Annotated in this window: 109 protein-coding genes and 1 tRNA gene (2 of these 110 only partly in view); 57 read left to right on the forward strand and 53 right to left on the reverse strand. The window is 72.3% G+C overall.

What is annotated here, in order from left to right:
• Window positions 1-860 carry the 5' portion of an MFS transporter gene (locus ASF75_RS07035; protein ID WP_056070039.1) on the reverse strand. It extends 343 nt beyond the left edge of the window, so only the first 860 of its 1203 coding nucleotides appear in the window; it begins with the start codon at window positions 858-860; its stop codon lies off the left edge, out of view.
• 62 nt (window positions 861-922) lie between these two features.
• Between ASF75_RS07035 and ASF75_RS07040 the strand changes: the two genes are divergently transcribed.
• Window positions 923-1513 (forward strand): TetR/AcrR family transcriptional regulator, encoded by a 591-nt coding sequence (locus ASF75_RS07040; protein ID WP_056070042.1) that lies wholly within the window; start codon window positions 923-925, stop codon window positions 1511-1513.
• Window positions 1510-2403 carry an alpha/beta hydrolase gene (locus tag ASF75_RS07045; protein WP_042537689.1) on the forward strand — a complete coding sequence of 298 codons (894 nt, stop codon included), beginning with the start codon at window positions 1510-1512 and terminating at the stop codon, window positions 2401-2403. Before ASF75_RS07040 ends, ASF75_RS07045 begins: the two co-directional genes overlap by 4 nt.
• Window positions 2404-2521: 118 nt before the next feature.
• On the opposite strand, the gene ASF75_RS07050 is transcribed toward ASF75_RS07045, so the two are convergent.
• Complete coding sequence (locus ASF75_RS07050; protein WP_042537687.1) at window positions 2522-3004, reverse strand: ATP-dependent zinc protease; 483 nt, start codon at window positions 3002-3004, stop codon at window positions 2522-2524.
• Window positions 3005-3091: 87 nt separating this feature from the next.
• Here ASF75_RS07050 and ASF75_RS07055 point away from each other — a divergent pair, with 87 nt between their 5' ends.
• The 4 genes from ASF75_RS07055 (at window position 3092) to ASF75_RS07070 (ending at window position 9113) form a co-directional block, all read left to right on the forward strand.
• Window positions 3092-4270 (forward strand): RimK family alpha-L-glutamate ligase, encoded by a 1179-nt coding sequence (locus ASF75_RS07055; protein ID WP_031259540.1) that lies wholly within the window; start codon window positions 3092-3094, stop codon window positions 4268-4270.
• Window positions 4271-4339: 69 nt separating this feature from the next.
• Entirely contained in the window at window positions 4340-5413 is a 1074-nt protein-coding gene (locus tag ASF75_RS07060; RefSeq protein ID WP_042537701.1) for a 3-oxoacyl-ACP synthase III, read from the forward strand.
• Between the two features lie 8 nt (window positions 5414-5421).
• Window positions 5422-8127: an alpha/beta fold hydrolase gene (locus ASF75_RS07065; protein WP_056070047.1), complete on the forward strand. Its 2706-nt coding sequence runs from the start codon at window positions 5422-5424 to the stop codon at window positions 8125-8127.
• Complete coding sequence (locus ASF75_RS07070; protein ID WP_056070050.1) at window positions 8124-9113, forward strand: NAD-dependent epimerase/dehydratase family protein; 990 nt, start codon at window positions 8124-8126, stop codon at window positions 9111-9113. Before ASF75_RS07065 ends, ASF75_RS07070 begins: the two co-directional genes overlap by 4 nt.
• Here the strand turns inward: ASF75_RS07070 and ASF75_RS07075 are convergent.
• The 10 genes from ASF75_RS07075 to ASF75_RS07120 all read right to left on the reverse strand — a co-directional run bounded on the left by ASF75_RS07075 (window position 9089) and on the right by ASF75_RS07120 (window position 14936).
• Window positions 9089-9664 carry a gamma-glutamylcyclotransferase family protein gene (locus tag ASF75_RS07075; RefSeq protein ID WP_235517570.1) on the reverse strand — a complete coding sequence of 192 codons (576 nt, stop codon included), beginning with the start codon at window positions 9662-9664 and terminating at the stop codon, window positions 9089-9091. The genes ASF75_RS07070 and ASF75_RS07075 overlap by 25 nt on opposite strands.
• Window positions 9665-9764: 100 nt before the next feature.
• Window positions 9765-10181 carry a hypothetical protein gene (locus tag ASF75_RS07080; RefSeq protein WP_017886821.1) on the reverse strand — a complete coding sequence of 139 codons (417 nt, stop codon included), beginning with the start codon at window positions 10179-10181 and terminating at the stop codon, window positions 9765-9767.
• Window positions 10178-11110 carry an Asp23/Gls24 family envelope stress response protein gene (locus ASF75_RS07085; protein WP_056070053.1) on the reverse strand — a complete coding sequence of 311 codons (933 nt, stop codon included), beginning with the start codon at window positions 11108-11110 and terminating at the stop codon, window positions 10178-10180. The genes ASF75_RS07080 and ASF75_RS07085 overlap by 4 nt, the downstream gene beginning before the upstream one ends.
• 78 nt (window positions 11111-11188) lie before the next feature.
• Window positions 11189-11362, reverse strand: a complete 174-nt coding sequence (locus ASF75_RS07090; protein WP_017885408.1) for a CsbD family protein — start codon at window positions 11360-11362, stop codon at window positions 11189-11191.
• Between the two features lie 83 nt (window positions 11363-11445).
• Entirely contained in the window at window positions 11446-12009 is a 564-nt protein-coding gene (locus ASF75_RS07095; RefSeq protein WP_056070056.1) for a hypothetical protein, read from the reverse strand.
• Window positions 12006-12581, reverse strand: a complete 576-nt coding sequence (locus ASF75_RS07100; RefSeq protein WP_056070061.1) for a DUF6286 domain-containing protein — start codon at window positions 12579-12581, stop codon at window positions 12006-12008. The genes ASF75_RS07095 and ASF75_RS07100 overlap by 4 nt, the downstream gene beginning before the upstream one ends.
• Window positions 12582-12590: 9 nt before the next feature.
• Window positions 12591-12905: a hypothetical protein gene (locus tag ASF75_RS07105; protein WP_017885411.1), complete on the reverse strand. Its 315-nt coding sequence runs from the start codon at window positions 12903-12905 to the stop codon at window positions 12591-12593.
• Entirely contained in the window at window positions 12902-13093 is a 192-nt protein-coding gene (locus ASF75_RS07110) for a DUF2273 domain-containing protein (RefSeq protein ID WP_017885412.1), read from the reverse strand. Before ASF75_RS07110 ends, ASF75_RS07105 begins: the two co-directional genes overlap by 4 nt.
• The gene (locus ASF75_RS07115; protein WP_017885413.1) at window positions 13090-13548 is read right to left on the reverse strand and encodes an Asp23/Gls24 family envelope stress response protein; all 459 of its coding nucleotides are present in this window, start codon (window positions 13546-13548) and stop codon (window positions 13090-13092) included. Before ASF75_RS07115 ends, ASF75_RS07110 begins: the two co-directional genes overlap by 4 nt.
• A 161-nt stretch (window positions 13549-13709) precedes the next feature.
• Window positions 13710-14936: a helix-turn-helix domain-containing protein gene (locus ASF75_RS07120; protein ID WP_056070064.1), complete on the reverse strand. Its 1227-nt coding sequence runs from the start codon at window positions 14934-14936 to the stop codon at window positions 13710-13712.
• Window positions 14937-15018: 82 nt separating this feature from the next.
• Between ASF75_RS07120 and ASF75_RS07125 the strand changes: the two genes are divergently transcribed.
• The 6 genes from ASF75_RS07125 to ASF75_RS07150 all read left to right on the forward strand — a co-directional run bounded on the left by ASF75_RS07125 (window position 15019) and on the right by ASF75_RS07150 (window position 22136).
• A complete protein-coding gene (locus tag ASF75_RS07125; RefSeq protein WP_027466001.1) occupies window positions 15019-15309 on the forward strand; it encodes a metal-sensitive transcriptional regulator in 291 nt (96 codons plus the stop codon).
• Between the two features lie 33 nt (window positions 15310-15342).
• Window positions 15343-15561, forward strand: a complete 219-nt coding sequence (locus tag ASF75_RS07130; protein WP_017885416.1) for a heavy-metal-associated domain-containing protein — start codon at window positions 15343-15345, stop codon at window positions 15559-15561.
• A complete protein-coding gene (locus ASF75_RS07135; protein WP_056070067.1) occupies window positions 15558-17789 on the forward strand; it encodes a heavy metal translocating P-type ATPase in 2232 nt (743 codons plus the stop codon). The genes ASF75_RS07130 and ASF75_RS07135 overlap by 4 nt, the downstream gene beginning before the upstream one ends.
• Window positions 17790-18026: 237 nt before the next feature.
• Window positions 18027-19748: a glucose-6-phosphate isomerase gene (pgi, locus tag ASF75_RS07140; RefSeq protein ID WP_056070071.1), complete on the forward strand. Its 1722-nt coding sequence runs from the start codon at window positions 18027-18029 to the stop codon at window positions 19746-19748.
• Window positions 19749-19986: 238 nt separating this feature from the next.
• Complete coding sequence (locus ASF75_RS07145; RefSeq protein WP_139179692.1) at window positions 19987-20523, forward strand: hypothetical protein; 537 nt, start codon at window positions 19987-19989, stop codon at window positions 20521-20523.
• A gap of 155 nt (window positions 20524-20678) precedes the next feature.
• Window positions 20679-22136 (forward strand): sugar porter family MFS transporter, encoded by a 1458-nt coding sequence (locus ASF75_RS07150; RefSeq protein WP_017885420.1) that lies wholly within the window; start codon window positions 20679-20681, stop codon window positions 22134-22136.
• 148 nt (window positions 22137-22284) lie between these two features.
• On the opposite strand, the gene ASF75_RS07155 is transcribed toward ASF75_RS07150, so the two are convergent.
• The 3 genes from ASF75_RS07155 to ASF75_RS07165 all read right to left on the reverse strand — a co-directional run bounded on the left by ASF75_RS07155 (window position 22285) and on the right by ASF75_RS07165 (window position 24286).
• Window positions 22285-23259: a zinc-binding dehydrogenase gene (locus ASF75_RS07155; protein ID WP_056070996.1), complete on the reverse strand. Its 975-nt coding sequence runs from the start codon at window positions 23257-23259 to the stop codon at window positions 22285-22287.
• A 27-nt stretch (window positions 23260-23286) separates the two neighbouring features.
• A complete protein-coding gene (locus ASF75_RS07160; protein WP_017885422.1) occupies window positions 23287-23709 on the reverse strand; it encodes an organic hydroperoxide resistance protein in 423 nt (140 codons plus the stop codon).
• A 100-nt stretch (window positions 23710-23809) separates the two neighbouring features.
• A complete protein-coding gene (locus ASF75_RS07165; protein ID WP_200942679.1) occupies window positions 23810-24286 on the reverse strand; it encodes a MarR family winged helix-turn-helix transcriptional regulator in 477 nt (158 codons plus the stop codon).
• Between the two features lie 104 nt (window positions 24287-24390).
• Here ASF75_RS07165 and mvk point away from each other — a divergent pair, with 104 nt between their 5' ends.
• The 9 genes from mvk to ASF75_RS07210 all read left to right on the forward strand — a co-directional run bounded on the left by mvk (window position 24391) and on the right by ASF75_RS07210 (window position 32857).
• On the forward strand, window positions 24391-25374 hold the full coding sequence (mvk, locus tag ASF75_RS07170) for a mevalonate kinase (protein WP_056070075.1): 984 nt from the start codon (window positions 24391-24393) through the stop codon (window positions 25372-25374).
• Window positions 25368-26381 (forward strand): diphosphomevalonate decarboxylase, encoded by a 1014-nt coding sequence (gene mvaD, locus ASF75_RS07175; RefSeq protein ID WP_042539906.1) that lies wholly within the window; start codon window positions 25368-25370, stop codon window positions 26379-26381. Before mvk ends, mvaD begins: the two co-directional genes overlap by 7 nt.
• Window positions 26378-27460: a phosphomevalonate kinase gene (locus ASF75_RS07180; protein ID WP_042539904.1), complete on the forward strand. Its 1083-nt coding sequence runs from the start codon at window positions 26378-26380 to the stop codon at window positions 27458-27460. The genes mvaD and ASF75_RS07180 overlap by 4 nt, the downstream gene beginning before the upstream one ends.
• Window positions 27453-28517 carry a hypothetical protein gene (locus ASF75_RS07185; RefSeq protein WP_017885427.1) on the forward strand — a complete coding sequence of 355 codons (1065 nt, stop codon included), beginning with the start codon at window positions 27453-27455 and terminating at the stop codon, window positions 28515-28517. Before ASF75_RS07180 ends, ASF75_RS07185 begins: the two co-directional genes overlap by 8 nt.
• Complete coding sequence (locus ASF75_RS07190; protein ID WP_056070078.1) at window positions 28514-29677, forward strand: hydroxymethylglutaryl-CoA synthase; 1164 nt, start codon at window positions 28514-28516, stop codon at window positions 29675-29677. The genes ASF75_RS07185 and ASF75_RS07190 overlap by 4 nt, the downstream gene beginning before the upstream one ends.
• 196 nt (window positions 29678-29873) lie before the next feature.
• Window positions 29874-30341, forward strand: coding sequence for a hypothetical protein (locus ASF75_RS07195; RefSeq protein WP_056070081.1), 468 nt, complete (start codon window positions 29874-29876; stop codon window positions 30339-30341).
• Window positions 30341-31246 carry a hypothetical protein gene (locus ASF75_RS07200; protein ID WP_042539900.1) on the forward strand — a complete coding sequence of 302 codons (906 nt, stop codon included), beginning with the start codon at window positions 30341-30343 and terminating at the stop codon, window positions 31244-31246. Before ASF75_RS07195 ends, ASF75_RS07200 begins: the two co-directional genes overlap by 1 nt.
• A gap of 4 nt (window positions 31247-31250) precedes the next feature.
• Window positions 31251-32453 carry an alpha/beta hydrolase family protein gene (locus tag ASF75_RS07205; protein WP_056070090.1) on the forward strand — a complete coding sequence of 401 codons (1203 nt, stop codon included), beginning with the start codon at window positions 31251-31253 and terminating at the stop codon, window positions 32451-32453.
• Between the two features lie 8 nt (window positions 32454-32461).
• On the forward strand, window positions 32462-32857 hold the full coding sequence (locus ASF75_RS07210; RefSeq protein WP_042539899.1) for a hypothetical protein: 396 nt from the start codon (window positions 32462-32464) through the stop codon (window positions 32855-32857).
• A 362-nt stretch (window positions 32858-33219) separates the two neighbouring features.
• On the opposite strand, the gene ASF75_RS07215 is transcribed toward ASF75_RS07210, so the two are convergent.
• The 3 genes from ASF75_RS07215 to ASF75_RS07225 form a co-directional block, all read right to left on the reverse strand.
• Window positions 33220-35010 (reverse strand): sulfite reductase subunit alpha, encoded by a 1791-nt coding sequence (locus ASF75_RS07215; RefSeq protein ID WP_056070095.1) that lies wholly within the window; start codon window positions 35008-35010, stop codon window positions 33220-33222.
• Window positions 35007-40577, reverse strand: coding sequence for a glutamate synthase-related protein (locus tag ASF75_RS07220; protein WP_056070099.1), 5571 nt, complete (start codon window positions 40575-40577; stop codon window positions 35007-35009). The genes ASF75_RS07215 and ASF75_RS07220 overlap by 4 nt, the downstream gene beginning before the upstream one ends.
• Window positions 40578-40917: 340 nt before the next feature.
• Window positions 40918-42216, reverse strand: a complete 1299-nt coding sequence (locus ASF75_RS07225) for a bifunctional glycosyltransferase family 2/GtrA family protein (RefSeq protein ID WP_235517572.1) — start codon at window positions 42214-42216, stop codon at window positions 40918-40920.
• Between the two features lie 122 nt (window positions 42217-42338).
• On the opposite strand from ASF75_RS07225, the gene ASF75_RS07230 reads away from it, so the two are divergent.
• On the forward strand, window positions 42339-43157 hold the full coding sequence (locus ASF75_RS07230) for a helix-turn-helix transcriptional regulator (RefSeq protein WP_031259005.1): 819 nt from the start codon (window positions 42339-42341) through the stop codon (window positions 43155-43157).
• 39 nt (window positions 43158-43196) lie between these two features.
• Here ASF75_RS07230 and ASF75_RS07235 read toward each other — a convergent pair whose 3' ends face one another.
• The 9 genes from ASF75_RS07235 to ASF75_RS07275 all read right to left on the reverse strand — a co-directional run bounded on the left by ASF75_RS07235 (window position 43197) and on the right by ASF75_RS07275 (window position 52900).
• Window positions 43197-43700: a hypothetical protein gene (locus ASF75_RS07235; protein ID WP_235045642.1), complete on the reverse strand. Its 504-nt coding sequence runs from the start codon at window positions 43698-43700 to the stop codon at window positions 43197-43199.
• 214 nt (window positions 43701-43914) lie between these two features.
• The gene (locus ASF75_RS07240; RefSeq protein ID WP_017885437.1) at window positions 43915-44184 is read right to left on the reverse strand and encodes a hypothetical protein; all 270 of its coding nucleotides are present in this window, start codon (window positions 44182-44184) and stop codon (window positions 43915-43917) included.
• On the reverse strand, window positions 44181-45785 hold the full coding sequence (locus ASF75_RS07245) for a sensor histidine kinase (RefSeq protein WP_056070105.1): 1605 nt from the start codon (window positions 45783-45785) through the stop codon (window positions 44181-44183). Before ASF75_RS07245 ends, ASF75_RS07240 begins: the two co-directional genes overlap by 4 nt.
• Window positions 45786-45871: 86 nt before the next feature.
• The gene (locus tag ASF75_RS07250; RefSeq protein WP_056070108.1) at window positions 45872-46594 is read right to left on the reverse strand and encodes a response regulator transcription factor; all 723 of its coding nucleotides are present in this window, start codon (window positions 46592-46594) and stop codon (window positions 45872-45874) included.
• A gap of 35 nt (window positions 46595-46629) precedes the next feature.
• Window positions 46630-48801: an ArnT family glycosyltransferase gene (locus ASF75_RS18240; RefSeq protein ID WP_268750871.1), complete on the reverse strand. Its 2172-nt coding sequence runs from the start codon at window positions 48799-48801 to the stop codon at window positions 46630-46632.
• Window positions 48802-49135: 334 nt separating this feature from the next.
• Window positions 49136-49948 (reverse strand): fructosamine kinase family protein, encoded by an 813-nt coding sequence (locus ASF75_RS07260; protein ID WP_056070109.1) that lies wholly within the window; start codon window positions 49946-49948, stop codon window positions 49136-49138.
• Window positions 49949-50001: 53 nt separating this feature from the next.
• Window positions 50002-50727, reverse strand: a complete 726-nt coding sequence (locus ASF75_RS07265) for a response regulator transcription factor (RefSeq protein ID WP_056070111.1) — start codon at window positions 50725-50727, stop codon at window positions 50002-50004.
• Window positions 50715-51953 carry a sensor histidine kinase gene (locus ASF75_RS07270; RefSeq protein WP_056070114.1) on the reverse strand — a complete coding sequence of 413 codons (1239 nt, stop codon included), beginning with the start codon at window positions 51951-51953 and terminating at the stop codon, window positions 50715-50717. Before ASF75_RS07270 ends, ASF75_RS07265 begins: the two co-directional genes overlap by 13 nt.
• A 98-nt stretch (window positions 51954-52051) precedes the next feature.
• Complete coding sequence (locus ASF75_RS07275; protein WP_056070117.1) at window positions 52052-52900, reverse strand: LysR family transcriptional regulator; 849 nt, start codon at window positions 52898-52900, stop codon at window positions 52052-52054.
• Window positions 52901-52971: 71 nt separating this feature from the next.
• Here ASF75_RS07275 and ASF75_RS07280 point away from each other — a divergent pair, with 71 nt between their 5' ends.
• The 3 genes from ASF75_RS07280 to ASF75_RS07290 all read left to right on the forward strand — a co-directional run bounded on the left by ASF75_RS07280 (window position 52972) and on the right by ASF75_RS07290 (window position 56508).
• Window positions 52972-53877, forward strand: coding sequence for a DMT family transporter (locus ASF75_RS07280; protein ID WP_082509543.1), 906 nt, complete (start codon window positions 52972-52974; stop codon window positions 53875-53877).
• Window positions 53878-53997: 120 nt separating this feature from the next.
• Window positions 53998-55596, forward strand: coding sequence for a long-chain-fatty-acid--CoA ligase (locus ASF75_RS07285; RefSeq protein ID WP_056070124.1), 1599 nt, complete (start codon window positions 53998-54000; stop codon window positions 55594-55596).
• Window positions 55597-55638: 42 nt separating this feature from the next.
• Entirely contained in the window at window positions 55639-56508 is an 870-nt protein-coding gene (locus ASF75_RS07290; protein ID WP_056070126.1) for a UbiA family prenyltransferase, read from the forward strand.
• Window positions 56509-56517: 9 nt separating this feature from the next.
• Here ASF75_RS07290 and ASF75_RS07295 read toward each other — a convergent pair whose 3' ends face one another.
• From ASF75_RS07295 to ASF75_RS07315, 5 genes are all read right to left on the reverse strand, one after another.
• Window positions 56518-57711 (reverse strand): FAD-dependent oxidoreductase, encoded by a 1194-nt coding sequence (locus tag ASF75_RS07295; RefSeq protein ID WP_056070132.1) that lies wholly within the window; start codon window positions 57709-57711, stop codon window positions 56518-56520.
• A gap of 57 nt (window positions 57712-57768) precedes the next feature.
• Entirely contained in the window at window positions 57769-59037 is a 1269-nt protein-coding gene (locus ASF75_RS07300) for an acyltransferase family protein (protein WP_056070133.1), read from the reverse strand.
• Window positions 59038-59404: 367 nt separating this feature from the next.
• A complete protein-coding gene (locus ASF75_RS07305; RefSeq protein ID WP_017886975.1) occupies window positions 59405-60703 on the reverse strand; it encodes an NAD(P)/FAD-dependent oxidoreductase in 1299 nt (432 codons plus the stop codon).
• A gap of 103 nt (window positions 60704-60806) precedes the next feature.
• On the reverse strand, window positions 60807-61355 hold the full coding sequence (locus tag ASF75_RS07310) for a dihydrofolate reductase family protein (protein WP_056070136.1): 549 nt from the start codon (window positions 61353-61355) through the stop codon (window positions 60807-60809).
• A 21-nt stretch (window positions 61356-61376) separates the two neighbouring features.
• Complete coding sequence (locus ASF75_RS07315; RefSeq protein ID WP_056070139.1) at window positions 61377-61820, reverse strand: hypothetical protein; 444 nt, start codon at window positions 61818-61820, stop codon at window positions 61377-61379.
• An 82-nt stretch (window positions 61821-61902) separates the two neighbouring features.
• On the opposite strand from ASF75_RS07315, the gene ASF75_RS07320 reads away from it, so the two are divergent.
• From ASF75_RS07320 to ASF75_RS07330, 3 genes are read left to right on the forward strand one after another with little or no spacing between them, the layout of a single operon-like run.
• On the forward strand, window positions 61903-62373 hold the full coding sequence (locus ASF75_RS07320; protein ID WP_156463823.1) for an alpha/beta fold hydrolase: 471 nt from the start codon (window positions 61903-61905) through the stop codon (window positions 62371-62373).
• Entirely contained in the window at window positions 62370-62675 is a 306-nt protein-coding gene (locus tag ASF75_RS07325; RefSeq protein WP_056070145.1) for an alpha/beta fold hydrolase, read from the forward strand. The genes ASF75_RS07320 and ASF75_RS07325 overlap by 4 nt, the downstream gene beginning before the upstream one ends.
• Window positions 62672-63427, forward strand: a complete 756-nt coding sequence (locus ASF75_RS07330) for an esterase/lipase family protein (RefSeq protein WP_228499901.1) — start codon at window positions 62672-62674, stop codon at window positions 63425-63427. Before ASF75_RS07325 ends, ASF75_RS07330 begins: the two co-directional genes overlap by 4 nt.
• Window positions 63428-63490: 63 nt before the next feature.
• On the opposite strand, the gene ASF75_RS07335 is transcribed toward ASF75_RS07330, so the two are convergent.
• The 4 genes from ASF75_RS07335 to ASF75_RS07350 are packed head-to-tail and all read right to left on the reverse strand — an operon-like array spanning window position 63491 to window position 67267.
• A complete protein-coding gene (locus ASF75_RS07335; protein ID WP_056070147.1) occupies window positions 63491-64498 on the reverse strand; it encodes a LacI family DNA-binding transcriptional regulator in 1008 nt (335 codons plus the stop codon).
• A 28-nt stretch (window positions 64499-64526) separates the two neighbouring features.
• A complete protein-coding gene (locus ASF75_RS07340; protein ID WP_056070155.1) occupies window positions 64527-65555 on the reverse strand; it encodes a Gfo/Idh/MocA family protein in 1029 nt (342 codons plus the stop codon).
• Complete coding sequence (locus ASF75_RS07345) at window positions 65552-66574, reverse strand: Gfo/Idh/MocA family protein (RefSeq protein ID WP_056070158.1); 1023 nt, start codon at window positions 66572-66574, stop codon at window positions 65552-65554. The genes ASF75_RS07340 and ASF75_RS07345 overlap by 4 nt, the downstream gene beginning before the upstream one ends.
• Window positions 66575-66613: 39 nt before the next feature.
• Window positions 66614-67267, reverse strand: coding sequence for a CatA-like O-acetyltransferase (locus ASF75_RS07350; RefSeq protein ID WP_056070160.1), 654 nt, complete (start codon window positions 67265-67267; stop codon window positions 66614-66616).
• Window positions 67268-67308: 41 nt separating this feature from the next.
• Between ASF75_RS07350 and ASF75_RS07355 the strand changes: the two genes are divergently transcribed.
• Window positions 67309-67866 (forward strand): YbaK/EbsC family protein, encoded by a 558-nt coding sequence (locus ASF75_RS07355; protein WP_056070162.1) that lies wholly within the window; start codon window positions 67309-67311, stop codon window positions 67864-67866.
• Here the strand turns inward: ASF75_RS07355 and ASF75_RS07360 are convergent.
• The 7 genes from ASF75_RS07360 to ASF75_RS07390 form a co-directional block, all read right to left on the reverse strand.
• Window positions 67847-68215 (reverse strand): VOC family protein, encoded by a 369-nt coding sequence (locus tag ASF75_RS07360; protein WP_056071006.1) that lies wholly within the window; start codon window positions 68213-68215, stop codon window positions 67847-67849. The two genes, ASF75_RS07355 and ASF75_RS07360, sit on opposite strands and share 20 nt — an antisense overlap.
• A 19-nt stretch (window positions 68216-68234) precedes the next feature.
• Window positions 68235-72086 (reverse strand): ATP-dependent RNA helicase HrpA, encoded by a 3852-nt coding sequence (gene hrpA / locus ASF75_RS07365; protein ID WP_056070165.1) that lies wholly within the window; start codon window positions 72084-72086, stop codon window positions 68235-68237.
• Window positions 72087-72125: 39 nt separating this feature from the next.
• A complete protein-coding gene (locus ASF75_RS07370; RefSeq protein WP_056070176.1) occupies window positions 72126-73958 on the reverse strand; it encodes a thioredoxin domain-containing protein in 1833 nt (610 codons plus the stop codon).
• A gap of 91 nt (window positions 73959-74049) precedes the next feature.
• Complete coding sequence (locus tag ASF75_RS07375; protein WP_056070178.1) at window positions 74050-74580, reverse strand: AAA family ATPase; 531 nt, start codon at window positions 74578-74580, stop codon at window positions 74050-74052.
• A gap of 4 nt (window positions 74581-74584) precedes the next feature.
• A complete protein-coding gene (locus tag ASF75_RS07380; RefSeq protein ID WP_056070180.1) occupies window positions 74585-75652 on the reverse strand; it encodes an NAD-dependent epimerase/dehydratase family protein in 1068 nt (355 codons plus the stop codon).
• 105 nt (window positions 75653-75757) lie between these two features.
• Window positions 75758-76618: a sulfurtransferase gene (locus ASF75_RS07385; protein ID WP_159556077.1), complete on the reverse strand. Its 861-nt coding sequence runs from the start codon at window positions 76616-76618 to the stop codon at window positions 75758-75760.
• A gap of 273 nt (window positions 76619-76891) precedes the next feature.
• Window positions 76892-78433 (reverse strand): MFS transporter, encoded by a 1542-nt coding sequence (locus ASF75_RS07390; protein ID WP_017886960.1) that lies wholly within the window; start codon window positions 78431-78433, stop codon window positions 76892-76894.
• 170 nt (window positions 78434-78603) lie between these two features.
• Here ASF75_RS07390 and ASF75_RS07395 point away from each other — a divergent pair, with 170 nt between their 5' ends.
• Entirely contained in the window at window positions 78604-79266 is a 663-nt protein-coding gene (locus tag ASF75_RS07395) for a TetR/AcrR family transcriptional regulator (protein ID WP_017886959.1), read from the forward strand.
• A 112-nt stretch (window positions 79267-79378) separates the two neighbouring features.
• On the opposite strand, the gene ASF75_RS07400 is transcribed toward ASF75_RS07395, so the two are convergent.
• On the reverse strand, window positions 79379-81010 hold the full coding sequence (locus tag ASF75_RS07400) for a dolichyl-phosphate-mannose--protein mannosyltransferase (protein ID WP_056070184.1): 1632 nt from the start codon (window positions 81008-81010) through the stop codon (window positions 79379-79381).
• A gap of 132 nt (window positions 81011-81142) precedes the next feature.
• Between ASF75_RS07400 and rsmI the strand changes: the two genes are divergently transcribed.
• From rsmI to ASF75_RS07430, 6 genes are all read left to right on the forward strand, one after another.
• Entirely contained in the window at window positions 81143-81964 is an 822-nt protein-coding gene (gene rsmI / locus ASF75_RS07405) for a 16S rRNA (cytidine(1402)-2'-O)-methyltransferase (protein ID WP_056070187.1), read from the forward strand.
• A gap of 134 nt (window positions 81965-82098) precedes the next feature.
• A complete protein-coding gene (metG, locus tag ASF75_RS07410) occupies window positions 82099-83667 on the forward strand; it encodes a methionine--tRNA ligase (RefSeq protein WP_056070190.1) in 1569 nt (522 codons plus the stop codon).
• Window positions 83664-84596: a TatD family hydrolase gene (locus ASF75_RS07415; RefSeq protein WP_017886955.1), complete on the forward strand. Its 933-nt coding sequence runs from the start codon at window positions 83664-83666 to the stop codon at window positions 84594-84596. The genes metG and ASF75_RS07415 overlap by 4 nt, the downstream gene beginning before the upstream one ends.
• 2 nt (window positions 84597-84598) lie before the next feature.
• Window positions 84599-85450, forward strand: coding sequence for a 16S rRNA (adenine(1518)-N(6)/adenine(1519)-N(6))-dimethyltransferase RsmA (rsmA, locus tag ASF75_RS07420; RefSeq protein WP_056070193.1), 852 nt, complete (start codon window positions 84599-84601; stop codon window positions 85448-85450).
• Between the two features lie 88 nt (window positions 85451-85538).
• Entirely contained in the window at window positions 85539-85739 is a 201-nt protein-coding gene (locus ASF75_RS07425; RefSeq protein ID WP_042541216.1) for a hypothetical protein, read from the forward strand.
• Between the two features lie 2 nt (window positions 85740-85741).
• Entirely contained in the window at window positions 85742-86266 is a 525-nt protein-coding gene (locus ASF75_RS07430) for a type II toxin-antitoxin system VapC family toxin (protein ID WP_056070198.1), read from the forward strand.
• Between the two features lie 87 nt (window positions 86267-86353).
• Here the strand turns inward: ASF75_RS07430 and ASF75_RS07435 are convergent, their stop codons facing one another.
• The gene (locus ASF75_RS07435) at window positions 86354-87094 is read right to left on the reverse strand and encodes an SDR family oxidoreductase (protein WP_056070200.1); all 741 of its coding nucleotides are present in this window, start codon (window positions 87092-87094) and stop codon (window positions 86354-86356) included.
• A 101-nt stretch (window positions 87095-87195) separates the two neighbouring features.
• Between ASF75_RS07435 and ASF75_RS07440 the strand changes: the two genes are divergently transcribed.
• From ASF75_RS07440 to ASF75_RS07460, 5 genes are all read left to right on the forward strand, one after another.
• The gene (locus ASF75_RS07440; protein WP_042541222.1) at window positions 87196-88038 is read left to right on the forward strand and encodes a helix-turn-helix transcriptional regulator; all 843 of its coding nucleotides are present in this window, start codon (window positions 87196-87198) and stop codon (window positions 88036-88038) included.
• Between the two features lie 273 nt (window positions 88039-88311).
• Window positions 88312-89310 carry an ATP-grasp domain-containing protein gene (locus ASF75_RS07445; RefSeq protein ID WP_056070203.1) on the forward strand — a complete coding sequence of 333 codons (999 nt, stop codon included), beginning with the start codon at window positions 88312-88314 and terminating at the stop codon, window positions 89308-89310.
• An 86-nt stretch (window positions 89311-89396) separates the two neighbouring features.
• Window positions 89397-90485: an LLM class flavin-dependent oxidoreductase gene (locus ASF75_RS07450; protein ID WP_056070206.1), complete on the forward strand. Its 1089-nt coding sequence runs from the start codon at window positions 89397-89399 to the stop codon at window positions 90483-90485.
• The gene (locus tag ASF75_RS07455) at window positions 90482-91786 is read left to right on the forward strand and encodes an O-acetylhomoserine aminocarboxypropyltransferase/cysteine synthase family protein (RefSeq protein WP_056070208.1); all 1305 of its coding nucleotides are present in this window, start codon (window positions 90482-90484) and stop codon (window positions 91784-91786) included. The genes ASF75_RS07450 and ASF75_RS07455 overlap by 4 nt, the downstream gene beginning before the upstream one ends.
• A gap of 9 nt (window positions 91787-91795) precedes the next feature.
• The gene (locus ASF75_RS07460) at window positions 91796-92728 is read left to right on the forward strand and encodes a 4-(cytidine 5'-diphospho)-2-C-methyl-D-erythritol kinase (RefSeq protein ID WP_042540561.1); all 933 of its coding nucleotides are present in this window, start codon (window positions 91796-91798) and stop codon (window positions 92726-92728) included.
• Window positions 92729-92770: 42 nt separating this feature from the next.
• On the opposite strand, the gene ASF75_RS07465 is transcribed toward ASF75_RS07460, so the two are convergent.
• Window positions 92771-94423 carry a glycosyltransferase family 39 protein gene (locus tag ASF75_RS07465; RefSeq protein ID WP_056070210.1) on the reverse strand — a complete coding sequence of 551 codons (1653 nt, stop codon included), beginning with the start codon at window positions 94421-94423 and terminating at the stop codon, window positions 92771-92773.
• Between the two features lie 95 nt (window positions 94424-94518).
• Here ASF75_RS07465 and ASF75_RS07470 point away from each other — a divergent pair, with 95 nt between their 5' ends.
• Genes ASF75_RS07470 through ASF75_RS07495 form a run of 6 tightly spaced genes read left to right on the forward strand, consistent with a single transcriptional unit; the run spans window position 94519 to window position 99809 of the window.
• Window positions 94519-95574: a ThiF family adenylyltransferase gene (locus ASF75_RS07470; RefSeq protein ID WP_056070212.1), complete on the forward strand. Its 1056-nt coding sequence runs from the start codon at window positions 94519-94521 to the stop codon at window positions 95572-95574.
• Between the two features lie 58 nt (window positions 95575-95632).
• Window positions 95633-96049, forward strand: a complete 417-nt coding sequence (locus tag ASF75_RS07475) for a TOBE domain-containing protein (RefSeq protein WP_017888282.1) — start codon at window positions 95633-95635, stop codon at window positions 96047-96049.
• Window positions 96046-96855 (forward strand): molybdate ABC transporter substrate-binding protein, encoded by an 810-nt coding sequence (modA, locus tag ASF75_RS07480; RefSeq protein ID WP_056070215.1) that lies wholly within the window; start codon window positions 96046-96048, stop codon window positions 96853-96855. The genes ASF75_RS07475 and modA overlap by 4 nt, the downstream gene beginning before the upstream one ends.
• Window positions 96856-96858: 3 nt before the next feature.
• A complete protein-coding gene (locus tag ASF75_RS07485) occupies window positions 96859-97659 on the forward strand; it encodes an ABC transporter permease (RefSeq protein WP_056070218.1) in 801 nt (266 codons plus the stop codon).
• Window positions 97656-98696 carry an ABC transporter ATP-binding protein gene (locus ASF75_RS07490; RefSeq protein ID WP_082509545.1) on the forward strand — a complete coding sequence of 347 codons (1041 nt, stop codon included), beginning with the start codon at window positions 97656-97658 and terminating at the stop codon, window positions 98694-98696. The genes ASF75_RS07485 and ASF75_RS07490 overlap by 4 nt, the downstream gene beginning before the upstream one ends.
• Window positions 98697-98708: 12 nt before the next feature.
• Window positions 98709-99809 carry a calcium:proton antiporter gene (locus tag ASF75_RS07495; RefSeq protein ID WP_017888287.1) on the forward strand — a complete coding sequence of 367 codons (1101 nt, stop codon included), beginning with the start codon at window positions 98709-98711 and terminating at the stop codon, window positions 99807-99809.
• A 129-nt stretch (window positions 99810-99938) separates the two neighbouring features.
• On the opposite strand, the gene ASF75_RS07500 is transcribed toward ASF75_RS07495, so the two are convergent.
• Genes ASF75_RS07500 through ASF75_RS07510 form a run of 3 tightly spaced genes read right to left on the reverse strand, consistent with a single transcriptional unit; the run spans window position 99939 to window position 102688 of the window.
• Window positions 99939-100187, reverse strand: coding sequence for a MoaD/ThiS family protein (locus tag ASF75_RS07500; RefSeq protein ID WP_042540574.1), 249 nt, complete (start codon window positions 100185-100187; stop codon window positions 99939-99941).
• 3 nt (window positions 100188-100190) lie between these two features.
• Complete coding sequence (gene moaA, locus ASF75_RS07505) at window positions 100191-101243, reverse strand: GTP 3',8-cyclase MoaA (RefSeq protein WP_042540576.1); 1053 nt, start codon at window positions 101241-101243, stop codon at window positions 100191-100193.
• A gap of 5 nt (window positions 101244-101248) precedes the next feature.
• Window positions 101249-102688, reverse strand: a complete 1440-nt coding sequence (locus ASF75_RS07510) for a glycosyltransferase 87 family protein (RefSeq protein WP_082509546.1) — start codon at window positions 102686-102688, stop codon at window positions 101249-101251.
• 87 nt (window positions 102689-102775) lie between these two features.
• Here ASF75_RS07510 and ASF75_RS07515 point away from each other — a divergent pair, with 87 nt between their 5' ends.
• From ASF75_RS07515 to pheA, 4 genes are all read left to right on the forward strand, one after another.
• Entirely contained in the window at window positions 102776-104158 is a 1383-nt protein-coding gene (locus ASF75_RS07515) for a molybdopterin-dependent oxidoreductase (RefSeq protein WP_017888291.1), read from the forward strand.
• Window positions 104155-104616, forward strand: coding sequence for a hypothetical protein (locus tag ASF75_RS07520; RefSeq protein ID WP_056070230.1), 462 nt, complete (start codon window positions 104155-104157; stop codon window positions 104614-104616). Before ASF75_RS07515 ends, ASF75_RS07520 begins: the two co-directional genes overlap by 4 nt.
• A gap of 28 nt (window positions 104617-104644) precedes the next feature.
• Window positions 104645-105190, forward strand: a complete 546-nt coding sequence (locus ASF75_RS07525; protein WP_056070231.1) for a MarR family winged helix-turn-helix transcriptional regulator — start codon at window positions 104645-104647, stop codon at window positions 105188-105190.
• Window positions 105191-105252: 62 nt separating this feature from the next.
• The gene (gene pheA, locus ASF75_RS07530; protein WP_017888294.1) at window positions 105253-106209 is read left to right on the forward strand and encodes a prephenate dehydratase; all 957 of its coding nucleotides are present in this window, start codon (window positions 105253-105255) and stop codon (window positions 106207-106209) included.
• 32 nt (window positions 106210-106241) lie between these two features.
• On the opposite strand, the gene ASF75_RS07535 is transcribed toward pheA, so the two are convergent.
• Entirely contained in the window at window positions 106242-107312 is a 1071-nt protein-coding gene (locus ASF75_RS07535) for a diacylglycerol/lipid kinase family protein (protein WP_052481911.1), read from the reverse strand.
• 55 nt (window positions 107313-107367) lie between these two features.
• Here ASF75_RS07535 and serS point away from each other — a divergent pair, with 55 nt between their 5' ends.
• The 5 genes from serS to ASF75_RS07560 all read left to right on the forward strand — a co-directional run bounded on the left by serS (window position 107368) and on the right by ASF75_RS07560 (window position 110750).
• Window positions 107368-108630 (forward strand): serine--tRNA ligase, encoded by a 1263-nt coding sequence (gene serS, locus ASF75_RS07540; RefSeq protein WP_056070232.1) that lies wholly within the window; start codon window positions 107368-107370, stop codon window positions 108628-108630.
• On the forward strand, window positions 108627-109490 hold the full coding sequence (locus tag ASF75_RS07545; RefSeq protein ID WP_156463825.1) for an HAD family hydrolase: 864 nt from the start codon (window positions 108627-108629) through the stop codon (window positions 109488-109490). The genes serS and ASF75_RS07545 overlap by 4 nt, the downstream gene beginning before the upstream one ends.
• 82 nt (window positions 109491-109572) lie before the next feature.
• Window positions 109573-109657: transfer RNA gene (locus tag ASF75_RS07550), tRNA-Ser, on the forward strand.
• A gap of 14 nt (window positions 109658-109671) precedes the next feature.
• Window positions 109672-110190, forward strand: a complete 519-nt coding sequence (locus ASF75_RS07555; protein WP_235517574.1) for a GNAT family N-acetyltransferase — start codon at window positions 109672-109674, stop codon at window positions 110188-110190.
• Window positions 110187-110750 carry a GrpB family protein gene (locus ASF75_RS07560; RefSeq protein ID WP_056070237.1) on the forward strand — a complete coding sequence of 188 codons (564 nt, stop codon included), beginning with the start codon at window positions 110187-110189 and terminating at the stop codon, window positions 110748-110750. Before ASF75_RS07555 ends, ASF75_RS07560 begins: the two co-directional genes overlap by 4 nt.
• Before the next feature lie 84 nt (window positions 110751-110834).
• On the opposite strand, the gene ASF75_RS07565 is transcribed toward ASF75_RS07560, so the two are convergent.
• The gene (locus ASF75_RS07565; RefSeq protein WP_056070240.1) at window positions 110835-111530 is read right to left on the reverse strand and encodes an SDR family oxidoreductase; all 696 of its coding nucleotides are present in this window, start codon (window positions 111528-111530) and stop codon (window positions 110835-110837) included.
• Window positions 111531-111614: 84 nt separating this feature from the next.
• Between ASF75_RS07565 and ASF75_RS07570 the strand changes: the two genes are divergently transcribed.
• Window positions 111615-112070, forward strand: coding sequence for a winged helix-turn-helix transcriptional regulator (locus ASF75_RS07570; protein WP_056070243.1), 456 nt, complete (start codon window positions 111615-111617; stop codon window positions 112068-112070).
• A gap of 71 nt (window positions 112071-112141) precedes the next feature.
• Here ASF75_RS07570 and ASF75_RS07575 read toward each other — a convergent pair whose 3' ends face one another.
• On the reverse strand, window positions 112142-113155 hold the full coding sequence (locus ASF75_RS07575) for a LacI family DNA-binding transcriptional regulator (RefSeq protein ID WP_231564122.1): 1014 nt from the start codon (window positions 113153-113155) through the stop codon (window positions 112142-112144).
• Between the two features lie 76 nt (window positions 113156-113231).
• A protein-coding gene (locus tag ASF75_RS07580) for a Gfo/Idh/MocA family protein (RefSeq protein ID WP_414835788.1) crosses the window boundary here: on the reverse strand, window positions 113232-113772 show its end. The gene runs 740 nt beyond the window's last position; the window shows 541 of its 1281 coding nt (coding positions 741-1281); its start codon lies off the right edge, out of view; the stop codon is at window positions 113232-113234.

Genomic DNA, 113772 nt, shown 5'->3' on the forward strand with positions numbered 1-113772 from the left:
AACACGGCACACGCCAGCAGTGCTGCGACCGTCGACTGCGGCAAGGCCCCCAGCACGACGACGGCGACGGCGACCGAGCCCGCCGTGACCGCCCAGAGGGTCCGGGCGTGCAGTCCGTTCGTCCACCGCGCAGTGACCACGACGGCCGCTCCGCCGACCCCGAGCGCGATCCAGGCCGACACCGAGACCACGACCGACGCACCGGCGTCCACCAGGGCCGAACGACCGTAGGTCCAGACGACGGCGGACCCGGCCCCGAACAGCAGCGCCAGCACGATGACCCCTCGGTGCGCCGCGAACCACGGAGCACCGGGCAGTGGGGGCCGGGATGTCGCCGCACCACCCCGGGACACCACGAGCAACAGGGTTCCGACGGCCAGGGCGAACACCGCGGACACCGCCCAGGCCGTCCGCCAGTCGGGCAGCAGCACGAGCGCGAGGACCCCGGCGCCCACGAGCCCCGGTCCGGTGCCGGCGTTCACGACCGCCTGCGCTCGACCGAGCAACGCGGACGGCACCTGCTCCGCGACGAGTCGCACGAGTGCGGGGGACGCGAGCCCGGCGCCTGCCGACGCGAGCACTGCGCTGACACCGAACGGCACCGGACCGTCGGCGGTGGCCATGGCGATCGCACCGACCCCCGCCACCAGCGTGGCAACCGCGACGAGGACCCGGGGCATCCGTGCGGCGAGCAGGAACCCGGCGACCGCACCGACGCAGTACAGCGCCGAGGCGCCCGACGAGACCCATCCGGCGGCGTCGGACCGGAGCCCCAGGTCGCGTTGCACGTCGGGCAGGAACAGCCCGTACGCCAGCCGCACCAGGCCGTAGGTGGCCGCGATCAGGCCGAGTCCGCTCACGAGGAGCAGTCGATGTCGCAACGAAAACGATCGTTTCACTTTTCAGACCCTAGGGTGCTGTCATGGTGATGCGCCCAGGAACCGAGCAACGGCTGCTCGACGCCGCCGAGGAGCTCTTCTTCTCGCAGGGGATCGCCGCCACCCCGATCGACGCCGTCCTCGAACGGGCCGGGGTCTCGACGGCGACGCTCTACCGCGGCTACGCGAGCAAGGAGGCACTCGTCGCCGCGGCCCTCACCCGTCGCCACGACGACTGGATCGCCACCTGGGACCGTGCGGTCGCCGCCGAACGGGACGACCTGGGCCGGCTGCTGGCCGTGTTCGACGCCCTCGACGAGTACCGCTCGACGCCCACGGGCTCCCGCTGGTGCGCCTTCCTCGGCACCGCCGCCGAGTACGCGGACGCGCCAGCCGAGGTCCGGCAGGTCCTGGACCTCGAGACCACCACGTTGCGGCAGCGGCTCGTGTCGCGGGCCGCGCCGGTGGTCGGTCCCCGTGCCGAGGCCCTCGCCGACCAGCTGCTCCTCATCGTCTCCGGTTCCCTTGCGATGCGGTTGCGCGACCCCGCGCTCGACACGACGACGGCACGGTCCGTCGCCGCGTCCCTCATCCGGGAACACACCACCCCCGACGGAACGGCGCCCACCCCATGACCCGATCGCGTGCTGCCACGATCACCCGCCGTTCCCTGCTGATCGGCGGGACGGGCGTCGTCGCCGCGGGAGCCGTGGCCGAGGCGATCAACCTCGGACTGCTGCCCGGGCGCTCGACCATGTACCGGGTCCTCGGTCTGGACGGCACCGACGGCACGGTCCCCGACGTCGAGCCCGTCCCCACGACCTCCGGCACCTTCGTGTCGGCGGCGCGGAAGGGCCGCACCGTCGGCTGGACGATCGCGGCACCGGCGTCCGACACCCCCTTGCCGGTGGCGGTCGCGCTGCACGGGTACGGCGACGACCACACCTCGTTCTTCGGGCGCAGCCTGGGCTACGACCGGTTCCTCGCGGCGCACGTGGCCGCCGGCGGAGCCCCGTTCGCGATCGCCTCGATCGACGGTGGCAACCGCTACTGGCACCCACGAGCCGACGGGGACGACCCCGCCGCGATGGTCGTCGACGAGTTCCTGCCCCTGATCGCCCGCCGCGGGTACGACACCGACCGCCTCGCCGTGACCGGCTACTCGATGGGTGGCTTCGGCGCGCTCCGGCTCGCAGGGGTTCTCGGCGCCGCGCGCGTCCGGGCCGTCTCGGCCATCAGCCCCGCGCTCTGGAAGTCGGCCGCCGACACCGCCCGCGGTGCCTTCGACGACGCAGCCGACTTCCGCGCGAACACCGTCCTCGGGCGGCAGCGTGCGCTCGACGGCGTCGCGGTCCGCGTCGACTGCGGCAACGGCGACGGGTTCGCGCCGGCGGTGCACGCCTACGTCGACGGCTTCGCCGAGCCGCCGGCCGGGGGCTTCGCACCCGGCGGCCACACGCACGGCTACTGGCGCCGTCTGGCGCCGCAGCAGCTCGCCTTCCTCGGCCGGCACCTGGGTCGCTGACCCGACCCACGCCCCGGACGCACGTCGAGGCGGACGGGAGGCCCGTGGCGGCCCCGCACCGCGCCTCCAGGCCGTCGACCGGTCGCGGCAACCGCCCGTGCCGGGTGACCAGGACCGCTCAGGCGCGCCCGCGGTTGCGGCGCCGGATCTCCTTCGGAGCCCGCCCGGCCACGAAGGACCGCGCAGGATCGACGAGGAAGCCCTGCCGGAGCGCCTCGCGCCCGACGAGCATCCGGAAGCCCATCTGGTCGCGGTTGCTCAGCGTGACCTCGGACTCGACGACGCGCCCGGCCAGGGCGATCTGCGTCAGCACCACGATGCGTTCCTGGGTGTGCCCGGTGGAGCTGCGGACGACGCGCCGGTCGTGCACGTCGCACTCGATCGTGGCGGCGTCGGCATCGGTGTCCTGCCAGGGGTGCAGCGAGAACCGGACCCGCTCGCCGGGCAGTTCCTCGAGGTCGAAGGCGTGCAACGCGGAGCTCCGGGCGCCGGTGTCGAGCTTCACCTTGATCCACGGCACGCCGAGGTCCGGCAGGCCCGCCCACTCCCGCCACCCGGCGACGACGAGCCCGCGGTCGGAGGACTTCGGAGCTCGGGCCATGTGCCCATCCTGTCGCATGCTCCGCGGCCACGTCCGCATGCTTTGATGGAGCGTCGCCGTCGATCCGACCCAGCGGAGAACCCCTCGATGAAACTCGCCATCCTGTCGCGTGCGCCCCAGGCGTACTCGACCCAGCGCCTCCGCGCAGCGGCACTCGACCGCGGGCACGAGGTCAAGGTGCTCAACACGCTGCGCTTCGCGATCGACCTGTCCGGTGACGACCCGGACCTGCTCTACCGCGGCAAGCTGCTGAGCGACTATGACGCCGTGCTGCCGCGCATCGGCAACTCGATCACCTACTACGGCACCGCCGTCGTGCGGCAGTTCGAGCAGATGGACGTCTACACGCCGAACACGGCGAACGGCATCACGAACTCGCGTGACAAGCTCCGGGCGAACCAGATCCTGTCGCGGCACGACATCGGCATGCCGGCGACGACGTTCGTGGCCGGCCGCAACGACGTGCGCGGCGCGATCGAGCGGGTCGGCGGCGCGCCCGTCGTCATCAAGCTCCTCGAGGGCACGCAGGGCATCGGCGTGATCCTGGCACCCGAGGCGAAGGTCGCCGAGTCGATCGTCGAGACCCTGCACTCCACCAAGCAGAACGTCCTGATCCAGCGGTTCATCGCCGAGAGCCGCGGCCGGGACATCCGTGCCCTGGTCGTCGGTGACCGGGTCGTCGCGGCGATGCGCCGGACCGCATCGGGTGACGAGTTCCGGTCGAACGTGCACCGCGGCGGCACCGTCGAGAAGGTCACGCTCACACCCGAGTACGAGGCCGTGGCCGTCCGCTCGGCGCAGATCATGGGCCTGAAGGTCGCCGGCGTCGACATGCTCGAGGGCAACGACGGGCCGCTCGTGATGGAGGTCAACTCCTCACCGGGGCTCGAGGGCGTCGAGCGTGCCACCGGCCTCGACATCGCCGGTGCAGTCGTCGACTTCATCGCGAACCAGGTGGCGTTCCCCGAGATCGACGTCCGCCAGCGGCTGTCCGTCTCGACCGGCTACGGCGTCGCTGAGCTCCTCGTGCACACCAACGCGGACCTGGTCGGCAAGACGATCAAGGAGTCCGGCCTCTGGGACCGTGACATCACGGTCCTCACGCTGCACCGCGGCTCGAACGTCATCCCGAACCCGCGCAGTGGCGTCGCCCTCGAGCCGGGGGACCGCCTGCTCTGCTTCGGCAAGCTCGAGGAGATGCGGTCGATGATCCCGGAGCGCCGCAAGCGGCGCGCGAAGGTGCGGAAGCTGCCGAAGGACGTCTGATCCGGAGCCGTCCAGCGCATCCGGATCGCGCACACAGGCCAGATGCGGAAGTATGTGTCGGTGACGATCATGACGGAACGGCCGGTCGACCAGGCATCGAGCAGTGAACCGGAGCAGCCCGGCAACGCCACGGCGAAGCACCGGAACGTCTCACTGCTCTCCGTGGCGACCACCACGGCGGAGCGTGTGACGACCTCGGCCGACATCGAGGCCAAGCTCCGTGGGGTCCTCCGTCGACTCCGTCTGCCGATGGGGCTGCTCGAGCGCGTCGCCGGGGTCATCGAACGTCGCAACTGGGGCGAGGGCCAGACCTTCCAGGACGCCGCGATCGACGCCGGCCGCCGTGCCATGGCCGAGGCCGGGGTGCGTCCGGACGAGATCGGCCTGCTCATCAACACCTCGGTGACCCGTCCGCACCTGGAGCCGTCGGTGGCCGTCCGCCTGCACCACGGGCTCGGGCTGCCGTCGTCGGCCATCAACTTCGACATCGCGAACGCGTGCCTCGGGTTCGTCAACGCCATGAGCGTCGCCGCGGGCATGATCGACTCCGGGCAGATCAAGTACGCGCTCGTCGTCGACGGCGAGGACGCCGACCAGGTGCAGCTCAACACCATCGACCGCCTGAACCAGGGCGGGCGGAACCGCAAGGACTTCATGAGCGAGTTCGCCAGCCTGACCCTCGGGTCCGGCGCTGCGGCGGCCGTGCTCGGCCCGGCGGACCTGCACCCCGAAGGACACCGGATCGTCGGCGGCGTCACCCGCGCGGCGACCCAGTGGTACGACCTGTGCGTCGGCAGCGTCGACGGCATGTTCACGGACGCCAAGATGCTGCTCAAGGGCGGCATGGAGCTCGTCGTCGCCGCCTGGACCGAGGCCCGCGCCCACTTCGACTGGGCCGACATGGACCGCTACGTGCTGCACCAGGTCTCCGACGTGCACACCAACGCCTTCGTCGAGGCGATCGGCATCCCGCGCGACAAGGTCCCCACCACCTACCAGCGGTTCGGCAACGTCGGCCCCGCGTCGATCCCGATCACCCTGGCCGACGAGGTCGCCTCCGGCGGCATCCGTCGCGGTGACCGCGTGTTCCTGGGCGGCGTCGGCTCCGGCATCAACACGGCGATGATGGAACTCCACTGGTGAGGTCCCGGTTGCCCCGCGTCGCCGCGAGCACGGCTCCGGCGACGCAGCCACCCTCCCTGCCCGGCCTCGACCCGGCGTGGTCGCGTCTGGTCACGGTCCCCGCGTGGTCCGGAGATCGCAGGGGAGGAACGGATCGCGCCGCGCGCACCTGGCACCTCCTCGACACGGCCGGGTCCCTGGCCGCGCTCGGCGTGGAACCGGTCGGCACCATCCTGTGCGTGCACGGCAACCCGACCTGGTCGTACCTCTGGCGGTCGGTGCTCCGCACCTCGCTCGAGGTCGCCCAGGCCGGCGGCCCGGCCTGGCGCGTGGTCGCCGTCGACCAGCTCGACATGGGCTTCTCGGAGCGCACCGGCGTCGAGCGGGGGCTGCCGCAGCGCGTCGCGGACCTCGGTGCCCTGACCGACGAACTCGGGCTGACCGGCCCGGTCGTCACCCTCGGCCACGACTGGGGCGGTGTGGTGTCGCTCGGCTGGGCGGTCGACCACCCGGACGTCCTGGCCGCCGCGATGACGTGCAACACCGCGGTGCACCAGCCCGACGACGCCCCGATCCCCGCCCCGCTGCGGCTCGCCCTCGGCCCCGGCATGCTCGGCCGCGCGACGGTCGTGACCCCCGCGTTCCTCGAGACCACCCTGGCCATCGCGCACCCGAAGCTCGACCGTGCCACGGCCGACGGCTACCGGGCGCCCTACCGCGGTGCCGCGCGGCGCGGTGGCATCGGCGGCTTCGTTGCGGACATCCCCGTCGACGCCCGGCACCGGAGTGCGCCGGAGCTCGACCGCATCGCTGCGGGTGTGGCGGCGCTCGACGTGCCGGCGCTCCTGCTCTGGGGTCCACGCGACCCGGTGTTCCTCGAGCGCTACCTGGACGACCTGACCGAGCGGATGCCGCACGCCGACGTCCACCGGTTCGAGGGCGCCGGGCACCTGCTGCCTGATGACGCCGACGTGGCGGGCGCGGTGTTCGACTGGCTCGGTGACCGCCTGCCGGACGGTGGCCGTCCTGCACAGGCCGACCCGGGCCTCCAGTCCGGACCCGTGGACACGGACCGGCCCGCCGCGGCGACGCCGCCGCTCTGGGCGCGGCTCGACGAGCTGCGGGGGAGTGACGAACCCGCCCTGGTCGAGATGGCCGCCCCGGGCGGTCCTCGCACGATCACGTGGCGGCTGCTCGCCCGACGGGTCGACGAGATCGCCGCCGGGCTGGACGACCTGGGGGTCCGGAGCGGCGACCGTGTCTCGCTCCTGGTGACCCCCGGTGCCGACCTGACCGCCGTCCTGTACGCCTGCGTGCGGATCGGGGCGGTCGTCGTCGTCGCCGATGCCGGTCTCGGCCTCGGCGGCCTGACCCGCGCGGTCCGCGGTGCCCGACCCCACTGGATCATCGGCGCGCTGCCCGGCCTCGGTGCCGCGCGTGCCCTCGGCTGGCCGGGGCGACGCATCGCGACGGTCTCGCTGCCCGCACCGGCACGGAGGGCGCTGCGCGTCGAGCACACGCTTGTCGACGTCGCCCGACGTGGTGCGCGTCGTCTCGCGCACGGGGCGGAACTGCCGGCAGCGCCGTCGCCGAACGCGCCCGCCGCGGTGCTGTTCACCTCGGGATCGACCGGCCCGGCGAAGGGCGTCGTGTACACGCACGGGCAGCTGAGCGCCGTCCGGGACGCCCTGGCGACCCAGTACGACGTCGGGGTCGGCACCGGACTCGTCGCCGGGTTCGCACCGTTCGCGCTGCTCGGCCCGGCACTCGGCGCCAGGTCGGTCGCGCCCGACATGGACGTCACCGCGCCGCGCACGCTCACGGCGAAGGCGGTCGCTGCGTCGGTCGCCGCCGCCGATGCCACCGTGGTGTTCCTGTCGCCGGCAGCGCTGGCCAACGTGGTCGAGACGGCGTCGGAGCTCACCGATGCCGACCGTGCGGCGCTGCGGGGCGTGCGGCTGTTCCTGTCGGCCGGCGCTCCCGTGTCGGCCGCGCTGCTGACCGCGGCGACCGAGCTGATGCCGAAAGCCACTGCCCACACCCCCTACGGCATGACCGAGGGGCTGCTCATGACCGACGTCGACCTGGACGGGGTCCGCGCCGCCGGCCGGTCCTCCGACGAGGGGATCTGCGTCGGGGTGCCAGCGGCGAACGTCCGCGTCCGCATCGCGCCGCTCGACGGTTCCGGTCGCGCGACCGGAGCCCTGACGGACGCGCCCGGGGTCACCGGCGAGATCGTCGTCGCGGCACCGCACGTGCGCGACCACTACGACCGGCTCTGGCGCACCGACCGGGTCTCGCGCCTCGGCGTCGACGACCCGCGCGGGCACCGCACCGGGGACGTCGGACACCTCGACTCCGCGGGACGGGTCTGGGTCGAAGGCCGGCTGCAGCACGTGCTCACCACGCCCGACGGGGTCGTCACACCGGTCGGGCCGGAGCAGCGGATCGAGGGCGTCGACGGTGTCGGACGTGCCGGGGTGGCGGGCATCGGTCCGATCGGCACGCAGCAGGTTGTGGCCGTCGTCGAGACCGAACCCGCCGGGCGCCGGCCGGGTCTGGCGTCGCCGCAGCTCGCCGCCGCGGTCCGCGCTGCCGCCGGGGTCCGGCTCGCCGCGGTGCTCGTCGTGCCCGTGCTGCCGACCGACATCCGGCACAACTCCAAGGTCGATCGCACCCGGCTGTCGCGCTGGGCCGGCTCGGTGCTGTCCGGCGGACGGATGGTCCGGCCGTGAAGGTCCTGGTCACCGGGGCAAGCGGGTTCCTCGGGCAGGCCACAGCCGCGGCCGTGCGGGACGCCGGGCACGAGGTCCGCACCTTCCAGCGCCGTCCCTCGGGCGTCGCCGGCGTGCAGGACGTCGCCGGCACGATGACCGACGACGCTGCGCTCCCCCGCGCGGTCGACGGGGTCGACGCCGTCGTGCACCTGGCCGCCAAGGTGTCGCTCGCCGGTGACCCCGCCGACTTCGCCCGGGTCAACGTCGACGGGACGCGATCGCTGCTGCGAGCCGCCCGTGCCGCCGGGGTCGCGCGCTTCGTCTTCGTGTCGTCGCCGTCGGTCGCGCACACCGGGTCGTCGCTCGTCGGGGCCGACGCCGGACCTGCCGAACCGTCCCGTGCCCGTGGCGACTACGCCCGCACCAAGGCCGCGGCGGAGCTGCTGGCACTCGACGCCGACGCCCCGGACTTCGCCGTCGTGGCGGTCCGGCCGCACCTGGTGTGGGGGCCGGGTGACACGCAGCTCGTCGGACGGATCGTCGAGCGGGCCCGGGCCGGACGACTCCCACTGCTCGACTCCGGCGCCGCGCTCATCGACACGCTCTACGTCGACAACGCCGCGACGGCCATGGTCGCGGCGCTCGAGCACGCCACGGACGACGGCGTCCACGGCAACGCGTACGTCGTCACGAACGGTGAGCCCCGCCCGGTCGCCGACCTGCTCGCCGGCATCTGCACGGCATCGGGCGTCCGACCGCCGCAGTGGCACGTGCCGGCGGCGGTCGCCCGGATCGCGGGATCGGTGGTCGAGGCCGTCTGGCGTGTCCGACCGGGTGAGGACGAGCCGCCGATGACCCGGTTCCTGGCCGAACAGCTCTCGACCGCGCACTGGTTCGACCAGCGACGGACCCGGCAGGACCTGCGGTGGACCCCGTCGGTGTCGATCGACGAGGGGCTCGGACGGCTGCGCGTTGCGGCTCAGGCTTCGTCGGCCGCCACGTAGACCCAGGCCGTCCAGCCCGAGGCCAGCGTGACCTGGATGCGCTGGTAGTCGGCGACCTCGTAGTCGTCGACCGCGCGGAGCTGCCACTCGTACCCGAGCGTCAGGGCCACGCCCTCGACGACGTCGCCCGCGGCGCCGCGGCGCAGGATCGGGTGCCGGTCGGAGCCGCTCGTCCGGATGACGTCCGGGTCGGTGATCGTCACCCAGTCGAGTCGCCAGCCGGGCAGGGAGTCCGCGGTCGTCGGGACGTGGTCGCCGAACAGGGACTCCTGCACCAGGGGCTGCTGGAGGGTGCCGTACGAGAAGACCCGGTGCGTCGCTCCGGGGCGCGGCGTCGGACGCTTGACGGGACGCGGCGCGATCGCCGGGGTCGAGGTCCAGACGAGTGCACCGGCCAGGCCGGTCAGGCCGAGGTGCAGCAGCCCGATGATGCCGACGACGCCGCCCCAGGGGAAGCCGACCGCGAACGCGATGATCCCGACGACGAGACAGACGAGCGCGAACGCGCCGAGACCGATGACCCAGCGCTGGCCGGGGGAGAGACGCTTCACGTCGCGAGGCTAGCGGACGGGCGGTGGACCGGCGGACCACCCGGGTGGGCCGACGTGGTCGGGTGGGGCGGGCCTCCAGGCCGGGACCGCGTGCACGACGTCAGCCGGTGAAGCGGTTCCAGAGGTCCGTGACGATCGGCCAGACGTCGCCGGCGCGGTCGGCGGACCCGACGGCGACCAGGACGACGGGGACCAGGGTGACGGCCACGCTCACCAGGACGGCGAGCACGACGGCGGTCGTCGCGGTGGCGGTGTGCCGGCGGGTCAGGGCGAGCAGGAGCAGGGCGAGCACCACGACCGCACCGAGCAGTGCGATCAGGGTGACACGGACGAACGGGAACGGCACGAGGCCGGCGGTGGTCGCGGTGACCCCGCCGAGGAACCCGACCAGCGGCAGGAAGCCGCCGACCGCGATGGCGAGCACGAGGAAGACCCCGATGCCGCCGGCGATCCAGACGCCGCGGGGTCGGGGGCGCCGGTCGCGGGACCGGCGCCCTCCGGACCAGGCGGTGGTCACGGCTGGTCCCGGTGCCGCGGTGCCGCTGCGGCGTCGGCGGCCGAGTCAGCGGCGTCAGCGGCGTCGTCAGCCGCTTCGGCCGCGGCACCGGCGGCGTCGGCGGCCCGGTCGCGGGTCGTGCCGGCTGTCTCGACGACGACGTCGCGGGCCTGTTCGGCGGCGTCCTTCGCGGACGATGCCGCGTCGGCGGCCTGCTCCGATGCGCGGGCGAGGGACTCCGAGGCGGAGTCGCGAACACGCTCGCCGGTCTCGGCAGCGGCGTCGACGGCACGCTTCGTCGTGTCGGCGGTGGCGTCGGCAGCGCGCTTGGTGGCGTCGGCGGTGGCGGACGCTGCCTGCTTGGTGGCGTCAGCGGTGGCGTCGGCAGCCTGCTTCGTCGCGTCCGCCGTGGCCGTGGCAGCGCGCTTCGTGGCGTCCGCGGTCGTCTCGGCGGCCCGCTTGACGGCGTCCCCGGTCGACTCGGCCGCCTGCTTGAGGGCGTCGGTCGTCTGCTCGGCGGCGCGACCCAGCGGGGACTGCTCGTCGTCGAACGGGCCGTGCACGTCGAGGACGCGCACGTCGACCGTGGTGTCCAGGTCGGACAGCTGGCGCGTTGCTGCGCTCACCTGCTGCCGGACCTCGGCGGCGACGTCGAGCACCGGGTGCGGGTAGCTGACGACGACGGCGACCTGGACGCTGAGCTCGCCGTCCTGTTCGTCGACCTGCACGCCGGCGGTGCCGGCCGAGCGGCCGAGCTGCTTCCGCAGCTGGTCGGCGGCACGGGCGGCGATCCCGCCGAGGTGGTGCACGCCGGGCACGCCGAGCGCGGTCTCCGCCGCGGTGCGCGCGACGATCGTCGCGGTGCGCGCGTCGTCGGGCAGCGGCTCCGTCAGTGCTGCGGGCAGGGCCACCTCGGTGACCTGCGTGTTCGCATGGGGGTCGTGCTGCATGGTTCCTCCTCGTTCGGGATCAGCGCGGGGACGCGTCGGGGCACCCGTTCGACGGGTGCCCCGACGCGGTCGTGCGACCTACTTCTTGAAGACGTCCTTGACGTCCTCGCCGGTCTGCTTCGCGCTCGCAGCGGTCTGGTCCTTCTTGCCTTCGGCGACCTTGGCGTCGTCGTTGGTCAGGTTGCCGACGGCTTCCTTCGCCTTGCCGGCGAGGTCCTGAGCGGCGTTCTTGATCTTGTCGTCGAGTCCCATGACGGGTCCTTTCGTGGGTGGGCGTGTGCCCGGTGGTGTGGAGGTGGGCCGGGAGGCCCGGGGGTGCGTCCGGCTGACGGGTGTCAGTGGACGCGGGTCGACTTCGCGAGCGCGGAGCGGGTACCGCCGGTCAGGTGCACGAGCACCGGGACCGGACGGCCGAGGGTGCGGTCGAGGACCGCGACGGCTCGGTCGACGGCGTCGAGCACGGTGACGGCGTCCCCGCCGCGGCGGACCGCGACACGGATCCGTGCGGCGCGCTGCCGGCGGACGAGGTAGGTGTCGACGCGGGAGCCGACCACGTCGCGGACACCCGCGAGTTCGTGTTCGACGACGTCCCGGACGAGTGCGACGTTGATGGTGACCGCGTCGTCGCCCGAGCGTTCCCGGACGGCGACGGACGTGCCGCCACCACCGCGGGTGGACGCCCACACGAGTGACAGGACGACCACGAGGGCCGCGGCCCCGGCGACGATCCACAGCGCGGACGCGGGCACGTCGAGGCTGCGGGGGAGGTCGACGTACGGCTTGAGCGCATCCTGGACGGCGGGCAGGACACCCGCGCCCATCGCGATCCCGACGACGACGGCGACCAGGCCGAGGACGAACAGGATGATCCGGTTGAGGGTCCGGTTGCTCTTGGTCATGCGAGGGTTCCCTTCTCCTCGACCCGGACGCGGACGCGTCGGCCGAAACGCTCGTCGAGGCCGCTCAGGCGCTCCACGACGGCGGCGCGGACGGTCGCCTCGTCGACCGGCACACCGGTGACGGGGACGATGCGGACCTCGGTGGAACGGCCGCGGGCGGTGGCGGAGGCGTTCCCCTCGGGGACGCCGGCCGCCATGCCGGCGGCGTTCGCCGCGGTGGAGGCGACGATGCGGGAGTCGATGACGACCGCACCACGCTCGTGCTCGACGACCGATCGGTGCTGGCGACCGGGCTTGAGGGCCAGGACGACCAGCACGACGCCGAGGACGACGAGCACGCCAGCGATGACCTCGACGATGGTGACGAACGCGGCGTCCGGGCGGAGCGCCGTGTCGACCACGGTCTGGGGGTCGGCGACGAGCGGTGGGCGTCCGATGGCACTGAGCACCGACTCGGTGCCGATCCAGGCGGCCACCAGGGCGAGCACCACGAGGGCCACCGCCACTGCTGTGGAGCGGGAGCGGTGCACGCTCCGACGACGGATGCGTCGTTCGACGGAACCGTTGCTCATGATGGCCTCCTAGCGGGCACGGGACTCGTGCTCGCGCACGATCCCGGTGAGTTCGATGTGGGCACTGCCGACGCGGCGCCCGGTCAGGTCGCTCACGCGGCCCTTGACCTGGTCAGCGATCCGGATCGACCCGGAGACGATGTCGTCGCTCGCGGCGATCGGCCCGGTGATGTCGAGGGACAGTGCTCCCGACGCGTCGCCGAGGCCGACGCGCACCCGCTTGGCGGGGGCGCCGAGCCCTTCGGCTGCGACGGCCCGCGCCAGCGAGGTGAGCGCGCGTGCGGTGATCTCGACGCGGCCCGGGACGTCCGGGCCGGCGTTCACCGGGAGCTCCGGCGTCCGGTCAGCACGTCGGTCAGGGCGCCGCGGTCGATGCGACCGGTGGCGAGGGCGGCCACGAGGGCCCCGATCGCACCGAACACGATCACGAGCACGAAGCCCCAGAACCCGAACTGCAGTGCCACGACGGCGAGGACTGCGCCGATGAGGGCGCCGATCAGCGTGTTGCTCATGCGACTCGCGCTTCCTTCTTCTCGTCGTCGTTGTCGTCGTCGTCACCCGGGATGTAGACGTCCTGGACGGTCACGTTGACCTCGGCGACCTCCATGCCGACGATCTGCTCGAGGGCACGGGCCACACCGGTGCGGACACCGTCGGCGACCTGCTGGAGCGACACCGGGTACTCGGCGACGATCACGATGTCCGCGGCGACCTGCTTCTCGCCGACCTCGACCTTGACGCCCTGACCGAAGTCGCGCTGGCCGATCGCGTCGCGGATGGCGCCGATGGCACGGGCTGCGCCGTTGCCGAGGGAGTGCACGCCGTTGACCTCGCGGGCGGCGATGCCGGCGACCTTCGACACGACGGTGTCGTCGATGACGGTCTTGCCGGTGACGCCGCTGGTGCCGGCGTGCGAGGTGGCACGGGTCGCCGTGGTGGCCGGGGTGGGGGTGGTGGTGTCAGCCATGGTTCATTCCTTCCGTTGACCCGCCGGGCGTTCCCAGCGGTTGCTGTTCACGGATGAGACGGGCTGTGGAAGAGATTCGTCACACACGACTTCTCGGATTCGGGAAAAATCCAGGGATCCCCGGAAATCCGGGGATCTGCGTGTACCCCCGGGGCGTTCCGTCAGGCCGTTTCGCCGATTCCGGCCGCGTCGTTGCGTTCGGCAGCGGCCCGCATGGCGCGGACACAGGCCATCGGGGACTCGCCGCGCTCCTCGCGGAAGAGCTGCTGCAACCGACGGGGGAGCACCCCTGCGGCGGCTGCGATGTCGTCGAGCGTGAGCGGGTCGTCGAGGTGCTGTTCGATGTAGGACACCGCACGACGGACACGCCACGACGCCCTGCCGGCCTCCGGCTGCGCCGCGAGTGCCGCGCGCTTCGTGGTGGCCGGGTCCTCGCCGAACCGTTCGCGGTAGGTCTCGGCGAACCGGCCGGGGTTCGTGAAGCCCCACCGCCGGGCGATCACGGCGATCCCCGACGACACGAGCGGGCAGTCCGCTGCAGTCGCGCCGCCGCGGTCCGCGCGCAGGAGCTCTTCCCGCACCCGGTCCAGGCGGTGGTCGCGGAGGAACCGGTGCGGAGTGGTGTCGAGCGTCCGGGCGAAGACGTCCTGCAGCCCACGCTGGCTGAGCCCGCAGGCGGCGGCGATGGTGGGGATCGAGGGGCGTTCGGCGGCGTGCAGCTCGATGAACCGGACGGCGTCACGCAGCCGGTTCGCCACGGGGACGTCGTCGCCGCGGTTGCGGATGGGGAACGTGTCGAGGATGACGACGGCCAGCCGACGGTTCAGGGCGGTCCGCATCGGGCCGAGCACGCGGTCGTCGACCAGTGCCGGGCCGAGTTCGCGGATGAGGTGCCGGAGCGGTTCACGCCGGGCGATGACCTCGTCCTGCTGGTCGAACAGCAGCGGACCGTCCGGCAGCCGGTAGCCGAGGTCGCGGCCGACGCTCCGCAGGAAGCGGTCGGACACGTGCACGCCGTTGTAGACGGTTCCGTCGGACTCGAACCGGTACGCCTCGGACGCCGAGGCGATGTACGGGCTGCCCGGCTCGACGACGCGGGTGCGGTCGGCGAAGTGCATCTCGAGCCGGCCCTTGGTCAGCCAGAACACCACGTGGTCGTCCCGCACACCGATGACCCCGCCGCGTCGCCCGCCCTCGGCACGCATGGTGCGGAGTGACAGGTCGTCGTCGCCGACGACCGTGTACTCGTACCGGGTGTCGTCGGTGGCGAAGGTCTCCGAGGCGAAGTCCGAGCCGCCGTACTCCGCGGCGAAGATCTCGGAGTAGTCGGAACCCTCACCGTCGGAGAACCGCAGCCGGCGGAATCCGTTCGTCGTCGAGGTGTCCATGCGCCGATCATGCCATCAGTTGCACCAGACAAGGAAAGGAATACCCTAGGGGGGTACCGTATTGAGAACGGTGGAGGCGGACATGCACGAACACGTCGGGTACATCGGCGACAAGGACGACCTGCTCAAGCGACTCCGTCGCGCCGAGGGGCAGGTGCGCGGGATCGCGCGGATGGTCGAGGACGAGACGTACTGCATCGACGTCCTGACCCAGATATCCGCGGCGAACCGGGCGCTCGAACGCGTCGCGCTGTCGTTGCTCGAAGACCACCTGGCGCACTGCGTCGCCGAGGCCGTCGCCGAGGGCGGGGACGCCGCCGACGAGAAGGTGCGCGAGGCCAGCCAGGCGATCGCCCGGCTCGTCCGCTCCTGACCCCTGACGATCGATCAACCAGAAGGAGACACCATGACCACCGAGACGCTGCTCGTCGAGGGCATGACCTGCGAACACTGCGTGATGAGCGTCACCGAGGAACTCTCCGAGGTGGACGGGGTGACGGGCGTCGACGTCCGACTCGTCCCCGGCGGCTCGTCCGAGGTCACCGTCAGCTCCGCGGCGCCGGTCGATGCGGACGCCCTGCACGCCGCGGTGGCCGAGGCAGGCTACGAGGTCGCGCGCTCGTGACGGACCGCACCGTCGAACTCGACATCACCGGGATGACCTGCGCCTCGTGCGCGAACCGCATCGAGCGAAAGCTCGGCAAGCTGCCCGGCGTCACCGCCACCGTGAACTACGCCACCGAGAAGGCGCAGGTGCAGATCGCGGCCGACGGCACCGCCGACCCCCAGTCGCTGATCGCCGCGGTGGAGTCCGCCGGTTACGGCGCCACGGTGCCGGCACCGCCCGCTGCCGCCGACGCCGAGCCCACGGCCGACCAGGACCGGGCGGAACCGCTGCGACGACGCCTGGTCGTGTCCGCCGTGCTCGCGGTGCCCGTCGTGGTGCTCTCGATGGTGCCGGCCCTGCAGTTCCCGAACTGGCAGTGGCTCGCCCTGACGCTCGCGGCACCCGTCGCGGTCTGGGGAGCGCTCCCGTTCCACCGTGCCGCGTGGGTGAACGCACGCCACGGTGCCGCCACCATGGACACCCTGGTGAGCGTCGGGGTCCTCGCCGCGTTCGGGTGGTCGCTGTACGCCCTGTTCCTCGGGGACGCCGGCACGACCGGCATGCACATGACGTTCTCGTGGTTCGCCACCGACCCCGAGGCCGCCGACCTGTACCTCGAGGTCGCGACCGCCGTGACGGTGTTCATCCTCGCCGGCCGGTACATGGAGGCCCGTGCGAAGACGCAGTCCGGTGCCGCACTCCGGGCGCTGCTCGAACTCGGTGCGAAGGACGCCGCGGTCCTGCGCGACGGTGCCGAACACCGCGTGCCGACCTCGTCCCTCGTCGTCGGCGACGTCGTCGTCGTGCGACCCGGCGAGCGGATCCCGAGCGACGGCCTGGTGCAGGACGGCTCCTCGGCCGTCGACCGCAGCATGCTCACCGGCGAGTCCGTGCCGGTCGAGGTCGGACCGGGCGACCGGGTCACCGGCGCCACGATCAACGTCGGCGGCCGACTCGTCGTCGCCGTCACCCGCATCGGTGCCGACACCGAGCTCGCCCGCATGGGGCGCCTGGTCGAGGACGCCCAGACCGGCAAGGCCGAGGTGCAGCGCCTGGCCGACCGCGTGTCGGGCGTCTTCGTGCCGATCGTCATCGCGCTCGCCGTGTTGGCCTTCGTCGGCTGGCTCGTGCTCGGCGGCTCGGTCACGGCGGCCTTCACCGCCGCCGTCGCCACCCTGATCATCGCGTGCCCGTGCGCCCTCGGGCTCGCCACGCCCACCGCGCTGCTGGTCGGCACCGGTCGGGGCTCGCAGCTCGGGATCCTGATCGGCGGCCCGCAGGTGCTCGAGCGCACGCGCGGCGTCGACACCGTCGTGCTCGACAAGACCGGCACCGTCACCACCGGGTCGATGACCCTGCGGTCCGTGACCGTCGTCGACGAGACCGAGGACGCCGTGCTCCGGCTCGCCGCCGCGGTCGAGGACGGCTCGGAGCACCCCGTCGCCCGCGCCGTGACCACCGCGGCCCGCGCCCGGGCCACCGACCTGCCCGCGGCCGAGCAGTTCACCGCCGCCGCCGGTGCCGGGGTGCAGGCCGTCGTGGACGGTGACGTCGTCCTGGTCGGCACGACCCGCTGGCTCGCCGACGCATGGTCGATCACCCTGCCGCCGGTGCTCGCCGACGCCGTGGACGGCGCCGAGGCCGACGGGGCCACCGCGGTCGTCGTCGCCCGGAACGGCAGCGCCCTGGGCGTGGTCGTCGTCGGCGACACCGTGAAGCCCGAGGCCGCCGACGCGATCACCCGCTTCCGCGCGCTCGGCCTGCGCCCGGTCCTGCTCACCGGCGACAACGACGGCGCAGCACGTGCCGTCGCCGCCCGGGTCGGCATCGACGAGGTGCACGCCCGCGCGACCCCGGCGTCGAAGCTCGAGACCGTCCGCCGGCTGCAGTCCGAGGGCCGGAGCGTCGCGATGGTCGGCGACGGCGTGAACGACGCCGCCGCGCTGGCAGCCGCAGACCTCGGCATCGCGATGGGCGCCGGCACCGACGCGGCCATCGCGGCGAGCGACATCACGGTCGTGAGCGGTCGGCTCACCGTGGTGGCCGACGCCGTCCGGCTGTCCCGCGCGACGCTCGGCGTCATCAAGGGCAACCTGTTCTGGGCGTTCGCGTACAACGTGGCGGCGATCCCGCTCGCGATGGCGGGGCTGCTGAACCCGGTGCTGGCGGGTGCGGCGATGGCGTTCTCGTCGGTCTTCGTCGTGACGAACAGCCTGCGCCTGCGCCGCTTCGCACCGCAGTCGTGAACCCGGCCACAGTCGTGAACCGGGCAGGCCGACCGCAGCCCTGAACCCGGCAAGCCGACCGCGGCGATGAACGCGACCGGCCGGGAGGCGTGACGCGCGCAGCGAACGCGAGCCGCGCCTCCCGTCCGACTGTGCGCACCACCTGCCGGAGCGCACTACGCTCGAAGACGGTCCGCGACGCAGCGCTGCGTGACCCGCGGGCTGTACGTCTCGAACGTGATCCCCAGGAGGACCGAAGTGACCGAATCCGCTCCCGTCGACCCCACATCGACCGAAGGCTGGAAGAAGCTCGACAGCATCGCTGCCGGCTTCACCCCGGACCTGCGAGGGTGGTTCGACAGCGACCCCGGTCGTGCCGAGCAGTACACCTTCCAAGCTGCCGACCTGACCGTCGACCTGTCCAAGGGCCTGGTGACCGACGAGATCCTCGCCGCGCTGCTGCAGGTCGCCAAGGACACCGGCGTCGCCGAGCGCTTCCAGGCGATGCTCGCCGGTGAGCACATCAACGTCACCGAGGACCGCGCCGTGCTGCACACCGCCCTCCGTCGTCCGAAGTCGACCGAGGGCCTCGTGCCGGCCGCGCCGCTGAGCGTCGACGGCCAGGACGTCGACGCCGACGTGCACGCCACGCTCGACAAGGTCTACGGCTTCGCCGAGCAGGTCCGCAGCGGCGCCTGGACCGGTGTCACCGGCAAGCGCATCGAGACCGTCGTCAACATCGGCATCGGTGGCTCCGACCTCGGCCCGGTCATGGTCTACGAGGCGCTCAAGCCCTACGTCCAGCCCGGCCTCGAGGCCCGCTTCGTGTCGAACATCGACCCGGCGGACATCTACGAGAAGACCGCGGACCTGGACCCCGAGACCACGCTCTTCATCGTCGCGTCGAAGACCTTCGGCACGCTCGAGACCCTGACGAACGCGCGCCTCGCCCGCCAGTGGCTGTGGCAGGAGCTCGGCCTGACCGACGCCGCCGACGACGAGAAGAAGAACGCCGTCGCCAAGCACTTCGTCGCCGTCTCCACCGCGCTCGACAAGGTCGAGGCGTTCGGCATCGACCCCGAGAACGCCTTCGGCTTCTGGGACTGGGTGGGCGGCCGCTACTCGGTCGACTCAGCCATCGGCACGAGCGTCGTCATCGCGATCGGCAAGGAGAACTGGGAGCAGTTCCTCGCCGGCTTCCACGCCATCGACGAGCACGTCCGCACCACGCCGCTCGAGCAGAACGTCCCCGTCCTGATGGGCCTGCTCAACGTCTGGTACACGAACTTCCTCGGTGCGCAGAGCCACGCGGTCCTGCCGTACACGCAGTACCTGCACCGCTTCGCCGCGTACCTGCAGCAGCTCACGATGGAGTCGAACGGCAAGCGCGTCCGCTGGGACGGCTCGCCCGTCACCACCGAGACCGGCGAGGTCTTCTGGGGCGAGCCCGGCACGAACGGCCAGCACGCGTTCTACCAGCTCATCCACCAGGGCACCCGCCTGATCCCGGCCGACTTCATCACGGTCGCCAACCCGGCCCGTCCGCTGCAGGACGAGACCGGCGACGGCAAGGGCGTCGCGCCCGGCACCGACGTGCACACGCTGTTCCTGGCGAACTTCTTCGCGCAGACCAAGGCGCTGGCGTTCGGCAAGAGCGCCGACGAGGTCCGCGCCGAGGGCACCACCGACGAAGGAATCGTCGCGGCCCGCACGTTCCCCGGCAACAAGCCGACCACGTCGATCATCGCGCCGGAGCTCACCCCGAGCGTGCTCGGCCAGCTCATCGCCCTGTACGAGCACATCGTGTTCACCGAGGGCACGATCTGGGGCATCGACTCGTTCGACCAGTGGGGTGTGGAGCTCGGCAAGCAGCTGGCGCTGCAGGTCACGCCGGCCGTCGAGGGCGACCAGGCCGCGCTCGACGCGCAGGACCCGTCGACCAAGGCGCTCATCGCGAAGTACCTGGAGCTGCGGAAGTAGCGCACGCCCCCACCTGACGGACGGGAGGCCCGTGGCGGATCCGCCACGGGCCTCCCGTCCGTCGTGTGCGTGCGCTGCGGCCGCGGGCCGGTCGCCGGGCCGGTTTCGCGCTCAGCGACACCTCATGCGCGCGCCGTCCCGTGCGGTGTCGCTCAGTGCGGAACGCGGCTGGTCGCGGTGCCCCGCCACCGCGACGGACGGTCCGCCGGTGTCGGTCGGAGCGGCTACGGTCGAGGGCATGGAGCGTTCGGAGATCCTCGCCGCGGCTGCCGCCGCGCACGCCGCCCGCATCGCAGCGGCGGGTGGTGACGACGCCGCGGCGCGTGAACGGGCCGACAGTGTCCGGCGCCGGGCCGACGGGCTCACCGACCGGTACGACACGGTCGAGGGCACGGACACCGAGTCCGACGCCCGTGACGCCGCCCGCCGTCGTGCGGGAGAGGCGGACCGCGCGGCCTCACGCACCGAGGGCGTGCTGTCCGACTGGCACCGGATGGGCACTCGTCGTGGCGTCACCCCGGACGCGCAGGTCCGCACGGCCTGGACCGTGACCGGGGTCCCCGAGCGGGGTGACGCCCGTGCGCTGGCGAACGTGCTGCTCTCGACCGCGGGGCACGCGGGCCGCGTCGCCGACGCCGCTCGGCGCAACCCCGCCCTGTCCGGCGCCGCCAGTGCGGCCGCTCGACGCACCGTCCGCCGCTACACCGACCACGGTGCGGACATGGCGTCGTTGGGGGACGTCCTCGGCGACGGCCCCGTCGACGACGACCGCTGACGCTGCATCGCAGATTGGACCGCTCCCGTCCTCATCAGGTGTTCTGTGGACCGATCCAAACGACCTGACGACAGAATGTCCAATTGACAGGACATGGAATCGGGTTACGATCGGTCCACGCACTGACGCGCGATCACCGACGAAGGAGTCACCGAATGGTCGACATCAAACCGACAGCCCCGACTGTCGCACTGCCCCCGTTGGGGACCGGGCCGCACCGCCGACGTCTCGGCGTGCTGGCCCTCGTCGCCACGTTCGGCGGGTTGCTCTTCGGGTACGACACCGGCGTCATCAACGGCGCCCTGAACCCGATGAAGGCGGAGCTCGGCCTCACCAACTTCACCGAGGGTGTCGTCACGAGCTCGCTGCTGTTCGGCGCCGCGATCGGTGCCATGCTCGGCGGCCGCATCGCCGACGGCTGGGGTCGCCGCAAGACGATCATCCTGCTCGCCGTCACGTTCTTCGTCGGCACGCTGATCTGCGTGTTCGCGCCGACGTTCGAGGTCATCGTCATCGGTCGTGTGCTCCTCGGCCTCGCGGTCGGTGGCGCGTCGACTGTGGTGCCCGTCTTCCTCGCCGAACTCGCCCCGTACGAGATCCGCGGATCCCTGTCCGGCCGCAACGAGCTGATGATCGTCATCGGCCAGCTCGCGGCGTTCGTGGTCAACGCGGTCATCGGCAGCGTGTGGGGTGAGGGCAACGGGGTGTGGCGCGTCATGCTGGCCGTCTGCGCGCTCCCCGCGATCGCCCTCTTCGTCGGCATGCTCCGGGTGCCGGAGTCGCCGCGCTGGCTCGCGTCGAAGAACCGTTACGACGAAGCACTCTCCGTCCTCGAGCAGGTGCGGACCACCGACCGTGCCCGTGCCGAGCTCGACGACATCAAGCGGAGCAACGACATCGAGGCGAAGGTCGAGCGCGTCAGCGGGTGGCAGACGCTGCGCGGGAACAAGTGGCTCATCCGCATCGTGCTCATCGGCGCCGGACTCGGCGTCGCGCAGCAGCTCACCGGCATCAACTCGATCATGTACTACGGCCAGACCGTGCTCATCGAGTCCGGGTTCCAGGCATCGGCAGCCCTCATCGCGAACATCGCACCCGGTGTGATCGCCGTGGTCGGTGGCGTCATCGCCCTGTACAACATGGAGAAGATCAACCGCCGGACGACGCTGATCCTCGGGTTCACGCTGACGACGACCTGCCACTTCCTGATCGGCATCGCGTCGGTCGCACTGCCCGAGGGCAACCCCGCTCGTCCGTGGGTGATCCTGTTCCTGGTCGTCGCGTTCGTCGGCTCGATGCAGACCTTCCTCAACATCGCCGTGTGGGTCGTCCTGTCCGAGATCTTCCCGACCCAGATCCGTGCGCTCGGCATGGGCATCTCGGTGTTCTGCCTCTGGATCGCGAACGCGTTCCTCGGGCTGTACTTCCCGACCATCGTCGCCGCGACCGGCATCACCGGGACGTTCTTCGGCTTCGGGATCGTCGGGCTCCTCGCCCTGCTCTTCATCTGGAAGTTCGTGCCGGAGAGCCGCGGCCGCACCCTGGAAGAGGTCGAAGAGGGCGTCACCACCGGCAACATCTTCACCGTCCCCGTGAAGGCGTCGCGCCGCTAGGCCGCACCACGCTGCACCGAGTGCGCAGAAGACGTCGGGTCGCCCCAGGGCACCCGGCGTCTTCTGCTCATTCGGTGTGCGACGAAGCACGCAGACGGACGGGAGGCCCGGTGCCAGCTGGCACCGGGCCTCCCGTCCTGTGGTCGCGTTACGGGCGCAGGAGCACCTTGCCGACGCGGCCGGCGGTGTCGCTGGCGCGCACGGCGTCGCGGACCTGCTCGAAGGCGAAGGTGTCGGCGACGGGGAGCGTCAGCGAGCCGTCGAGCACGCGGGTGATGAGCTCACCGAAGAGCTGGCCCTTCGTCTCGGCGGGCATCGTCTTGCTGACGACGGAACCCCAGAAGCCCTTCACGGTGAGCTGGCCGAAGATGACCTTGCCCGACGGGATCTCGAGCGTCGGCGACGCCATCGCGCCGAAGACGACGAGGGTGGCGTTCTCGCCCAGCACTGAGGCGATGTCGCCGGCGGCCTTGCCACCGACGGACTCGACACCGGCGATGATCGGGGCGCCGCCGGTGATCGCGGCGACCTGGTCCTGCCAGTCGTCGGCGTCGGTGGCGACGATGCGCTCGATGCCCTGCTCACGGAGCTCGTCGACACCGGCGGCGCGACGGACGAGTCCGATGACGTTGATGCCGCGTGCGGCACCGAGCTGGGCGACCATGCGACCGACCGCACCGTTGGCGGCGTTCTGGATGATCCAGTCGCCCTCGTGCAGGTCGAGCGAGTGCAGCAGGCTGATGGCGCTGAACGGCATCGAGACGAGCTGCGCGGCGGCCTCGTCGGTCATCGCGTCCGGCACCGGCACGAGGCCTGCGGCGTTCGCGGTGTAGTACTCGGCCCAGACGCCGAAGGCACCACCGGCGACGCGCTGGCCGACCTGCAGGTTCGTGACGCCCTCGCCGAGCGCCTCGACGACGCCGAGTGCCTCGGTGCCCGAGGCGGCGGGCAGCTCCGGCTTGAAGCCGTAGGTGCCGCGGACGGTCCACAGGTCGTGGTTGTGGATGGGGGAGAGGACCGTGCGGACGAGGACCTCGCCGGCGGCGGGCGTCGGGACGGGGCGCTCCTGCACCTCGAGGACGTCGGCGGGCTCGGCGAACGTCTCGTGGACGACGGCGCGCATGGTGGTGGGAGTGGTGGTGCTCATGGGTCAGTCCTCCGAGACGACGATGGTGACGTCGATGTTGCCGCGGGTCGCGTTCGAGTAGGGGCAGACCTGGTGGGCTGCGTCGGCGAGTGCCTGGGCCTGGTCGTGCTCCAGGCCGGGGATGACGACCTCGAGCATGACGGCGAGCTGGTAGCCACCGTTGCCGTTCGGGCCGATCTGCACGCGACCGCCGACGGACGAGTCGGTGATCTTCACCTTCTGGCTGCGGGCGACGCCCTGCAGTGCGGAGTGGAAGCAGGCGGCGTAGCCGGCTGCGAAGAGCTGCTCGGGGTTCGCGCCGTTGCCGGAGCCACCCATCTCCTTCGGGATGGCGAGGTCGAACTCGACCGTGCCGTCGCTCGTGGCGACGTGGCCGTTGCGGCCTTCGCCGGTGGCCAGGGCCTCGGCGGTGTAGAGGGCTTCCATGGGGTTCCTTCCTTGTGGGGCGGATCGTGCAGTTCGGGGTGTGCGGCGTGCTCTCGCGCTCAGTGACAGTTCACGGGCACACGTGGCAGTGAGGTGTCGCTCAGCGCGAAACGGCGCCGCCGTCGGCGTCAGCGGCGTCTCGCTCGGGATCGGCCGCCGTGTGCATCGTCTCGGTCAGCCGGTGCAGCGTCGCGATGAGCTCGGCAGCGGCACGTTCGTCGGCCAGGCCCATCCCGGCAGCGATGCGTGCGGGGATGCCGCTCAGCTCGGACCGCAGTTCGCGGCCGCGCTCACCGACGGTGACGGTGACGACGCGCTCGTCGGTGCTGCGGCGCTCGCGACGGACCAGGTCGCTCTGCTCCATGCGGCGGAGCAGCGGCGAGAGGGTGCCGGAGTCGAGCTGCAGGTGTTCCCCGAGGCTCGAGACGGTCTGGTCGCCCTCGACCCACAGGGTGACGAGCACCAGGTACTGCGGGTACGTCAGGCCCCAGGGTTCGAGCATCGTGCGGTACGCCTGCGTGGTGGCGCGGGACGCCGCGTAGAGGGAGAAGCACACCATCTCGTCGGTCACGGGCATGTGTCCACACTGTCACGCAACCCAGTTGTGCACAACTCGATGCAGCGGATGCCCAGCTGACGAACACGCCGACGGCCCGTGCGGTTAGGCTGACGTGACCCACGATGACCAGCTGCGACCTCGACAACACCACGACCCCCGGCAACGGATCGGCGTCGTCCCACGGCAAGACGATCCTGATCGGTGAGCACGCCGTGGTGTACGGCGCACCCGCTCTCGTCCTGCCGGTGCTCGACGCGCGGGTCGTGGCGACGGTCACCCCGGTCGCCGCCGACGCCGAGCAGCCCGGTCACAGCCTGCAGTCCACCGTGCACACCGGCCCCCTCGACCTGGCCCCCGCTGCCGTGATGCCGACCGTCACCGCGGTCACCGCGACCCTGCGGCACTTCGGGGTCACCGACCGGCACTTCCACGTCCGGGTCGACAGCGAGGTCCCGACCGCCCGCGGCATGGGCTCGAGCGCGGCGGTCGCCGCGGCCGTGACCGCCGCCGTCGCCGACGCGCTGGGCGAGACACTCGACGTCGAGACCCACCACGAACTCATCCAGGAGTGCGAGCGCGTCGCCCACGGGCGTCCGTCGGGCCTCGACGCCCGGGGCGTCGTCGCGTCCGCGCCGGTCTGGTTCGAGGCCGGGCACATCGAACCCGTCGCGCTCGGCGCCCGGTTCACCTTCGTCGTCGCAGACACCGGCGTCCCCGGGCACACCAGGGAAGCCGTGTCCGCGGTCCGAGCACGCCACGACCAGGACCCGGCCGGTGTCGGCGCCGTGATCGACCGGATCGGCGCGCTCGCCCGGCGGGCACGGGGGACACTCGAGGACGGCGATGCCCAGGCTCTGGGTGTCACCATGGACGCCGCGCACGACCTGCTCAGCACACTCGACGTGTCGAGTGACGACCTGGACCGGCTCGTCGACGCCGCACGCGCTGCGGACGCCCTCGGCGCGAAGCTCACCGGCGGCGGGCGGGGCGGGTGCGTCCTCGCGCTCGCCGCGGACGACGACCACGCGGACCGCATCGCGGCCGCACTCCGCGCTGCAGGGGCCGCAGCCACCTGGACCACCACGATCGGAGCCCGCGCTTGCTGACAGCCACCGCCGTCGCGCACCCCAACATCGCCCTCGTCAAGTACTGGGGGAAGGCAGACGCGCAGCTCGCGCTGCCCGCCACGGGCAGCGTCTCGATGGGGCTCGACGTGTTCCCGACGACGACCACCGTCACGGTGGACGGCGGACGGGAGGCGCTGGGCGCACGGGGAGACACGTTCACGCTGAACGGTCACGTCGTCGACGACGGGGCGCTGGTGCGCGTGCAGCAGTTCCTCGACCTGGTGCGGGAGCTCGCCGGCAGCGACGCCCGCGCGTCAGTCGTCTCCGAGAACACCGTGCCGACCGGTGCCGGGCTGGCCTCGAGCGCCTCCGGCTTCGCAGCGCTGGCCACCGCGGCCGCCGCGGCGTACGGCCTCGACCTGTCGCCGCGCGACCTGTCGCGTCTGGCCCGTCGTGGTTCGGGTTCGGCCACGCGCTCGATCCCCGGCGGTGTCGCCGTCTGGCACGCCGGCGACGACCAGGGCTCCTTCGCCGAGCCGATCCCCGCTCCGCCGATGGCCATGGTCGTCGTCACGATCGACGCCGGCCCGAAGCCGATCGGGTCGCGCGAGGCCATGCGTCGCACCATCGCCACGTCGCCCTTCTACCCCGCCTGGGTCACCTCGACCACCGAGACCGTCGGTGACATGCTCACGGCCTGTGCCGCCGGCGACTTCACCCGCATCGGCGAGATCACCGAGAGCAACGCGCTCCGGATGCACGCCACGATCGAGGGCGCGTTCCCGCCGATCCGCTACCTCAACGCCCGCAGCGTCGCCGTGTTCGACGCCGTCGCCGAGCTGCGTGCCGGCGGGGTCGAGGCCTACGCCACGGCCGACGCCGGCCCGAACGTCGTCGTGCTCACGAAGCCGCAGGACCGGTCGGCCGTCGCCGGGGCGCTCGCGTCGCTGGGTGACGTCATCGAGTCCGGCACCGGACCTGCCGCGCGGGTGCTCCGCTCCGAAGAGACCGGGAGCAATCCCGACCAGAAGGAGTCCGCGCAGTGATCGAGTTCCGTGCACACGGCAAGCTGTTCGTCGCCGGCGAGTACGCCGTCGTCGAGCCGGGCCAGCCGTCCGTCCTGATCGCCCTCGACCGCGCCATCACGGCGAAGGTGCGCGAGGGCCACGGCGCGGGCAGTGTGCACTCCGAGGAGTACGGGCACCTGCCGCTCACGTGGACCCGTGCCGAGGACGGCCTGGCGCTCGACCGTGAGCACCACCCCTACGACTACGTGATGGCCACGATCGACCTGGTCGAGAAGCTCCGCGCCGAGCGCGGCATCGCCCCGCGGTTCCACGACCTGCGCATCGAGAGCCAGCTCGACGACGCCAGCGGCCGGAAGTTCGGACTCGGGTCCTCGGCCGCGGTGACCGTCGCGACCGTCGGTGCCCTCGACCGCTTCTACGGCATCGGTCTGACGCAGCGCCAGCGCTTCCAGGTCGCCCTGCTCGCGACGATCCGGGTCAACCCCCGGGCCTCGGGCGGTGACCTCGCCGCGAGCACGTTCGGCGGGTGGCTGCGCTACAGCGCCCCGGACCGCGAGCGGCTCGCCGCCATGCTCGGGGACCACGCGGTGTCCGCGATCCTGGCCGACGCGGACGCGTGGCAGGGCTTCGACGTCCAGCGGCTCCCCGCCCCCGAGAACCTGCAGCTGCTCGTCGGCTGGACCGGCTCGCCCGCGTCCACCACGAAGCTCGTCGACGTGGTGCGTCGGCACCGCAACGGCGGGTACCAGGCGTTCCTCGACGAGAGCCGCAGCTGTGTCGACGACCTGACCACGGGCCTCCAGACCGGCGACGCCGAGCGCACGCTCGATGCCCTCAAGCGTGCACGCGTGCTCATGCAGCGTCTCGGTGACTCGGTCGGGTCGCAGATCGAGACCGAGCGGCTCGCGACCCTGTGCGACGTCGTCGAGGCGGCTGGCGGGGCGGCGAAGCCGTCCGGTGCCGGCGGCGGCGACTGCGGCATCGCGCTCGTCCCGGCGGACACCGACCCCGCCGGCATCCACCGCGCCTGGGAGGCGCACGACATCAGACACCTCAGCGTCGCGGTGCGAGCACCAGAAGGAGCCCTCGATGAGTGACCTGCTCACACCGATCCCCACCAAGTGGGTCGGCCCGATCCGCGTCAGCGGCAACGCCGTGCAGGGGGAGCACGAGGTCCCCCTTGCCACCTACGAGTCGCCGCTCTGGCCGTCCGTCGGCCGCGGTGCCCGCATCTCGCGCATGGTCGAGGACGGCATCGTCGCGACCGTCGTCGACGAGCGGATGACCCGATCCGTCGTGGTCCGTGCCGACAGCGCCGCCGCCGCCCACGTCGCCGCCGGGCAGATCCTGGCGCGCCAGGACGAGCTCGCCGCGATCGTCGCCGGCCAGAGCCGGTTCGCCAAGCTCATCGAGGTGCACCCGGAGATCGTCGGGGACCTGCTGTTCCTGCGCTTCGCGTTCACCACGGGCGACGCCTCCGGCCACAACATGGTCACCCAGGCCGCGGACAAGCTGCTGCCGGCGATCCTGGACTGGCAGCCGGGCCTGCGGTACGTGTCGGTGTCGGGCAACTTCTGCACCGACAAGAAGGCCACCGCGGTGAACGGCATCCGCGGCCGCGGCCGCAACACCATCGCCGAGATCGTGATCCCGGGCGAGGTCGTCGAGAAGCGCCTGCGGTCGAGCACCGCACGCATCGTCGAGCTCAACATCGCGAAGAACCTGATCGGGTCGACGATCGCCGGCGCCATCCGCTCGGCGAACGCGCACTACGCCAACATGCTGCTCGGCTTCTACCTGGCCACGGGCCAGGACGCCGCCAACATCGTCGAGGGCTCGCAGGGCATCACGAGCGCCGAGGACCGCGACGGCGACCTGTACTTCGCGACCTCGCTGCCGCACCTGATCGTCGGCACGGTCGGCAACGGCAAGGGCGGCGACCTGCCCGTCGTCGAGGACGCCCTGGTGCGCCTCGGCTGCCGCGACGACCGCGAGCCGGGGGCGAACGCCCGCCGCCTCGCCGGTCTCTGCGCCGCCACGGTGCTGTGCGGGGAGCTCTCGCTCCTCGCCGCGCAGACCAACCCGGGCGAGCTGATGGCCGCCCACGTCGCCATGGAACGCCGTGGCACGAAGCCCGCAGGCGGTGCAGCATGAGCGGCGTCGGCATCCACGACATCGCGATCGCGACCGGGCACCACGTGCTCGAGCTCGACGACCTGGCCGAGCGGCTCGGCGTCGACCCGGCGAAGTACCACGTCGGCATCGGGCAGGACGCCTTCAGCGTGCCCGCGCCCGACGAGGACATCGTCACGATGGGCGCCGCGGCCGCCAAGGAGCTCATCGACCGGCACGGCGTCGACGGCATCCGCACGGTGCTGTTCGCCACCGAGTCCGGCGTCGACCAGTCCAAGGCCGCCGGCGTCTACGTGCACGGTCTGCTCGGGTTGCCGAAGGCCGTCCGCGTGGTCGAGCTGAAGCAGGCCTGCTACGGCGGGATGGCCGCGGTGCAGCTCGCGCTCGGCATCGTCGCCCGCGCCCCGCACGAGCGGGTGCTCGTCATCGCCGCCGACGTCGCGCGCTACGACGTCGACACCGCCGCCGAGCCGACCCAGGGTGCCGGTGCCGCCGCGATCCTGGTGTCCGCCGACCCCGACCTGATCGAGATCGAGCCGGCCGCCGGCGTCTACACCGCCGACGTCGACGACTTCTGGCGGCCGAACGACCGCTCCACCGCGCTGGTCGACGGACGGCTGTCCGTCAGCGCCTACGTCGACGCGTTCGTCGGCGCGTGGGACGACCTCGCCGAGCAGGGCGGGCCGGCGTACGAGGACATCGTGCGCTTCGTCCACCACCAGCCGTTCACGAAGATGGCGCTCAAGGCGCACCGGAAGCTCACGCAGCACGTGGGCGTGCCGTTCGACGAGTCGGAGCTGTTCGTCGGGTTCACGTACAACAAGCAGACCGGCAACACGTACACGGCGTCGCTCTGGATCGGGCTCGCCGCACTGCTCGACCTCGACGAGCACCTGGCGGGGGAGCGCATCGCCCTGTTCAGCTACGGCTCGGGCAGCGTCGGCGAGCTCATCACCGGTGTCGTCCGGCCCGACTACCGCGAGCACCGCCGGGTCGGTCGGGTGCGCGCGCTGCTCGGCGCACGCGTCCCGCTGACGGTCGACGCGTACCGCGAGCTGCACGCAGCCGGCGCCGCCACCAGCGAGGACGTCGAGCGTCCGCGCGTCACGACCGCGCCGTTCCGGTTCGCGGGTGTGCGCGGTGGCGCGCGCCACTACGAGGCGACGACGCAGCAGGCGTAGCCGGCGTAGCCGGCGTCGCCGGGCTGCTCCCGCCCCGCGGACCCGGCGCACGTGCCGGCACCTGTCGCTTCCGCGGACCGGACTGGAGGCCCGTGGCGGCGCCGCCACGGGCCTCCAGTCCGTCCACCGGTCACGCCGGCGGTCTCGTGCACGAGGGCGAGGTGCCGGTAGTCTTGCCGCGGAGATCGGAGGGTCGATGGCGGAGCAGCTGGGCGCGTCCGGCGCCGTCCGTGCCCTCGTCGCCACCCTGCCCCGCGCACCGCACCTGTCCGACGTCGTCACCGGCGTCGGCACGATGGTCGGCAAACCCACTCGCGTCGTCGACGTCGACGGTCCGAGCTGGGGGCCGCTCACGGCGCTCGTGTCGCAGTTCGAGCACGAGAACCTGGTGCTCGTGCCCGCCGGGGCGTCGCCGCTCTACCGCATGCACTGCGTGCTGCACGAGCTCGGGCACCTGGTGCACGGCGACGTCGGCACGCCGACCGCGTCGTCCGTCGCCGAGTTCGCCGCCGGGGGCCACGTGTGCCGTCGTGCGCTCGACGCCGACTCGGGGCTCGTGAGCATCTCGGACGACGACGAGCACTTCGCCGAGCGGTTCGCGTACGAACTCGCGACCGTCCTGCTCGCCGGTGCCACGGGCGCGGACGAGCGGGCCTACGGCTGATGGCAGCACTGCACGCCGCAGCCTTCTGGTTCGCGGCGCTGATCTTCCTCGCCCGCACGCCGTACGTGCTGCGGAACCCGCGCGGCCGGGCGGCCTGGGGTGCCACGGGTGTCGGCGCACTCGGGCTCCTGACCCTGGGCAGCGTCGTGCCGCAGACCGTGCTCGACGGCGCACTGGGCGGCTCGAACCTGATCAACCTGGTGCAGAACGTCTGCGCGACCGTGGCGTTCTGGCTGATGCTGCGGGCGAGCACCGACGACCTGCCGGAACGCCCGATGCTGGCGAAGCCGGTGGCGCTGCTCGTCGTGGTCGTGGCGTTCACCGTGCCGTTCCTGCTGGTCGAGGAGCGCGGCGGTACCGACTTCGACTTCATCGTGCACGGGATCGCACAGACGCCGATGTGGTTCTACGCGACCGTCTACATGGTGAGCGTGGGGCTGATCGCCGCGACGACCCTGCGGCGTGGCGTGCTGCAGAACCCGGTGGCGCTCGTGGTGTTCCGCGTCGGGCTGGCCCTGGTGGTCCTGGCGAGCGTCGACGAGGTCGCCTCGCTGACGGCGGACCACTTCGGGGTGTTCCCAGCCGGGGTCCGTGACGGACTGCGTCTGGCCTTCGACCCGCCGTTCTACCTGGGCATCGTGTTGATCGTCGTCGCGATGGCCTCGTTGACGTTCCGGCGGTGGGGGCGTGACCTGCGGCACCGCGGGCACCACCGCCACCTGCGCCGCATCGTGCGCCGGCACGAGGTGCGCGCGGTCGAGCGGCCGGGCGACCCGCAGGCCCGGACTTACGACCTGGTCATCGCGATCCGCGACGCCGAGGTGCAGGGACGGACCCTTGACGATGCCGAGCTCGCCCAGGTGCGGGCGGCGGAACGGACCCTGACCCGGAGCCTCGGAGGATGACGGCGTGACGATCGTGTGGTGGGTGCTCGGTGCGCTCGTGGTGCTGGCGGTGGCGGCGCTGCTCGTCCTGCTCGTGGTGCGGAAGGTCGTCGGACGGATCGTGCTGCCCGGGGGCGACCGCTGGACCCCCGTGCTCGGGTCCGACGCCGACTCCGTCCGGCTGCCGATCACCGACGACACCGTGCGCCCGGGGGAGTACGGCCTGTGGCACGACGGCCCGGGCCACACCACCGTCGGGCCGGTGCTCGAGATCGACGAAGCCGCCGGGTCGGTGCGGCGGGCCGTGGTGCGGACGACCGGCGCGGTGTCGTCGCGGGTGCGGTGGAGTGGGCACGTGCACCCGGACCCGGCGGCGATGGAGGTCGACTGGTCCGAGGTGTCGCTTCCGACGCCGGTGGGGCCGGCACCGGCGTGGGTGGTGCGGCCGGGCCCCGACGGCGCGGCCGACGGCCGTGCGGGAACGGACGGCACCGCCGACGGCGTTGCCGACCGCGATGCCGCCCGGACCTGGGCGGTCCACGTCCACGGGATCCGGACGACCCGGGTCACCGCGCTCCGGACCGTCCCCGCGGCGCTCGAGCTCGGCTGGACGTCGATCGTCCCGTCGTTCCGTGGCGACGGCGAGGCCCCGTGGGAAGGCCGGGCCTCGCACCTCGGTGCCCGCGAGTGGGCGGACGTCGAAGCGGCGCTCGACCACGCCGTCGCGAACGGCGCCGAACAGCTCGTCCTGGTCGGCTGGTCGATGGGGGCGACGATCACGCACGAGCTCCTCGCCCGCTCGGCGCACCGCGACCGCCTGGCCGGGATCGTGCTCGTCGCCCCCGCGCTGGACTGGTCGGTGGCGGTCCGGTCACAGGCCCGCCGTGCTGGTCTCCCCGGCATCGTCGTCTCGGCCGCCCTCGGTGCGATGGCGACCCCGGTCATCTGCCGGCTGGTCGGGCTGCGGGAAGCCGTCGACGTCCGGGCCCTCTCCTGGTTGCGCGCACCCCGGGCGTTGCCACCGACCCTGCTCATCCACTCCGCCGGCGACACGACGGTGCCGTTCTCGGCCAGCCAGGAGTTCGCCGAGGCACACCCGGGCACGGTGACGCTGGCGGTCAGCGAACCGGCCGAACACGCGTGGGAGCGCAACGTCGACGCCGTCTGGTTCGACCGGACGATCACGACCTGGGCGTCGAACCTCGCGCACACCGCGGCACAGGAGTAGAAGGAGCCATGGGTCAGCTCATCTACGGCGGGCAACCGCTCGACCTGCGGATCGACGACCGCGCGCTCACACACCTGCAGATCGTCATCGTCAACATGCTCCGGCGCGACCACCGTTTCGCGTTCTCGTGGAAGGACGACGTCATCCACGGCAACGGTCGCAGCACGATCTGGTTGCATCCGAGCGTCAGCCTGCACTTCAAGTTCACGGGGAGCCGGGTGCCGTCGATCAACCGCAGCTGGCTCGAGGACCTCTACGCATCGGCCACGTCGGGGTCCGGGCTCGTGCTGACACCGGAGCCGACGGACACCAGCACGGCCGACGACTCGGCGTGGTCACGTGCCGTCGCACCCGGGGACGCGGACGACGCCTCGAGCACTCCGAGCGGTACCACAACACGCTGATCTGGGTCAACGGGTTCCGGTCAGTCCGTCCGACCCGTACGCTTTCTGTACCGCGGTACAGAGTCGTCCCCCGCACCGGAATCCAGGGATCCGGTGTTGACCTGTCCCGCGGCAGGAGGGGGACCCGAATTGACCGTGACGCACTGCGAGTCCGGCACCGACCAACCATCGGTGCTCTGGGCGAGCGAGCGAGGTGAGTCCCGGATCAGGGGATTCGCCGCTCATGCGACCGGCGCCGTGCGCCGGGACCGCCGCGTCACGGTGCTGGGCTCGCCGATCGGTCTCGACCGACCGGCGCTCCTCCGGGATCGCCCCGGCCATCGGATTCGGGTTCCGTGGCCGGGGCGGTCTCTCCGCTCGCCTCAGTAGACGTCGCGCACGTACCGCTTCGCGCGACGCATGTCGGCCAGGTACGCCTGCGCGTCGTCCTCGTCGCGCCCGCGGCCGGTGCGGATGACCTGCAGCAGCGCGGCCTCGACGTCCTTCGCCATGCGTGAGGCGTCGCCGCACACGTACACGTGGCCGCCGTCCTCGAGCCAGGCGAACAGCTCCGCCGACCGTTCGAGCATCCGGGTCTGCACGTAGACCTTCTCGGCCTGGTCGCGCGAGAACGCCAGGTCGAGGCGGTCCAGCACGCCCTGTTCCTGCAGCTCGGCGAGCTCGTCCTGGTACACGAAGTCGGTGTCCCGGTGCTGGTCGCCGAAGAACAGCCAGTTGCGCCCGGTCGCACCGGACACCGCACGCTCGTGCAGGAACCCGCGGAACGGCGCGACCCCGGTGCCCGGTCCGATCATGATCATCGGCGCCGACTCGTCCGCCGGTACCCCGAACGACGCGTTCGGCTGCAGGTACACGTCGACGGTGCCGTCCGGGTCGACCCGGTCGGCCAGGAACGTCGACGCGACGCCGGCGTACATCCGGTGCGGGTCGCCGTAGCGCACCGACGCGATGGTCAGGTGGATGCGATCCGGGTGCGCCAGCGGGCTCGACGAGATCGAGTACTGGCGCGCCTGCAGCGGCCGGAGGTTCGGCAGCAGCTCGTCGAGTCCGGGGGCAGCCGACCCGGCGTCGCGGAGCAGGTCGAGGACGTCACGTCCCCACAGCCAGCGGTCCAGCTCGTGCTTGTCGCCGTGCGCCACGACGGCTGCGAGCTCGCTCGACGGCGCGCGCTGCACCAGGTCAGCGATGAGGTCCTTCGAGGGCGTCCGGATCTCGCGGTCGGTCCGCAGGACCTCGCTGATCGGCCGGCCGTCGAACGCCTCGCCGCCGTTCGCGCCGACCTGCTCGAGCAGGTCCGCCACGAAGACCTCGTCGTTCACCGGCACCACCGCCAGGGCGTCACCGGCCGCGTACTCGATCCCCGAGTCGCCGAGGTCGAACTCGTAGTGCCGGATCTCCTTCGCGCTGCGCGGCGAGGAGAGCAGCCGGTTCTCGACCAGGCGCGACGGGTACGGGTTGCGCTTGTTCCACTGCGACCCCGGCCGGGAGGCACGGCTCGCGCCCGCCCCGCCGGTCGCGGCTGCACCGTCGCCGGTGCCACCGCCAGTGGCAGCGTCGGGTGCAGCCGTCGCGCCGGTCTCGGCGGCCAGGCGGTCGAGGACCGCAGCGGTCCACAGTGCGGCCGCGTCCTCGAAGTCGACGTCGCAGTCCACGCGGTCGTGGACCCGCGTCGCGCCGAGCTGCTCGAAGCGGGTGTCGAGGAGCTTGCCGGCCTGGCAGAACTCGTCGTAGCTCGTGTCACCGAGCCCGAGGACGGCGTACTGCAGCCCCTCGAGCCGCGGCACCGTGCTGGCCTGGATCGCGTCCCAGAACAGGCCGGCGTTGTCGGGCATCTCGCCCTCGCCGTAGGTCGAGGTGACGACGAGCACGTGCGACATCTCGGCGAGCTGCTCGGGCGTGACGGCGTCGAGCGCGCTGGAACGGCCACCGAGCCCGCGGGCCCTTGCGCCGGCGACGAGCTCGTCGGCCAGGAACTCGGCGTTGCCGGTCTGGGTGCCGAAGAGCACGTCGATCGTCGTCGTGGGCGCGCTGGCCGCGACCTTCTTGCCGGCGGCGGCGATGCCCGCGATGAACCCGGCGAGCCAGGACTCCTGGGCGGCGGAGAACGGTGCGTCGACGGGGATCAGCGACCCGGTCGGGGGGAGCAGGCTCAAGCGGTCACCGCCTCGGTCGGCGCCTGCGGTGCACGGCGCGCGATGTCCTCGAGCGCCGCGGTCGCGAGCAGCTCGTCGAAGCGTGCCTCGCGGACGCGGCCGTCGTTCTGGGCGTTCTGGTGCATGATCCACCCCGCGGTGCCCGGCGCGTCCATGCTGCGGTTGTTCCGCTGGGTGAGCGCGCGCTTGTAGTCGTCGAGCCGCTTGATCGCGATCAGGGTCGCGAGCTGGTCGTCGGCGAACCGGTCGAGCGTGCCGCGCAGGTACTTCACGACGCGCTGCTTGACGGAGAAGTCCTCGGTGAGCACGAGGTTCTTGACGGCCTCGGCGACCCGCGGGTCGGCGGCAACGAACGCGCCGGGGACGCGCTCGAGGGCGACGTCCTGGGCGACCCCGAGCACGGTGTACGACGACAGCAGCGAGAACATGTCCTCGCCCTGGTCGCCGAGCGCCGGGGCACGGCCGTCGAGCACCGTGCGCTGGTCGCGGTAGTCGAGCTTGAACGCGCGGAGCTTGTCGGTGGCGATCGAGGTCGCGAGCTCGTCGAGGAGCTCCGGCCGGGTCGCCGCCGCCAGGATCTCGCCGGCGTCCTGCGTGAGCAGCAGGGCGCGGGGCATGCCGACGAACACGTGCGCGCGCGCGGTGTCCCACTCGGCGAGCAGCCGCTCGGCCAGGGCCGAACCGGTCGCCTCGAGGTGCCACTCGAGCAGCAGGCGGGCGGCGGCCTCGTGGAACGCACCGCGCCCGGTGTCGGTGACGGGGAACACCAGGAGCGAGTCGGTGCTGGCACGCTCGGCGACCTGGCCGGACGGGTCGTACTGGTACAGGAACCCGCCGGACATGCCGTTGCCGAGGCCCTTGCCGAACGCGCCGAGGTTGAACACGGCACCGCCGGTCATGTACTCGCAGCCGAAGTCGCCGAGGCCCTCGACGACGGCGGTCGCGCCGGAGTTGCGGACGGCGAACCGGTCGCCGGCCTCGCCCTCGACGAAGGTGCGGCCGCCGGTGGCCCCGAAGAGCGCGAAGTTGCCGACCAGCACGTTGCCGCCCTGTTCGGCACTGCCGCCACCGGGGGCACGGACGATGATCCGTCCGCCGCTCTGGCTCTTGCCGACGCCGTCGTTCGCGGTGCCGGTGTGCTCGAGCACGACGCCGTCGTTGTTGAAGACGCCGTAGGACTGCCCGGCTGATCCCTGCGTGCGGATCGTGACCGCGCCGTCCACCAGCCGGCGGCGTCCGCGGTCGTCCGTCGTCACGGCGGGCAGGCCCTGTACGTCCTCGGCGCGGAGCTCGTGGTTGAGCAGGCGCTCGAGGTCGATGCCGAGCTGGCCGCCGACCGACTTGTCGCTGTTGCCGAGCAGGACGCCGTGCACGAGCACGTGCTCCTGCGCGTGGTCGATGAGGGCGGTGCGGACGCGCTCGAACAGGGCGTCGTCGGTGTGGAAGTCCTTCTCCAGGTACTCCGGGTCGGTGACGACCTTCTCGGGCACCTGGGCGAGCAGGGCGCGGGCGTCGAGCCGGCCCACGCTCGCCGGGTGGTCGAGGAGCTGCAGCAGGTCGGTCCGGCCGCGGGCCTCGCGCAGGGAGCGCAGGCCGAGCCGGGCCAGGATCTGCCGCACGTCGTGGGCGATGTTGAGCAGGTACTGCGCGAGCGCGCGGGGGTCGCCCTCGAACGCCTCGGCGTTCGTGGTCAGGCCCGCCGGGCACTTCACGTTGCAGTTCTTCGCCATCACGCAGCCGAGCATCATGAGCGCGGTCGTGCCGAACTCGAAGCTGTCACCGCCGAGCAGGGCGCTGGTGACGACGTCGCTGCCGGTCTGGTGCGCACCCGAGCAGCGGAGCGTGACCTTCTGGCGCAGGCCGTTCGCGACCAGGGCCTGGTGCACCTCGGCCACGCCGATCTCCGCGGAGCGGCCGGCGTACTTCAGGCTCGTGACGGCCGCGGCCCCGGTGCCGCCGGTGTTGCCCGCGACGTTGATCACGTCGGCGCCGGCCTTCGCGACACCGACCGCGATGGTGCCGATGCCCTCGGACGAGACGAGCTTCACGATCACCCGGACGCGGGCGGCCTTGCAGTCGTGGATGAGCTGCGCGAGGTCCTCGATCGAGTACGTGTCGTGGTGCGGCGGCGGCGAGATCAGCTCGACGCCGGGCGTGCCCCCACGGGCCGCGGCGATGTCCACCGTGACCTTGGGTGCGGGCAGCTGGCCACCCTCGCCGGGCTTCGCACCCTGGCCGATCTTGATCTCGAGCTCCTCGAGCATGGGGTCGGCGAGGTAGCCGGCCCAGATGCCGAACCGGCCCGAGGCGAACTGCTTGATGCGCGAGCCGCGGATGGTGCCGTAGCGGGAGTGGTGCTCGCCGCCCTCACCGCTGTTCGACATGCCGCCGACCATGTTCGTGCCGTGCGCGACGGCCTCGTGGGCGGTGGCGACGAGCGCGCCGTGGCTCATCGCGCCGGACGCCAGGGTCCGGGTGATCTCGTGGGCCGGCTGCACCTCGTCGAGCTCGACGCTCGCCGGGGCGCTCTGCAGCAGCGCGAGCAGCGCGACGGCCGCACCGGTGGCGCGGAGCGTCACCTGGGTGTCGTCGACGGCGTCGACGTCGATCTGCCCCGGGTGGAGCAACGCGAGGCCGTCTGCCAGGGCTGTGTGGCGCAGTGCACCCGTGGTCCCCGTCGACGTGAGCTCCAGGCGGAACCGCTCCGTTCCTCCAGGCAGGTCCTGGTCGTCCGACGGACGCGAGCCGGAGAGCCCGCGCACGGTGACGCTGGCGTTGCCGCTCGTCGAGAAACGACCGAGCTCGCGCGCGAAGTCCTCGGCCGTGTCGATGCCCGTGACGTCCGCGGGCAGGGCGAGCACGTCGCGGAGCGCGGCGGGGCGGCGGGACCGCTCGTCGTGCGTGGTCTGCAGGAACGTGACGTAGCCCGGCGTGATGCGGTGCGCGTCGATCTCGGCCTCGCTGAGGCGGTCGTACCCGGTGTTCCGGTACGCGGCGTCGGTGATGCCGAACGAGTCGTCGAGCTGGCGGAGCGTGAGCAGCCGCAGCGCGTCCGAGTCGCCGGAGCGCTCGAAGGCCGGGCGCTCCTCGGTCATGCCGCCGAACCCGCGGACGCTCGCGACGCCGAACGAGTGGCCGGCGCCGTCGGAGCGTTCCTTGAACAGGCCGAGGAGCGGGACCTGACCCTCGGACGCCACCGAACGGGCACGCTCGTGCCAGTCCGTCGCCGCCTGGGCGATGCGCACGAAGCCGACGCCGCCGACCGGGGCCTGCATGTGCGGGAAGACCCGTGCGAGCACGTCGTCGCCGGTGTCGAGGTAGTTCGGCTCGAAGAACTCGCCGCCGATGTAGCTCTCGGCGGTGCACAGGCCGACGCGGCCCATGGTCTTCGCCAGGGCCTTCTCGGCGGCCTTGCGGAACTGCTTGAGTGCCAGGTCGGTCGCGGTCAGCTCACCGGCGGGTGCGGGCGCGGCGGGGTACTTCTCCTCCGCACGCAGCCGTGCGCTCAAGCTGTACACAGCGGCGGCACCGAAGCCGAGCGCGGTCGCGACGTGGTGTGACGATGGCAGCTGACCGCTCTCCGCGACGACGGACACCCGCAGGCGCAGACCGGTCTCGATGAGTCGCTGGTTGACGGCCGCCACGGCCAGGATCACGGGGAGGGGCGCATGGGTCGACGACACCTCGCGGTCGGTCACGACCGCGATCCCACCACCACGCGACGCGAACGCCTCGATCGCGTCGCACAGGGCGTCCAGTGCGCCGCGCATCGCGTCGGCGTTCGCCTGCTCGTCGGCGGGCACCGGCACGTAGAGCATGTCGAAGCGCTCGAGCGGCACGATGTCCTGGTCACGCAGCCGCACCATGTCCAGGTGCCCCAGGATCGGCGACTGCACGACGAGCTGCCGGCCCGTTGTGCCGGTGCCGTCCGGCTTGGCGCCGAGTGCGACGCGCATCGACATGCCGTCGGCTTCGCGGATCGAGTCGAGCGGCGGGTTCGTCACCTGGGCGAAGCGCTGCGAGAAGTACTTCGCCATGCCGCCCTCGGTGTCGCTCAGGGCGTTGATCGCGTTGCCGTAGCCCATCGCCGAGATGCGCTCCGACCCGTTCTGCAGCATCGGGTCGAGCATGAACCGGAAGCTCTCCTGGTTCAGCGAGTACGCGACGTACCGGCCCGCGAGCGACAGGTCGCCGTCGTAGCCCAGGGTGTTCCTGGTGCGCTCGTAGGCCGGCGCGGGCAGGTCGTCCAGGTTCACACGGGCCGCGTCGAGCAGGGTGCCGTAGTCACGGCGGGCCGCGAGCATGCGCAGCACCTCGCCGGTGCGCATGCGGGATCCGGTGCGGTGGTCGACGACGAGCATGCCGCCGGCCTCGATGCGGCCGCGGTGCACGACCTCGTCGGCGGCGAACTCGACCTGGCCCGCCTCGGACGACACCATCAGGTACTCGGCCGTCTCGACGGTGCGCAGCGGGCGCAGGCCCAGACGGTCCAACCGGGCACCGACGACGTCGCCGTCGCTGAAGATCACGGCCGCGGGGCCGTCGTTCTTCTCCTCGTACAGCGAGAAGTACTCGAGCATGTCCCGGACGTCGGGGGTCAGGGTGCGGTCGTTCTCCCACGCCGGGGGCATGAGCGAGACGACGGCCTCGACGATCTCGAGCCCGTCGTCGAACACACGGCTCTGCAGGGTCTGGTCGAGCCGGCTCGAGTCCGACTGCCCGGGCGGACGCACGATGCTCCGGGTGCGGGCACGCGCGAGCGCCTCGTCCGACAGCCGGTTCTTCCGGTCGGTGTTCAGCTCGCCGTTGTGCGCCATCAGGCGGAACGGCTGCGCCATCGTCGGGTGCGGCTCGGTGTTCGTCGAGAACCGGGTGTGGAAGTACAGCGTCCGCACCGAATGCCGGGGGTCACGCAGGTCGGTGAAGTACCCGATCACCTCGCCGGAGTTCAGCCGGCCCTTCAGGATCTGGGTCCGGGCGCTGAGTGACAGCGGGTACAGGGCGGCGTGCTCGGCACGCTCGGCGGCGGCCTGAGCGTAGGACACGGCCTCGATGGCGAGCAGGGCACGGTTCGCGGCGGCGTCGACCTCGGTGCGGTCCCAGTCGGACGGCGCACGGAAGACCCACTGCACGATCGGCAGCTGGTACTGCTCGGCCTCGGGACGCGCGACCGAGTGGTCCACCGGGACGTCACGGACCAGCAGCAGCTCGAAGCCCTCGGCCGCGATGGCGTCCGAGACCGTCTGCTGGGCCCGGGTGCGCTCGTCGGCGCCGTCCGCTCCGGTGCCACTCGGCACGAAGCAGTTCGCGACGCCGAAGTGCCCGGCGCGCAGCTGCTCGCCCGTGATGGCGCTGAAGAACTCCACCGACAGGTCGATGCTGACGCCCGCGCCGTCACCGACACCCTCGGCGGACTTGCCGCCGCGGTGCGGGATGGAGCACAGCGCTTCGTCGCCCTTGCGGATGACGTCGTGGCTCGGCGTCCCGTCGAGACGGGTGATGAAACCGACGCCGCAATCGCTCGATTCGCGGGCAGGGTCGTAGAGACCGAAGGGTGTGGGGTTCACGTGCGGGTCCAGTGGGGCGTTGCCGGCAGCGGACGGCGCGGGCTGCATCGATGGAGCGCTCGCCGCGGGCAGACCGATGGTGGCAGTCGGGCCCTGTGGGGTGGTGGTGCGGTAGGGCGATGCTACGGCTTGGTATACCGACCGTGCAACACGGGTGGTCCGGGCGTGTGACGGGGTCGCACCGTGTGGGTCTGTTCGGCTGGTGCGAGGTTGCACGCTCGGTGCGAGTTCGTAGCGCTGCACGGAGCGTGCAACCTCGCACGGGATGGCCGACGCCGCACGGTGCGGCGTGCCGCGGGCGCCGTGCAACCTCGCACCGGGTGGGTAACCCGGCACGGTGTCAGGCTGCTCGCTCACCGGTTCGGTCGCTCACCGCGATCGGCTCCGTGACCGCCGTGCTCGCGTCGGCGGCCGGGGTCGTCCCGGGGGTCGTCCCGGGGCCGACGAGCTCCGGGTGACGGCGGCCGGTGCGGAACACCCACGCCTTGAAGAGCACGAAGCGCACGCACGTCGCGAACAGGTTCGCGGCCGTCAGCACGAGGATCTCCGTGCCGTGCGAGGCTCCCGGCGTCGTGCTGTGCAGCACCACGAGCGACCCCGACGTGATCGCCCAGGCGACGCCGAAGACCACCAGCCCCTGCACGTGGTGTCGCCCGGCTCCGGCGCGGCCCCGCACGCCGAACGTGAACCGCCGGTTGAGGGCGGTGTTGCCGATCGCCGTCAGCAGCAGGGCCAGGAAGTCCGCGGTCTGCGCTCCGATCGCCGGCCGGAACAGCGCGTAGAGCACGGCGAACGCCACCGTGGAGAGCACCCCGATCGCCCCGAACCGCAGCAGCTGCCCGAGGAACCCGACGTGCGGTGGGGTGAAGGGGCGGCGGCCGATCGCCTCGTACACGGCGCCGATGGGAACCCGACCCGTGGCGATGCCCCGCGAGACGCGCCACATGCCCTTCAGGTCCGCGGTCGCGGTCGACGCGATGTGCACCGACGAGTTGACGTCGTCGACCCAGTCCACCGGGACCTCGTGGATGCGCAGTCCGGCGTGCTCGGCCAGCACCAGCATCTCGGTGTCGAAGAACCACGCGTCGTCCTCGCAGAGCGGCAGCAGGTGGTCGGCCGCGCGCTTGGTGACGGCCTTGAAGCCGCACTGCGCGTCGGAGAACGACACCCCCATCGTGGACCGGAGCAACAGGTTGTACGAGCGGGAGATGAACTCGCGCTTGCTGCCCCGCACCACCCGCGACGAATCCGCCAGCCGCGTCCCGATCGCCAGGTCCGAGTGCCCGGAGAGCAGCGGCGCGACGAGCGGCTCGAGGGCCGCCAGATCCGTCGACAGGTCCTCGTCGACGTACACGAGCACCGTCGCCGGGGACGCGGCCCACACGGCCTTGAGCGCACGACCCCGGCCCTTCTCGGGCAGGTGGACCGCGTGCACGCCGGGGAGCATCGCCGCGAGGTCGTCGGCGATCCGGGCGGTGTCATCGGTCGAGGCGTTGTCCGCGATCGTGATGCGCCACGAGTGGTGCAACGACGTCCGGCAGAACGTGTGCAGCCGCCGCACGTGGGCGGCGAGTGTGTCCTGCTCGTCGTAGCAGGGGACGACGATGTCGATGTCGAGGGGCTGGTCGGTCTCCGTCATGCCGCTCATGCTCGGGAGCCCGGCTACGGGGGCCGAAGCAGGGCCCTGTGTCCGGGGTAAGAACGAACACCACGTGAACGCAGCGGACACGACACCTGTTGTCCGGATACGTTCGACGCACGATGACGACCGAGCGCGACGACGCACGACGGACGGCCGTGCTGCTCCCGGGGGAGCGGCTGGGTCTGGCGCTCGACGAGCGGTGCCCCGAGTTCACCGAGCTGCTGCTCGCGCCACCGTTGCACGGCATCCGTCCGGACGGACACGACTGGCTCCGGCGGCGCTACGAGCAGATCGTCCCGCTCGTGCTCCCTGCAGCGCTGCGGGCGGTCGAGCACGGTGAGCCGCTCGACCCCGACTGCCTCGTCCGGCTGCGCGAGGTCGCCGCCGCCAGTGCCGGTGATCCGCACGTCGACGTGTCGGTCGTGCTCCGCGGCGCCCTGCCCGCCATCCGCGTCTTCGCGCTCGTCATGCACACGGCCACCCGCGAGCACGCGACGACGATCGACCACGCGGGGCGGACGATGCTCGCGATGAGCCGGGCGTCGCTCGTGGCGCACGAGCTCGGCTCCTGCTGGGCCGAGGCTTGGGCGCAGCAGCGTGGCGGTCCGTCAGAGGACGCCGCGGCACCGCTCGGCACCGACGACATCGACCTGGTGGCGTCCGCGCCCGGCCTGGACGAGACCGAGGAACGGATGCTCGCGCTCGCCGCCAGCGGGCTCTCGAACGACGCCATCGCCAAGGAGACCGCCTACAGCCGGCAGGCCGTCGCCTGGCACCTCGGGCGGCTCATGAAGTCGTGGAAGGCGCCGAACCGGACGGCGCTGGTGTCGGTCGCCTTCGTCCGGGGCTGGATCCGGTCGCGGCGCCAGCTCGGCCTGGCGGCGGGGACCCGGCCGTTGGGGATCGAAGCACCGCCAGCGCACGACGACGCCCCCTGAGACCGGGGTCCCAGGGGGCGTCGTCCGCCGGAGCCGGAGTCAGCCGCCGTTGACGTGGATGACGTTGTCGATGCGCTCGATGTTGCCGAACACACCCCAGTTCAGCCAGCCGCCGTCACCGTTGTTGGTGACCTTGCCGGGGCCCTTGAACCAGTAGATGACGTAGTTGCCGCCCTTGATGTCGATCGACTGGGCATCGGCGACGTCGCCCTCGACGGTGATGTCCTGGTTCTTGTTGACCACCGCGACGGTGAGGCGGTCGGGGTTGCCGGCGTTCCAGTACCCGACGTCGAGTGCCGCCTGCACGGCACCGCCGCGGTCGCTCTGGTCGTTGACGGCGTCCTTGATCGCGTTGACGATCGCGACCGGGTCGAGGTTGACGTTGACGCTGCCCCCGACGGACGACGAGGTGCTGGGCGCGGGCTCGGCGGCCTGCGCAGGGGCTGCGACGAACGCCCCGGCGATGACGGCGCCACCGAGGGCGGTGCCGGCGAGGAGCTTCACGGACTTGCGCTTGAACGAGTTCATGATCGTGTTTCCCATCTCTGCAGTGGTGACCCGTTCGGGTCGTCTTGCTCGGACAAGACCCAGCCTGCGGGCGCTCCGCCACGGATGCACGCGATCGGGTTCGACGTTGGTCGATCGTCTGACGATCCGGACCGCGCACGACTTTCGTGCTCAACGACACCGCACGCGGCCAGTGGTGCGTGAGGTGTCGCGGGCGCGTGAGCACGCGTCCGAGCGCCTGACGAGCGGTTCAGCGGGGCAGCAGGATCTGCACGATCGCGACGACCACGAGCGCTGCGATCGGGACGCCCGCGATCCACACGCCCGCCCGCATCTGCGTCCGGCGGATCGTGGGGGCTGCGTGCGATGACCGTGCGAACTCGGTCGCGGCCACGAGCTCCGGCGCCGCGGCGGGCGGTGCGGGCTCGGGTTGGGGCCGGTCGTCCTCGAACGCCGGGACCTCGACCACCAGGTCGGCGGGGTCCGGACGGCCGGGCAGCTTGTCGTACGCGTTCGTCACGGGGCCTCCTCGTCCGACGTTCTCCGACCAGTATGCGACCCCGTGCCCGGCCCCGTGCCCGTGCCCGTGCCCGTGCCCGTGCCCGTGCCCACGCCCACGCCCACGCCCACGCCGACGGCAGCGGCAGGCAGGTCCACCGTGAACGCCGTCCGCCCCGGCTCCGACGAGACCCGGACGCTGCCGCCGTGCGCCAGGACCACCGCTCGGACGATCGCGAGCCCGAGGCCACTCGTCCCCTGCCCCGGCGAACGCGTCCGCGAGGCCTCGCCCCTGGTGAAGCGGTCGAACAGGGTGGGCAGGGTCTCCGTGGGGATCGGCGGCCCGTCGTTCGCCACGACGAAGCGCGCCACGGAGCCACCGGCCCCGTGGCCCTCGTCGACGCCGTCCAACGCCTGCAACGACACCACCACGGTCGTGCCGACGGGTGTGTGCGTCCGCGCGTTCGCGAGCAGGTTCGTCACCACGCGGCGCAGTCGTGCGGTGTCCCCGGGCACCACGAGCGGGTGGTCGTCGACGACCTGCAGCGTCCACCGGTGCTCCGGCGCGGTGGCGCGGGCGTCCATCGTGGCCTCGACGACGAGCGAGGTGAGGTCGACGGGCTCGGGCACGATCGGTGGCGCGGTGCCGAGGGCCGAGGCGTCGAGCCGCGCGAGCAGCAGCAGCTCGTCGACGAGCTCGCCCATCCGGAGGGCCTCCTGCCCGATCCGGTCGACGTTCCGGTGGATGGCGTCGAGGTCCGACGAGCCCGCGGTCAGCTCGGCGTAGGCGCGCACGGTCGCGATCGGCGTGCGGAGTTCGTGCGACGCGTCGGCGACGAAGGTGCGCATGCCCGCCTCGGCGTCGCGTCGGACCGTCAGGGCCCGGGCGACGTGGCCGAGCAGGCGGTTCAGTGCGGTGCCGACCTGGCCGACCTCGCGGTTGGCTGTCAGGTCGGCGTCGGCGACCCGCACGGGGATGTCCGTGTCGCCGCGCTCCAGGTCGAGTGCCGTGACGTCCGAGGCCACGGACGCGACGCGCTCGAGCGGTCGCAGGGACCGTCGCACGAGCAGCGCGAGTGCCCAGGCGGCGACCACCAGGCCGAGCACCGTGACGATCCCGATCACGAGCAGCAGGCGCGCGATCGCGGCGTTCAGGTCGCCGAGCGGCAGGGCCGTGACGAACACGTCGCCGTCGTGCCCGACCGCCTGCACCCGGTAGGCGCCGAGGGGTCCGAGGTCGATCGTCGCGGGGTCCGCGCCGATGTCGACCGCGGTGAGCGTCTTCCGTTGCGCCGACGCCAGCCCGTGCTGGCCTCCGTCGCTGTCGGTGTACCCGCCGAGCACGACGGTGCCGTCCCGCACGATCGCCACGACCGTGCCGGCGGACTGCCCGGGTGCACCGATGAAGGCGTTGTCGGGATCCGGACGATCCGACGACGAGGACGACGACCCGGGCGGCGGTCCGGTGGGCGCGTCCGCGCCGTCCCGTCCGCCGACGGTCCGGTTCGCGGCCGTCGACAGTTCCGCGTCCAGCCGGTCGACCAGGTACCCCCGGAACGCGACGACGGTCACCGCCCCCACGACGACGTTCGTCGCCACGAGCAACAGCGCGACGGCCGCCACGACCCGCCACCGCAACGACGGCACCCGTCCGGCGCGGGGTCGGCCGTGACGGTGGGGAGAGGCCCGGATCACCCTCGCCGATCGGCTCACGTCGTCGGCCGCAACACGTACCCCGCCCCACGGACGGTCTGCAGCATCGGCTCGCGCCCGACGTCGAGCTTCTTCCGCAGGTACGACACGTACATGTCCACCAGGTTCGACGACGTGCCGAAGTCCATGCCCCACACGCTCGCCAGCAGCTGCTCGCGGGACAGCACCCGGTTGGCGTTCCGTGCCAGGTGCCGCAGCAGTTCGTACTCGGTCGGCGTGAGTTCGATCGGGTCCCCGACGCGGCTGACCGTGCGGGCGTCCTCGTCGAGCCGCAGGTCGCCGACCACGAGCCCGGTGCTCGCCCCGGCTGCGGCGACCCTGGCCGAGGTGCGCGCCAGGATCCGCGCACGGACGAGCAGCTCCTCGATGCCGAAGGGCTTGGTCAGGTAGTCGTCGCCGCCGCCGGTCAGCCCGGCGAGCCGGTCCTCGGGGGCGTCGCGTGCGGTGAGGAACAGCACCCGTACGCCGTCGCGGGCGTCGCGGAGCCGTTCGAGCACCTCGAACCCGTCGATGTCGGGCAGCATCACGTCGAGCACGATGACGTCGGGCTGGAACTCCCTGGCCGCGAACAGCACGTCGCGACCACGGTGCACGGACCGCACGGCCCAGCCGTCGCCCGCGAACGCCAGGGCGACGGCATCGGCCAGGGCGTGCTCGTCGTCGACGACGAGGGCGCGGACGGGGGAGCCGTCGGTGCGCTGCAGCGGGTGGCCGGGCATGTCCCGGAGCCTATCCACCGCGCCCCCGTCGCCGGTCACTCCGTGCTGCTCAGGTCGTAGACGGTCTGGCCGCCGACCGTCGTCGACCCGTAGTTCGCCGCGACCCACTCCTGGATCGCCGACGCGGTCGAGGATCCGCCGCCCATCCCACCGCCGGAGCCGGACGAGACGTAGTACCCGATGTCGCCGTCGGCGACGGCGGCCTTGAACTGCGCGAGCGTCGGAGCCGGGTCGCTCGACCAGCCGCCGATCGCCATCACGGCGGTGTCGGTGTCGAGTTCGAGCTGCGCGGCCGACTGCGATCCGTTCACCGCGGCCGCCCACGTCGCGTCGGATGCCTCGAGCAGCTTCCGCAGCGCCGACGAGGTCGACGTGCCGCCGCCTGTGCCACCACCCCCGGCCTGGAGGCCCGTGCCCGACCCCGCCTCGGAGCCCGCGCCGTCGGATCCCTCCGTCGTACCGCCCGGTGCCTGCCCGGTGGTGCCTTCCGGCGCCTCGCCGGAAGCGCCCTCCGGCGGGGTCCCGCCGGGACCCTGCTGGGAGTCGGACGTGCCGTCGGAGCCGCCGTCGTCGGAACCGGAGGCCGGTCCACCCGGTCCATCCGTGCCTCCCGGCATGCCACCGGTGCCACCGCCGCCCGTCCCACCGGAGCTGCTGCCCGCCGGACCGACGCTCGGGATCGAACCGGAGTGCGCGACGGTCGTCGTGGCGAGGGCGTAGGCGGTGGTGCCGGACAGCCCGAACAGGGTGCCGGCGAGGACGCCGACCGTGACGAGCCTGCGCAGCGACGGCACACTGCCGATGACGATCAGTGCCGCGGACAGCAGCCCACCGGCGAGCATCACCCAGCGGAGCCACGGCAGCCACGTCGGGTTCTCGTTCAGCAGGCACCAGCCCCAGAACGCGGTGACGCCGATCATCGCGGCGAGGCCGAGGCGGCCGAGGAAGCGGGCTCGTGCGTGCCAGAGCAGGGCGCCGCCGGTGCCGACGAGTCCGGCGATGGCCGGGGCGAGGGCGACCGTGTAGTACGGGTGGATCGTGCCGGACATGTACGAGAACACCAGGCCGGTGACCAGGAGCCACCCGCCCCACAGGACGAGCCCGGCACGGGCGGGGTCGGCCAGGTGCCGGCGGCCGATGACGACCAGGCCGACGACCAGGGCGATGAGCGCCGCGGGCAGGAGCCACGAGATCTCGAGCCCCATCTCGGACGAGAACAGCCGGTTCAGGCCCGTCGAGCCACCGAAGGAGCCACCCGCGGTACCGCCGGTCATGCCACCGCCTCCGCCACCGTTGCCCGAGCCGCCGAAGATCCGACCGAGGCCGTTGTAGCCGAACACCAGGTCGAGGACGGTGTTGTTCGTCGAGCCGCCGATGTACGGGCGGGACTCGGCGGGCCAGAGCCACACGGCGACGACCCACCAGCCGGCGGCCACCACGAGGGAGCCGGCGGCGACGACCAGGCCGATCACCCGCCGGCCCCATCCGGTGCGGGCGGCGAACAGGTACACGAGGCCGAAGGCGGGCAGGACGAGCAGGCCCTGCAGCATCTTCGTCAGGAACGCGAAGCCCAGGGCGACCCCGGCGAGCGCGATCCACCTCCAGCTGCCCTTCGGGAGTGCCCGCACCGTGCAGTACGCCCCGGCGGTCATCAGCAGGACGAGCAGGGCGTCCGGGTTGTCGAAGCGGAACATCAGGGCCGCTGCCGGGGTCGCTGCGACGACGAAGCCCGCGAGCAGGGCGCCGACGTTCGCGGTGGTGGCACCGAGCCGGGCCAGGGTGCGGCGGACCGTGCCCCAGACCAGGGCGACGGAGCCAACGGCCATCAGCGCCTGGGGGAGCAGCAGACTGGTGCTCGAGAAGCCGAACAGCCGGGCCGACAGCACCATCACCCAGAGTGAGGCGGGTGGTTTGTCGACGGTGATGAAGTTCGACGAGTCGAGGGAGCCGAAGAAGAACGCCTCCCACGACTTCGTGCCGGCCTGCACGGCGGCGGCGTAGAAGCTGTTGGCGTACCCGGAGACGCTGAGGTCCCACAGGTACACCACGGCGGTCACGGTGAGGAGCGCCCAGAACGCGGGCCGGAGCCAGCGGGCGTCCTCGCGCTCGCCGAGGAACAGCCGGGCGAGGGGCGGGCGGCGCCGATCCCGCGCGGCACTGCGCGCGGGGTCGCGTCGGTCGGTCACGGGTACCGGGTAGGTGGTCATGTCGATGAGCATCCGGGGCGTTCCCCGACTGCTGCACTGTGCCGGCTGTGGGCGAGCTAAGGACGCACGGTGCGAGGTTGGCCGGCGGGGAGAGCGCGGGCGGCGCGGGCGCACGGTGCGCTGTCGTCCGGTCGGTGCGGGGTCGCCTGCTCGGTGCGCGGTTGTAGCGCTGCACGGGGCGGGGAACCTCGCACGGGGTGAGCGAGGGTGCACGGTGCGGCGCCGGCACCCGGGTGGGCAACCTCGCACGGGGTGAGCGAGGCCGCACGGTGCGCCGCTGGCACCGGGGCGGGCAACCTCGCACGGGGTGAGCGAGGCCGCACGGTGCGAGGGGTCAGGCGTACCGCTGCGCCGCCCGGAGCGCGGCCCCGGTGTACGAGCCGCCGAACAGGAACACGTGCAGCAGCAACGGCGCGAGCTGGTGGAGCTCGACGCGCTCCTGCCAGCCGTCGGCCAGCCGTGACTCCCGGTCGTAGGCGGCGAGCACCGTCTCGAGCCGGGGCAGCCCGAACAGCCCGAGCAGCGCCAGGTCGGTCTCCGCGTGCCCGCCGTGCGCGATCGGGTCGATGAGCACGGCGCCGGTGGGTTCGGACGAGTCCGTCGGCCAGAGGACGTTGCCGGCCCACAGGTCACCGTGCAGACGAGCGGGGCGGTCCCCGACGAGCGCGGGCTGCGGTGAACCGAGGGTGCCGTCCTGTACCCGCGACGCGACCCGCTCGAACACGGCGGCCTCGGCGTGGTCGAACCCGCCGGCGTCGACGATCCGGCGGACGAAGTCGCGGATCCGGTACTCGGCGAAGAACTCGCCCCAGGTCGCCGGTGCCTGTTCGGCTGCGACGAACGGCGTGCGCGAACGGCCCATCCGCAACGCCGCTCCTCGGGTCCAGCCGGCGGGAGGTGCGCCCCAGTGGTCGGCACCGGCGGCGTGCGTGTGGGCGAGCGATCGGCCGAACCGCTCGGCCTGGGCGGTGGTGGGGGAGCCGTCGGAGATCAGTTCGAGGTCGAGCACGGTCGGACTCGGGCGCCCGAGCACGCGGGCGATGCGGGTGCCGCCGGCGTCCTCGGCCTCGGCGAGGCAGGCGAGCCCTGCGGCCTCGGCTGCCGCTTCGTCCGCGGTGGTGAACGTCTTCACGTGCGTCTCGGCCATCGGTCCATCCTGCCGAGCGGACATCGCCGACCGTTCAGACGACGCTCACCCGGTCACCCGGTGGGCTGTCCCCACCCCGTCCCGCCCCGCCGCGCCGCGTGCACGACGAGCGCGAGCTGCACCCGGTTCTCGACGCCGAACTTCTCGTACACGTGCCCGACGTGCGTCTTCACGGTGGCCAGGCCCACGTACAGGTCGGCGGCGATCTGCGCGTTCGACGCCCCGTTGGCCACGGCGAGCGCGACCTCGCGCTCGCGCTCGGTCAGCAGGGCGAGCAGTCGACGTTCCTCGGCACCGTCCGCAGTGGCGCCGCCCGTTCCACCGGCTGCGGGGCCCGAGCGTGGCCCGGCGGCGAACGCGATCACCCGGTCGAGCACCGAGGGGGACAGGATCGAGCGCCCGGACGCCACGGTCCGTACGGCCTGCACGAGTTCGTGCGGCGGGGTGTCCTTGAGCAGGAACCCACGGGCGCCGGCCTGCAGCGCTCCGAGCACGAGGTCGTCCCCCTCGAACGTGGTCAGCACCAGGACGGCCAGGTCGGGCCGCCGTCGCAGTTCGCGTTCGGTGGCGACGAGTCCGTCGCACCGGGGCATCCGGATGTCCATGAGCACGACGTCGGGCGCGGTCGCGGCGATGACACCCTCGGCTTCGAGCCCGTCGCCCGCTTCGCCCACGACCACCAGACCGTCGTCGCCGCTGAGCAGCATGCGGAGCCCGACGCGGACGAGCTGGTCGTCGTCGACCAGGACGACCCGGACGGGAGCGGTCACGGCGTCCACGGCAGCACCGCCTCGACCACGTGCACGCGTCCGTCGTCGCTGCCGGCACGGAAGCTCCCGCCGACGAGTCGGGCGCGTTCGGCGAGCCCGCGCAGACCGTGCCCTGCGACGGAGCCGGCGGCGTGCCCGGCACCCTGCCCGGTGGCGGCGTTCGTGCGCGCCGGCTCGTCGGTCAGCGTGTTCGACACCACCACCCGGATCGCCGGACCGCCGACGGTCTCGACGACCACGTCGACGGGCTGTCCGGGGGCGTGCCGACGGGCGTTCGTCAGCGTCTCCTGCACGATGCGGTACGCATGTCGCCCGACGGCAGTCGGCACCGCCGCGGCGTCGGAGTCGACGCGCGCCCGGACGGTCGCGCCCCCGGAACGGGCCTGGTCGAGCAGGGCGGGCAGGTCGACGAGTGTCGGCTGCGGAGGCGCGGTGCCGGTCACCTCGTCGCCGGCGTTCGCGGCCGGGTCGCGCAGCACCCCGAGCACGTCGCGCAGGTCGGTGAGCGCGGAGTGCGCTTCGGCCCGCACGACCCCGGCCGCTGCGGCGGTCTCGTCCGGGGTGAGCCCCGGGCCGCGGTACTCGAGTGCTCCGGCGTGCAGCGCGACGAGGGAGAGCCGGTGGCCCAGGACGTCGTGCATCTCGCGGGCGATGTGGGCGCGTTCCTGCTCGCGGGCGCGGTCCTCGCGCAGCTGCTGGTCGCGCTCGAGCAGGTCCGCGCGCTCGCGCAGGGAGAGCAGGAGCGCCCGGCGCTGCCCGATCCCGACGCCGATCGCGACGAGCAGGGCGATGCTGACGGTGCCTGCGAGCACGATCTGCCAGAACGGCACGGATTGGTCGGGGGCAAGGACGACGTCGTAGAGCACGGTGGCGCCGAGCAGCACCGCACCGACGACGGCGATCTCGACGGCACGGCGCCGGGTGGCGAGCGAGACCGTCGCGATCGCGGCCGACCCGACCGCCAGCGTCGACACCGAGCTGAGGGCACCGATGACGACCGTGACCACGAGCGGTGCCCGGTGCCGGAACGGCAGCAGGACGAGGGCGACCAGGCCCGCTCCCATGTCCCCGAGGATCAGGGCGCCGACGTGCAGGTCGCTCCAGCCGCGGGTGTCCGTCGTCGGCCACACCAGACCGGCGGTGAACAGCCCGGTCAGCGCCGCGACGGCCACGCGCCACGTCTGGGACCACACACGCTGCCCGAGGGGCACGGCGGGGAGCGCGGTCGAGGTCATGCCCCGAGCCTAGGGAGCCGCGTCGACGAGCGGATCCGCCGAAGGTCGGAGCCGCCGGAGCCGCCGGAGCCGCTCGACCGGCGACCCGCCCGCCCGCCTCAGACCGCGTCGACCAGCGCCCGCGCCAGGGGGTGCCACGCACGGGACGACGGCCCGCTCAGCACCAGGGTGCGCTCGAGCCGCCGGGCCATCGGGATCATCACGAGGTCCGGCGGCAGCATCCCGCGGCCCAGGGTCGGCACGATCGACACGCCCTCGCCCCGCTGGATCATCCCGAACATCGTGCTCATCTCGCGCACCCGGTGGGCGTACCGGAACGGCCGGCCGTCGAGTTCGTGGAGCTTCTGGACCTGGTACTCGCACCCGCCGCCGCCCGCCACCAGGCCGTCCTCGTGCAGGTCGTCGAGGGTGAGTGCTGGCAGCTCGGCGAGGGGGTGGTCGCGGCGGATCACCGCGGCCATCTCGTCCCGCGCGACGACCACGCCACCGTCGGGCACCGGCGACGGGTCGACGAGCACGGCGGCGTCGACGGTGCCGGCCTCGAGCCACTCCGGCATCTCGTCGTCGTCCCCCTCGTAGACCTGCACGTCGACGTCCGGCAGGGTCACCGCCCACAGCTCGCGGAGCCGCGGCAGCAGCCCCTGGCAGACGGTGGGGACGGCGGCGAGGCGCACGGTGCCGCGCGCCGTGCCGGGCCGGACCACCGCCTCCAGGGCTTCGACCGAGGCGAGCACGCTGCGGGCGTGGGCCAGCAGGCGGTCGCCGAGCGGGGTGGGGGCGGCGACCGCGCCGCGGTGCACGACGGAGCCGCCGACCTCGCGCTCGAGCCCCGCGACGGCGTGCGACACCGCAGACTGGCCGACGCCCAGGGCGGCGGCCGCGGCGGTGAAGGACCCGGCGTCGAGCGTGGCGACGAACGCGCGCAGTTGCTGGACCGAGACGGTCATGCGTCCTCCTCATGTGGGCATGAGCGACATGCGTTTGCCGCATGTCGCTCGGTGGTCCGACACTAGGCCACGTGAACGCCCTCCTCTACGTCCTCGTCGCACTGACCTGGGGCTCGAGCTTCCTCTTCGCGAAGATCGGCCTCGACGGTCTCGCCCCGCAGCAGGTCGCCACCGTGCGGACCGTGCTCGGTGGGGTCACGCTCGTCGTGGTGCTCCTGGCGACCCGTCGGCGCTGGCCCCGGGAACCGCGGACCTGGGCGCACCTGGCGGTCGTCGCGGTGTTCCTCAACGCGGTGCCGTCGTCACTGATGGCGTGGGCGGAGCAGACGGTGCCGTCCGGCCTCGCGAGCATCTACAACGCGACGACCCCGATCATGACGCTGGCCGCGCTCGCGGTGCTCGTGCCGTCCGAACGCCTGCGCGGACGGCAGGTGCTCGGGATCGTGCTCGGCATCGTCGGGGTGCTCGTGCTGGTCGGCCCGTGGGACGTCCTGACCGACCCCGAGGTCCTGGCGAGCGTGCCGGGGCAGGTCGCACTGCTCGGCATGACCGCGTCCTACGGCATCGGGCTCGCCTACCTGCGGCGGGTGGCCGTGGCGAGTGCGTACGACCCGGTCACGCTGGCGACGGTCCAGCTGACGCTGGCCTCCGGGATGCTGCTGCTGGTCGCGCCCGTCATCGCGACCGGTCCGGTCCAGCTGGACGGGAGGATCGTGGCCGCGATGATCGCGCTCGGTTGCGTCGGCACGGGGCTGGCCTACGCCTGGAACACGCGGCTCGTGCAGGCGTGGGGCGCTGGTCGCGCCTCCACCGTCACCTACCTGACGCCGGTGGTCGGGGTGGCGCTCGGGGTGCTCGTGCTGGGGGAGCGGGTGCGGTGGAACGAACCCGTCGGCGGACTCGTCGTGCTGCTCGGGATCGCCCTGGCGTCCGGGGTCCTGGTGCGCCGGAAGGTCGCCGCGCCGACCGCTGCCTGACCGGACACCCGTGCGGCGACCGCCCCGGACGGGTGTCGTCGGGGCACGCGCGACGCGGCAGGACGAGCCGTAGGATCGGCTGCGACGACGACGAGGTCGTCGACGACGACGGAGACCGGCATGCACGACACCCACACCACCCGCGCGACCGCATCGGTCGCAGCGATCCTCGCCGAGTCGGCGGCACGGTACCCCGACGACGTCGCCGTCATCGTCGGCGACGTCCGCACCACCTACGCCGAGCTGTGGGCCCAGACCCTGTCCTATGCCGGAGCGCTCCGTGCGCGGGGCGTCACCGAGGGGTCGAAGGTCGCGATGCTCGTGCCGAACGTCGCGGACTTCCCCCGCGTCTACTACGCCACACTCGCCCTCGGCGCGGTGGCCGTGCCCGTGCACGCCCTGCTGAAGCGCCGCGAGATCGAGTACGTCCTGCGCGACAGCGGGGCCACGTTGCTCGTCTGCGCCGCACCGCTGCTCGGCGAAGGTGCTGCCGGCGCCGAGCTGGCCGGGGTCGACGTGGTGACCGTGCTCGCGCCGGCCCTTGCGCAGGCTCCGACCGGCGACCAGTCCGCGGCCGGCCCCGACCGGCTCGAGGCCCTGGCCGCGCAGAGCGAACCGCTCGACACCTACGTCCCCAGGCACCCGTTCGACACCGCGACCATCCTGTACACGAGCGGCACCACCGGCCAGCCCAAGGGCGCCGAGGGGTCGCACTTCGCACTGCTCGAACAGGTCAACACCAACCTGATGACCACGTTCGACATGCACCGCGGCGACGTCCTGCTCGGCGCGCTGCCGCTGTTCCACACGTTCGGGCAGACCTGCACGATGAACACCGGGTTCCGCACCGGCGCGACGCTGGTCATGCTGCCGAAGTTCGACGGCGACTCGGCGCTCGCCGCGATGGTCGAGCACGGCTGCGGCATCTTCATGGGCGTCCCGACGATGTACATGGCGCTGCTCGACGCCGCGACCCGGTCCGAGGCCCGTCCGACGCTCCGGTACGCGATCTCCGGTGGTGCCTCGCTGCCGCTGGCGGTGCTCGAGCGGTTCGAGCAGGTCTTCGACGCCCCGATCCACGAGGGGTACGGCCTGACCGAGACCTCGCCGGTCGCCACCTTCAACCACGTCGGACAGCCGCCGCGGCCCGGCACGATCGGCACGCCGGTGTGGGGCGTCGACGTCGAGATCGCCGACCCGGAGGTCCGCGACGCGATCGTCATGCTGCCGCACGGTGCGATCGGCGAGCTCGTGATCCGCGGCCACAACCTGATGAACGGGTACCTCGACCGGCCCGAGGACACCGCAGAGGCCATCGTCGACGGGTGGTTCCGCACCGGCGACCTGGGGACGAAGGACGACGACGGCTACCTGACGATCGTCGACCGCACCAAGGACATGATCATCCGCAACGGCTACAACGTGTACCCCCGCCAGGTCGAGGAGGTGCTCGCCACCCACCCCGACGTGGCGATGGCCGCGGTGTTCGGCGTGCCGCACGCGGTGCACGGGCAGGAGATCGAGGCGGCGGTGGTCCTGCGCTCCGGCGCGACCGTCGAGCCGCAGGTCCTGGTCGACTTCGTCGCCGCCGAGATCGCCGCGTACAAGTACCCCCGGGTCGTGCACGTCCTCGACGCGCTGCCGCTCGGCCCGAGCGGCAAGGTACTCAAGCGCGAGCTCGTCGACCGCTTCGGCGTCGAGGTGACCGCGGTCCCGTGACCGGCCCCACGACCGCGCAGGAGCGATCCGTACGCTGACCGGGTGACCGCCAGCAGCGCCCCGTCGACCGCACGACTGCTCTTCGCGTCGTCGCACCCCGGGCCGACCGTCACCGTGACCGTCCTCGCCGCGGTGGTCGCCGCCGCCGTCGGACACCCGGTGTGGCTCGTGGCCCTGGTGGCGCTGACGGTCGTCGCCGGGCAGCTGTCCATCGGGCTGGCGAACGACTGGATCGACGCGGACCGCGACCGGGCCGTCGGACGGCGCGACAAGCCCGTGGCCCGCGGCCTCATCGCCGTCGGCACCGTCCGTACCGCCGCGTACGCCAGCGCCGGGATCGCCGTGGTGCTCTCGACGTTCCTCGGACCGGTCGCCGCGATCGCGCACCTCGTGCTGGTCGCCGCAGGCTGGGCCTACGACGCCGGCCTGAAGCGTTCGGTGTGGTCGGTGGCGCCGTTCATCGTCGCCTTCGGGCTGTTGCCCGTCGTGTCCGTCGCGGCCGGGCCGGAGGGACAGTGGCCGACGTGGTGGGCGATCGCGACGGGGGCCGTCTTCGGCATCGCGATCCACTGCACCAACGTGCTGCCCGACCTGGTCGACGACGCCGCCACCGGTGTCCGGGGGTTCCCGCACCGGCTCGGGCTCCGCGGCGCGGGGATCGTCGCGTTCGCCTCGCTCGTCGTCGCGGCCGCCCTGGTGCTCGGCGGACAGGTGCTCGGTGACGACCCGGTGCGGGGCGTCGGGGTCGTGCTCGCGGTCCTCGGTGCCGTCGTGGTGCTCGTCCTCGCCGTCGTCGGCGTGCGGCTGGTGCTCGCGGGACGGGCGTCGCGCACCCTGTTCCGGCTGGTCATCGCGTCGTCGCTCGTGCTCGTCGTCGAGCTCGGCTTCGCGGGCGCGCGACTCGTCGCCTGACGTGAGCCGTCAGGCCCAGCGCATCGCGTAGAGCCGGGCCAAGCCGTGCGCGGTCGGCAGCGACAGGGCGGTCCGGAGCAGCGCCTCCCGTCCGGTCGTGCTGACGGGGCCGAGCGGACGACCGAGCGCCATGTTCGCCTCGGCCTGGCGAGCCGCACGACGGGCGGCTGCCTGGCGGCGGGCGGCGTAGCCCGGCCACGGCCCGGCCGTGCCGGTGCGGACCGCTCCGGCGAGCAGCGGCGCCAACTCGGCGGCGTCGAGCCACCCGAGGTTCATGCCCTGCCCGCCGATCGGGCTGATCTCGTGTGCGGCGTCCCCGACGAGCACGACCCGGCCGGCACCGACGCGGTCGGCCGTGCGGCGACGCACCCGGAAGCCGCTGGTCATCGAGCAGGTCGCCGGGTCGGGGACGACACCGGTGCGCTCCGCGACGAGTGCCGCGAGACGGGCGACGAGCGCGGGGTCCGGGTCGCGCGTCGCGCCGCGTTCCGCTGCGGCGAACGCTGCGTCGTCCGGCACCAGGGCGACGTACCGGCGACGCGCGCCCGGCAGCGGGAAGGACTCGACCACGCCGTCCGGGCCCACGTCGACCAGCGCGGCGGACCGGGCCGACGGAGCCTCGGGGTCGGCGAAGTCGCCCATCACGTAGCGGTCCGGGTACTCGCGTCCGGTCGTTCCGATGCCGAGCAGGTCACGGACGACGCTCCGAGCGCCGTCCGCACCGACGACGAAGGCCGCACGGACCGTCACCACGTCGCCGTCCGGCCCGGTCCCGGTGGCATCGACGTGGTCGGTGTGCCGGGTCAGGGCGGTCAGGGCGGTCCCGGTACGCAGGGCCTCTGGCGCACCGGTGTGGAGCCGGTCGCGGAGCAGGGACTCGGTGCGGTGCTGGTCGAGGGTCGCCACGTACGGGTGGGTCGGCGAAGCCCGGTCGAAGCGCAGCGTGCCGAGGGTCCGACCGCGGCTCCTGGCCACCCCTGCACGGACGAGCGACGCCTCGGCGAGCACCGCGGTGTCCAGGCCGATCGCGGCGAACGCGTCGAGGGACGGCGGGTGGATGCCGATGGCCCGCGAACCGGTCGGCGGCTCCGCGCGGCGTTCCCACACCCGGACGTCGACGCCCCGCGCCGCGAGGAGCGCCGCCACGAACAGCCCGACGGGTCCGCCGCCGACGACGAGGACGTCCGTCCGTTCCGAGTGCACGGGGGCGAGCCTACGGTCGGCGTGCGCCGGGGCACTCAGTGAGCAGAAGACGTCGGGTCAGCGCGCCGTACCCGACGTCTTCTGCTCACTCGACGGCGCACGCACGGGCGCGAGCGCAGGCATCGGCGCGGATGCGCTGCGTGCCGCACGAGCCCGCGCGCGGAACCGCTCGACCGGCACCTCGACGGCGTACGCAGCACCGATCGACACGATCACCACGGCGCCGACCAGGCCGACCGTGCCCCAGGGGCCGATCGCGAAGGTGCCGAGCAGCGCGATCACCAGCGGGTGCCAGAGGTACGCCGAGTACGACACCCGGCGGCCGAACCACGACACCGGCGTCCAGCCCAGGGCCGCGGACACGGGGGACCGGACCGAGACCAGGCCGCCGATCGCCACCGCCGAGACCAGTCCGGTCGCCGGCAGCACGATCCCGAACGTCGACGCGTGCTCGGTCCAGTCGTCGCCGATGCCGAGCAGCACCGCGACCAGCAGCACGAGGCCGACCCAGGTCGCCAGGTGCCCCAGGACCCCGGCGACCCGCACCCGCACGCGTTCGTCGTCGAGCAGCAGGGCGAGTCCGCAGCCGATCGCGAGCGGCATCACCCCGAGCACGGGCGAGAAGTAGACGTCGGGCGTGGTCCCGCCGCTCGGGGTCCGGTAGCTCGCCCACGACACCGCCGACGCCCCGACGACCAGGACGCCGAGCCCCGCGAGGAGCCAGCGACGCCGCACCCTGAGCGCGGCCAGCAGCACCAGGACCGGAGGCCACACCAGGTAGAACTGCTCCTCCATCGACAGGCTCCACGTGTGCGCGAAGACGCCCTGCGAGGTGTCCCAGAAGGCGCGGAACAGGTTGCCCGTGTAGGTCAGCGCGATGAACGCCGCTTCACCGGAGTGCAGTGACGCGCCCTTGTAGTCACCGACCCAGTTCCAGAGCAGCAGCCCGACCACGACGAGCGCCAGCAGCGCCGGGTACAGGCGCAGCAGCCGCTTCACCCAGAACGACCCGAGGCGCACCCGCCCGGTGCGGCGCCGTTCGCCGAGCAGCAGCGTCGTGATGAGGAACCCGGAGAGCACGAAGAAGACCGTGACCCCGATGAAGCCGCCCTCGAACTGCGGCACGTGCAGGTGGTACAGGACGACGACCAGGATGGCGAGCGTCCGGAGTCCGTCGAGCGCGGGCGCACGGTGCGTCAGCGGGGGCGGGGGCGGCGGAGCCTCGGGCGCACCGGTTCCGGCGCGTGCCGGGGCGGCCGTGCGGTGCTGCGGTCGCGCCGGTGTCGGCGCGTCCGTCGGCGCGTGTGTCAGCGTCGTCGTCGCCATGGTCCCTCCCCGCGCTGCTCGGTTGCGTGTCGCCGACCAGGGTGCCTCTCGCGGGTAAGAGGAGGCTCAACGAGCGGGGTGTACCAGGCTCGTCAGTGTCGACGCCGAACGTGCGGACCATCGCGCTGCGCGCACAGCGACCATGTCGCTGTCGTACGACGGCGACATGGTCGTTCCGCGTCGGCGCCAGCCCCGCGCACCACGCGTCGGCCAGGAGGCCCGTGGACAGCCCGCACCGCGCCTCCAGACCGTCGCGCCCAGCGTCCACCGCACGCACACCGTGAGCAGGAACGGTCGGGTCCGACGTGCGGACCCGACCGTTCCTGCTCACGAAGCGAGCGCGCGAGCGCGCGAGTGGACTCGGCGGCTACTCGGCCTTCTGCAGCTGCCAGGGGTCCGGCTCGCGGTCGCCGTTCGGGCGCACCGGGCGGACGTCGCCGACGATCGGGATCGAGCGCTTCCGCATGAACCACACGTAGCGGACGAAGAAGTGCGTCAGGGTCGACATCCGGTTGCCGGCGCCGAGCAGGCTCGTGATGTGCACGAACACCCAGGCGAGCCAGGCGACCGGGCCGACCATCGTGATCCCGCCGCGCAGCTGGGCGACCGCGGCGTTCGTGCCGATCGTCGCCATGGTGCCCTTGTCGAAGTACTTGAAGCGCTCGGTGGCCTTGCCCTCGAGCAGGCGCACGATCTGCCGCGCCGAGTGCCGGCCGCCCTGCAGTGCGGGCTGGGCGAGCTGGGCGAGGGCGTCGTCCTGCGCGGCGATGTCGCCGGCGGAGAAGATGCGCTCGGCGCCCTTCACGCTCAGGTCGTCGTTCACCTGGATGCGGCCCCCGTGGGTCTGCGGCAGGCCCCAGCCGGAGACCTCCTTGTGGGCGGCGACACCGGTCGCCCAGACGACCTGCGACGCGGGGATGAACTCGCCGTCCGCGGTCATCACGCCGTCGGGCTTGACCTCGGAGACGCCCGTGTTCAGCCGGAGCACGACACCGCGCTTCCGCAGCACCTTGGCGGCGTAGCGACGCAGGCGCGGGGCGAACGGCTTGAGCAGCTCACCACTGCGGTGCACGAGCGTGATGGAGATGTTGCCCCGCTCGATCTCCGGGTACGCGCCGACGAGGGCCTGGTCGCGGAGCTCGGCGAGCGCGCCGGCCATCTCGACGCCGGTCGCGCCGCCGCCGACGATGACGATGCGGATCTCGTCGGGGCCCTGGTTCGCCGCCGCCTCTTCGAGTCGGGTGAACAGCTCGTCGCGGATGCGGAGCGCCTGCGAGCGGGAGTACATCGAGTACGCGTACTCGTACGCGCCGGGGGTGCCGAAGTAGCTCGTGTTCACGCCGTTGGCGAGGATCAGGTAGTCGTAGTGCAGGTGTTCGCCGTCGGACATCTCGGCGATGCGCTCGTCGGTGCGGATGCCGGTGAGCAGGCCGTGGCGGAACTCCGCGTTCGACTGCCGGGCACGGAGCGAGCGCAGGAAGTACGTCACGTCGCCGGCGTTCAGGCCGCCCGTCGCCACCTGGTACATCAGGGGCTGGAACATGTTGTAGACGTGGCGGTCGACCAGGGTCACCCGGACCGGCGCGTCGGCGAGCTCACGCATGGCGGCCACACCGGCGAATCCACCGCCGACGATGACGACGTGCGGGCGGGTGTCCTGGGTCATGCTTGCTCCGGTGTTCCTCGGGTGCGTGTGGTCACCCACGAGGGTACGCGCGGTTCGGCAGGGCGCATGACGGGCAGGGGCCGGGAGGCCCGTGGTGCGTCCGTCAGGCGTCGAACCGCCCGTAGGTGTTCAGCACGTTCCCCTTGCTCGTCACGGTGCTGTCGACCAGACGCAGGCGCGTGGGCGGGTCGGTCGGTTCGAACAGCCGCCGGCCACGGCCGGCGATCGCCGGGTGGATCATGAGCTGCAGTTCGTCGAGGACCCCGGCGAACAGCAGGCTGCGGACGAGCGTGACACTGCCGCACACGGCGATGTCGGCTCCGTCGCGCTGCTGCAGGTCGCGGACGAACGCGGGGACGTCGCCCGGGATCCGGGTGCTGTTCTGCCAGGTCAGGTCGTCGCCGAGCGTGGTGGAGGCCACGTGCTTCTCGATCGGGTTGATCCACTGCCCGAAGGGGTCCTCCGGGTGGGCCGGCCACCAATCGGACCACTCGAGGTAGCTGTTCCGGCCGAGCAGCACGGTGTCGGTGCGGGCCGTGAAGGCACCCATCGCGGCACCGAGCTCGGCGTCGAAGCTGTCGTACTGGAACTCGTAGGGGTCCTGCACGACGCCGTCGACCGACGTGAACAGACCGGCAGTGGTCTTCCGCATGGTCCGGACCGTACGCGCTGGTCAGCTCCCGGTGCCGTTGCCCGGGAACCGGTCCGTGCCCGGCACCCGGGTCGTGGACTGTGACCGATCGGCGCCGATCGCGTGGCCGACGGCGAACCCGACGCCGCCACCGACGAGCAGCGCTGCGAGTGCGACGGCGGCGGCGAGCACCGGCCAGAACCACGGGGGCTTCGGGCCGGTGCTCCGGCGGTCGCCCGTGGTTCCGGCTCCGTACCAGGGGGTGGTGCCGTTCGGGGCGCCGGGGTTCCAGGCTCCGGTGTCGGCGCGGTACGGCTGCTGCTGCTGCTGCTGCTGCGGCTGCGGCGGCTGTTGCTGCGCGAGCGCGGGCCCGTCGAGCGTGGCGGTCGACGTCGGGGTGGCGTCCCAGCCGGTCGGCGTCGTCGCCCGGTTCGCCGGGACGGAGCCGTCCGGTTCGTGGCCGTTGGTGGGAGTGGTGTCGCTCATGCCAGCACTCCACACGGCCCGGCTGTGGGCAGCCGATGACCAGGCTGACCCGGTGCTGCGAACCGCCGCGTAGCCTCGGCTCGTGCGCGCTGCTGTGGAGACCGTCCGGATCGACGGGCTGCCCGTGCGCCTGCACACCATGCCGTCGCGCGGGCCGCTCCGCGACGAGGCCGACCCCTCCGTCGTGTTCGTCCACGGCATCGGGATGTCCCACCGGTCCTTCGCCCGGTCGCAGCGCGCCGTCGCCGCCGAGCACCACACGATCAGCGTCGACCTGCCGGGGTTCGGCTGGTTGCCCGCGGCCGGTCGGTGGCTGTCGATCGAAGAGCTCGGCGACGTGGTGGTGCGGGCCGTCCGACACCTGGTCGACGATGACCTGGTGCTCGTCGGGCAGTCGATGGGCACGCAGGTCGTCATCGAGTCCGCCCGCCGTCACCCCGACGCCGTCACGGCGATCGTGCTCGTCGGTCCGGTGATCGACGCCGAGCGGCGATCGCTCCCGATGCAGGCGCTCGACCTGGGCCGCGACGGCTTCGTCGAGGGGTCCGGATGAACACGGTCCTGGTCACCGACTACCTCCGGAGCATGCGCCAGTACCTGCGCGAGCTCGGGCCGATGCTCCGCTACCCGGCCGAGCAGACGATCACCGAGGTCACGCAGCCCGTCCTCGTCGTCCGCGGCACCCAGGACCCCATCGCGCGGCACGACTGGTCGGCCCGGCTCGCGGCCGCTGCGCCGGACGGCACCTTCGTGGAACTGGCGGGGCCGCACCACGTGCAGGAACGGCAGCCGGACGCGCTCGCACGACTCCTCGAGACGTTCCGCAGCGCCGAGCGCCTGGAGGGACTCCGATGACCCGGCCGGCCACGTCGGGGACCGAGGCGGCGCGGACGACGCGATCCGGGCCTCCAGGCCGTGTCCCGCTGGTGCGGCGTGCCTGCTGGGCCGCACTCGACTGGGGGTACGCGGCCCGGTGGCAGGTACGGAGCCTCGGCCCGACCACCGCGGACGACTACCGGACCGGCGACGGGCAGCCCGTCGTCGTGGTCCCCGGCGTCTACGAGACCTGGCACTTCATGCGGCCGCTGATGGACGCGCTCCACGACCGGGGACACCCGGTGCACGTGCTGCCGGTCCTGCGGCACAACCTGCGACCCGTGCCGGACTCGGCGCGTGCGGTGATGGCGTACCTGCAGGAACAGGACCTGCGGAACGTGCTCGTGCTCGCGCACAGCAAGGGCGGGTTGATCGGCAAGTACGCGATGACGCAGCTCGACCAGCACGAGCGGATCGACCGGATGGTCGCGGTGTCGACGCCCTTCGCGGGGTCGGTCTACGCGCGGTTGGCGCCGGTGCCGCACCTGCGGGCCTTCCGGGCGGCGGACCCGGTGTTGGCGGGACTGGCGCGGGAACTCGATGCCAACGCGCGGATCACGTCGGTGTACGGGGTGTTCGACACGCTCATCCCGGAGGGCAGCGAACTGCAGGGCGCGACGAACGTGCGGTTGCCGGTGGGCGGGCACTTCCGGATCCTCGGCGATGCGCGGACGCGGTCGGCGGTGCTGGCGGCTGCGGCTGACGGCTGTTCCGGCCGAGACTCGGCCTGACGGACAGTTCTCGCTGTTCCGAGGGCGCCGACTGTCCGCCGGGCCGAGACTCGGCCGACGCGCTCAGCGGGCAGCGACGCTCGCGCGCTCGACGATCCGGTGCGGCACGACGACGGTCTCCGGCGCGGCACTGCGGTCCGCGATCCGCCGGGTCAGCAGGTCGAGCGCCGCCGTCGCGAAGGCCCGACGGTCGAACGACACCGTGCTGAGCGACGGGATCGCGTACGCGGCCGCGTCGACGTCGTCGAACCCGATGACGCTGACCTGCTCGGGCACGCGGACGCCGCGGTCGGCGAGGACGTGCAGCACCCCGAACGCGATCGAGTCGGTGAAGGCGAAGACGGCGTCGGGCAGGGGGTGCTCGTCGAGCCAGGCCGCGAAGGTCGTCGCCGCGGCGCTCGTGGTCCACGCCGGCAGCGGGACGCGGAGCGACGGGTCGGGTGTGATGCCTGCTGCGGTGAGCGCTGCGGTGTACCCGCGTTCGCGGAGCTCGCTCGTCGCCGTCGCAGCCCCCTCCGGTGACGCGCCGACGATCGCGATGCGCCGGTGCCCGTGGGCGATGAGGTGTGCGGTGACCTGCTCGGCCGCCGCACGGCTGTCGACGTGCACCTGGTCGACGTGCTCGGGCTCGACCTCGCCGATGACGACGGTCGGCGGCAGCCCCTCGGTCGAGGCCAGGACACTCGCGCTGAGCGACACCGGGTTGAGGATCAGACCGTCCACCAGGTGTGCGCGGGCGCGGGACACCAGTTCGCGTTCGAGAGTCGGGTCGTTGCCGGTCTGCTCGAGCTGCACGACCCAGCCGCGTTCGCGGGCGAGTTCCACGAACGACTGCGCGAGTTCGGCGGAGTAGGCGCTGCCCATCTCCGGCAGCGTCAGCGCGATCGCTCCCGAGCGGCCGTTCCGCAGCCCGCGGGCGGACAGGTTCGGCACGTAGTCGAGCTCGGCGACCGCGCGCTCGACGCGTTCACGGGTCTCCGGGCGCACGACGACGCCGCCGTTGACGACGTTGGAGACGGTCTTCGGCGACACCCCGGCGAGGGCGGCCACGTCCCGCACGGTTGCGCGCATCGGGACGAGCGTAGCGCGGGGGCGGTGCTCAGTCCGCGACCTGCACCGGGACCGTCCGGCCCGTCCGCACCGACTCCTGTGCCGCCAGCACGATCGACAGCGTCCGCAGGCCGACCCCGACGTCCGGCTGCGGCTGCTCCCCGGACACCACGGCCGCCAGGAACGTCCGGAGCATCGGCACGTCGTGGTCGGGCCCGTACCGGAGCTCGATCGGCCGGCCGCCCAGCGCGTCGAGCCCGCGAGCAGCCGCCCCGAAGAAGTCCACCGACACCGTGCCGCCCGTCCCGGCGACGTCGAGCGTCAAGCCGCCCCACACCGGCGACGTGTCCGGTCGGCTCCACGAGCAGTCGATCGCCGCGATGGTGCCGTCGTCGTACGTGATGGTCACCAGGCCCGCGGTCTCGGCGTTCGCTCGGTCGGCGTGCAGCACCTGGTTCGCGACGGCGGTGACGGACACCGGCGTCGCTCCGGTCAGCCCGTCGATCAGGTCGGCGACGTGCACGACGTGGTCGACGAGGGCGCCGCCTCCGCTCAGCCGGACGTCGGTGAACCAGTCGCGGGCGAGCGGCAGCATGCCGTTGTTCGCGCCCCGCACCGAGAACACCGTGCCGAGTGCGCCCGAGTCCCGCGTCGCCCGCAGCCGGTCGAACGCCGAGGCGAACCGCACCGGGAACGCCATCATCAGCAGCACTCCGGCGCGGTCCACGGCATCGCGGATGGCGAGGCCGTCCTGCCACGAGGTCGCGATCGGCTTCTCGCAGAGCACGTCTGCCCCCGCTGCCGCCGCGAGCTCGACGAACTCGCGGTGCCGGGCGTTCTCGCTCGTGACGATCACCGCGTCCGGGCCCCAGGCGAGCAGTTCGTCGACGGAGTCCGCGTACCCGGCGCCGAGCGCGCGTGCCAGTTCGGCTCCGCGCAGGTCGCCGAGTTCCGTCCCCGTGGACACCCCGCCCGGGTCCGTGCCGCGCACCTCGACGTCGGGCATGGCCGCCAGGGCGCCGAGGTAGCTGATGGCGTGCGTGTGGGCGAACGAGAGCACACCGATCCGGAGCGTCACCGTGCGACCTCGACCGGCTGGCCGGACTCGATCGACTCGATCGCCGCGTTCGCGATCCGCACCGCGGCGACGCCGTCGTCGACGGTGACCCGGGGTGGCCGACCGCCGTCGAACGCGGCGAGGAAGTCGGTGAGCTCCAGCGCGTACGGGTCGGCGGCCGGGTCGACCGGCGGCAGGAAACCGTCGACGGACGCCGGCGCCGCCAGGTCGCTCCGGGTGTCCTCCTCGGCCCGGGAGGAGTGCGACAGGCTGCCGAGCGTCCCCGTCACCGAGTACTCCGTCGTGAAGGCCAGGTGCTGCGGCCCCCACAGCCCGGCGACGTGGCTGATCGCGCCCGACTCGTGCGTGAGCAGGACGTGCGCCGCCTCGACCGGCTCCGCCTCGGACCCCGCGCGGACGCTCACCGCCGACACCCGGGTCACCTCGCCCGCCACCCAGCGCGCGATGTCCAGGTCGTGGATCATCTGGTCCATCACGATCCCGCCCGACAGCGCGCGGTCGCCGAACCAGGAGACGTGGGTGGGGAAGGCGCCGGACCGCGAGAACCGCAACACCGCCAGGTCGCCCAGGAGGCCCGTGGTCGCGGCCTCGTGCAGGCGCGCGTACGCGGGGAACCAGCGCACCACCTGGGCCGGGTAGAGCTGGACGCCCGCGTCCGCAGCGCGGGCCGCCAGGTCCGCCGCGTCCGCGTCGGTCCGGGCCAGGGGCTTCTCGGAGACGACGTCCTTGCCGGCGGCGATCGCCGCGCGGACCACCTCGGCGTGAGCGTGTGTCGGGACCACGACGTCGACGACGTCGACCGCGGCGAGGAGCTCGTCGAGGCTGTCGGCGACGGTGATCGTGCTGCCCTCGGCGCGGGCGGTGTCGGTGAAGGCGTCGACGAGTTCGTGGGCGCCCTCGCGAGCGTGCACCACCACATCGCCCAGGCGGAGCAGTCCGGGCAGGTGCGCGACGGAGATGCCGCCCGCGCCGACGAGCCCGATGCGTTTCCGGGCGAGGGGCTCCGACTGTGGCGTCATGGGGTCAGCGTAGGAGATGCGGTCCGAGGACGGGCAGGGTCAGCCGAGCCAGCCAGGGTCGGTGAAGAGCTCCTCGAGCTCGCGCAGCAGCCGGGTCGTGTGGAAGCCGTCGGCAGCGGCGTGGTTGACGTGCAGCGCCAGGGGGAGCAGCGTCCGGTCGCCAGCGGTCCGGTACCCGCCGAGCGTGATGATCGGCAGCAGGTGGTCCCAGCCGTCACGCACCTGCAACGAGAACCCGGTGAACGACGCCCCCGGCAGGGTCGACACGTCGAACACGTTGCCGGGGCGGTCGTCCTGCGGGAACATCCGGGTGTCGTCGCGGTGCCGCTCGATCGTCGACACTGCGGCATCGTGGAAGGTCCCGAAGTCCTCGTCGTACGGCACGACCAGGGCGGAGAACGTCTCGGTGTCCGGGTGGAACACGGTGAACATCGGGTGGACGCGGTCCCACACGGCGGGGGAGCCGTCGTCCAGCAGCTGCATCCGGAACTCGTCGTGCCGGTTCACCACGGTCGCGATGGCCCAGAGCTGTGACGCGTAGGTCCGTCGGCCGGTCGAACGGACGCGTTCGACGAAGGCGGTGACGTCGAGCTCGACGGTCACCTCGTACGCGCACGGCACCCGCTGCCGGTAGTGCTCGAAGTGCTCGCGGCGGGCCCACTGGTCGACGTCGATCGCCCGGAGTTCGGTCATGGCTCCACCCTCGTGCGGGATCGCTTCCCTACGGTGGAGCCATGCCGACGCTCGAACGTGTTCCCGCCCTGGTCGCCACCGGATTCCTCGCGATCCCCGTCGCTGAAGCCCTCGTCGCGTTGCCGAGCGACGTCCTGACGAAGATCGAGGGCGCACCGATCGACGCCGACCTGGCCGACACCGCCGCGTTCTCGGAGGCGTACGGCTACCCGCTGGCCGGCGGCGCCAACTGCATCGTCGTCGCGGGGAAGCGCGGCGACGAGGTCCGTTACGCCGCCTGCGTCGTCCTGGCATCGACGAAGCTCGACGTCAACCGCGTCGTGAAGCAGCTGCTCGACGTCCGCAAGGCGAGCTTCGCCCCGATGGACGAGGCGGTCGAGCTGACCGGCATGGAGTACGGCGGCATCACGCCGATCGGACTGCCGTCGTCGTGGCCGCTCTACATCGACGCGCGCGTCCTCGACGCCCCCGAGGTCGTCATCGGCGCCGGGCGCCGCGCCGCGAAGCTGTTCCTGCCCGGCGCCGCACTCACCGCGCTGCCGAACGTCACCGTGGTCGAGGGCCTGGCGACCGAACCGGTCAGTCCGACGGCCGGATGAGGCAGAACGGGTGGCCCGCGGGGTCGAGGTAGACGCGGAACGTCTCCGTGCCCGACCCCGTGGCCGTCGCGCCGATCGCGAGCACCGCGGCCTCGCCGTCGTCCAGGTCGTCGACCTTCACGTCGAGGTGGCTCTGCTGCGGGACCGTCTGCCCGGGCCATTCCGGCGGCTGGTAGTCGTCGACCTGTTGGAACGCCAGGATCGGACGGTGGTCGGTGAACGGGAGGGCGAGCTCCGCCCAGTCCTCGTCGAAGCCGACGATCTCCCCGCCGAGCAGCTCGGCGTAGAAGCGGGCGAGGGCGCGGGTGTCCGGGCAGTCCAGGACGACGACGTCGAGTGTGCCGATCATGGCCGACACGGTAGACCCATCAGCGCGCCGCGGTCAGGGCCTTCGTGATCCGCTGCAACGAGACGGTCTCGGCGGTCCCGAGTTCCTGCGCGAACAGGCTGAGCCGGAACTCCTCGAGCATCCACCGCGCGTGCACGAGCTCCGGGTGCGCCCCGACCGCGGGCGGGAAGACACCGCCAGCGTCGGTGTAGCGGTCGGTCGCCACGGTGACCTCGCGCATCCACGTGGCGTCGCGCCCGGGATTCTGCAGCAGCTTCTGCACGCGCGCCTCGATGCCCTGCAGGTACACGCGGATCCGACGCAGGCGGTCGAGCCCCGCGACGGCGACGAACCCGGGGAACACCAGGCGCTCCATCTGCTGCCGCATGTCGCTCAGGGCGGCGAGCAGCGACATCGAGTTCGCCTGCTTGAGCGCTCGTTCGGCGGAGCGTTGCGCGGCGAGCACCGCCGCGACCTCGGACACCGCGGTGAACATCGTGTCGACGACGGTGGCCGACACGGCATCGCGGACGGCCTCGAACCCGGCCTTCGTGAAGACCATGCCGTCCGGGTGGGCCCGACGGATGCCGGCGTCGACCACGGCGGCCAGGACGTCGTCGAACAGCGCGGCGGTCGACGGGTAGGGGCTGGCGGCGAGCGCGAGCTTCTCCTGCGCGGTCAGGTGCGACTGGATGTACGACACGGGCGACGGCACCGCGTGCATCACCAGACGACGGACCCCGGCGGGCATCCGGACGACGCGGTCGGAGGGAGTGGCGAGGAGCTGCACGCCGACGGTCGCCTTCGGACCGGTGCCTTCCTCGACCAGGGACGGGTAGGCGCGGATGACACCGCCCGCCTGCTTGGTGTCGAGGGTCTGCGGCAGGTCCTGGTCGGGCCAGGCGGTGAGTCCGGACTGTTCCAGCGGACGACCGGCACCGGCGGACGCGACGCGAGCCGCGCCTCCTGACCGTCCCGTGCCCTTCGCCGTGGCGGAGGCGACGCTCTGCTGGGTCCGGTCCTTGAGCTTGGTCTGCAGGGCCCCCAGGTCCTTGCCGGTCTCGACCCGGCGACCGCGCTCGTCGACCACCGCCCACGTCGGCAGCAGGTGTGCGGGGACGCGGGTCAGGTCGAAGTCGGACTCGGAGACCGGCACGTAGGTCATGCGCTGGATGGCCCTGGCGAGGGTGGCGCGGAACGACTCCGTCGGCTCGGTCGGGGCGTCGTCGGGCAGTTCGGCGACGATCTTCTCGGCCCAGTCGGCCGCCGGCACCACGTTCTTGCGGATCTGCTTCGGCAGCGACTTGATGAGCGCGGTGACGAGTTCTCTCCGGAGGCCACGGACCTGCCAGTCGAAGCCCTCCTCGCGCATCCGGGGCAGGAGCGCGAGGGGGACCTGCACGCTCACGCCGTCGTCCTGGGCGCCGGGCTCGAAGCGGTACTGGATGGCGAGGCGCTGGTCGCCGCTGTGCCACTGGGTCGGGTACTCGACGTCGTCCTCGGCCGCTTCGGCTGCGGATTCGTCCAGCAGGTCCGACCGGCGCATCGTGAGCAGGTCCGGCTGCTCGCGGCGGGTGGTCCGCCACCACCCCTCGAAGTCGCGGGTCGTCGCGACGTCGGCCGGGATGCGGGCGTCGTAGAACTCGTAGACGTTCTCGTCGTCGAGCAGGATGTCGCGGCGACGGGTGCGTTCCTCGAGCTGCTCGAGTTCCTTGCGGAGCTTCCGGTTGGCGCGGTCGAAGGCCTGCTGCGATTCCCACTCGCCCTCGACCAGGGCGTGCCGGATGAACAGCTCGCGGGAGTGTTCCGGGTCGATCCGCGAGTACTGCACGCGGCGGCGCTGCACGATCGGGACGCCGAACAGGGTCACGCGCTCGTAGGCGACGACCGCGCCCTGCTTCTTCTCCCAGTGCGGCTCGCCGTAGGTGCGCTTGAGCAGGTCACCGGCGAGCGGTTCCACCCACGCGGGGTCGATCCGGCCGACGGTGCGGGCGAAGAGCCGGCTCGTCTCGACGAGCTCGGCGGCCATCACCGCGTCGGGCTGCTTCTTCGCGAGCACGCTGCCCGGGAACACCACGAACCGGGTGTTCCGGGAGCCGAGGTAGTCGCGCTTCTCGCGGTCGCGCAGCCCGATCTGGCTGAGGAGTCCGGAGAGCAGGGCCCGGTGCACGGCGTCGCCGTCCTCGGAGCGTGCCTGCCCGACACGGACGTCGACCTGCTTCGCGGCGCGGGAGAGCTGCCGGTACAGGTCCTGCCACTCGCGGATGCGCAGGTAGTTGAGGAACTCGGCCTTGCACAGCCGCCGGAACGCGCTCGACGACAGTTCCTCCTGCTGCTCCTCGATGTGGTTCCAGAGGTTCAGCAGGGTCAGGAAGTCACTCGTCGGGTCGGCGAAGCGGGCGTGCAGCTGGTCGGCGTGCGCACGCTTCTCGAGGGGGCGCTCGCGGGGGTCCTGGATGCTCAGGGCGCTGACGATGGCGATGACCTCGCGCCCGACGCCTTGGCGCCCGGCTTCGAGCACCATGCGACCGAGGCGGGGGTCGATCGGCAGCCGGGTCAGCTGCCGCCCGGACTTCGTGATGCGGCCGTCCTTGTCGACGGCGCGGAGTTCGCGCAGCAGGTCGAGGCCGTCCTTCACGCCCCGGCTGTCCGGCGGCTGCAGGAACGGGAACGACTCGATGTCCCCGAAGCCGAGCGAGATCATCTGCAGGATCACCGCGGCCAGGTTCGTCCGGAGGATCTCGGGGTCGGTGTACTCGGGGCGACGGCCGAAGTCGTCCTCCGAGTAGAGCCGGATCGCGATGCCGGCACTCGTGCGGCCCGCTCGGCCGGAGCGCTGGCTGGCGCTGGCCTGCGAGATCGCCTCGATCGGCAGACGCTGCACCTTGGCCCGCGGGGAGTACCGCGAGATGCGCGCCGTCCCGGTGTCGATGACGTACTTGATGCCGGGTACGGTGAGCGAGGTCTCGGCGACGTTCGTGGCGAGGACGACACGACGGCGGACGCCCGGGGTGTGCCGGCGCTCGAAGACGCGGTGCTGGTCGGCGGCGGACAGCCGGCCGTACAGCGGCAGGACCTCGGTGCCCGGGTAGCGCTTGCCCTCGATCGCGTCCTGCGCGTCGCGGATCTCGTTCTCGCCGGACAGGAACACGAGCACGTCGCCCGGGTCCTCCTGCGCCAGCTCGTCGAGGGCGTCGGTGATGCCCTGCAGGGTGTCGCGGTCGTCGGCAGCGTTGCCGCTGTCACCGGTGCGGGAGTCCGACTCGTCGTCGGCGTCGTCGTCCTGGTCTTCGGCGACGAGGGGGCGGTACCGGATCTCGACCGGGTAGGTGCGGCCGGACACCTCGATGATGGGGGCGTCGTCGAAGTGCTTCGAGAACGACTCCGGGTCGATCGTCGCACTCGTGATGATGAGCTTCAGGTCGGGGCGCCGGGGGAGCAGCCGCTTCAGGTAGCCGAGCAGGAAGTCGATCGTCAGGGACCGCTCGTGCGCCTCGTCGATGATGATCGTGTCGTACCGCTTGAGGTCGCGGTCGAAGTGGATCTCGTTCAGCAGGATGCCGTCGGTCATCAGCTTCACGCGGGTCTCGGAGCTGACCTTGTCGGTGAACCGGACCTGGTAGCCCACGAGTCCGCCGAGTTCGCCGCCGCCCAGTTCTTCCGCCACACGCTCCGCGATGGTCCGGGCTGCGATCCGACGGGGCTGGGTGTGCCCGATGTGCTCCCGACCGAGCTCGAGGCAGATCTTCGGCAGCTGGGTCGTCTTGCCCGAGCCGGTGGCCCCGGCGACGATGACCACCTGGTTGTCACGGATGGCAGCCGCGATGTCGTCCCGCCGCTGCGAGACCGGCAGTTCGGGCGGGTACGTGATGACGGGCAGCGGAGAAGACATGAGCATTCCAGGATACAGGCGCGCCGGGAGGGAGGGGCGTCAGACGATCTGCCCGGCCAGCGCGTCCGCCGACCGGGACGGCAGGTCACACACCCGGTCGTGGCAGACGTACGCAGCGGGGTCGAGCACATCGCGTCCCTCGAACAACGAGAACCCCGCCGCGGCCCAGTCGCGGGCCTGTTCCGGCGTGGTGGTGGCGACGACCGTGCCGGGGCGCCGAGCACGGTGTGCAACGGCCTGCATCGGATCGTCGGTGCTGCTCGTGACGACGACGATCTCCCGTGACGGGCGCTGCAGGGCGAGGGCGACACCGAGGGCGTCCGCGTGGCCCAGGGGGCGTTCGGTCCCGGTGCGGGCCCGGTCGGCGACGAGTCGTGCCGCGGCGGTCCGCAGTTCCTGGTCGCCCGTCAGCGCCCCGAGTGTCGCGGCGGCCGATGCCAGCGCCACCGTGCCGGACCGCATCGCGGTCTGCGGCTGTTCGCCGGTGGCCGTCCCCGCAGCGGCCAGCACCGGGTCGACGTCGAAGCGCTCGGCCAGACCGTCGTCGACGAGCGAGCGTGCGACGGTCGCGTAGGAGACCTCGCCCGTCACCAGGGCCAGTTCGAGCAGCCCTTCGGCCAGCAGTCCGACGTCCTCGACGGTGGCCGGTGCCGAGGACACCCCGCGCGGTGTGCTGGACCGCACCGACACGTGGCCGTCCTGCACGTGGGCGGCGAGGACCGCGTCGGCCGCACCCCGGGCGAGCGCGACGAGTTCCGGATCACCGTGCCGTGCGCCGGCGATCGCGAGCCCCCGGATCGCCAGGCCGTTCCACCCCGTGAGCACCTGGTCGTCCAGCGGTGGTGGGTCGAGCTGTGCGCGCTCGGCGATCGGTCGGCGGTACCACTCGCCCTCGACCCGACGGCCGTCGATGGTCGATTCGCTGTCCTGTGCGGCGACGAACGCCCCGTCGGCGCGGCGCAGGGTGTCCCGCAGGAAGTCGGCGATGCCACGGGCCTGCTCGGCACCGGCGACCGCGAGCAGCCCCGCGTTGTCGGAGAGCATCCGTTCGTAGTGCGGCACGCTCCAGTCGCGCCTGGTGGCGTACCGGAAGACACCGCCGTCGGCGTCGGTCAGCTCGGACGCGCGGATCGCGTGCAACGAGCGGTCGAGCAGCCCGTCGGCCTCGGCGTCGCCGTCGGCCGCCGCGTCGGCGAGGAACTCGAGCAACGGCGTGCTCGGGAACTTCGGCGCGCCGCCGAAACCACCGTAGGTGGTGTCCTCTGCTTGCAACAGCTGGCTCGTGACGGCCCGGACGGTGTCGACGGACGGGAGGCCCGGGTCGGCTCCGGCACCGCTCTCGCCCGAGCGGGCGGTCGCGTCCGCCACGGCACCCTGCCGGATCGCCGTCGCGATGGCCGAGGCGTTCGCGTCGACCTCGTGCCGACGTTCGGTCCAGGCGTCGAGCACTGCTGCCAGGATCTGCCGGAACGCCGGGACCTGCCCGACGGGAGTGGGTGGGAAGTACGTCCCCGCGAAGAAGACGTGGCCGTCGGGCGTCAGGAACGTCGTCAGCGGCCAGCCGAGCTGCTGCGTGAACGCACTCGCCGAGGCCATCAGGCTCGCGTCGACGTCCGGCCGTTCTTCGCGGTCGACCTTGACCGACACGAAGTCCTGCCGGAGCAGCTCGCCGATCTCTGGGTCGGCGAAGCTCTCGCGCGCCATGACGTGGCACCAGTGGCACGTGGCGTACCCCACGGACACCAGCACCGGGACCCCGCGCTCGCGTGCTTCGGCGAAGGCTTCGGGGCCCCATTCGCGCCAGTCGACCGGGTTGTCGGCGTGCAGCCGCAGGTAGGGGCTGACCGAGGTGCCGAGGCGGTTGTCGTTCATGGCTCCAGCGTGCCCTCAGGCGACTGGACGGACCACCGCTCGGGGGGATCTGTGGACGAGCTGCGCGCTGTGCACAGGCTGCGCAGGGGGATCAGCGCGGGAGCCATCCCGTGAGCGACGCGAGCCGTGCGGCCACCTGGGCGGGGCTCTGGCTGTCCGTGTCCACCCGGGTGACGGTGTCCGCGGTGGCCGAGTCGAGCCTCCCGGCCGTCCGCGTGCTGTGCGCGAGCTGCGCCTGCGGGACCGCGCCACCCGCCCGTCGTGCGAGCCGGTCGGCGGTCGTGTCGTCCGCGGCACGGAGCAGGACGACACGCACCAGCGGGTCGTCGCCCATCGCCGCAGCGAGGCGCTCGTGTTCGAGCACGGACACGGTGTTCGTGTAGACGAGCCGGTGGTGTCCGATCGCCCGGTAGCCGGCCCAGAGCGCGGCGAGGTTCCGCTCCGTCAGGTGCGCCTCGGGGTGTTCGACGTGCGGTGCCGGGTGGGCCAGGTCGAGCAGGTCGCCCTCGATCACCGCGTGCCGGACGTCCGCCGCGACGAGCAGGTCGTGCAGCGCCTCGGCCGCCGTCGACTTGCCCACGCCGGAGCGTCCGCCGATGAACAGGACCTCGGACCGGAACACCGTGTCAGCCCAGGTCGAGGGAGAGGAGTGCGAGTGCGGCGTCCTCGGGACCGTAGTCGAACAGGTGCTCCCAGAAGGGGTCGTCGGCCCACGGCACGTCGCCGTCCGCAGGGGTGGCGCGGGCGGTCTCGACGAGCCAGTCGAGTTCGGGGAGGACGGCGGTCGCGAACTCCGGCGGTTCCCATCCCAGTGCACGTGCCGCCGTGGTGTCGAGGACGAACGGCGGTCGTGACGACCACGGCGTGCCGCCGACGAAGGCGGGCGCGTCCTCGTCGAGCAGGACCTCGTCGAACCGGTGGTCCAGGTGCCCGCCGATGGTCCGGACGATCTCGAGCGCGGTCGGGGCCGAGGCGTCCGCGACGTTGAGGATCCGGCGGTCCGGCGCGTCCGCGACCACACGGACGAGCGAGCCGATGCCGCTCGCCGCCGTCGTGTGGTCGACGCCGCGGCCGTGGTCGGCGAGCAGGACGCGTTCCCGGCCGTCGAGCACACGGCGGACGACGAACCACTCCCGTGGGCGGCCGATGCCGACGCCGTACACCTTGGACGGGCGGAGCACCGTGACCGGGGCACCGTGGTCGAGCAGGACCTGCTCGGCCGCCACCTTCGCGGCGCCGTAGCCGTCACGACTCGTCGGGTCGCCGTCGCCGGCGGTGACCGTGGGCTGGATCTCGGTGACCGCGCCGCCGAACACCGGCTTGTCGAGCGAGTTCGCGTGCCGCCCCTGCTCGTCGGCGTACACCGACCTGGACGACACGAAGACCGTCGAGCCGACGTCGTCGAGGAACGGCAGGAGCTGCTGGGCGTCGTCACGGGTCAGGCCGACGGTGTCGACGAGCAGGTCGGCTCCCGGGCGCAGCAGGTCGCGCAGGACGGACCGGTCGCGGCGGTCGCCGGACGTGAACGTGGCGCCGGAGGCGGTCAGAGCGTCCGCAGCGGGGCCGCCCCGGCGGGCCAGGACGTCCACCTGCCAGTCGTCGCCGCCCCGGCCGGACGCGTCGAGGAGCTCGCGTGCGACCGCCGAACCGATGCCGCCGGTGCCGCCGAGGATGACCGCGCGTCTGGTGCTCATGGTGCAACGGTAGTGCGGCGCGGCCGTCGGCCGGCGGCAGTCAGCCGGCCGCAGTCAGTCGGCGGCCGCCGGCCAGGTGCGGCCGTCGTTCCGCGATCGGATCGGTCAGGACGCCAGTTGCTCGTGCCGCCACCAGTCGGCCAGCGAGCCGTCGTAGACCTGCACCCGGTCGTGCCCGAGCACCGTCAGGGCCAGGGCGTCGACGCACGCGGCGCTGCCCACCCCGCAGTAGGTGACGATCTCGTCGGCGCCGATCACCGCGGCGAAGGCCCGCTCGAGTTCGGCCCCGCGCAGGTACGCGTTCGTCTCGGGGTCCACCAGCGAGTCCGCCGTGATCGGGGTGCTGCCCGGCACGATCGGCGGGTGGTCGTCGCCCAGGGCAGCCCACGAGGCGGCGAACACCAGGGACGCCGGCTCTTCGCCGGAGACGGCACGGGTCACGCGGTCGTGGTCGGCCCAGAGCGCGCGTTCTTCGCCGGCCAGGAACGCGCCGGCGTCTGGGCCGGACGGCGCCGCCGGCGCGCGGAGTGCACCCACGCGGACCGGCCGGCCTTCGTCGCGCCACTTCGTGAAGCCGCCGTCGAGCACCGCGACCGAGTCGAAGCCGAACGAGCGGAAGATCCACCACAGGCGCGCCGACCACTCACCGACGCTGTCGTCGTAGATGACCACGGTCGACGTGTTCGTCACGCCGAGCTGCCCCGCAGCGGCCTCGAAGCGCTCGGCACCGGGGCGGGTGAAGGGGACGTCGGCGTCGGCGGCCGAGAAGGCGTCGATCAGGTCCGCGAAGCGGGCGCCGGGAACGTGGCCGCGCTGTTCGTGGGCGTCGCGTCCGGGCAGCCAGGTGGTGTCGAACCCGGCCCCGACCGTGTGCACCGAGGCGTCGAGCACGACGAGCTCGTCAGCACCGAGGTGGTCTGCGAGCCACTGCGTCGACACGAGTGGTGAGGTCAGGACGGGGGCCATGCGGGCCACCATAATCCGCACCCCTGACGTGGGCCAGAGTCGTGGACACACGGCGCAACCGGGGGTGCGTGTGTGGGCGGTGACCGACGGTGCACCAGCCGTTCGACGAGTGGTCTGTCGGAACATGCGTGGGCACCGAGTGCGTGCGCATCCGTCGACGATGCACGCGTTGTTCGACAGGTGGATCGTCGTGAAACGGGTGTCGCCGCAGCCCCCCCCCGCACAACGGCCTACCCCGGCAGTACCGGAGCGGGCCGAAGCGCAGCGCGAGCGTCAGTGCGCGGCGGCGGGGATGCTCCCGGTCGTCGCGGACCCGGCGCGGGCGAGCCGCTCGAGCCGGACCGACTGCCGGTTGATGAGCAGTCCGCCGGCCAGGGCGACGAGCACGAGCACGCCGGCCGAGATGCCGAACGCCACGTGGTACCCGTCGAGCGTGGCCTGGGCCTGCTGCAGCTTCGTCGGGGCGGCGGACAGCCCGGACAGGCTGTTCGACACCACGTCGGCGAAGATCGTCGACAGCAGGGCCGTGCCGATCGAGCCACCGATCTGCTGCATGGTGTTGACGGTTGCCGAGGCCACACCGGCGTCGGCCCGGGCGACCCCGGTGGTCGCGGTGTTCATGGCGGACGAGAAGATCGTGCCCATGCCGAGACCGATGACGATCAGCGCCGGCAGGACGGTGCCCGCGTAGGAGCTGTCCAGGTCGGTGCGGAGCAGCAGGAGCAGTCCGGTCGCGGCGACCAGGCCACCGGCGAAGATGAGGATCTTCGGCCCGACGCGCGGCAGCAGGCGGCCACCGATCTGCGTCGCCGAGATCATGATCGACAGCGGCATCGGCAGGAACGCGAGACCGGTCTGCAGCGAGCTGAAGCCCAGGGTCTGCTCCAGGTAGTAGGTCAGGAACAGGAAGATGCCGAACATGCCGATCGCGACGAGGCCGATCGCGATGAACGAGCCGCCGCGGTCACGGTCGAGCACGACGCGCAGGGGCAGCAGCGGGTGGGCGACGCGGGTCTCGATGAACACGAACGCGGCGATCAGCACGACACCACCGGCGAGCATGGCGATCGTGACGGGGGAGTCCCAGCCGTTCGTCTCGGCGTTCGAGAAGCCGTAGACGACGCCGACCAGACCGAGCGTGATGGTGATGACGCCGAGCACGTCGATGCGCGGACGCTCGACCTTCGGCGGCTTCTCCATGAAGACGAGGGCGCCGATCACGCCGAGCACGGCGAAGACGACGTTGACGTAGAGGCACCAGCGCCAGGACGCGTACTCGGTCAGCACGCCGCCGAGCAGCAGGCCGATGGCCGCGCCGGAGCCGGCGATGGAGCCGAAGATGCCGAACGCGCGGCCACGTTCCTTGGGGTCGCGGAACGTGGTGGTCAGCATGCCGAGTGCGGACGGGGCGAGCAGCGCGCCGAAGACGCCCTGCAGTGCGCGGGCCGCGACGAGCAGGCCGAACGAGTCGGCCAGGCCACCGAGCACCGAGGCGACGGCGAAGCCGACGAGCCCGATGATGAAGGTGTTCTTGCGTCCGAACAGGTCGCCGAGGCGCCCGCCGAGCAGCAGCAGCGAACCGAAGGCCAGCGAGTACGCGGTGACGATCCACTGTCGCTGGTCGGTGCCGAAGTCCAGGTCGGCCTGGGCCGAGGGCAGGGCGATGTTCACGATGGTCGCGTCGAGCACGACCATCAGCTGTGCGAGGGCGATGACCGCCAGGGCGATCCAACGGTGGTTGCTCTTGGCGGGGGTGGTGCCCGGAGTCGTGGGTGCTGTCCCGGTGGGGGTCGGCACGGTGTGTTCTGCCGTCACGGCAGCCTCCTCGAGAAGGTTGGAGGGTGAGGTGGAGGTGCGCGCCGTCGGGCACTCCGGTGGTGTGGTGGTGACGAAACCGGATGCGAGGCATCCGTTTGTGGCCAGTGTAGACCGAAACGGAAGGATGGCATCCACTTGTTCCCAGAAAGTGCAACTACGGTCAGATCGTGAGCACCACCGAGTCCGCGTCCGACCTCGAGCGACCGCTGCGCGCCGACGCTGCGCGCAACCGCGAGCTGATCCTGCAGACGGCACGCAAGTGCTTCGCGGAACGCGGACTCTCCGTCACGCTGAACGACATCGCGCACGAGGCCGGTGTCGGCGTCGGCACCGTCTACCGCCGGTTCGCCGACAAGGACTCCCTGATCGAGGCGCTGCTCGCCACCAAGTTCGAGGCCATGAACGACGCCGCAGCGCGCGCCGCGGACGTGTCCGACCCGCGTGAGGCACTCCGGGTCTACCTGATGGGCGTCTTCGCGTTCCGCGCCCGCGACCGTGCCCTCGCCGACGCCATCGTCCGTGCCGGCAAGGCCCGCCCGTCCATCGTGCAGGAGCGCGACCGGCTCGAACGTCAGGTCGCCGCGATCATCGGCCGTGCCGAGACCGCCGGCGTCGTCCGGACGGGCTTCGACTACCGCGACCTGCCGATGCTCACGGCGATGGTCGGCGCGGTCGCCGACGCCACCCGCGAACACGACCCGGACGCCTGGCGCCGCTACGCGGAGCTCCTGATCCAGGGTGTCCTGCCGGGCACGGACGACACCGCGCCGATGCTCGGCGACCCGCTCGACCGCGAGTCCATCGAACGCGCGCTGCACGCGCAGTCCTGACCACTGCGGTCTGGAGGCCCGTGGCGGCGCCGCCACGGGCCTCCAGACCGGCGGTGGTCGCCACCAGCGCGCCCACCGCGACGGGCGCGGCCGGACCGGCCGGACCTGCCGGCTAGAGCCAGCTGGGGATCCAGTAGTGCGACCGGACGAAGTCCCACGGCACCTGCATCGCCGTCCACATCGGGTACCAGTAGACCGAGGCGAGCACGACGACGCCCAGGTACACGCCGATCCACAGGATCGCCCGCGACCGGCGTGACCGTTCGTCGCTCCGCCTGCCGAGCACCAACCCGATCGCGGCGGCCAGCGCCATCACCATGTAGGGCTCGAAGGCGATCGTGTAGAACTGGAACACCGTCCGGTCGACGTACATCAGCCAGGGCAGGTACCCCGCCCCGACGCCGAGCAGGACGAAGCCGTACTCCCACTTCCGGCGCAGGACCCAGAGCACGAGCAGCGCCACCGTCGCGATGACCGAGGCGTACCAGATGAACGGGTTCGCGATGCCGGTGATCGCCTCGCCGCAGCGGTCCGCCCAGCAGCCGTCCTGCCCGGCGTCCGTGCCGACGTAGAACATCGACGTGGGGCGCTGCATCACGAGCCAGAGCAGCGGGTTCGCCTGGTACGAGTGCGGGGTGTGCAGCCCGATGTTGAAGGCGTAGATCTCCGACTGGTAGTGCCACCAGTTCTGCAGGCTGTCCGGCACCCAGGCGAGGAGCCCCGTCCACCGTTCGCCGCCCGACGACAGCCAGTTGCGGTCCCAGCCGTCCTTCGACACGAACCATCCGGTCCACGACGCCACGTAGGTCACCGCGGCGATCGGCACGGTCAGCAGGAACGACACCGGTGCCTGCTGCAGCAGCGCGCTCGACGACCAGAACTCCACCCCGGCCCGGCGGCGCATCATCAAGTCGCTCAGCACCGAGTACACGGCGAAGAACGCCAGGAAGTACATCCCCGACCACTTCGTCGCCGCCGCCAGCCCGAGGGCCAGGCCCATCGCGAACAACCACGGTCGCCACCAGAGCACCGGCCCCCACAGGGTGGTCCGGCCGGCGGCGGCGCGGTCGGCGACCCACGCGTCGAGCCGTCGTTGGCTGTGCCGCCGGTCGAGCAACAGCGCGCCGAAGCCCAGGATCACGAAGAACGTCAGGATGCCGTCGAGCAGCGTCACCCGCGACATCACGATGGCCTGCCCGTCGATCGCGAGCAGGAAGCCGGCGAGCGTGCCGATCATCGTCGAGCGGAACAGCGACCGGGCGATCACCGCGGTGAGGAACACCGTCGCGATGCCGAGCACGGCCACCGTGAAGCGCCAACCGAACGAGTTGTCCGCCCCGAACAGCAGCATCCCGAGGCCGATCAGGTACTTGCCGAGCGGCGGGTGCGCGATGAACTCAGCGGCACTCGTGAAGACGTCCGTCTCGCCGCGGACGAACCGGTCGTCGGTCGTCGGGGCGCCGTCACCGCTCGGGTTCGCGGGCCAGGTGCCCTCGTACCCCAGGTGCACGATCGACCAGCCGTCCTTGACGTAGTACGTCTCGTCGAACACGAGCGAGTGCGGGTTGCCGAGGTTCACCAGCCGCAGCACGGCGGCGAGGAGCGTCACGGCGAGCGGACCCGTCCACCGCCACACGGCGACCCGCTGCGACGTGGAGAGCACCCGCCCCCACCAGTCGTCCAGGCGCGAGCCGATCGGCCCGTCGGGCACGGCCGTGCGGTCGTCGGTCAGCTCGCTGGTCATCGCTGAGCATCCTACGGATCGACCTCTGTCCCCGCTGCGACGGGCGTGCACGCGCCGCGCGGCCGCGCTGGACGACGCCGGTGTGGCTGCGCCGGGCCGCGCCGGCGTCGCCGTGCGGGGGACAATGGGTGCGTGATCGTCCTCGCAGCAACCCCCATCGGCAACCTCGGGGACGCCTCGCGCCGTCTCGTCGAGACCCTCTCCAACGCCACGGTCGTCGCGGCGGAGGACACCAGGACCGCCATCCACCTGATGCGCGCCCTGGGCATCGAGAACCGTCCGCGGCTCATCGCCCTGCACGAGCACAACGAACGGGCGAAGGCGTCCGAGGTCGTCGAGCTCGCCCGTGACGAGGACGTCGTCGTCCTCACCGACGCCGGCATGCCCGCGATCAGCGACCCGGGCTTCCCGCTCGTCGAGGCCGCAGCCGCAGCCGGGGTCACCGTCACCGCGCTGCCCGGGCCGTCGGCCGTGCTGATGGCGCTCGCCGTGTCCGGGCTGCCGACGGACCGCTTCACGTTCGAGGGGTTCCCGACCCGCAAGGCCGGGGAACGCCGCCGCGTCTTCCAGGCGCTGGCAGGGGAGCAGCGGACCATGGTGTTCTTCGAGTCGCCGCACCGGCTGGCCGAGACCCTGGCCGACATGGCGATCGGGTTCGGGGGCGACCGCCGCGCCGCGGTCTGCCGTGAGCTCACCAAGCTCTACGAAGAGGTCCGCCGCGGGCCGCTCGACGAACTCGTCACGTGGGCGTCCGAGGGCGTGCGGGGCGAGATCTGCATCGTCGTCGCCGGGGCCGCCGAGGCCACCGAAGAGGCAACGCTCGACGACGGGGTGCGCCTGGTGCTCGAGCGGGTGGCCGCCGGCATGCGCATGAAGGAGGCCGCCGCGGCGGTCGCGGACGCGACCGGGCTGTCGAAGCGCGACCTGTACGAAGGGGCGCTCGCGGCGCGCTGAGCGGGGCTCGTCACGTTCGCGTCCGCCGGTCTGGAGGCGCGGGGCGGGCCCGCCACGGGCCTCCCGGACCCGGTTCTCCACAGTCCACCGCAGCACGCGTCATCAGCGTTCGGAGCGCCCGTAGGATGGTCCGCATGTCCGCCGGGTCCTCGTTCAGCATCACCACGCCGATCTTCTACGTGAACGACGTGCCCCACATCGGGCACGCCTACACCGAGGTCGCCGCGGACTTCCTCGCGCGCTGGCACCGGCAGCGTGGTGACGACACCTGGCTGCTCACCGGCACCGACGAGCACGGGCAGAAGATCCTGCGCACCGCCTCGGCGAACGACGTCTCGCCCAAGGAATGGGCCGACCGCCTGGTCAACGACGCCTGGAAGCCACTGCTCGACACGGTCGACGTGGCGAACGACGACTTCATCCGCACCACCGACGAGCGCCACGAGCGTGGCGTGACGGCGTTCCTGCAGAAGCTCTACGACGACGGCTTCATCTACGCCGGTGAGTTCGAGGGCTTCTACTGCGTGGGTTGCGAAGAGTACAAGCAGCCGAGCGACCTGGTGGCCGGCACCGGTGCGTACGAGGGCCAGCAGGTCTGTGCGATCCACTCGATCCCGGTCGAGGTCCTGGCCGAGCGCAACTACTTCTTCCGGATGTCCGACTTCGAGCAGCGCCTGCTCGACCTGTACGAGTCGAACCCGCTGTTCATCCAGCCCGAGAGCGTCCGCAACGAGATCATCTCGTTCGTCAAGCAGGGGCTGCGCGACCTGTCGATCTCGCGCTCCAGCTTCGACTGGGGCATCACGATCCCCTGGGACAGCGACCACGTGCTGTACGTGTGGTTCGACGCCCTGCTCAACTACGTCACGGCGCTCGGCTACGGCACCGACGACGACGAGGCCTTCCAGCGCCTCTGGCCGAGCGTGCACATCGTCGGCAAGGACATCGCCCGGTTCCACGCCGTCATCTGGCCGGCGATGCTCATGGCCGCGGGGCTGCCCGTGCCGGAGCGCGTCTTCGGCCACGGCTGGCTGCTCGTCGGCGGCGAGAAGATGTCCAAGTCGAAGCTGACCGGCATCGCACCGTCCGAGATCACCGACACGTTCGGGTCCGACGCGTTCCGCTACTACTTCCTGCGCGCCATCACCTTCGGGCAGGACGGCAACTTCAGCTGGGAAGACATCTCGGCGCGCTACCAGGCCGAACTCGCGAACGGCTACGGCAACCTGGCGTCCCGGCTGGTCGCGATGCTGCAGAAGTACTTCGACGGCGAGGTCCCGGCGCGCGGTGCGCTGACCGAGTCCGACCGGGCGATCGATGCCCTGGCCGTGTCGGTCACCGAGCGTGCCGACGCCGCGATCGCCGCCTTCGCCCCGCACGAGGCGATCGCCAGCGTCTGGGAGCTCGTCGACGCCCTGAACGGGTACATCACCGAGCAGGCGCCCTGGGCCCTGGCGAAGGACGACGCCGAGCGCGAGCGCCTCGGCACGGTCCTGACCACCGCGCTCCGCGGCCTCGGCACCGTCACCGTCCTGCTGTCCCCGGTCATGCCGAAGGCGACCGAGAAGCTCTGGGCCTCGATCGGCGCCGGCGGGTCCGTCGCCGAGCAGCGGGTCGACCGCGCGTACGAGTGGCAGGGTGCGTCGCACGTGGTGCCACTGGAGAGCGGGCTGTTCCCCCGGATCGAGCAGGTCTCCGAGTGACCGACGCCGAGTCGCACGTCCGGTCCCGCAGTGACGGGGCGTCCGGGGCCTCGAAGCGCGACCTGACGTACCCGCCGCTTCCCCAGGCGCTCGTCGTGCCGGTGTACGACAACCACACCCACATGGAGATCGCCGACGGTGTCGGCGACGGGGGTGACGGTCCGCTCGAGTACCGCGAGCACCTCGACCGTGCTTCCAGCGTCGGCGTCCGCGGTGTCGTGCAGGTCGGCACGGACCTCGCCACCTCGGAGTGGTCCGCGTCGATCGCCGCTCGGGAGCCCCGGGTCCTGGCGGCCGTCGCGCTGCACCCGAACGAAGCGCCCGTACTGCAGGAACAGGGGCTGCTCGACGAGCACCTCGCCGGCATCGAACGGCTCGCCGCGCTGCCGCGGGTCCGGGCGATCGGTGAGACCGGCCTCGACTTCTTCCGCACCGGCGAGGACGGTCGCGACGCCCAGGTCCGTTCGTTCGAGGAGCACATCCGCATCGCGAAGGAGCACGACCTCGCGCTGACGATCCACGACCGCGATGCGCACGACGCCGTGGTCGAGGTCCTCGACCGCGTGGGTGCCCCGGAACGCACCGTCTTCCACTGCTTCTCCGGCGGACCGGACCTGGCCCGGCTCTGCGCCGAGCGCGGCTGGTACATGTCCTTCGCCGGCACCGTGACGTTCAAGAACGCCGCACTGTTGCGTGAAGCCCTGGTCGTTGCCCCGCGGCACCTGATCATGGTCGAGACCGACGCGCCGTTCCTGACGCCCACCCCGTTCCGTGGTCGTCCGAACGCGCCGTACCTCATCCCGCTCACCCTGCGGTCGATGGCAGACACCCTGGGCACCGATGCCTCGATGCTCGCGGCCCAGATCGCCTCGAACACCGAGCTCGTCTACGGTGCGTGGGACGCCGAGCCCGTGACGGTGGACGAGTAGTCGTGGGTGCCCTGCTCGGCCCGGCAGAGATCCGGGAACTCGCGGCCGAACTCGACGTCACCCCGACGAAGAAGCTCGGCCAGAACTTCGTGCACGACGCCAACACCGTGCGGCGCATCGTGTCCGTCGCCGGCGTCACCCCGTCGGCGCAGGTGCTCGAGATCGGCCCGGGGCTCGGGTCGCTGACACTCGGGTTGACCGAGACCGGCGCCCCCGTCACCGCGGTCGAGATCGACAAGCGCCTGGCCTCCAAACTGCCGTCGACGGTGTCGTCGATGCAGCCCCACGCCAGACTGACGGTCGTGCAGCAGGACGCCATGACCGTCGCCGCCACGGACCTCGACGTCGAGCCGACGCACCTCGTCGCGAACCTGCCGTACAACATCTCGGTGCCCGTGCTGCTGCACCTGCTCGCGACCTTCCCGTCGATCGAGCGGTCGCTCGTGATGGTGCAGGCCGAGGTCGGGTACCGGCTCGCCGCCGGCCCCGGCAGCAAGGTCTACGGTTCGCCGAGCGTCAAGGCCGCCTGGTACGGGTCGTGGAGCACCGCCGGGCTCGTCAGCCGGCAGGTCTTCTGGCCGGTGCCGAACGTCGACAGCGTCCTGGTGGCCTTCGACCGGCACGAGCCCCCGGGTGACGAGCGTCTGCGGTCGCGGGTGTTCACGCTGGTGGACGCCGCGTTCCAGCAGCGGCGCAAGATGCTGCGGCAGAGCCTGTCCGGGGTGCTCGGCGGTAGTGCGCACGCGTCCGAGGTGCTGACGGCGGCGGGCATCGACCCGACCGCCCGGGGCGAGGCGATCGGTGTGGACGACTTCGTGCGGCTCGGGCGGACGGTCCTGGCGGCTGCGGAGTAGTCCGTCCCTCCCCGCGAGCGAAATACGGAATGTTTCGGGGTGTCCGGTCGGTGCTCCTACGGTTGATCGCATCAACCAAGGAGGCATCATGGGATCCACCGAGTCGCCCCTCTCGCCCCGCCGGGTGCCGAGCCCGTCCACAGCAGCCGAGCGCCGAGCGTTGTTCGCACGGACGCCTCGGCCTGAGGGCACGTTCGAAGAGCGCCGCGAGCGTCGGCGGCGTGCGATCGAGGCGATCGATCCGGACTGCCGCGTCGAGCCGATCGAGCGTCTGCGCCGGGTGCCCTGACCGTGTTCGAGTCGCTCGGTTCCGATGACTTCGACGAGCACCGGGTCCTGGAGTTCCACAGATGCTCCGGCCGACCCGCCGCGGTCCTCGTGGAGACGAGTTTCATCGAGTGCGTTCTCCACCGTGCGGAGCCACAACATGCCCGAGCTGCGGCGTTCTGGGATCACCTCGACCTGGCCGACACGAGCATCGTGTACAGCGGGTTCGCCGAGTTCGAGATCTTCGAATCAGCGCATCGCAAGGGACCGCGGGCGGCACGTCAGCACAAATCGGCCTGGCGGGACCTGCTGAGTTCGACCCAGATGCACTGGGCCAGTGTCGACGCGGTCGCCGATGACGTCCCCGGCCTGATGGAAGAGTTCGGCCTGACCGCTGCAGGTGCCGTGCATGTTGCCACGGCTGAGCACTGGGAGGTCGACGGCTTCGTGACCGTCGATCCTTCGTTCGGTGTGGTGGACCGGGCACGCCTCCCGCTGATGATCGACGTCGAGGGCGCTCAGTTGGCGCGACGCCTGCGTACCAGCTGACCGCGATGGTGCGAGGTTCCGTGGTCCGGTGCGAGCCGAAGTGGCTCGCACCGACCACAGAACCTCGCACCATTCGAGGCACCCGGGTCAGTGCTCGCGGGACGCCATCATCTCGAGGATCTGCTGGTGGTTGCCGTTCCGCTCGGCGAAGCGCAGCGGGTGCACGTTCTGCACCAGGATCTCCGGTGCAGCACCGGACTCGATGAGCGCCATGACCTCGTCGGCGAAGGCGTCGAGCGGCATCCCACCGAAGTCGGCGCCGCCCATCAGGTCGGTCATGACGGCCGGCGGGGCGAGCTCGAGCACCTCGAGCGACGAACCGACGAGCTGCTGGCGCAGGGCCTGCGTGTAGGCGTGCACACCGGCCTTCGTCGCGCTGTACGTCGGCGACGCGGTGAGCGGGACGAACGCGAGACCGGACGTCACGGTCATCAGGGTGGCCGAGGGCTGGGCGAGCAGGTGCGGCAGGAACGCGTCGATGAGCCGGATCGTGCCGACCAGGTTCGTCTGGACGAGTTCGAGGGCATCGTGGATGTGCCCGGGGTCGCGGAGGTCTTCGTCGCGCATGATCCCCGACATGGTGATCAGGGCATCGAGCGACGGGTAGGCCTCGAGCACCGAGGTGGCAGCGCCTTCGATCGACGACGCATCGGCGACGTCGATCTGCACGGTGCCGAAGCCGTGCTCGGCGGCGAGGGAGTCGAGGAGAGCCTGGCGACGGCCGCCGATGACGACGGTGCTGCCGGCGGCCTGCAGGCGCTGGGCGAGCGCGAGACCGATGCCCGAGGTCGCGCCGGGGATGAAGACGGTGGAGTTCGTGATGTCCATGACCACCACGATGCTCCGCGGACGGGGTCACAACCAGAGCGCGGTCATCGGGGGATCGGCGATCCCTGGCACCTCGCCACGAACCGGACCATGATCGACCCATGGACCGTGCCGCACTCGCCGACTTCCTCCGCCGTCGCCGCGAGCTGCTGCGCCCCGAGGACGTCGGCCTCGGGCAGGGCCCGCGACGCAGGACTCCGGGGCTCCGCCGTGAAGAGGTCGCTGCCCTCGCCGGCATGTCCGTGGACTACTACACGCGACTCGAGCAGCAGCGTGGCCCGCAGCCGTCCGAGCAGATGATCGCCGCGATCGCCCGCGCCCTGCGGTGCAGCCTCGACGAGCGCGACCACCTGTTCCACCTGGCCGGGCAGAACGCCCCGACCCGGATGCACCGCGCCGACCACGTCGACCCGGCGATCCTGCGGGTGCTCGACCGGCTCGAGGACACCCCGGCGATCGTCGTCAGCCATCTGGGCGAGACCCTGGTCGAGAACCGGCTCGCGGCGGCACTGCTCGGGTCGTCCGTCAGCCTGCCCGGCAACGAGCGCTACCAGGCGTGGCGGTGGTTCGTGACCGGGAACGAGCTCGCGAAGTACGCGCCGGAGCAACACGAGCGACTGGCCCGGGTCGTGGTGGCGTCGCTGCGGGCGGCGGTGGGGCTCGCGGGCCCGGGCGATCGTCGGGCGACCGAACTCGTCGCCGAGTTGCAGACGCGCAGCCCCGAGTTCCGCGACCTCTGGGCCAAGCACGAGGTGGCCACCCGCTGGTCGGACAACAAGACCATCGTGCAGCCGGAGCTCGGGCGCATCACCGTTGACTGCCAGGTGCTGCACACCGACGACCAGGCGCAGGCACTGCTGTTGTTCACCGCGCCTCCAGGATCAGAGGACGCGCAGAAGCTCGAGCTCCTCGGGGTCGTCGGACAGCAGACCTTCGCCGGCTGACGACCTCGCACGGTGCGCGTTCGCTCGGCTCGTGCGAGTTTGGTCGACCCCGCACGGTGCGAGGTTGGTGAGCCCGTGCATCGTCGACCGCTTGGTGCCGCCCTACAGTCCGCCACCGAGCGACCAACCTCGCACCGACCGGACAAGCGCGCACCGTGCGACCCGCCCCGCCCGCCCGCCCCGCCCGACCCGCCCCGCCCCGCCCCGCCACCGAGAAGCAACGCCGCGTCACACACTTGGCCGCGTGCGGTATACCGTGCCTAGGGTGGGGGCGTGAGCACTCCGCGCGTGTACGTCATCCACGAGAACCCCGAGTGGTTCCCGCCGCTCGCCGCCGCCTTCGAGGCCGAGGGCGTCCCGGTCGAGGAGATCCTGCTGACCGAGGGGCAGATCGACCTCGCGGCCGAGCCGGCACCCGGCGTGTACTGGAGCCGCATGTCCGCGAGCTCCCACACCCGCGGCCACGAGCACAGCAAGGAGTACACCCGCGCCGTCCTCGGGTGGCTCGAGCGAGCGGGTCGCCATGTCGTCGGCGGCAGTCACGTGCTCGAGCTCGAGGTGTCGAAGGTCGCCCAGCACGGCCTCCTGCAGCAGGCCGGCTTCGACGTGCCCCGCACCACCGCCGTGTTCGGCACGACGACGCTCAAGCAGGCGGCGAAGGACTTCACGAACGGCCAGGACGTCCCGTTCATCACGAAGCACAACCAGGGCGGCAAGGGCCTGGGCGTGCGGCGCTTCGACTCGCTCGCCGAGTTCGACGCCTACGTCGACAGCCCCGAGTTCGAGGCCCCGGTCGACGGCATCACGCTGCTGCAGGAGTACCTGACGGCGCGCGAACCCTTCATCACCCGCGTCGAGTTCGTCGGCGGCGAGTTCGTCTACGCCGTCCGCGTCGACACCAGCGCCGGCAGCTTCGAACTGTGCCCCGCCGACGCGTGCGAGGTGCCCCAGGTCATCGCCGGCGCCGTCTGCGACGTGCCCGGTACCGAGACCGCCGGTGCGCCCCCGGCGTTCGCCGTCCGGACCGAGATCACCGCTGGCCACCCGCTGGTCCAGCAACTCCGCACGTTCCTCGCCGACCAGCGCATCACCATCGCGGGCGTCGAGTTCATGGAGACCACGGACGGCCGCACCGTCGTCTACGACATCAACACGAACACGAACTACAACCCTGCTGTCGAGGAGTCCGCGCCGGCCTCCGGCCCGCGTTCCATCGCGGAGTACCTCGGCGGCCTGCTGACGGCCGAGTACGCGGCAGAGCTCACGGCCTGAGACCGCAAGGACCACCGGACTGGAGGCCCGTGGCGGGCCCGCCACGGGCCTCCCGTCCGCCTTTCCCACACCCCCAAGGAACCAACGTGCGATTCGGATACTGGACCCCGCTCTTCGGCGGCTGGCTGCGCAACGTCGACAACGAGAACATGCCGGTCACCTTCGACTACGTGAAGCGCCTGGCGCAGCGCGCCGAGCGGATCGGCTTCGACCTGACGCTCGTGCCGGAGCTCAACCTCAACGACATCAAGGGCACGGCGGCGCCCTCGCTCGAAGCGTGGTCCCTCGCGGCGGCCATCGCGGCGACGACCGAGCGCCTGGAGATCATGGCGGCGATGCGTCCCGGCTACCACCTGCCCGCGGTGACGGCGAAGCAGGCGGCGACGATCGACGACATCTCGTGCGGCCGGTTCACCTTCAACGTCGTGAGCGCCTGGTGGGCGGAGGAGGCGAAGCAGTACGGCGGGATCTTCTCGGAGCACGACGACCGGTACAAGCGCACCGCGGAGTTCGTCGAGGTCATGAAGGGCCTGTGGCGCGAGACCCCGTACTCGTTCTCGGGTGAGTACTACGACATCGAGAACGCCCACCTCGAGCCGAAGCCCCGCGTGACGCCGCGCATCTACGCCGGTGGTGAGAGCGAGGCCGGCAAGGCCGCGATCACCGGGTACGCCGACGCCTACCTGACCCACGGCGGCACGGCCCCGGAGCTCCGCGCGAAGATCGACGAGATGAAGCGACGCCGCGTCGACGCCGGGCTGCCGCCGTTCGAGGCGTTCGGCATGGCCGCCTACGTCATCGTCCGGGAGACCGAGGAAGAGGCGCAGGCCGAGCTCGCCCGGATCACCGACGTGCAGCACGGCACGGCGTACGAGTCGTACCAGGACTTCATCTCGAAGTCGCAGCTCGAGCACGTGCCCTCGCTCGAGGACTACTCGGTGTCGAACCGCGGCCTGCGCCCCGGGTTCGTCGGCACCCCCTCGCAGGTGGCCGACCGCATCAAGGAGTTCGAGGACGCCGGCGTCGACACGCTCCTGCTGCAGTTCTCGCCACAGCTCGAGGAGATGGACCGCTTCGGCGAGCAGGTCATCCCACTCGTCCGGCCGACGGCCCCGACGCCGACGACGGCCCCGACCACCCCGACCGCCGCGGGTGTCTCGGAGCCGGTCTCGTGAGCACCGAGGACGACTGGGCCTTCGAGACCCGCCAGATCCGCGCCGGCTTCAAGGCCGACCCGGGCTGGGGCGCGAACGTGCCGCCGATCGCACAGAGCGCCGCGTACGTGTACCCCTCGGGCGAGGACGCGGCCGCGCGCTTCATGCTCGACGCCCCCGGCCACACCTACACGCGGGTCAACAACCCGTCGGCGGCAGCGCTCGAGCGCCGGATCGCCGACCTCGAGGGCGGGATCGGCGCGCTGGCGCTGGCGTCCGGGCAGGCGGCGACCTCGCTGGCCGTCCTCGGTGTCGCACGCGCCGGCGACCACCTGGTGTCGAGCGCCTCGCTGTACGGCGCGACCTACACGCTGTTCGCGTCGACGCTGCGGGACCTCGGCATCACCTTCACGTTCGTGCAGGACCCGACCGACCTGTCCGAGTGGGCGGCGGCGGTGCGTCCGGAGACGAAGGCGTTCTTCGGCGAGTCCATCCCGAACCCCCGCGGGGACGTCCTGGACTTCGCCGGGGTCTCCGGCGTCGCGCACCGGGCAGGTGTCCCGCTCATCGTCGACAACACCATCGCGACGCCGTACCTGGTCCGCCCGATCGAGCACGGTGCCGACATCGTCGTGCACTCGGCGACGAAGTACCTGGCCGGACACGGCAGCGCCATCGCCGGGCTCATCGTCGACAGCGGGAACTTCGACTGGGCGGCCCACGCCGACGCCTACCCGCAGCTGGCCACGGCCGAGCAGTCCGGGTTCGCGAACACGAACTTCGCCGAGAAGTTCGGGCGGCGGGCGTTCATCCAGCGCACCCGCTCGAAGCTCTCCGCCGACCTCGGGCCCGCGATCGCACCGTTCAACGCGTTCCTGGTGCTGCAGGGCGTCCAGACCCTGTCGCTCCGCATGGACCGGCACGTGTCGAACGCCGCCGCCGTGGCCACCTGGTTGGACGCGCACGACCAGGTCGAGCACGTGCACTACGCCGGCCTGCCGGACTCGCCGTGGCACCACCTGCAGCAGCGCTACGTGCCGAAGGGGCCGTCGGCGGTGCTGTCGTTCGACCTGGCCGGCGGGGTCGCTGCAGGCCGGCGGTTCGTCGCGGCGCTCGAGCTGTTCGACCACGTCTCGAACCTCGGGGACGTCCGCTCGCTCGTCGTGCACCCGGCATCGACCACCCACGTGCAGATGACCTCCGCCGAGCGGGCGGCCGCCGGGGTGGGGGACGGACTCATCCGCCTGTCGATCGGCCTGGAGCACATCGACGACATCACCGCCGACCTGGCGCGGGGCTTCACGGCAGCTGCAGCGGGATAGGTTGGGGGCATGACCACGTTGGCCGCCCCGACCCGCGTGCGGACGCGCGCCCCCGGCAAGATCAACGTGTTCCTGTCCGTCGGGGCGCTGCAGGACGACGGCTACCACGACGTCGCCACGGCGTACCAGGCCGTGTCCCTGTACGAGGACGTCACCGCCGAGGCCGCCGACGACTTCTCGGTCACCTTCACCGGCCCGATCGACACGCGTGCCGTGCCGGTCGACGAGTCGAACCTGGCGATCCGTGCGGCCCGGCTCGTGGCCGACGCGGCCGGACACCGCGGTGGGGTGCGGCTGACCATCGACAAGCAGGTGCCCGTCGCCGGCGGCATGGGCGGTGGCTCCGCAGACGCGGCCGCGACACTGCTCGCGGTCGACACGCTCTGGGGCACCGCGCTGGGGCGTGAAGAGCTGCTCCGGCTCGCCGCGCAGCTGGGCGCCGACGTGCCGTTCGCCTTCGCCGGCGGCACCGCCGTGGGCACCGGGCGCGGTGACGAGCTGAGCCCGGCGCTTGCCAAGGGCGAGTTCCACTGGGTCCTCGCCCTGAGCGACGACGGCCTGTCGACCCCCGCCGTCTACCGTGCGCTCGACGAGCACCGGGAGCGGTACCGCGCCGACATCTCCCCGGCGCCCTCGCACCCCGTGGTCGAGGCGAACGTGCTGCAGGCCCTGCGCGCCGGCGACCCCGACCTGCTCGCGGACTGCGTGCACAACGACCTGCAGGCGCCCGCCATGCGGCTGCAACCGCGGCTCGCGGCGACGCTGGAGCTCGGTGAGAAGTCCGGTGCCCTGGCCGGCCTGGTGTCCGGCAGCGGCCCGACCGTGGCGTTCCTGGTGGGGGACCGCGACGCCGCGCTCGAGCTGCAGGTCGAGCTCAGTGCCGCAGGGCTCGTCGCACTCCGTGCCACCGGACCGGTGCACGGCGCACGCGTGGTGCACTGACCCGTCGCTCGACCCGGTCGGCCGACGGTCGGCGTCCCACCGTCAGCGGCTGTACTTCCAGAGGATGACCGTGCCGGTGTGCCAGTAGCGCACGACGTGGAAGCCCTGAGCCACGAGCGTCTCGGTGACCTGCGGCCGGATGTTCCGTGACTTGCCGCCGACGAACCACACGGTGTCGATGCCGGAGAGCCGCGCGGGTACCGTCTCCGCGACGTCGCCGTTGACGTCCCAGAGCTGCCCGCGTGCGGCGCCGGTCTCCGTGACGGCGAGGTCCCGCATGCCGGTGAACGCGTCGGGGTAGGTGTCGGCGATGACCTGCGCGGTGGTGGTCGGGTGCCCCCAGACGCTGCCGAAGACGACGCCCTCTTCCTGGTCCGTGCGCCAGTCCCGCTCACGATCGATGATCGCCGCCGCGTTCGCCCAGTGCGAGTCCTGCTTGGCGTGGGGCAGGCGGACGGTCGTGCTCGTCGGCGCCGACACCAGCAGCATGCCGACGACCGCGAGCGCCACCCACCGGCGGGGACGGATCGCGGTGATCGCCAGGCCGATGAGCAGCGCGACGAACGGCAGGCTCAGGCTGGCGTACTTCGGCGTGTACAGGTGCTCGCCGGCCGCGGTCGCGCCGACCAGCAGCGCGGTGGGCAGGATCGTCAGCGGGACTGCGACGCGGACCGCCTGCATGCGCAGCGCTTCGCGGGCCGCGGGGGCGGGGCCCCGGGACGCGCGGACGGCGAGCACGACGGCGACGGCCATCAGGACCCACCCGAGCGCCGCGTACGGCCACACGGCCCCGAACCAGGCGGTCGCGACGACCTGTCGCACCGTCGCCCAGCCGACGCCGGTGATCCAGCCGACCTGCTTGGCCTGCCCGGCCGCCAGGACGATGAACGGTGACACCACGAGCGCGGCCCCGACGGCGGCGACGCCCCAGCGGACGAACGCCGCGCGGTCCACCATCGGCGCCGGCACCGGACCGGTGCGCTCGGACAGCACGGCGTCGCGCCGCGCGGCACGGTCGGCGACGGCCGTCCAGAGCAGCACGACCCCGTGCGTGACGACGGCCAGGGCCAGGTACACGTTGAACAGCACGGCCAGCACGGCGAGCAGCCCGTAGACGACCCACCACCGGGTCGCGTGGTGCCCGGACCGGCTGCGTCGGACCGCGGTGATGCCGACCAGGGTCAGCGCGACGGCGAAGGTCGTGACGGTGGCGTACGGGCGTCCTTCGCCGCCGGCCCAGGCGACGCGGGGCAGCAGCAGGAACACGATGCCGGAGACGACGCCCAGGCGGACGCCACCGAGCCGCCGGCCCAGGGCGACGACGAGTCCGGCGGACACCCCGATGGCGAGTGCGCTCGGGAACCGCAGGGTGAAGGGGGAGTACCCGACCAGGGTGAACCACACGTGCATCACCGCGTAGTACAGACCGTGCACCGCGTCGACGTTCTGCAGCTCGGCCCAGAGCGCCGGCCAGCTCCGCTGTGCGCTCGCGACGGTCGCGGCCTCGTCGTACCAGACCGACGGCACCCAGGCGAAGGCGGCCACGACGACGACACCGAGCGCGCCGACGGTGATCTCGGGCGTCCGTGCGAGGGCCCGGACAGCGGCGACGACGAGCGCCCAGGCGCGTGCGCGCACCGACGAAGCCGACGTCGTGCGTCGGATCGGGACGGTGCCGGTACGCGGGGAACTCACGCCCGCGACCGTACCGATCTGCTCTGGGGATCCGCCGCGTCCGGGCGCTGAACTCTCACATGCACGAGTTCGGTGCGACGGGCCAGAATGACGGGATGGAACCCCTCGTCGCCCCTGTCTCCGAGCTGTCCCCGGGGCGGGCGCAGCTCGGTTCGCGCACCGCGGCGCTCGCCGACGTCGGGACGACCGGGCTGCGACGCCTGGCCACATCGCGCATCCTCGTCGTCGGGGCCGGCGGGCTCGGGGCGCCGGTGGTCGCGTACCTCGCCGGGATCGGTCGGCTCACGGTCGTCGACCCGGACGTCGTCGACGCCTCGAACCTGGCCAGGCAGACGCTCTTCACGGCGGCCGACGTCGGCTCGCCGAAGGCGCGGGTCGCGGTCGCCCGGGCCGTCGCCGTCGACCCGGAACTCGACGCGGTCGCGGTGGTCGGGTCGTTCACGCCGGACCTGGTCGCCGGGCACGACGTCGTGGTCGACGCCGCCGACTCGGTCGTGGTCACCCGCGCCGTCTCGGACGCCTGCGCCGCGGCCGGTGTGCCCTTCGTGTGGGGCACCGTGCTCGGCCACGACGGGCAGGTCAGCGTCTTCCGCGACGCCGGACGAGACGGTGTCGACTTCCACGACCTGCACCCCGACGCCCTGCCGGACGAGGGGTCGTGCGCCCTCGACGGGGTCGTCCCCGCCCTGTGCGGTGCAGTCGGTGCGGTGATGGCCGGGCAGGTCCTCGCGCTGGTCACCGGCACCGGCGACCCCCTGCTCGGCCGCGTCCTGACCGTCGACGCCCGCCGCTGGCGCTGGACCGAGAGCCCCGTCCGTCGCGGCCCCGCCTCGCGTCGCCCGGCACCCGCGGCCGCCGCCACACCGCCGCGCATCGCGCCGTCCGCCCTCGCCGCCCGGGTGGCGGACCCGGCGGACCCGCTGGTCGTCGTCGACGTCCGGACCGCCGAGGAACGCGCGGCCGGCGTGGTCGCCGGTGCCGTCACCGACGACACCGGCGGGGACGAGGTCGTCGTCTACTGCGCACGCGGACCCCGTGCGGACGCGTGGGCGGCCAGACAGCCGGCCGGGAGGCGCGTGGCGGTGCTCGACGGCGGGTTCGAGGCCTGGCGTCGCGAGGGGCTGCCCGTGGCGATCGAGCACCGGTCCTGACCCAGCCCGGTCACCAGCACTGCCCGGTCGCCGCATCCGCGGCTAGAATCGGTGGACCATGACGCAACTGCGGGTACGGGACGCTGCGGCCTTCCTCGGGATCAGTGACGACACCGTGCGTCGGCTCGTCGACGGCGGCACCTTCACCCGTGCCACGGACGACGCGGGGCGGGCGGTGGTCGACGGGCGCGAGGTCGCTGCGTACGCCCGGGAACGCAGCTCCGAGCTGACCGACCCGGCAGCGGCGGTGACGAGCTCGGCCCGCAACCGCTTCGTCGGGATCGTCACCGACCTGGTCGTCGACACCGTGATGGCGCAGGTCGAACTGCAGTGCGGCCCGCACCGGGTGGTGTCCCTGATGAGCGCCGAGGCCGTCCGCGACCTGGGGCTCGAGATCGGGTCCGTCGCGGTGGCGTCCGTGAAGGCCACGATGGTCGCGGTCGAGGCGCCCACCCGACACGAGGACGAGCGATGAGTCGTCGTCGCCTCCGGTCCGCCGCCGCACTGGTCCTCGCGGTCGCCGTCTCGACCGGGCTCGCCGCCTGCACCGCTGCAGACACGGGCCCGGGCGCGTCGACGCCGTCGGGCTCCGGGACCGAGGGACCGACCGGCTCGATCACCGTCTTCGCCGCGGCGTCGCTCCAGCAGACCTTCACGACCCTGGGCAAGGAGTACGAGCAGGCGCACCCCGGCGCCTCGATCCGGTTCTCGTTCGCCGGGTCGAGTGACCTCGTGAGCCAGATCCAGAACGGCGCTCCCGCCGACGTGTTCGCGTCGGCGGACGAGGCGAACATGGCGAAGCTGTCGTCGGACGACCTGGCGAGCGGATCGCCGCAGGACTTCGCCACGAACACGCTCGAGATCGCGGTCGCACCCGGCAACCCGAAGGGCATCTCGGGGCTCGACGACCTGCGCGCCCGGGGGGTGCAACTCGTCACGTGCGCCGCCCCCGTGCCGTGCGGTACCGCGGCCGCGAAGGTCGAGCGAGCCGCCGATGTCGACCTGCGCCCGGTCAGCGAGGAGCAGTCCGTCACCGACGTCCTCGGCAAGGTGGAGTCCGGGCAGGCTGACGCCGGGCTGGTCTACGTGACCGACGTGCGCGGCGCGGACGGCAAGGTCGACGGCGTGCCCTTCGTCGAGTCCGGGGACGCCGTCAACACCTACCCGATCGGCGTGCTCCAGCAGTCCGCCGACCCGAAGCTCGCCCAGGCGTTCGCGGAGTACGTCCGCTCCGCCGACGGGCAGCGCGTGCTGTCCGCCGCGGGCTTCGGGAAGCCCTGACCCGTGGCGCCGCGCGCTGACGGACGGCCGCCGGTCGCGTGGTGGCTCCCGCTGCCCGCGGTGCTCGGCGGACTGTTCGTCGTCGTGCCGGTGCTCGCGATGCTCGGTCGGGTGGACTGGTCGTCGTTCGTCGGGCTCGTGACCTCCACCGCGTCGCTGACCGCGCTCGGGCTCAGCCTCGGCACGGCGCTCGCGGCCACCGGGGTCGCGTTCGTCCTCGGGTACCCGCTCGCCGTGCTGTTCGCGCGGTCGCGCTCACGCTGGGTCGGTGTCGCACGGGCGGTCGTGCTCCTGCCGCTCGTGCTGCCGCCGGTGGTCGGTGGCCTCGCGCTGCTCGCGGCCTTCGGTCGGCTCGGGGTGGTCGGAGCGTTCCTCGACGACCACGGGCTGCACATCGCGTTCACCACGACCGCGGTGGTCATCGCCCAGACCTTCGTCGCGATGCCGTTCCTGGTGTCCTCGGTCGAGGGGGCGCTCCGTGTCGAGGGCGACCGGTACGAGCGGGTCGCCGCGACCCTGGGCGCCGGGCCGACCCGGACCTTCCTGACCGTCACGACGCCGCGGGTCCTGCCGGGGATCGTGTCCGGGCTCGTGCTCTGCTTCGCCCGGGCACTCGGCGAGTTCGGGGCGACCCTGACCTTCGCCGGCAGCCTGCAGGGGGTCACCCGGACCCTGCCGCTCGAGGTCTACCTGCAGCGCGAGGTCGACCCGGACACCGCGGTGGCCCTGGCCGTCGTGCTCGTGGTGGTCGCCGTCGTGGTCATCGGGGCGTCGTCGATCCGCACCCGCGGAGCACTGGCGTGACGGGCGCGGAAACCGTGGCCGTCCGGGCGCACGTCGTCGTCGGGTCGCGGGACGTCGACGTCACGATCGAGGTCCGCGCGGGGGAGTGCGTGGCGGTCATCGGGCCGAACGGTGCCGGCAAGTCCACGGTGCTCGAGGCCCTGGCCGGACTGCTGCCGATCGACGCCGGCCGGATCGAACTCGACGGCGTCCGCGTGTCGGACCCACGGCACACCGTCCCCGCACACCGCCGCCGGACCGGGCTCGTCGCACAGCGGTCCGACCTGTTCCCGTTCCTCGACGTCGTCGGGAACGTCGCCTTCGGACCCCGTGCCGCCGGAGCCGGTCGCGCCGCCGCCCGGGAGCGTGCCCGCGATGCGCTCGACGCCGTCGGGATCGCCGACCTGGCCGCCCGCGACCCCCGGACGCTCTCCGGCGGTCAGGCGCAGCGCGTCGCGATCGCCCGCGCGCTCGCCACCGACCCCGCGGTGCTGCTGCTCGACGAACCGACCTCGGCGCTCGACGTCGGCTCGCAGGACGAGGTCCGCGCAGCGCTCCGGACCGCGGTCGCCGGCCGGCCCGCCGTGCTCGTCACGCACGACCCGGTCGAGGTCGTCGCCCTGGCCGACCGCGTCGTCGTGCTCCAGGGCGGCCGGGTCGTCGAGCAGGGCACCCCCGCGGCCGTGCTCGGCCGTCCGACCAGCGCGTTCGCCGCGACGTTCTCCGGGCTCGCGCTGGTGCGCGGGACCGCCACCGGGGGTGGGATCGCGATCGACGGCGGGGGTGCGCTGGCGTCGGGGACGCACGCCGTGCCTCCCGGCCGGCCCGCCCTGGCCGCCTTCCACCCGACGGCCGCCGTGCTGACGCGGGACGGCGCCGGAGCCGCGCGCACCGTCTCGTCGCTCGAGCCGCGCGACGGACTGGTCCGCGTCCGCGCCGGCGACCTGGTGGCGGACCTGACGCTCGCCCGGCTGACCGCGCTCGGCATCGTCCCCGGCGACGCGGTGTGCATCGACGTCCCCGCGGCCGAGGTGGCGGTGTACGCGCCCCGCGGTTGAGACAATGGTCCGATGACCTCCTGGTTCCCCAAGGTGTGGCCCGTGGCCACGCCGATCCTGGCGGCCGTCGTGCTCGCGTTCTCGTACGGCCGCTACGGACTCGGCACCGCCGTGGTGGTCGTCGTCGCCGTCGTGCTCGCGGTCACGGTGCTCGCGGCCGTCCACCACGCCGAGGTCGTTGCACACCGGGTCGGGGAACCGTTCGGGTCGCTCGTGCTGGCCGTCGCCGTGACGATCATCGAGGTCGCGCTCATCATCTCGCTGTCGAGCTCCGGCGGTGCGCAGGCCGAGACCCTGGCGCGCGACACCGTGTTCTCGGCGGTGATGATCACGATGAACGGGCTCGTCGGCCTCGCGATCCTGATCGGGACCCTGCGGCACAACACCGTGCGCTTCAACCAGGAGGGCGCGAGCGCCGCCACCATGACGGTGGCCGCGCTCGCCGTGCTGACCCTCGTGCTGCCGACGTTCACCACCGGCACCGACGACGCGTCCTTCACCGGGACGCAGCTCGTGTTCGTCGCCATCGCGTCACTCGTGCTCTACGGGTTGTTCGTCGTCACGCAGACCGTGGCGCACCGCGACTTCTTCCTGCCGGTCAACCGTGCCGGCGGGGTGCTCGTCGAGTCCGAGGACGCCCACGCCGCACGCCCGTCCGGCCGCACCACGATGGTGTCGCTCGGGTTGCTCGTCGTCGCGCTCGTCGCCGTGGTCGGACTCGCCAAGGTGGAGTCGCCCGCGATCGAGGCCGGGGTCGCCGCCGTCGGGTTCCCGCCGTCGTTCGTCGGTGTCGTCATCGCGCTGCTCATCCTGCTGCCGGAGGGCATCGCGGCGTCGAAGGCCGCCGCACGGAACCGGATCCAGACGAGCCTGAACCTGGCGATGGGGTCCGCGATGGCGTCGATCGGGCTGACGATCCCGTCGATCGCGGTCGCGTCGCTGTTCATGCCGGGGACCCTGCTGCTCGGCCTCGGGCCGTCGCAGATCGTGTTGCTCGCGTTGACGATCGTCGCGGCGGTGCTCACGGTGCTGCCCGGTCGTGCGACGCGACTGCAGGGTGGGGTGCACCTGGTGATCTTCGCCGCGTTCATCGTGCTGTCCGTCTCGCCGTAGGGCGCGGGCGGGGCGGGTGCCTGGTCGAATCGGGCGTACCTGGTCGGAAGTTCCGACACGGTATGCGCGGAAGCACCAGGTGTCGCGGGTGTTCTGGGAAGGAACGGGCGCGCCGCTCAGCCGCCGAACTCAGCCCCCGGCGAAGGGCGGCATGACGTCGACGACCTCCACGCCCGACAGCGAGGTCGCCCGGTCGCGCGTGGTCACACCGTCGACCAGGTACGAGCAGCGCTCCTGCAACGCACTCCAGCGCGCAGGGTCCGCCACGGCAGCCGTGTCGATCGCTCCGAGGGCCGCGTCGATGGTGGCGCCCGACGTGGTCAGCGAGTCGACACCCACGGCAGCCCGGGCCGCGGCGAAGAACCGGATCGTGGTCATGGCTCAGCCGCCGATCGCGCTCATGCCGCGGGTCGGGTGCACGAGCTCGTCGCTGTCGTCACCGTGGTCGCGGGGCTTCGCCCACATCGCGAGCCGCCACAGCTCGGCGACCTGGTCGTCGTCCGCCCCGGAGCGCATCGGCCCGAGCACGTCGGTCTCCTCGTCGGAGAACAGGCAGCTGCGCACGTGGCCGTCGGCCGTGAGCCGGGTGCGGGTGCAGTCGGCGCAGAACGACTCGGTGATGCTCGCGATGATCCCGACGGTGCCGAGCGGTTCGCCGGTGACGGCGTCGTGCACGCGGTACCGCTCTGCCGGGGCGCCGTCGCGCGGGGCGTCGTCCGGCGTGAGCACGAACGACGTCGCCAGCAGCGCGCGGGTCTCGGCCGCGGTGATCATCGAGGTGCGGTCCCAGGCGTGGTCGGGGTCGAGCGGCATCTGCTCGATGAACCGCAGCTCGTAGCCACGCTCCAGGCACCAGCGGAGGAGCTCCGGGGCGGCCTCGTCGTTGATCCCGCGCAGCAGCACCGCGTTCACCTTGATGTCGAGCCCGGCGTCGTGCGCGGCCGACAGCCCGGCGATGACCTTGTCGAGGAACGGGCGTCGGGTCACGGTGGTGAAGACGTCGGGGTCGACGGTGTCGAGCGACACGTTCACGCGTCGCAGTCCGGCGTCGTACAGGCCCTGGGCGCGGTGGGCGAGGCCGATCGCGTTCGTGGTGAGGGACAGCTCCGGGGCGTCGGGCAGTGCGGCGCACCGGGCGATCACGTCGACCAGGTCGTGCCGCAGCATCGGCTCGCCGCCGGTGAACCGGACCTTGCGGACACCGAACCGCGCCGAGCCGATCCGGACCAGCCGCTCGATCTCGGTCGCCGTCATCAGGGCCTCGTCGGGGGCGAACGGCAGCCCGGCCGCGGGCATGCAGTACGTGCAGCGCAGGTTGCAGCGCTCGGTGAGCGACACCCGCAGGTCGACGGCGCGACGCCCGAAGCGGTCGACGAGCCCGGTGGGAGCCGGGTCCACGGAGCCGGTCGTGCCGAGCAGGGTCGCGGGTGCCATGGTCGTCAGCGTACGTGCTCCACGCGCCGGAACGTCAGCCGCTCCCACCACCGGCGCCAGTCCGACCGGCTCGTCCGCAGCAGCGTGACGACCACGATGACCGCCACGGCCGCGAGCAGCCACCACCGGTAGGCGTCCGCCGACGGCCACACCCCACGCAGCGCGATGGCCAGACCGATCGACAACCACTCCCACCGCCCGGACAGCACCACGAACGGGATGAGCAGCAGCGCGTACCAGGGGTAGCGCGGGGTCACGGCGAGGAACGTCACGCCGATCATCAGGACCTCGCCGGACCAGGGGCGCGCCGGGTCCGACAACCGCCACGCGACGAACGCCGCCAGCAGGACCAGGAGCCCCACCACCAGGGTCCCGGCGTCGCCCTTGACCACGAGCGACACCAGCGCGAAGCGGGAGCCGTCCTCGTAGCCCTCCTCGTTCAGGTAGCCGGGCAGGTACCCGAGCACGTCGAGTCCGGTCGTCAGCACGTACGGCACGTAGAGCAGTCCGAACACCGCGATGCCGATCGGGATCGCCCACCACGCCCGCCCGCGGCCGAGCAACGGTGGGTACACGATCGCCGGGATGAGCTTCGTCGCGGTCGCGGCCCCGAGCGCGATCCCACCCCAGATCGGCCGGCCGAACGCGACGAGCACGACACCGGCCGTGGCGAGTGCGGCGCCGACGACGTCGACGTGCGAGTTGGTGACCGCCTCGGACGCGACGAGCGGCGACCAGGCCCAGAGCGCCGCCCACCAGGTCGGACGGCCGATCCGGCGGAGCACCACGACGAGCCCGATGGTCACGCCGAGCGACACGAGCAGGCCGGCGACCTGGAACGGCAGGTACTGCGCCGTCGCCGGCACGAAGAACCGCACCGCCGCGAACCACAGCTGCGCCATCGGCGGGTAGATCGTCGTGACGTCCGGCCGGTTGATCGCGGTGCAGTGTCCGTCGGCGCCGTCGCCGAGTCCGCGGAACCGGGGCTTCAGCGGGTCGCACGTGCCGTCCACCTTGTCGGGGAACAACCAGTCGGGTCGGAGACCGGACAGTGCCGCGGACTGGGGGGTGTGCGCGTACGGTGAGACACCGGCATGCTGGACGATGCCGTCCCACGCGTACCGAGCGGAGTCGGTGCTCGTGTTCGGCGGGCCGACCAGGGCAGCGATGCCGATCACCACCGCTCCGCCGATGACCATGGTGGTCATCCACCGGACGGGCACGAAGCGCACCGCGAGCACGGCGATGACGAAGACGGTCCAAGCGATCAGCGTCCACGCAACGAATGCAGAACGATGGCCCGATCGGAGGAACCCCAGATGCGTGACGCCGACGGCGATGACGCCCGACAGGGCCAGCACTCCGACGACGGCCAGCACGGTGCCGATCCGCGCGGCGGTGCCGTCGGCCAGGGACGGTCGGAGGGCACGCAGTCGGTCGCTCATGGTGCGTCGAGGCTATCCGGCGTCCAGCGTCTGCTGCACGACGGACGAGCAGCTCTGGCGTCCCCCAACCGCAACGCCCGTTCGGCGGTGGTGCTCGGACGCCTGCTCGGCATCGCGTTCCTGATCTGCTTCGGCACCGGGATCTACAGCCACCTGCTGCAGGAACCGCTCGGCTGGATGCGGTTCCCGACACGGCCGACGCAGCTGTACCAGTTCACGCAGGGCCTGCACATCACGACCGGGATCGCGATCATCCCGCTGCTGCTCGCGAAGCTCAACACCGTGATGCCCGCCCTGGTGCAGGTACCGCCGGTGCGCGGCGTGGTGCACCTGCTCGAGCGGCTGTCGATCGCGGTGCTCGTGTCGGCGTCGATCATCCAGGTCGTCACCGGCCTGCTCAACACGTACCAGTGGTACCCGTGGCCGTTCCCGTTCCGCCAGGTGCACAACGCGATGGCGTACGTGATCATCGGCTCGCTGGCCATCCACATCGCGGCCAAGCTGCCGGTCATCGCCCGCTACTGGCGGAAGCGCGACTCCTACGACGTGCACGGCCGGTTCATCGCGGACCCCGCGTCCGGCAGTGAGCTGCTCCCACCGGGCCTGGAGGATCGTGGTGCGTCCGCCCCGAGCGCTGCGGTCGCCGAGACCGCCGGGTCCACCGCCCCCGGCCTGCTGGGCCGCGTGTTCCGCTGGATCGACGGCGTCGACGCCGCCCCCGGCGGCGCCGAGTCCCGTCCCACCGGACCGGACGCGGCCCCGGATGCCCGCGAGGTGTCCGAGGAGCCGAGTCCCGCCCAGCCGACGGCCGACGTGCCGGAGCCGGACCGGGCCTCCAGGCCGACGCCGGAAGCAGCCACCGGACGACGCCAGCGCATCGCCCGACGCGGGTTCTTCGCCGGTGTGACGGCGGCGACCGTGGGGGTCGTCGCGCTCACCGCGGGGCAGTCCTCGAAACTCGCGGAGCCGTTCAACGTCTTCGGCGCCCGTGGGCGTGGCATCGGCGCGAACGGCCTGCCGGTCAACCGCACCGCGCGTGCCGCCGGCGTGCTCGCCAGCGCGACCGCAGCCGACTGGACGCTCACCGTCGTCGGCCACGACGTGAGCCGGACCTTCGTCCGTGCGGAACTCGTGGCGCTCGGCACCGCGCAGGTCGACCTGCCGATCTCGTGTGTCGAGGGCTGGAGCCAGATGGGTACCTGGAAGGGCGTGCGGATGCGCGACCTGCTCGACGCCGTGCAGGCGCCGCAGGGATCGCACGTGCGGGTGACGAGCCTGGAACGGCACGGCGGCTACCGGATCATGGACATGGGGCCGGAGTACGCCGAGGACCCGACGACGCTCGTCGCCCTCGAACTGAACGGCGCGACACTCGACCTGGACCACGGGTTCCCGGCGCGGATCATCGCTCCGGGGCGGCCCGGTGTGCTGCAGACCAAGTGGATCGAGAAGATCGAGGTGCTCCGGTGAAGGCCGCGCGGATCGTGCTCGTGGTGATCGGTGTGCTGGTCATCGCGTTCGGGGCGTACGTGCTCGTGACGTCCGTCACGCCGAAGCGCATCGGCGGGCTCGGGGTGTGGCTGCTCGCGGCGGTGGTGCTGCACGACGCGATCCTGTCGCCGTTCGTGGTCGGTGCCGGGCTGTTGCTGCGTCGGGCCGGACGCTCGCTGCGGGCCTGGGTGCTCGTCGTCGTGCAGGCGGCGATCGTGCTCGGCAGCGTGCTCGCCCTGGTGGTGCTGCCGGAGATCGCGGCCAAGGACCACGGGCAGAAGAACCCCACTGTGCTGCCGTTCGACTACGGCACGCGGCTGCTGCTCGTCGAGGGGGCGCTCGTCGTCGTCGTGGTGGTCGTGCTCGTGGTCGGGGTGCTGCGGTCGCGTCGCGAAGGTGGGCCGTCTGGTTCGTCCGCGGCGCGCACCACTGGTTAAAGGGACAACCTTTCGGTATGATCAGGCCATGATCGACGAGACCCCGTGGCTCACCCGCGAGCAGCTGCGCGCGTGGATGAAGCTCGTGGCCGTCATGGAACTCCTGCCGGCGGCGCTCGACCAGCAGCTCCAGCGTGACGCCGACCTGACGCACTTCGACTACATGGTCATCGCGATGCTCTCCGAGACCGACACCCGGACCCTGCGGATGTCCGCGCTCGCCTCGGCCACGAACGCCTCGTTGCCGCGGCTGTCGCACGTGGTGTCCCGGCTCGAGAAGCGCGGGCTCGTCACCCGGTGCCCGTCGACCTCCGACCGCCGGGCCACCGACGTCCGGCTGACCGACGCCGGCTACGCCACCATCGTCGACGCCGCTCCGGACCACGTCCGCACCGCCCGCCGGGTGGTCATCGACGCGCTCTCCGACGAGCAGGTCGCGCAGCTCGACGGCATCGCGGCGTCGCTCCTGACACGCCTCGACCCCGAGGGGCGGTTCGCGGCGCTGACCTACCCGCGCGAGGACGACGACACCGCGATCTGCGAGCAGCGGCTGACGGGTGCGGCGACGGACTGAGCGGCCCTGCGCGGTGCGCTGCGGACGATCGTCGGTCGTGGTGCTTGCAATAGGCTCGCCGCATGACCGACCCCGCCGCGCCGTCCGACACGTACTCCTACCTCGGACCCGCCGGCACCTTCACCGAGGCGGCCCTCAAGCTCGTCGAGGCCGCCGCCGGCAAGCCCTGGCGGAGCGTCAACAACGTCGGTGAGGCCCTGGACGACGTCATGTCCGGCCGCTCCGTCGGGGCCGTCATCGCGATCGAGAACAGCGTCGACGGCGGGGTCAGTGCCACGCAGGACGCCCTGGCCCGGATCCCCGGTGTGCGGATCGTGGGGGAGTACCTGGTCCCCGTCGACTTCGTGCTCGTCGCCCGACCCGGCACGACCCTGGCCGACGTCCGCACCGTGAACGCACACCCGGTCGCCTACGCGCAGACCCACAACTGGCTCGAGGCGAACCTGCCCGGCCACGGCCACATCCCGGCGTCGTCGAACGTCGCCGCGGCCCTCGCCCTGCTCGAGGCGGACCCCACGGCCGACGCCGCCGTCGCGCCGCCCGGCATCACCGACCACCACGACGTCGTCGTGCTCGCGTCGTCCATCGGGGACAACGCCTCGGCGGTCACCCGGTTCGTGCTCGTGTCGAAGACGCTCGCGCTGCCCGAACCGACCGGAGCCGACAAGACCAGTGTCATCGTCGAGCTGCCCGCCGACCACCCCGGCGCCCTGGTCGACATGCTCGAACAGTTCGCGACGAGGGGCATCAACATGGGGCTGCTGTCGTCACGGCCGATCGGTGACGAGCTCGGCCGCTACCGGTTCGTCATCGACCTCGACGGGCACGTGCGCGACGAGCGGGTGGCGGACGCCCTGCTCGGCCTGCGGCGGTTCAGCCCGCGCGTGACGTTCCTCGGGTCGTACCCGCGGGCCGACGGTGCCCGCCCCGAGGTCCCGGCGCGCTACTCGGACGCCGCGTTCGTCGAGGCGCGCGACTGGCTACGCGCCATCGTGTCCGGCGAGCCCGGGGCGCGGTAGCGCGGCCCGCGGCCCGCGCGACAGGGTCAGGCTCAGGGCACCTGGCGCGAGCCGTGGCGGTCGTCCGCCGGGTCCGGCACCCGCACAGAGAGCCCCATCGGGTCGATCCGCGAGCGGAAGGCGATGACCTCGCCCACCGGGTCGCCGTCGATCTCGAACTCGTCGGGGCGCTCGAGCCGCGCCGTGAACTCCTGCCCACGCAGGTAGCGCAGGGGCCGTTCCTCGCGCGAACGCGACACGATCTTCTTGCCGACGGCGGTCTTGCCCAGGTTCGACCGGCGGAACGCCCGCAGGATCCCGTTCTCCCAGAACACCCGCGCCCCGATCCGGACCCAGCCGAAGAACCCGCGGGGACGCATCACGGCGATGTCGAACACGCCGTCGTCGATCTCGGCGTCGGGCAGCAGGATCGCGCCGGCCTGCAGCATGCCGCAGTTGCCGACGATGAGCGAGTGCGCCCGAAGCGAGTGGTTGCCGTCGTCGTCGAGCTGGTAGCGGAACTCGAACGCGTTCGCGTCGCGCACCGAGCGGAACAGCGAGTCGACGTAGGCGAGCCAGCCGACCTTCTTCTTCAGCTCGGGCCGGGTGTTCACGAGCATCCGGGCGTCGAGCCCGAGGCCGGCCATCACCAGGAAGCCGAAGCGTTCGCGCTCGCCGCCGGGACGCTCCACCTTGAGCATGCCGAAGTCGATCTTGCGGTCGTCGCCGTGGAAGATCGTCCGGACACTCGCAGCCAGGTCGTCGAGGGGCAGCTTCATGTTGCGCGCGAGCAGGTTGCCGGTACCGCTCGGCAGCAGGGCCAGGGTCGAACCGGCCTCGTGCACGACCTCGGCGACCGCACGGACGGTGCCGTCACCACCGGCCGCCGCGACGACGTCGGCACCGGCCTCGATCGCTTCGCGGGCCATGCCGCCGCCCGGGTCTTCCTCCGAGGTCTCGAACCACAGGGTCTCGGCCCAACCGGCCTGCTCCTGGTGTTCCTGGACCGTGCGCTTGAGCGTCGGCAGGTGCACCTTGACCGGGTTGTAGACCACCGCGGCCGTCCGCTGCTCGGTGGGGAGGGCGTCCTGGTCCGCGGGCGCGGTCTCCGAAGGGCTCGACATACGTCCACGCTACCGATCGAGGCTGCGTGCGGTTGCCCCTGTCTAGGATGGAGCGGTGATCGATCCACAGCTGCTCCGCGACAACCCGGACGTCATCAAGGCTTCACAGCGGGCACGCCGCGCCTCCGAGGCCGCCGTGGACGAAGCCGTGGCCGCCGATTCCGCCCGCCGCAGCGCGATCACCTCGTTCGAGTCGCTCCGCGCCGAGCAGAACGCGTTCGGCAAGACCGTCGCCAAGGCCCCGAAGGACGAGAAGGCCGCGCTCGTGCAGCAGGCTCAGGCCCTCGCCGCCAAGGTGAAGGAGGCGCAGGCCACCGTCACCGCGGCCGAGGACACCTTCAACACCGTCGTCCGCAGCATCCCGAACGTCGTGCTCCCCGGGGTCCCCGAGGGCGGCGAGGACGACTTCGTCACACTCCGCACCGTCGGCACCAAGCCCGAGTTCGACTTCGAGCCGAAGGACCACGCCGACCTCGGCGAGCACCTCGGCATCATCGACATCCCGCGCGGCGTGAAGGTCTCCGGCTCACGCTTCTACTTCCTGCGCGGCATGGGCGCCCGGCTCGAGATCGCGCTGATGTCGCTCGGCCTCGACCGTGCGATCGCCGCGGGCTTCGAACCGCTCATCACCCCGACGCTCGTGCGCCCCGAGACGATGGCCGGCACCGGGTTCCTCGGCGAGCACGCTGCCGAGGTCTACCGGCTCGAGGCCGACGACCTGTACCTGACGGGCACGAGCGAGGTCGCCCTGGCCGGCTTCCACGCCGACGAGATCCTCGACATCGAGAAGACCGCGCACCGCTACGCCGGCTGGTCGACCTGCTACCGGCGTGAGGCCGGGTCGGCGGGCAAGGACAACCGCGGCATCCTCCGCGTGCACCAGTTCAACAAGCTCGAGATGTTCACCTACGTGCACCCCGACCAGGCCGAGGCCGAGCACGAGAAGCTCGTCGGGTACCAGGAGCAGATGCTGCAGGACCTCGGGCTGCACTACCGCGTGATCGACGTCGCGGGCGGTGACCTCGGCACGAGCGCCGCGAAGAAGTACGACATCGAGGCCTGGGTCCCGACGCAGGGCACGTTCCGCGAGCTCACCTCGACGTCGAACTGCACGACCTACCAGGCCCGCCGCCTCGACATCCGCTACCGCACCGAGAGCGGCAAGACCGCCCCGGTCGCCACCCTGAACGGCACCCTCGCCACCACCCGCTGGATCGTCGCGATCCTCGAGACGCACCAGCAGGCCGACGGTTCCGTCGTCGTGCCGGAGGTCCTGCGCCCCTACCTGGGCGGCGTCGAGGTGATCGAGCCCCGATGAGCACCCAGGGGCGGTTCGTGGACGGATCCGAGCAGGGCGCGGGCGCTGAGGCACCCGCGCGCACCAAGCGCTGGCTGGTCGCGCTCGACATCGACGGCACCACCATGCGCGAGGACGGTGTCATCACACAGGCGGTGGTCGCCGCCGTCCGGAACGCCGAGGCCGCCGGCCACGAGGTCATGCTCTCGACCGGCCGCAGCGAGGGCATGACCGTGCCCCTGCTCGAGACCCTCGGCATCCGGCCGAAGTACCTGGTCTGTGCCAACGGTGCGCTCGTCCTGGCCCGTCGCGCCGACGGCTCCTACGTGCGCGAACACGTCGAGCGGTTCGATCCGTCCGAGGTGCTGCAGACCATCCACGGTGCGCTCGAGAACGCCGCGTTCGGCGTCGAGGACGAGACCGGTCACTTCCTGCTGTCCGGCAACTTCCCCGACGACACGATGACCGTCGAGGGTGAGCACGTGCCGTTCGAGCAGCTGCTCGGCGTCGAGGCCACCCGCGTCGTCGTCATCTCGCCCGGCCACGACACCGAGGACTTCCTGCAGATCGTCGAGCAGATGGGCCTGCACAAGGTCTCCTACTCCGTCGGCTGGACGTCGTGGCTCGACATCGCCCCCGAGGGCGTGACGAAGGCCACCGCCATGGAACGCGTCCGCGAGTGGCTCGACATCCCGCGTTCCCGCGTCTTCGCCGCGGGTGACGGCCGCAACGACATCGACATGCTCCGCTGGGCCTCGACCTCCGGTCGCGGCATCGTCATGGGCCAGGCCCCCGACGACGTCGTCGACGCCGGCAACGAGCTCACCGGCGGCATCGCCGACGACGGCTTGGCAGCGGCGCTCGACTCGCTTCCGCGCTAGTCCGCCTCCGCGCGCACCCCTGCCTGGAGGCCCGTTAGACTTCCAGGGACGCGATCACGTCTCGCCACGTGGTCGCGTCACTGGAGGGTTGTCCGAGCGGCCGATGGAGCCTGTCTTGAAAACAGGTGGGCAGAGATGTCTCGTGGGTTCGAATCCCACACCCTCCGCGATGGACACACGGTTGCGCCCACTCCGCCTCGACGACGCGGCCGTCCTGGCTGCGGTCATCACCGAGAACGCCGACCACCTGCGACCGTGGGAACCGTCCCGAGCGCCGTCGTACTTCACCGAGTCCGGGCAGCGGGACGTCATCACGCAGGCCCTCGCCGCGCAGCGGTCCGGCAACGCGGTGCCCTTCGTCATCGAGTCGACCGACGGGGAACTCCTCGGCCGCATCACGCTGAGCGGTGTCGTCCGTGGCGCCCTGCAGTCGTGCGCGATGGGGTACTGGATCCGCGCCGACCGCACGCGCCAGGGCCACGCGTCCCGCGCTGTCCGCGCGGCCGCCGATCACGCGTTCGACGTGCTCCGTCTGCACCGCGTGCAGGCCGAGACCCTGCCCGAGAACGTCGGCTCGCAGCGCGCGCTCGAGTCGGCCGGCTTCACCCGGTACGGCTTCGCGCCGGAGTACATCAAGATCGACGGGGTCTGGCGCGACCACGTCATGTTCCAGCTCCTCGCGCCGACGCCGGCCCCGTGATCGAGGTCGTCGAGTACCGGGCGGAGTGGCCCGAGCGGTTCCGGCAGCTGCACGATGCGTACGCCGCCGCACTCGACGACGCCGACGTGCCGTTCCGGAGCGTCGATCACGTGGGCAGCACGTCCGTGCCGGGCCTGGCGGCGAAGCCCGTGCTCGACGTCGACGTCGTGGTGGACACCGATGACGTGCCGGCCGCGGTGGCGGCGATGGCGACGATCGGGTTCGCGCCGCGTGGTGACCTGGGGGTCCCGGGGCGGCAGGCGTTCCGGGCTCCGGAGCGCTTCGCCCCGACGAACACCTACGTCGTCGCAGCCGGGTCGCTCGCGCTGCGGAACCACCTGGCCGTCCGCGACGTGCTGCGTGCCGACCCGGCGCTCCGCGACGAGTACGCCGCCGTGAAGCGCCGGGCAGCCACCGAGGCCGAGGACATCGACGACTACATCGAGCGCAAGAGCGAGGTGCTGGGACGGATCCTGCGCGTCGGCGGCCTGTCCGACGACGAGCGCGCCGCCATCACCGCCACGAACCGTCGGATCACGGACCGCGGCGCGGGCGGCTGACGCGATCGGGGCGGGTGACGGTTCTGGTTCACGAATACGGGTGTTCGCGAACCAGAACCGTCAGCGCCCGAACGGGAACAGGTCTCAGGCGCTGGTGAGCATCGGGTAGAGCGCGGTGAGCGGGGCGCTCAGGCCGGCACGGACGTCGCGGCTGACCTGGTCGGCGAGGACCTCGTGCTCGCCGGCCTCGACCGCGTCCCAGATCGAACGGACGATGTCGGCGGGGTCGGACTTCTCGACGTCGAGGTCGGCGATCATGCCGGTGTCGGTGTAGCCGAGGTGGGCGCCGACGACCTGGGTGCCCTGGGGCGCGAGCTCGAGGCGCAGGGAGTTCGTGATCGACCAGAACGCAGCCTTCGACGCCGAGTACGCGCCGGCGAGGGCGACCCAGCTCAGCGCGGAGTGCACATCGATCAGTGCACCGTTCGCGATCGAGGGGGCGAAGGTCTTGGCGACGCGGAGTGCGCCGAAGACGTTGGTGGCGAAGATGCGCTCGACCTCTTCGACGGAGACGTCGACGAGCGGGTCGGAGCCGGCGATCCCGGCGTTGTTCACGACGACGGTCACGTCGGCCGCGGCGCGGGCTGCGGCGTCGACGCTCTCCTGGCTCGTGACGTCGAGGGCGAGCGGGACGATGCGCTCGTCGTCCCAGGTGCGCGGGTTGCGGGCGGTCGCGTAGACCTTGGTGGCGCCACGCTCCAGTGCCTGGCGGACGAACTCGGCGCCGAGGCCGCCGTTCGCTCCGGTGACGAGGACGACGGCGTTGGTGAGGTTGGTCATAGGTGCTCCAGAGAAGAGAAGATGAGTACGGAAACCGAACCTAGCACGTTGTGTCCGGAAATCGAACCCAGCTAGGATGAACACATGCTCGGCATCCTCGGCGGCGACGAGCGCTGCCCCATCGCACGCTCCCTCGACGTCCTCGGTGAGAAGTGGACGCTCATGATCGTCCGCGACGCCCTCGGCGGCTCGACCCGCTTCAGCCAGTTCCAGCAGAGCCTCGGCATCCCGCGCGAGGTCCTGACCGCACGCCTGGCCTCACTCGTCGACGGGGGAGTGCTCGAGCGCACGACCTACAAGCCCGAGGGAGCCCGTGCCCGCGAGGAGTACGTCCTGACCGGCGCCGGCCGCGACCTGTCGCTCGTGCTGCTCGCCCTCGGCGGCTGGGCGGACCGGCACCGCCCGTCCGAGCGGCCGTCGGACCTGCGCTTCGTCGACGCCGACAGCGGCGAGGCGGTCGAGGCCGCCGCCGTGACGGTGGATGCGCAGCAGCGCATCCCGACCGCGCGCCTGCGCGCCGTCATGGAGCCGGCGCCCTGAACGCGACCAGCTGACGGACTGGAGGCCCGTTGCGGCCCCGCCCCCGAACCTCCAGTCCGCTTTTGGGTGCGTCAGCGACGCACGTCGCACCCGCAGCTCGCGCCGAGGACCAACTCGGCGGGGACCAGGTCACGGTGCCACTGGTTGTCGGCGTCGAGGCCGAGCACGCGGTCGACCGCGGCGACCGCCATCGTCTCGATCGGCTGCCGGACCGTGGTGAGCTGCGGGTTCGTGTAGTCCGCTTCGGCCGCGCCGTCGAACGAAACGATCGCGACGTCCTCGGGGACGCGCAGACCGAGCTCCCACAGTGCCCGCATGACGCCGATCGCCTGCATGTCCGAGCTGACGAAGACGGCTCGGGGCCCGGTCTCGTCGGCGAACATGCGGAGTCCGGCTTCGTAGCCACCGCGGCGGGTGAAGTCGGTACGGACGATGGGCCCGTCGGGCAGGCCGGCCTGGCGCAGGGCACGCATCCAGCCCTGCTCGCGGAGCTCCATCGATCCGGTGTGCCCCATCACCAGCCCGATCGAGGGGTAGCCGTGCTCGACCAGGTGGCGGGTCCCGTCGAGGGCGCCGCGCAGGGCGTCGACACCGATGCTCGCGTACTCGGGGACCTCGAAGAACGTGTTGAGCAGGACCATCGGCAGGCCGGGGTCGGTGACGGTCGACAGGTCCGGGTGGGTCATGATGCTCGTCACGATGACGCCGTCGACCTGGCGGGCGGAGAGGCTGCGGAGCCGCTCACGCTCTTGGGCGGCATCGCCGTCGCTGTTGGCGAGTAGGACGTCGTAGCCGCGTGCTGCGGCGGCGTGCGTGACGGCGACGGCGAGCTCGGACCAGAAGGGGTTGTCGAGCTCCGGAACGATCAGGCCGAGCATCTTCGACGAGCCGGTGCGCAGGGCCTGGGCGCTCGCGTTCGGGCGGTAGCCGAGGACGCGGATGGCCTCGCGGACACGTGCGGCGGTGGCGGCGGCGACGGGGCGGGGGCCGTCGTGCACGACGTAGCTGACGACGGAGGTGCTGACACCGGCGTAGCGGGCGACGTCCGCGCGGGTGACCGCCCTCGGGTTCGTCGGGACGGTCACGGGTGCCACCTTCGTCGGGTCCGGGAGCGTCGTTCGGGTGCCGGCCCTCGACGGACCGGCACCCGAACGACACGTGTTACTCGGACGCGATCGTAGCCGACGACGTGCTGCCGGCTGACGTCGGTGCGCTCGTCGGCGTCGCGGGCGTCGCTCCGGCGTTCGTCGTCTCCGGGGCGTCGCCGAAGTCCGGCACCTCGAGCCGGGCGCCGCCCTGCAGCGCCGACTGGTGGGCGATGATGCCCGGCAGGGTGAAGCGCGCGGCGGTCCAGGCGTTCACCGGCGGCAGGGTCCGGTCGACGACGGCGCGGACGAAGTCGTCGGCCAGGAACTGGTGGCTGCCCTCGTGCCCGGTCGGCACGCCGTCGTACTCGGCGGGCAGACGGTCGGTGTCGTGCACCTCGGCGTAGCCGGACACGAACGCGTCACGCAGGGACGGGTCGACGTCGGCCAGGCGCGGGTCGTCGAGGGACATCGTCGCCTGGGTGTCGATCTTGTCGCTGATGTCGTACGAGTCCTCCTTGTCCTGCCACACGCTCGTCTTCGCGAGCTGCTCGAAGCTGGCCTCGGTGCCGAAGTAGCGGAACCGCGACTCGCGGATGTGCGACGGGTAGCCGACG

The organism is Curtobacterium sp. Leaf154 (assembly GCF_001424595.1).
In the GTDB taxonomy this organism is placed as follows: domain Bacteria; phylum Actinomycetota; class Actinomycetes; order Actinomycetales; family Microbacteriaceae; genus Curtobacterium; species Curtobacterium poinsettiae.

Excerpts from the sequence above, each read along its gene's own strand:
- ASF75_RS07040 (WP_056070042.1), top strand. The coding sequence starts at position 923 with ATGGTGATGCGCCCAGGAACCGAGCAACGGCTGCTCGACGCCGCCGAG.
- ASF75_RS07045 (WP_042537689.1), top strand. The coding sequence starts at position 1,510 with ATGACCCGATCGCGTGCTGCCACGATCACCCGCCGTTCCCTGCTGATC.
- ASF75_RS07050 (WP_042537687.1), bottom strand. The coding sequence starts at position 3,004 with ATGGCCCGAGCTCCGAAGTCCTCCGACCGCGGGCTCGTCGTCGCCGGG.
- ASF75_RS07055 (WP_031259540.1), top strand. The coding sequence starts at position 3,092 with ATGAAACTCGCCATCCTGTCGCGTGCGCCCCAGGCGTACTCGACCCAG.
- ASF75_RS07060 (WP_042537701.1), top strand. The coding sequence starts at position 4,340 with ATGACGGAACGGCCGGTCGACCAGGCATCGAGCAGTGAACCGGAGCAG.
- ASF75_RS07085 (WP_056070053.1), bottom strand. The coding sequence starts at position 11,110 with ATGCAGCACGACCCCCATGCGAACACGCAGGTCACCGAGGTGGCCCTG.
- ASF75_RS07090 (WP_017885408.1), bottom strand. The coding sequence starts at position 11,362 with ATGGGACTCGACGACAAGATCAAGAACGCCGCTCAGGACCTCGCCGGC.
- ASF75_RS07095 (WP_056070056.1), bottom strand. The coding sequence starts at position 12,009 with ATGACCAAGAGCAACCGGACCCTCAACCGGATCATCCTGTTCGTCCTC.
- ASF75_RS07100 (WP_056070061.1), bottom strand. The coding sequence starts at position 12,581 with ATGAGCAACGGTTCCGTCGAACGACGCATCCGTCGTCGGAGCGTGCAC.
- ASF75_RS07110 (WP_017885412.1), bottom strand. The coding sequence starts at position 13,093 with ATGAGCAACACGCTGATCGGCGCCCTCATCGGCGCAGTCCTCGCCGTC.
- ASF75_RS07115 (WP_017885413.1), bottom strand. The coding sequence starts at position 13,548 with ATGGCTGACACCACCACCCCCACCCCGGCCACCACGGCGACCCGTGCC.
- ASF75_RS07120 (WP_056070064.1), bottom strand. The coding sequence starts at position 14,936 with ATGGACACCTCGACGACGAACGGATTCCGCCGGCTGCGGTTCTCCGAC.
- ASF75_RS07125 (WP_027466001.1), top strand. The coding sequence starts at position 15,019 with ATGCACGAACACGTCGGGTACATCGGCGACAAGGACGACCTGCTCAAG.
- ASF75_RS07130 (WP_017885416.1), top strand. The coding sequence starts at position 15,343 with ATGACCACCGAGACGCTGCTCGTCGAGGGCATGACCTGCGAACACTGC.
- ASF75_RS07145 (WP_139179692.1), top strand. The coding sequence starts at position 19,987 with ATGGAGCGTTCGGAGATCCTCGCCGCGGCTGCCGCCGCGCACGCCGCC.
- ASF75_RS07150 (WP_017885420.1), top strand. The coding sequence starts at position 20,679 with ATGGTCGACATCAAACCGACAGCCCCGACTGTCGCACTGCCCCCGTTG.
- ASF75_RS07155 (WP_056070996.1), bottom strand. The coding sequence starts at position 23,259 with ATGCGCGCCGTCGTCCACGAGACGTTCGCCGAGCCCGCCGACGTCCTC.
- ASF75_RS07160 (WP_017885422.1), bottom strand. The coding sequence starts at position 23,709 with ATGGAAGCCCTCTACACCGCCGAGGCCCTGGCCACCGGCGAAGGCCGC.
- ASF75_RS07165 (WP_200942679.1), bottom strand. The coding sequence starts at position 24,286 with ATGCCCGTGACCGACGAGATGGTGTGCTTCTCCCTCTACGCGGCGTCC.
- mvk (WP_056070075.1), top strand. The coding sequence starts at position 24,391 with ATGACCAGCTGCGACCTCGACAACACCACGACCCCCGGCAACGGATCG.
- ASF75_RS07185 (WP_017885427.1), top strand. The coding sequence starts at position 27,453 with ATGAGTGACCTGCTCACACCGATCCCCACCAAGTGGGTCGGCCCGATC.
- ASF75_RS07190 (WP_056070078.1), top strand. The coding sequence starts at position 28,514 with ATGAGCGGCGTCGGCATCCACGACATCGCGATCGCGACCGGGCACCAC.
- ASF75_RS07195 (WP_056070081.1), top strand. The coding sequence starts at position 29,874 with ATGGCGGAGCAGCTGGGCGCGTCCGGCGCCGTCCGTGCCCTCGTCGCC.
- ASF75_RS07200 (WP_042539900.1), top strand. The coding sequence starts at position 30,341 with ATGGCAGCACTGCACGCCGCAGCCTTCTGGTTCGCGGCGCTGATCTTC.
- ASF75_RS07210 (WP_042539899.1), top strand. The coding sequence starts at position 32,462 with ATGGGTCAGCTCATCTACGGCGGGCAACCGCTCGACCTGCGGATCGAC.
- ASF75_RS07225 (WP_235517572.1), bottom strand. The coding sequence starts at position 42,216 with ATGACGGAGACCGACCAGCCCCTCGACATCGACATCGTCGTCCCCTGC.
- ASF75_RS07230 (WP_031259005.1), top strand. The coding sequence starts at position 42,339 with ATGACGACCGAGCGCGACGACGCACGACGGACGGCCGTGCTGCTCCCG.
- ASF75_RS07235 (WP_235045642.1), bottom strand. The coding sequence starts at position 43,700 with ATGGGAAACACGATCATGAACTCGTTCAAGCGCAAGTCCGTGAAGCTC.
- ASF75_RS07250 (WP_056070108.1), bottom strand. The coding sequence starts at position 46,594 with ATGCCCGGCCACCCGCTGCAGCGCACCGACGGCTCCCCCGTCCGCGCC.
- ASF75_RS18240 (WP_268750871.1), bottom strand. The coding sequence starts at position 48,801 with ATGACCACCTACCCGGTACCCGTGACCGACCGACGCGACCCCGCGCGC.
- ASF75_RS07260 (WP_056070109.1), bottom strand. The coding sequence starts at position 49,948 with ATGGCCGAGACGCACGTGAAGACGTTCACCACCGCGGACGAAGCGGCA.
- ASF75_RS07270 (WP_056070114.1), bottom strand. The coding sequence starts at position 51,953 with ATGACCTCGACCGCGCTCCCCGCCGTGCCCCTCGGGCAGCGTGTGTGG.
- ASF75_RS07275 (WP_056070117.1), bottom strand. The coding sequence starts at position 52,900 with ATGACCGTCTCGGTCCAGCAACTGCGCGCGTTCGTCGCCACGCTCGAC.
- ASF75_RS07285 (WP_056070124.1), top strand. The coding sequence starts at position 53,998 with ATGCACGACACCCACACCACCCGCGCGACCGCATCGGTCGCAGCGATC.
- ASF75_RS07300 (WP_056070133.1), bottom strand. The coding sequence starts at position 59,037 with ATGGCGACGACGACGCTGACACACGCGCCGACGGACGCGCCGACACCG.
- ASF75_RS07305 (WP_017886975.1), bottom strand. The coding sequence starts at position 60,703 with ATGACCCAGGACACCCGCCCGCACGTCGTCATCGTCGGCGGTGGATTC.
- ASF75_RS07310 (WP_056070136.1), bottom strand. The coding sequence starts at position 61,355 with ATGCGGAAGACCACTGCCGGTCTGTTCACGTCGGTCGACGGCGTCGTG.
- ASF75_RS07315 (WP_056070139.1), bottom strand. The coding sequence starts at position 61,820 with ATGAGCGACACCACTCCCACCAACGGCCACGAACCGGACGGCTCCGTC.
- ASF75_RS07325 (WP_056070145.1), top strand. The coding sequence starts at position 62,370 with ATGAACACGGTCCTGGTCACCGACTACCTCCGGAGCATGCGCCAGTAC.
- ASF75_RS07330 (WP_228499901.1), top strand. The coding sequence starts at position 62,672 with ATGACCCGGCCGGCCACGTCGGGGACCGAGGCGGCGCGGACGACGCGA.
- ASF75_RS07335 (WP_056070147.1), bottom strand. The coding sequence starts at position 64,498 with ATGCGCGCAACCGTGCGGGACGTGGCCGCCCTCGCCGGGGTGTCGCCG.
- ASF75_RS07345 (WP_056070158.1), bottom strand. The coding sequence starts at position 66,574 with ATGACGCCACAGTCGGAGCCCCTCGCCCGGAAACGCATCGGGCTCGTC.
- ASF75_RS07350 (WP_056070160.1), bottom strand. The coding sequence starts at position 67,267 with ATGACCGAACTCCGGGCGATCGACGTCGACCAGTGGGCCCGCCGCGAG.
- ASF75_RS07355 (WP_056070162.1), top strand. The coding sequence starts at position 67,309 with ATGCCGACGCTCGAACGTGTTCCCGCCCTGGTCGCCACCGGATTCCTC.
- ASF75_RS07360 (WP_056071006.1), bottom strand. The coding sequence starts at position 68,215 with ATGATCGGCACACTCGACGTCGTCGTCCTGGACTGCCCGGACACCCGC.
- hrpA (WP_056070165.1), bottom strand. The coding sequence starts at position 72,086 with ATGTCTTCTCCGCTGCCCGTCATCACGTACCCGCCCGAACTGCCGGTC.
- ASF75_RS07370 (WP_056070176.1), bottom strand. The coding sequence starts at position 73,958 with ATGAACGACAACCGCCTCGGCACCTCGGTCAGCCCCTACCTGCGGCTG.
- ASF75_RS07380 (WP_056070180.1), bottom strand. The coding sequence starts at position 75,652 with ATGAGCACCAGACGCGCGGTCATCCTCGGCGGCACCGGCGGCATCGGT.
- ASF75_RS07385 (WP_159556077.1), bottom strand. The coding sequence starts at position 76,618 with ATGGCCCCCGTCCTGACCTCACCACTCGTGTCGACGCAGTGGCTCGCA.
- ASF75_RS07400 (WP_056070184.1), bottom strand. The coding sequence starts at position 81,010 with ATGACCAGCGAGCTGACCGACGACCGCACGGCCGTGCCCGACGGGCCG.
- metG (WP_056070190.1), top strand. The coding sequence starts at position 82,099 with ATGTCCGCCGGGTCCTCGTTCAGCATCACCACGCCGATCTTCTACGTG.
- ASF75_RS07425 (WP_042541216.1), top strand. The coding sequence starts at position 85,539 with ATGGGATCCACCGAGTCGCCCCTCTCGCCCCGCCGGGTGCCGAGCCCG.
- ASF75_RS07435 (WP_056070200.1), bottom strand. The coding sequence starts at position 87,094 with ATGGACATCACGAACTCCACCGTCTTCATCCCCGGCGCGACCTCGGGC.
- ASF75_RS07440 (WP_042541222.1), top strand. The coding sequence starts at position 87,196 with ATGGACCGTGCCGCACTCGCCGACTTCCTCCGCCGTCGCCGCGAGCTG.
- ASF75_RS07460 (WP_042540561.1), top strand. The coding sequence starts at position 91,796 with ATGACCACGTTGGCCGCCCCGACCCGCGTGCGGACGCGCGCCCCCGGC.
- ASF75_RS07470 (WP_056070212.1), top strand. The coding sequence starts at position 94,519 with ATGGAACCCCTCGTCGCCCCTGTCTCCGAGCTGTCCCCGGGGCGGGCG.
- ASF75_RS07475 (WP_017888282.1), top strand. The coding sequence starts at position 95,633 with ATGACGCAACTGCGGGTACGGGACGCTGCGGCCTTCCTCGGGATCAGT.
- modA (WP_056070215.1), top strand. The coding sequence starts at position 96,046 with ATGAGTCGTCGTCGCCTCCGGTCCGCCGCCGCACTGGTCCTCGCGGTC.
- ASF75_RS07495 (WP_017888287.1), top strand. The coding sequence starts at position 98,709 with ATGACCTCCTGGTTCCCCAAGGTGTGGCCCGTGGCCACGCCGATCCTG.
- ASF75_RS07500 (WP_042540574.1), bottom strand. The coding sequence starts at position 100,187 with ATGACCACGATCCGGTTCTTCGCCGCGGCCCGGGCTGCCGTGGGTGTC.
- moaA (WP_042540576.1), bottom strand. The coding sequence starts at position 101,243 with ATGGCACCCGCGACCCTGCTCGGCACGACCGGCTCCGTGGACCCGGCT.
- ASF75_RS07510 (WP_082509546.1), bottom strand. The coding sequence starts at position 102,688 with ATGAGCGACCGACTGCGTGCCCTCCGACCGTCCCTGGCCGACGGCACC.
- ASF75_RS07525 (WP_056070231.1), top strand. The coding sequence starts at position 104,645 with ATGATCGACGAGACCCCGTGGCTCACCCGCGAGCAGCTGCGCGCGTGG.
- pheA (WP_017888294.1), top strand. The coding sequence starts at position 105,253 with ATGACCGACCCCGCCGCGCCGTCCGACACGTACTCCTACCTCGGACCC.
- ASF75_RS07535 (WP_052481911.1), bottom strand. The coding sequence starts at position 107,312 with ATGTCGAGCCCTTCGGAGACCGCGCCCGCGGACCAGGACGCCCTCCCC.
- ASF75_RS07545 (WP_156463825.1), top strand. The coding sequence starts at position 108,627 with ATGAGCACCCAGGGGCGGTTCGTGGACGGATCCGAGCAGGGCGCGGGC.
- ASF75_RS07565 (WP_056070240.1), bottom strand. The coding sequence starts at position 111,530 with ATGACCAACCTCACCAACGCCGTCGTCCTCGTCACCGGAGCGAACGGC.
- ASF75_RS07570 (WP_056070243.1), top strand. The coding sequence starts at position 111,615 with ATGCTCGGCATCCTCGGCGGCGACGAGCGCTGCCCCATCGCACGCTCC.